Genomic DNA, 112,225 nt, shown 5'->3' on the forward strand with positions numbered 1-112,225 from the left:
CCTTACGGCGACTCCCTTTTGCAGACGCCCAAAAGGAAGCAAAACGCTTTGCCCCTGCGTTCGGCCCCTCGCTTAGGCTCGGGGTCCCTTCGCTACGGTATCCATCAGGGGGCATCGCCTACGGTTTGCTTCGCTGCACCTCCTCTCGATGCATGCGGCTTCGCCGCACGGCGCTACGCGCCTTCCCCCTGATGGACACCTTCGCTCAGCCTGCCGAAGGGGCGGGTGGATCAAGATCAAAAGCCAGAGCACGGCGACCTGACAGTCGGCCTGAGTGGTAAAAGCGGGCGAGGCGGCCTACCGGCCGGCCTGTTTTTTTTGGTGTTCTTCTCTCCCCTGTGGGAGCGAGCCTGCTCGCGATGAACTTGACGGTACCGCGTGTTCATCGGATTCACGCGTGATTGTTCACGTCCATCGCAAGCTCGCAAGGATTGGCGTTCTGAACCGGCTGGCAGTAGGCCGATGGGCTGCCTTGCTGATGCCCTGTACAGGTGCTAAACCTTGTACACGATTGCCAAAGACAAGGAAGCTCTAGCATGTCAGTCAATACGCAAGTCTCAGCGGATGGGCAAAAGCTGACGATCTCGATCAAGGGTCGCTTCGACTTTGCCAAGCACCAGGCATTTCGCGATTCCTTCGAGCAGATCGACAATCAGCGGCCCAACTCGGTGGTGGTCGATCTCAAGGAGGCCACCTACCTCGACAGTTCGGCGTTGGGCATGCTGCTGTTGCTGCGCGATCATGCCGGCGGCGACGAGTCCGATGTGCGGCTGGTCAACAGCAGTTCCGACGTGCGAAAAATCCTCGCCATCTCCAATTTCGACAAGCTGTTCGACATCAGTTGAGCGACCTGATCCCGTCGTTCGAGCCCCTGACGGTGCTGATCGCCGAAGACAGTGCGGCTGATCGCCTGCTGCTGTCGGGGATCGTCCGGCGCCAGGGCCACGCGGTGCTGCTGGCGGCGAACGGCGCCGAAGCGGTGGAGCTGTACCGTCAGGCATGCCCGCACCTGGTGTTGATGGACGCTCTGATGCCGGTGATGGACGGCTTTGACGCGGCGCGACAGATCAAGCAGTTGGCCGGGGAAACCCTGGTACCGATCATCTTCCTCACGTCCCTGAGCGAGGACGAAGGCCTGGCCCGCTGCCTGGAGGCGGGCGGTGATGATTTTCTGGCCAAGCCGTATAACCAGGTGGTGCTGGCGGCCAAGATCAAGGCCATGGATCGCCTGCGGCGTTTGCAGGCAACGGTGCTGGAGCAGCGCGACCAGATCGTCCGCCACCATCAGTACTTGCTTAACGAGCAACGTGTGGCCAAGGCGGTGTTCGACAAGGTCGCCCACTCGGGCTGCCTGAGCGCGCCGAACATCCGCTACCGGCAATCGCCCTATGCGCTGTTCAACGGCGATCTGCTGCTGGCGGCGTTCACTCCGGCTGGCGACATGCATGTGCTGCTCGGTGACTTCACCGGTCACGGCTTGCCGGCGGCCGTGGGCGCCATGCCCCTGGCCGAGGTGTTCTACGGGATGACGGCCAAGGGGTTTGGCCTGGCGCAGATCCTGCGAGAGATGAATGCCAAGCTCAAGCGCATCCTGCCGGTGGACATGTTTTGCTGCGCGACCCTGCTGTCCCTGAGTTTCCAGCGCCGTTCGGCCGAGGTCTGGAACGGCGGGATGCCCGACGGCTACCTGCATGACATCGCCAGTGGCGAGCGCCGGCCGCTGAAGTCACGACATTTACCGTTGGGCGTGTTGAGTGCCCAGGCGTTCGACGACCGCACGGAAGTGTTTCCGATGGCCCTGGGCGATCGGGTAATGCTGTTGACGGATGGGGTGATCGATACCTGCGACAGCGCCGAGCAGTTGTTTGGCGTCGAGCGTTTGTTGCAGGTGTTTGCCGATAACCTTGAGCCCGAGCAGTTGTTCGAGGAGATCGAACAAGCGCTGCGCGATTTTGGCGGTCAGGCCCGGGATGACGTGAGCCTGCTGGAAATCAGTCTGGTGGAGCCGGCCCAGCTCACCCCTCCAGCCCTGGTCTATTCCGACAGTGGCCAGTCGAGCCCGCTGGACTGGTCGTTGAGCTTCGAATTTCGCGCCGAGTCGCTCAAGCGCTTCGACCCGCTGCCCTATCTGCTGCAGTTGTTGCTGGAGGTGCATGGCCTGCGGGCGCAAAGCGCGGCGCTGCACAGTGTGCTGGCCGAGTTGTACTCCAATGCCCTGGAGCATGGCGTGCTGGGCCTGGATTCGAGCCTCAAGCGCGATGTCCGCGGATTTGCGCGCTACTATCAGTTGCGCAACGCCCGCCTGGAGCAATTGGAGGAGGGCTACCTGCGGGTGCACGTGCAGGTCGCGCCGCAAGGCACGGGCGGTTGCCTGGTGATTGAAGTGGAAGACAGTGGGCATGGCTTTGATGTGCAGCGTGTGATGGATCGGCCGCTGGACATCGGGCGTTTATCGGGTCGCGGTGTCAGCCTGATCCGTCAATTGAGCCGTAATGCCAGTTGGTCCGACGATGGCCGACGGGCGCGCGTGGAGTTTTCCTGGGAGGCTCTGGCATAATCCCGTGCATTCTTGATCAAGGAGCGAACAAGTGACCGATACACATCTGGATCGCGACGTACTCAGTGCGTTGCAGGAAGTCATGGAAGGGGATTACCCGGTGTTGCTGGACACCTTCCTGGCGGATTCCGAAGAGCGTCTGCAAATCCTGCGCGAGGCGCACGATGCGGCGCAGTTGATCAGCGCGGCCCATAGTTTCAAGGGCAGCAGCAGCAACATGGGTGCGTTTCGCCTGGCCAGGCTGTGCCACGAGCTGGAACAGCGCGCCAAGGAAAAAGCCCCCAAGGGCCTGGCCAAGCTGGTGGGTGAAATCGATGGCGAATTTGCCTTGGTGCGCCCCTTGTACGAAGCCGAACGGCAGCGCTCGCTGGCGTCTGAATCTTCCAATCGCAGCTGTTAGCCTTCTCTCGGGCAATCTGGCTCGACCCTTGCAGTCTCTTGCTCAACTGTATCGACGATTCCAGTGCAGCGGAGACCGCTATGCCCCTTTCCCCCAACATCCTGCTTCAGGCTGGCGCGCAGGCCAAGACTCAGTCCGCGTCGGCCAATGCCCCGGCGGCGCCTGTGGACAAGGCGTCCGGCTTCGCCCGGGTGTTTGCTGGCCAGGGTGCAGGCAAGTCCTTGGCAGCGGCCGATATGGCGGCCAAGCCGTTGCGTGACAAAACCCCGGACCACCCGGTCCGTGCGGACAAACCTGCCGCCCAGGCTCCAGCGGTTGCCGCTAGCGGCAAAACCTTGCCCGCCGAAAAAGTGGCGCCTGAAGAGGTAACCGACACCGAGCCTGGCGCAGTGGCTGAAGACGCCACGGTAGATCCAGCGCAGGCTCAGGCAGCGACCCAGCCGGCGCCGGTTACCGTGGTCGAGACGCCAGCCAGCGTGGATCCGGCCATTGAGGCGGCGCTGCTGGCCACCACGCAGGCGATCAGCGATCCGGCGTTCGATCCTGAGGCCGATCCACTGGATGGCTTGCCGGCGGTGCGCCTGGCGATGGAGCAAAGTGGCCATCTGTCCGCCTCCAGTCAGGCTCAAGCCAAGACCCCGCCAGCGGCCGCCCAGGTCGACGGCGAACCGAACGCGACGCAGACCTTCGCCGCGGGCATGGCCAGCATGCTCGGTCTGCAAGCGGAGCAGGACGGTGCCGGTGAGGGCGGCGAGAAGGCCTTCAGTGGCTTGATCGACGAAGGCCTCAAGGACCTCAAGGCTGCCAGCAGCGACACCCGCGTTGAAGGTTTTGCCGACCGCCTGGCCGCGCTGACCCAGGCTGCCACGGCAAAAACCGCCAATGCGCTGCCGGTCAATCAGCCGATCGCCATGCACCAGAGTGGCTGGACCGAAGAGGTGGTCAACCGGGTCATGTACCTGTCGAGCGCCAACCTCAAGGCGGCGGACATTCAGTTGCAGCCGGCTGAGCTGGGACGCCTGGATATCCGCGTCAACATGATTCCCGACCAGCAGACCCAGGTCACCTTCATGAGCGCCCACGTTGGTGTGCGCGAAGCGCTGGACGGGCAGATGCACCGCCTGCGCGAGATGTTCGCGCAGCAGGGTATGGGTCAGGTCGACGTCAACGTCTCCGACCAGTCCCGTGGCTCCCAGGAGCAGGCGCAGCAGGGGCAGGGCGCCCGCACCTCGGCCACTGGCAGCCGCCTGGAGCCGATGGCGGATGAGTCGCCGGCCGGGATCGCCGAAGTTGCCGCCAGCGCTACCCGCGTGATTGGTTCCAGCGTGGTCGACTATTACGCCTGATTGAACGCGATGGTGATCTGCGCCACCTCAAGATCACGAGCTGCAGGCGAGCTAACGCTTTGCCTGTTTTTTCCTGGTGTATGAATTTCCCCTGTGGGAGCGCTGTCATCGCGAGCAAGCCGCAAGCGGGCGCTCGCTCCCACGGGATCTATGCAAACCGGGGTGCCCCGACACTTCTGGCATAACACTTGCTCTTGCCTTGCCGTGCGACTGTGAAAACCCGAATAGTGACGGATTATTGGCATGGCGAAGAGCGACGCAGCAGTAAAAGATCCCGCCGGCAAAGGCAAACTCAAGCTGATCCTGGTGATTGCCGCGGCCTTGTTGCTGGCGATCGGCTTGTCCGTGGGTGCGACCTGGTACTTCATGCACAGTGCCCAGAGCAAGCCTGAGCCTGCGGCCGATGCGGCTGGCAATGCCAAGCCTGCGGCCATCTACGAAGCCATGGCCCCGGCCTTTATCGCCAATTACAACCAGAACGGCCGCCAGCGCTACATGCAGGTGAGCATTACCCTGCAGGCCCGCAACCAGGCCGATCTGGACGCTTTGAAAGTGCACATGCCGGTGATCCGCAACAACTTGGTGATGCTGTTCTCCGGGCAGACTTTCGACAACCTGGTCACCCCGGTCGGCCAGGAAATGCTGCGCCAGAAAGCCACTGCCAGCGTGCAGGAAGTAGCGCAGAAAGAAGTCGGCAAAGTTGTAGTCGAGCAGTTGCTCTTTACTAATTTCGTACTGCAGTAGGAACACGACATGGCCGTGCAGGACCTGCTGTCCCAGGATGAGATCGATGCGCTGCTGCATGGCGTCGACGATGGTCTGGTACAGACCGACACCGCTGCCGAACCGGGCAGCGTCAAAAGCTATGACCTGACCAGTCAGGACCGGATTGTCCGGGGGCGCATGCCGACCCTGGAAATGATCAACGAGCGTTTCGCCCGCTACACCCGCATCAGCATGTTCAACATGCTTAGGCGTTCGGCCGATGTGGCCGTGGGCGGGGTGCAGGTGATGAAGTTCGGCGAGTACGTGCATTCGCTGTACGTGCCTACCAGCCTCAATCTGGTCAAGATCAAACCCCTGCGCGGCACTGCCCTGTTCATTCTCGACGCCAAGCTGGTGTTCAAGCTGGTGGATAACTTCTTCGGCGGCGACGGACGTCACGCCAAGATCGAAGGGCGTGAATTCACCCCCACCGAATTGCGCGTGGTGCGCATGGTGCTGGAGCAGGCCTTCACTGACTTGAAGGAAGCCTGGCAGGCGATCATGGAAGTCAATTTCGAGTACATCAACTCGGAAGTGAACCCGGCCATGGCCAACATCGTTGGCCCCAGTGAGGCGGTGGTGGTGTCCACTTTCCACATCGAGCTCGACGGTGGCGGTGGCGATCTGCACGTGACCATGCCGTACTCGATGATCGAGCCGGTGCGGGAAATGCTCGATGCCGGTTTCCAGTCCGACCTCGACGACCAGGACGAGCGTTGGGTCAACGCCCTGCGCCAGGACGTGATGGACGTCGATGTGCCCTTGAGTGCCACCGTCGCCCGCCGCCAACTTCGCCTGCGCGACATCCTGCACATGCAGCCGGGCGACGTGATCCCGGTGGACATGCCTGAAGACATGATCATGCGCGCCAACGGCGTGCCGGCTTTCAAGGTCAAGATGGGGTCCCACAAGGGCAACCTGGCGTTGCAAGTGATCGAACCCATCGAGCGCCGCTGAGCGGTGTTGCTCTCCACCCGTTTTTAAATGCTTGCTGCCCGCCGAGGACAAATGATGGTTAACGATATGAATGCCCAGGACGACCAGGCCCTGGCTGATGAATGGGCTGCCGCGCTGGAAGAATCCGGTGATGTCGGACAGGACGATATCGATGCCCTGCTGGCGGCCGATGCGGCCAGCTCGCCGTCCAACCGTCTGCCGATGGAAGAGTTCGGCAGCGTGCCGAAAAACAACGGCCCGGTGACACTGGACGGTCCGAACCTGGACGTGATCCTCGACATCCCGGTATCGATCTCGATGGAAGTCGGCAGTACCGATATCAACATCCGTAACCTGTTGCAGCTCAACCAGGGGTCGGTGATCGAGCTCGATCGCCTGGCGGGTGAACCCCTCGACGTGCTGGTCAACGGCACGCTGATCGCCCATGGCGAAGTGGTGGTGGTCAACGAGAAGTTTGGCATCCGCCTGACGGACGTGATCAGCCCAAGCGAACGCATCAAGAAGCTGCGCTAAGTGAACAGGTTCCTCGGTGGGTTGCTGGCCTTGCCTGGTAGCGTGATGGCAGCCGAGCCGGTGGCAGCAGTCGCTGCGCCGGCGGTCGGTAGCGGGGTGGCCGGGCAGTTGACGCAACTGGTGCTGGGCTTGCTGCTGGTGCTGGGCCTGATCTTTTTCCTCGCCTGGCTGTTGCGCCGGGTGCAGCAGGCAGGGCCTGCGGGCAAAGGCCAGGTGATCGAGTTGATCGGCTCGCGAGCCCTCGGCCCGCGGGACCGGCTGGTCCTGGTGCAGGTCGGCAACGAGCAGATTCTGCTGGGCCTGACGCCGGGCACCATCAGCGCGCTGCATGTCCTCAAAGAGCCGGTGCAGGTGCCCGGCACCGAGCAGGCTACCCCCGAGTTTGCCCAGCGCCTGATGGAGTTGCTGGGTAAAGACAAGGATAAGAAGTAATGCCGTTGCGTTTCCTCCTGACGCTGCTCCTGCTGCTGGCGGCGCCCCTGGCGCTGGCCGCCGACCCGCTGTCGATCCCGGCGATCACCCTGGGCACCAATGCCGATGGCGCTCAGGAATATTCGGTCAGCCTGCAGATCCTGCTGATCATGACCGCGCTGAGTTTCATCCCGGCGTTCGTCATGCTGATGACCAGCTTCACCCGGATCATCATTGTCTTCTCGATTCTGCGCCAAGCCCTGGGCCTGCAGCAGACGCCGTCGAACCAGATCCTCACCGGCATGGCGCTGTTCCTGACCCTGTTCATCATGGCGCCGGTGTTCGACCGGGTGAACCAGGACGCCTTGCAGCCGTATCTCGCGGAAAAAATGACTGCCCAGGATGCGGTGGCCAAGGCCCAGGTGCCGATCAAGGACTTCATGCTGGCCCAGACTCGCAGCAGTGATCTGGAGCTGTTCATGCGCCTGTCCAAGCGCACTGACATCGCGTCGCCGGATCAGGCCCCTTTGACCATCCTGGTGCCGGCCTTCGTCACCTCGGAGCTCAAGACCGCGTTCCAGATTGGTTTCATGATCTTCATCCCGTTCCTGATCATCGACCTGGTGGTGGCGAGTGTGCTGATGGCGATGGGCATGATGATGCTCTCGCCGCTGATCATTTCGCTGCCGTTCAAGATCATGCTGTTTGTGCTGGTGGACGGCTGGGCGCTGATCATCGGCACCCTGGCCGGCAGTTTCGGCGGTGTTTAGCCTGGTGCGAGCGAGTGGCCCGATATGACGCCTGAAGTAGCGGTAGACCTGTTCCGTGAAGCGCTCTGGCTGACCACCGTGATGGTCGCGGTGCTGGTGGTGCCGAGCCTGTTGGTCGGCCTGTTGGTGGCGATGTTCCAGGCGGCGACCCAGATCAACGAACAGACCCTCAGCTTCCTGCCGCGCCTGCTGGTGATGCTGGTCACGCTGATCGTTGCCGGCCCGTGGCTGGTGCAGACCTTCATGGAATACATCCTGCGCCTGTACGGCAGTATTCCGCAGTTGATCGGCTAGGCCATGTCGCTGCTGGCGCTGACCGACGCGCAGATCAGTACCTGGGTGGCCAGCTTCATGCTGCCGCTGTTCCGGGTGACGGCACTGCTGATGACCATGCCGATCATCGGCACCACCCTGGTGTCCAAGCGCATTCGCCTGTACTTCGCCCTGGCGATCACCGTGGTGATCACCCCCAGCCTGCCGCCGATGCCCACGGTCAACGCGCTGGACTTGAGCGGCCTGCTGCTGATTGCCGAGCAGATCCTGATTGGCGGGTTGTTGGGTTTCTCTCTGCAGCTGTTTTTCCAGGCCTTCGTGATTGCCGGGCAGATTGTCTCGATCCAGATGGGCATGGGTTTCGCCTCCATGGTCGACCCCACCAATGGTGTGTCGGCGGCAGTGATCGGGCAGTTCCTGACCATGCTGGTGACCCTGTTGTTTCTCGGGATGAACGGCCACCTGGTGGTGTTCGAAGTGCTCACCGAGAGCTTCACCACCTTGCCGGTGGGCAGCGCCATGTTGGTCAATCACTTCTGGGATATCGCCAACAAGCTCGGCTGGGTGCTGGGTGCGGCCATGCTGCTGGTGCTGCCGGCGATCACCGCACTGCTGGTGGTCAACATTGCCTTCGGCATCATGACCCGCGCGGCGCCGCAACTGAACATTTTCTCCATCGGCTTTCCGCTGACCCTGGTGCTGGGCCTGGTGATCTTCTGGATCAGCCTGGGTGACATTCTCAATCAGTATCAACCGCTGGCCACCGAGGCTTTGCAGTTGCTGCGCGATATGGCTCAGGCGCGCTAAGCCATGGCCGAAAGCGAGAGTGGCCAGGACAAGACCGAAGAGCCCACGGACAAAAAGAAAAAGGACGCCCGCGAGAAGGGTGAAATCGCCCGCTCCAAGGAGCTCAACACCCTGGCGGTGATGCTCGCCGGGGCCGGCGGCTTGCTGGTCTATGGCGGTGGCCTGGCCCTGGATCTGCTGGACATCATGCGGCTGAATTTCAGCTTGCCCCGCGAGGTACTGCTCAGCCCCGGTGCCATGGGCCAGTACCTGTTGCACTCGGGCAAGATTGCGATCATCGCCGTGCAACCGGTGTTGATCACCTTGCTCCTGGCCGCGCTGATCGGCCCGATTTCCCTGGGTGGTTGGTTGTTTGCTGGCAGCAGCCTGGCACCCAAATTCAGCCGAATGAACCCGGCCAATGGCCTCAAGCGCATGTTCTCCTCGACCGCGGTGATCGAGCTGCTCAAGGCGCTGGCCAAGTTCCTGTTGATCCTGTTCGTCGCGTTGACGGTGTTGAAGTCAGACATCGACGACCTGCTGCGCATCGCCCATGAACCGCTGGAGCAGGCGATTATCCACAGCGTGCAACTGGTGGGCTGGAGCACACTGTGGATGGCTTGCGGGCTAATCCTGATTGCCGCCGTCGACGTGCCGGTGCAGCTGTACCAGAGCCACAAGAAGTTGCTGATGACCAAGCAGGAGATCCGCGACGAGCACAAGGACCAGGAAGGCCGCCCCGAGGTCAAGCAGCGCATCCGCCAGTTGCAGCACGACATGTCCCAGCGGCGGATGATGGCGGCCATTCCCGACGCCGACGTGGTCATCACCAACCCGACCCACTATGCGGTGGCGCTCAAGTACGATCCGGACAAAGGCGGCGCGCCAATGCTCGTCGCCAAGGGCAGCGACTTCCTGGCCCTGAAAATCCGCGAAATCGCCGTGAGCAACAATGTGTTGCTGCTGGAGTCACCGGCGTTGGCGCGGTCGATCTACTACTCCACCGAGATGGATCAGGAAATTCCGGGCGGGCTGTACCTGGCAGTGGCCCAGGTGCTGGCGTACGTCTATCAGATCCGCCAGTACCGCGCGGGCAAGGGCAAGCGGCCGGAGCCGTTCAAGGATGAAGTGCCGATTCCGCCGGATTTACGGCGGGATGAGTAAAAGAGTGCAGCAGTGCTATTCAAAGTATTTGTCTCGAATTTTTGCCGACTTGTTATTAAGAAAACTATTTGCTTGGTAGACGGTTAACTTTAGTCTTGCCTTGTATAAAACTACTAAATTTTGGTCGAAAACGTCAAATGCTGGGCTGCCAAGGTTGTTGCGTATGGACCCAGAGCGCATGCTATCTAGTTCCTTAAATAGCGGCGCGTAGCTTGATTGCTCATATCTGACGAGGTTTTCTATTGTGGCGGAATTGTGCTCTGGGAATCTACGTGATATGTTTGTCGGTTCGTCAAATATAGTGGGGAGTGAAGGGCGCAACTTATCGAAAGTGACTCGGTCCCCCAGGCGAGGTGTGGAAGGGTTGGAAGCCTGAGCCGCTAATACAATGGCTTTGTCTTTTTCAAATGTTTTCATTTGTGAAAGAATTTCAGTGTTATTTATTTCGGTGTCTATGCTTTGGAGTTTGAATATCTGGTGAGCTTTTTGTTCCGCTGTAACGCCTTCCTTTGCTTGCAATACACTATAATCCTTTGGCCTGAAAAGCGCGCCACGAGGTGTTTGTCCCGTTAAACGCGCGCCACGAAATGCGTGTCCCGTTGGGTCAATATGATTGATGGGGTCTCCTGCGCCATACGCGTACGGATTCAGCCCTCCATTCCCAAACGGACTCCAACTGTCCGGACTGTTAAACCGCATCAATACCGGATTGAACGCCCGATACCCATTTCCCAATAAATAATGCCCGGTCACCGGGTCTGGTCGCTCTCCGTTGAAACCCAACAAACTGCTCAAGCCACTTTCGGCGGGACGATGGCCGTAGGGGGAATGGGCGATGGACTGTCGTTGATGGTTGTGCTTGAGGGTGTGCAGCACCGAGCGTTGCAGGTCGGTGGCCAGTAGTGTGGTGTCGAGTGCAGCGTCCTGACGCTGCTGCTGCGCCAGCAGCAGGTTGTCGTGCTGGAAGATCGAGTGCCCGATTGCGCCCTGTATCTCGGTAGCCAGGCGGCTTTTGCAATAGAAGCGCTGACGCATTTGCATATGTAGTTGGCTATGGCTGATCAGGCGATCCAGTGGATCGTAGCGATAGCTGCAGAGCAGGGTGTGCTGTGGGCTACGCATTGGGGCGACTCCATGCTTTTAGCGTCCGTGATGGCTTGAGTATCTGCGCGATTGGTGGGGGCGGGAACTAGCAGAACTGCTAGGGGATGGAAAAAGGGGGAGGTGCATTATTTTTAGTTTTTTTGAGCGAAAGATCGGGGCAATGGCAGACCCCGTAGGTGTGCACCGTTCCATATAGGTTTTGCCATGACTCCGATCTTTTTCCTGTGACAACCCTCTACTTCGTCCGCCGTTTAATTCTGGGCAGCATTGAGGTCAGGATGTTGTCCTTGTCGATAAAATGATGTTTTAGCGCTGCCAACAAATGCCCGCCAACCAATGCGCCGCAGAACCACGACGTCCAGGTATGAATGTACTTGGCCAGGTCATAAAGATCGGGATCGGCATCGACCAATGGCGGCAGAAGGAACAGGCCTGCCACCAGAATGGGTTTGTCCGCAACCGAACTCCAATACCAGCCTGAAAGGGGTAAGGCAATCAGGGCAATGATGTAGAGCAAAACATGTCCGGTTATTGCTGCGCGCTTCATTCGCGCAGACATGCTTTCGGGGAGGGATGGTGGACGGTTTTTTAACCGCCAGGCAACGCGCGCTAAGATGACAAACAGCAGCGTACTTGCCAGTGCCTTGTGCAAGAAGGTCAGTTCATGCTGAGGGTTTAGCTCATCTCGCCAATGCGTGGCCAGTATGCCCAGGCCCCAACTGGTTAGCCACGCCAGCGCCATGCCCCAGTGCAGCCACTTGGCGGTACTGGTGTATTCAATTGTTTCTGTTTTCTGCATTGTCGCTTTCTTCATGTTTTTCAAAGCTCGATGTGCTGAGACGCGTAGTGAATCCGTTTGGCGATTCGTTATCGAGTTGCAAACTGAAGGCGCTTTATTAAGTCAGCATTAGGTGCTCGCCGGGTTGTCCTTGCTGAGGGCAGTGATGCGCTTAAGGCTTGCCCGCAATCGGGATGGCTGTATTCAAGATCTCTTGCATTGGCGAAAGGGACTTGACGGTTGTGATTTTGCTGTATAGCACGCTGATGGAAAAATAGATCTGTCCCCTTTACTTTGTTTTTAATATCCGTGACGAATGTTTTCTCGGGTTTGTGTCGGATCGATATAGCCGAACGCCCTTAGAATAGGGGCGTTTTGAGGTGTGCGGGGTAGAGCGTTTAATGAGGCAATTGCGTTTCGTACACTTATATATGGAATATTTCCTCTAAGAGCCATATTGTATGTATCTATTTTCATGGCGATTTGCGTTTGTGGGTTGCTAATGTTTAGTTTTTTGATGTTTTCATTTATCATTATGTCTATGTCGAATTTTCCGGTGTATTTGTTGAGGAGTTGCGGTGGTAGTCCTTTTTTAAGATCTTCTGGAGTTTTTATGAATGCCCAGTCGGTTAGGGTCATGTTCGGAAGTTTGTGGGGTGTGTTCATTGGGGCTGAGTGTGCATAGGCTAGTATGTTTTTATGATCGAGGCTGTTTGTGTATTCGTAGGTTGTCAAGTAGGTAGAGGTTTTCGTGGTGGCTGAGCTGAATGTTTTTGCATTGATGGTTTTGATTGTTGTTGGTGTTTTTTTCGAGGCAAGTAGTGTAAGTGCTGTTGCTAAGGCCCCAGTGGGCATGTGACCGGTGGAATCACTACGATTTACCGGATCTCCCTTGCAATACATATACGAGTTAATCCCTCCCTCCCCAAACGGACTCCAGCTGTCCGGACTATTAAACCGCATCAGCACCGGATTAAACGCCCGATAGCCATTCCCCAATAAATAACACCCCGTCACCGGATCCGGCCGTTCGCCGTTGAAACCCAGCAAGCTGGTCAAGCCGCTTTCAGCGTGATGGTGGCCGTAGGATGAATAGGCGATGGGTTGTCGCTGGTTGCCAGCCTTGAGTGTGTACAGCACGGAGCGCTGCTGATCGGTGGACAGCAGTGTGCTTGTGACTTCCTTGTTTTGATTCTGCAATTGCGCAAGCAGCAGACCGTCTTTCTGAAAAATGATGTTGGCGATCGTCCCCTGTATTTCAGTGGCCAGGCGACTTTTGCAATAAAAGCGTTGGCGGTTGGATGCGTCTGGTTGACGTTGGCTGATCAGACGATCCAGTGGGTCGTACCCATAGCTGCAAAGTATTACAAGTTGTTGAGTCCCCATGGCAGACGCTCCAGCTAACTCGGATTGAGCGCTTGAGTATCTGCGCAAGCATCGCAGACAGGTACTAGCAGAACTGCTAGGTCCGGCAGCCTGTACGGCTCGGTCAGGTACGAGTCTAAGCACCGCAAACCCTGTGGGAGCGGGCTTGCCCGCGAAAGCGGTGGGTTGGCCAACATCAATGGTTGCTGTGCCGACGTCATCGCGGGCAAGCCCGCTCCCACAGGGATCTCTATGCGCCACACAGCCAACCGCCGCACCCTCTGTTCCCAGCCTCGGCAAAAGTTGGAAGGCTTCTTGCGGTAGCCGCCCTGCGCCCGCTTCTGGCGTCAAAAGTTTGCTTCAAAGGAACGGGGAATACCGGTGGATCGCTCTCAATTTATCAACAATGCCCGCAGCAACATGGTAGACCTCAGTCGAGGCAATCTGGGCGTGCCGCTGTTGCTGCTGGTCATGTTGGCAATGATGATGTTGCCGATCCCGCCGTTCCTGCTCGACGTGTTCTTTACCTTCAATATTGCCTTGTCGAATAAATCTGCCCCCTTTTCTCCCGTGGTGTTCAAAATGGAGCTTCAAGCGCTCTGGGGCGGACTTTTTGGGAGGGTGGGGTAGTGCCAAGTCTTCTGATAACGATGGACCTCGCTATATGATTCATTGCTATGAATTCCATTGTCATGTGGTCCGTGTTTGGCCAGGTGAACGAGTAATAGTTAAAGTCGTAGTCTTTGCCTGGTATCTTGCCTGTCAGATTCTGGATGTGGACCTCAACAATATTGTCCTTTCCGGAGTTGGTGTTTCTCATAATCTCCTCTTTTGTGCTCTTGTATTGCCGGGAGTCGGCGTAGTCGTAAGCGATGTCTTTATCCGGAGTAAAGTAAAATCCGCGGCGTCGCTCTGTTTTTGAGTAGTGTGGTTGTACGCCTTCTTTAAGTAATTTTATTACGTCGGCTCTAGATGATCCGTGAACTCCCATGAAATCAGGTTCTGATAGTGGGGGTGTTGTTGGGCCGGGATCTGATAGGCGCCTGGCTTTGTCAGGGTAAGTCCGAAGGCCAATTCTTTCGCCAGGTGGTGGTAGAGGGCTGGTGGGGTCTTTTTTAAATAAGGAGTTCGATATTGACTTTTTTGAAGGGTTTCGTCCCGATGGGTCGTTGGCGTTGTTCGGATCCCCTAAACAGTATGCATACGTATTTAAACCGCCCTTCCCAAATGGACTCCAACTGTCCGGACTGTTAAATCGCATCAAAACCGGATTAAACGCTCGATAGCCATTCCCCAATAAATAATGCCCAGTCACTGGGTCCGGCCGTTCGCCGTTGAAACCCAGCAGGCTGAGCAAGCCACTCAATGCCGGTCGATGCCCGTAAGGCGAGTACGCGATTGGGTGTCGTGGATGATCTTTCTTGAGGGTATGCAGTACTGAGCGTTGCAGGTCCGTGGACAGCAGAGTGGTGTCCAGTGCATCGCCATCCCGTTGTTGCTGGGCCAGTAGTAAGTCGTCGTGCTGAACAATCGAATACTTTGTCGCACCCTGAGTTTCAGTCGCCAAGCGGCTTTTGCAGTAAAAGCGTTCATGCACGGGCGTATCGGGCAGTGATTGGTAGATCAGACGATCCAGTGGGTCGTAACCATAGCTGCAAAGAATTACAGGTTGTTGAGTCCCCATGGCAGGCGCTCCAGCTAACTCGGATTGAGCGCTTGAGTATCTGCGCAAGCATCGCAGACAGGTACTAGCAGAACTGCTAGGTCCGGCAGCCTTTGCGGCTCGGTCAGGTACGAGTCTAAGCACCGCAAACCCTGTGGGAGCGGGCTTGCCCGCGAAAGCGGTGGGTTGGCCAACATCAATGGATGCTGTGCCGACGTCATCGCGGGCAAGCCGGCTCCCGCAGGGATCTCCTCGCGCCACACAGCCAACCGCTGCACCCTCTGTTCCCAGCCTCGGCAAAAGTTGGAAGGCTTCTTGCAGTAGCCGCCCTGCGCCCGCTTCTGGCGTCAAAAGTTTGCTTCAAAGGAACGGGGAATACCGGTGGATCGCTCTCAATTTATCAACAATGCCCGCAGTAACATGGCAGACCTCAGTCGAGGCAATCTGGGCGTGCCGCTGTTGCTGCTGGTCATGTTGGCAATGATGATGTTGCCGATCCCGCCGTTCCTGCTCGACGTGTTCTTTACCTTCAACATTGCCCTGTCGATCGTGGTGCTGCTGGTCTGTGTGTACGCGTTGCGGCCGCTGGATTTTGCGGTGTTCCCGACCATCCTGCTGGTGGCGACGCTGCTGCGCCTGTAAATAAATCTGTCCCCGTTTTTGTTACCCCATGCTGATGAAAACGCGTCGATCAGCAAGGGCCGAGGTCAGGAAAAATGGGCATCCGTAGACGGTTAAGTAAGTGCCATTCAAATCTGTCCACTTTGCTGTCCGTCCCTTTTCTGTCCTTCTTTTTTCCTAGAGGTATTTATTACCTCGTAGCTCTTCCATTACTTTTTCATGTTTGTTCATTGTGGAAGTGCGAAGCTCCCTTATTTGATGCTCAATCCTTTTGTAATATGCTTTGATGCTGGCGCCGGAAGTTAGGCGGCTTCCGCTCTGCAGGAATTCATAGTTGCCACTAATCATATAATCCAAGGTGTTGTAGCTGCCTTTAGGGGCGCTATTCAGGACGTCGAGCAAATAACCCGCGTCATGTGGTACAGGAGGGGTGTTGGCGAGACTTTGCAAGTTACGCGGCAGTTGATCTGTACGTAGCTCGTTGCGAGCAACAACGTTTGCAGCAATGTGTTTTAGGGTTGGATTTTTATAGTGTTCATAGTCGGATTTTATAAGGTTGTTTTGAATTTGACCAATGCGTTTAAATGCATTGGTTACTTCTAGGTACTCTTTTGATAGCTCTAGAACTCTTTGATTAGTCAATTGGACTCTTGGGGGGAAGGGTAGTTTTCCAGAATTTGGCTGTATGATTTCTTTAACTTCTGCGCGTCTTGTTAATATCGAGCTTTGATTGACCGGTTTTAGGGCGAAGGGTGCATGCCCATTGGAGTCGTTTTTATTGATTGGGTCTCCCAAGCAGTATGAGTAAGGATTCAATCCCCCTTCCCCAAATGGACTCCAACTATCTGGACTATTAAACCTCATCAACACCGGATTAAACATCCGATACCCATTCCCCAGTGGATAACAACCGCTCACCGGGTCTGCCCGTTCACCGTTGAACCCCAGCAAGCTGTTCAATCCGCTTTCAGCCCGGCGATGGCCGTAGGGCGAGTAGGTAATGGGGTGTTGCTCATCGGCTTTGAGAGCCTGCAACACCGAACGCTGCAGATCGGTAGCCAGTAGCGTGCTTTCGACTGCGTTGTACTGTCGCTTCTGTTGCGCCAATAGCAAGTCGTCTTGCTGAAAAATGGAGTACCCGATAGCCCCCTGAATCTCCGTACTCAAGCGATTTTTGCAATAAAAGCGCTGGTGCGCTGCTGCCTCCGGTAGGAGTTGGCTGATCAGGCGATCCAGCGGGTCATAGCCATAGCGGCAAAGCAGGACGGGTTGTGAGGAAGCCATGGAGTCTGCTCCAGATTCTCAGGGGGAGAGCTTGAGTATCGGCGTTTTTTTGCCGACTCGGTACTATCAGAACTGATAGGCTCGGCACTCTGTGTGGCTGGATCAGTTACAAGCCTGGACACCGCAATCCCTGTGGGAGCGGGCTTGCCCGCGATGGCGGTGGGTCAGTCAACATACGTACTCGCTCTGCTGACGTCATCGCGAGCAAGCTCGCTCCCACAGGAATCTCCACAGGCCGCACAGGCCACCGCTGCATCCTCAAATCCAAAAGTTGGAAGGCTTCTTGCAGTAGCCGCCCTGCGCCCGCTTCTGGCGTCAAAAGTTTGCTTCAAAGGAACGGGGAATACCGGTGGATCGCTCTCAATTTATCAACAATGCCCGCAGTAACATGGCAGACCTCAGTCGAGGCAATCTGGGCGTGCCGCTGTTGCTGCTGGTCATGTTGGCAATGATGATGTTGCCGATCCCGCCGTTCCTGCTCGACGTGTTCTTTACCTTCAACATTGCCCTGTCGATCGTGGTGCTGCTGGTCTGTGTGTACGCGTTGCGGCCGCTGGATTTTGCGGTGTTCCCGACCATTCTGCTGGTGGCGACGCTGCTGCGCCTGGCGCTCAACGTGGCGTCGACGCGGGTGGTGATGCTCCACGGCCAGGACGGGCACGCCGCCGCTGGCAAGGTGATCCAGGCCTTTGGCGAGGTGGTGATCGGCGGTAACTACGTGGTCGGTATCGTGGTGTTTGCGATCCTGATGATCATCAACTTCGTGGTGGTGACCAAGGGAAAAATAGATCTGTCCCCTTTACTTTGTTTTTAATATCCGTGACGAATGTTTTCTCGGGTTTGTGTCGGATCGATATAGCCGAACGCCCTTAGAATAGGGGCGTTTTGAGGTGTGCGGGGTAGAGCGTTTAATGAGGCAATTGCGTTTCGTACACTTATATATGGAATATTTCCTCTAAGAGCCATATTGTATGTATCTATTTTCATGGCGATTTGCGTTTGTGGGTTGCTATTGATTAGTTTTTTGATGTTTTCATGTATCATTATGTCTATGTCGAATCCGGAGTATTTGTTGAGGAGTTGCGATGGTAGTTCTTTTTTAAGCGCTTCTGGAGTGTTTGTGGAATTTATGTCGGTTAGGGTTATCTTCGGAAGTTTGTGGGGTGTGTTCATTGGGGCTGAGTGTGCATAGGCTAGTATGTTTTTATGACCGAGGCTGTTTGTGTGTTTGTAGGTTGTCAAGTAGGTAGAGGTTTCCGTGGTGGCTGAGCTGAATGTTTTTGCATTGATGGTTTTGATTATTGTTGGTGTTTTTTTCGAGGCAAGTATTGTAAGTGCTGTTGCTAAGGCCCCAGTGGGCATGTGACCGGTGGCATCACTGCGATTTACCGGATCTCCCTTGCAATACATATACGAGTTAATTCCTCCCTCCCCAAACGGACTCAAGTTATCCGGACTATTAAACCGCATCAACACTGGGTTAAATGCCCGATAGCCATTCCCCAATAAATAACACCCCGTCACCGGATCCGGCCGTTCGCCGTTGAAACCCAGCAAGCTGGTCAAGCCGCTATCAGCGTGATGGTGGCCGTAGGATGAATAGGCGATGGGTTGTCGCTGGTTGCCAGCCTTGAGTGTGTACAGCACGGAGCGCTGCTGATCGATGGACAGCAGAGTGCTTGTGATTTCCTTGTTTTGATTCTGCAATTGCGCAAGCAGCAGACCGTCTTTCTGAAAAATGATGTTGGCGATCGTCCCCTGTATTTCAGTGGCCAGGCGACTTTTGCAATAAAAGCGTTGGCGGTTGGATGCGTCTGGTTGACGTTGGCTGATCAGACGATCCAGTGGGTCGTAACCATAGCTGCAAAGAATTACAGGTTGTTGAGTCCCCATGGCAGGCGCTCCAGCTAACTCGGATTGAGCGCTTGAGTATCTGCGCAAACATCGCAGACAGGTACTAGCAGAACTGCTAGGTCCGGCAGCCTGTACGGCTCGGTCAGGTACGAGTCTAAGCACCGCAAACCCTGTGGGAGCGGGCTTGCCCGCGAAAGCGGTGGGTTGGCCAACATCAATGGATGCTGTGCCGACGTCATCGCGGGCAAGCCGGCTCCCGCAGGGATCTCCTCGCGCCACACAGCCAACCGCTGCACCCTCTGTTCCCAGCCTCGGCAAAAGTTGGAAGGCTTCTTGCAGTAGCCGCCCTGCGCCCGCTTCTGGCGTCAAAAGTTTGCTTCAAAGGAACGGGGAATACCGGTGGATCGCTCTCAATTTATCAACAATGCCCGCAGCAACATGGCAGACCTCAGTCGAGGAAATCTGGGCGTGCCGCTGTTGCTACTGGTCATGTTGGCAATGATGATGTTGCCGATCCCGCCGTTCCTGCTCGACGTGTTCTTTACCTTCAATATTGCCCTGTCGATCGTGGTGCTGCTGGTCTGTGTGTACGCGTTGCGGCCGTTGGGAACAACCGCTGACGATGCTTGGGTATCGTTGATTCAACACGCTGCAGAAGCTCTGGATCACTGAGCAGCTTGAAGAAAGCGTGAGCATTACTGTGGATGGCGTGCTGACGGATGCGTTGCGGTTGATGCCGGACGATTTGACGTCTACGACTCACTCGGGCTGTGTCCTTGCTCTATTGGTGTGTGTTCGCAACTATCACCGTAGACCAAGGCCAGCCTTTTTTTTCATTTTTTTGCAGCCACATCAGCTAGTTAACTGCTAAGTAAGTGCCATTCAGATCTGTCCCCTTTTCTGCTTTTCTGAAAATGTCTCCTTTCCTGGTATCAGAGGCGCTCTCTTATTTTCTTCACGTGATTCGGATGAACTCCCATGACGTTGCCTTTTTCAATTTCGTCGTCAAATAGCTTATAAAGTTCATCGAGTTTTCTATCTTGCGCAGCTACTGATAGTTTATGGAGTCTGTGCTGGTGGATGATTTTTCCGAAGGCAGTTAATTTGTTTAATGTATTGTTCAAAGGGTCAATTGCCTCGCTAATGAGCTTTGGTAGATTTATTATTGTAGTGCCATGGATGTTTGAGTAACTTAGATCTTGCAGGGTTTGGTTGTTTTTGTAATATCTTGATGGCTGCCCGAGCACATGAACTGCTGTGCTACCATTTCGTGAATGCACACTTTTTAACAATCTGTCATTTTCATAGGTGCGCTCCTGCCAGGTGCCGTTGGCGTCGCGTGTATTTTTAGTTGTTTGGGTGTGAAATGTTCCGTAGGTTGTGATTTCTTTAGTGGTCTCTGGGCCGCTCTTGAATATGATTTCTGGCGTGCTTTTGGTTGGTATTATTGCTAAGTTTTTAATTACCTTTGGAGGTATAGGTGCGTGACCGTTTTGATCTGATAGGTTTATCGGGTCTCCGAAGCAATACGAATAACAGTTCAATCCTCCTTCTCCAAACGGACTCCAGCTGTCCGGACTATTAAACCGCATCAGCACCGGATTAAACGCCCGATAGCCATTCCCCAGTAAATAATGCCCGGTCACCGGATCCGGCCGTTCGCCGTTGAAACCCAGCAAGCTGGTCAAGCCGCTATCAGCGTGATGGTGGCCGTAGGATGAATAGGCGATGGGTTGTCGCTGGTTGCCAGCCTTGAGTGTGTACAGCACGGAGCGCTGCTGATCGGTGGACAGCAGAGTGCTTGTGATTTCCTTGTTTTGATTCTGCAATTGCGCAAGCAGCAGACCGTCTTTCTGAAAAATGGTGTTGGCGATCGTCCCTTGTATTTCAGTGGCCAGGCGACTTTTGCAATAAAAGCGTTGGCGGTTGGATGCGTCTGGTTGACGTTGGCTGATCAGACGATCCAGTGGGTCGTACCCATAGCTGCAAAGTATTACAAGTTGTTGAGTCCCCATGGCAGGCGCTCCAGCTAACTGGGATTGAGCGCTTGAGTATCTGCGCAAGCATCGCAGACAGGTACTAGCAGAACTGCTAGGTCCGGCAGCCTGTACGGCTCGGTCAGGTACGAGTCTAAGCACCGCAAACCCTGTGGGAGCGGGCTTGCCCGCGAAAGCGGTGGGTTGGCCAACATCAATGGATGCTGTGCCGACGTCATCGCGGGCAAGCCGGCTCCCGCAGGGATCTCCTCGCGCCACACAGCCAACCGCTGCACCCTCTGTTCCCAGCCTCGGCAAAAGTTGGAAGGCTTCTTGCAGTAGCCGCCCTGCGCCCGCTTCTGGCGTCAAAAGTTTGCTTCAAAGGAACGGGGAATACCGGTGGATCGCTCTCAATTTATCAACAATGCCCGCAGCAACATGGCAGACCTCAGTCGAGGAAATCTGGGCGTGCCGCTGTTGCTGCTGGTCATGTTGGCAATGATGATGTTGCCGATCCCGCCGTTCCTGCTCGACGTGTTCTTTACCTTCAACATTGCCCTGTCGATCGTGGTGCTGCTGGTCTGTGTGTACGCGTTGCGGCCGCTGGATTTTGCGGTGTTCCCGACCATTCTGCTGGTGGCGACGCTGCTGCGTCTGGCGCTCAACGTGGCGTCGACGAGGGTAGTGATGCTCCACGGCCAGGACGGGCACGCCGCCGCCGGCAAGGTGATCCAGGCCTTTGGCGAGGTGGTGATCGGCGGTAACTACGTGGTCGGTATCGTGGTGTTTGCGATCCTGATGATCATCAACTTCGTGGTGGTGACCAAGGGCGCCGGGCGGATTTCCGAGGTCAGCGCACGTTTCACCCTCGATGCGATGCCCGGTAAGCAGATGGCGATCGACGCCGACCTTAACGCCGGCCTGATCGACCAGGGCCAGGCCAAGACCCGGCGTACCGAAGTCGCCCAGGAAGCCGAGTTCTACGGCTCGATGGACGGTGCCAGCAAGTTTGTGCGCGGCGACGCCATCGCTGGCCTGTTGATCTTGTTTATCAACCTGATCGGCGGCATGGCGGTGGGGATCTTCCAGCACGGCATGACCTTCGGCGATGCCGGCCGGGTATACGCCTTGTTGACCATCGGTGACGGTTTGGTGGCGCAATTGCCATCACTGCTGTTGTCCACCGCTGCGGCGATCATGGTGACCCGTGCCTCGGGCTCCGAAGACATGGGCAAGCAGATCAATCGGCAGATGTTCGCCTCGCCCAAGGCCCTGGCCGTTTCGGCCGGCCTGATGGCGGTGATGGGTATTGTCCCGGGCATGCCACACTTCGCCTTCCTCAGCATGGCGGCCCTCGCCGCGGGCGGCGCCTACCTGTTCTGGAAGAAGCAGAACACCCTCAAGGTCAAGGCCCTGGAAGAGGTCCAGCGCCAGCAGGAGCTGCTGCCTTCGCCGGCGCGGGCCATGGAAACCAAGGAGCTGGGCTGGGACGACGTGACGCCGATCGACATGATTGGCCTGGAAGTCGGCTACCGCCTGATTCCCCTGGTGGATCGCAACCAGGGTGGGCAGTTGCTGGCGCGGATCAAGGGCGTGCGCAAGAAGTTGTCCCAGGACCTGGGCTTCCTGATGCCCACCGTGCACATTCGCGACAACCTCGACCTGGCGCCCAGCGCCTATCGCCTGACGCTGATGGGGGTGATCCTGGCCGAGGCGGAGATTTATCCGGACCGCGAGCTGGCGATCAACCCGGGGCAGGTGTTCGGTACCCTCAACGGGATTACCGCCAAAGATCCGGCCTTTGGCCTGGAGGCGGTGTGGATCGAAGTCAGCCAGCGTTCCCAGGCGCAATCGCTGGGTTACACCGTGGTCGATGCCAGTACGGTGGTGGCAACGCACCTGAACCAGATTCTGTACAAGCACTCCAGTGAGCTGATCGGTCACGAGGAAGTCCAGCAACTCATGCAATTGCTGGCCAAAAGCTCGCCAAAACTGGCTGAGGAGCTGGTGCCAGGCGTGCTGTCGCTGTCGCAATTGCTCAAGGTGCTGCAGGCGCTGCTGGCCGAACAGGTGCCGGTACGCGACATCCGCAGCATCGCCGAGGCGATCGCTAACAATGCCGCCAAGAGTCAAGATACTGCCGCTTTGGTCGCGGCCGTGCGCGTCGGCTTGTCCCGAGCTATCGTGCAAAGCATTGTAGGCACTGAGTCCGAGCTGCCTGTGATCACCTTGGAACCAAGGTTGGAACAAATATTGCTCAATAGTATTCAAAAGGCCGGGCAGGGCGCCGATGAGGGTGTCTTGCTCGAGCCAAGCATGGCCGAGAAGCTGCAGCGTTCGTTGATCGACGCGGCCCAGCGTCAGGAAATGCAAGGTCACCCGGTGATTCTGCTGGTCGCAAGTCCGGTCCGCGCGATGCTCTCGCGGTTCGGCCGCCTGGCAGTCCCGGGGTTGCATGTGTTGGCCTATCAGGAAATTCCTGACAACAAGCAAGTGACCATCGTTGCGACAGTAGGGCCCAACGGCTGAGGTAGTGGTTTATGCAAGTTAAGCGTTTTTTCGCCGCCGATATGCGTCAGGCCATGAAGCTGGTTCGTGATGAGCTGGGCGCCGATGCCGCAATCATCGGCAACCGCCGCATCGCCGGCGGTGTCGAGCTGATGGCGGCCCTGGATTACAAGCTGTCGGCCCTGGCGCCGCGGGTGCCGAACATTGAGCTCGAGGACGAGCTGCGCAAGACCCAGTCGCGCATTGTCACCGCCCAGGCCGAACTGAGCTTGCGTGGCGAAGGCGAGGCGGGCGAACACGCCAGTCGCCAGCTGTTTGCCGGCCTGCCACTGACTGCCGCCGAACCCTTGATCGAACCGACCCTGTCCGAGCCGCCGCGTCCTGCCCCGGCGCCAGTACCGACGGCGGCCATCGACCCGCGTGCCTACGATTCGATGCGCTCGGAGCTCAATGGCTTGCGCGAGTTGCTCGAAGTGCAACTCGGCTCCCTGGCCTGGAACCAGCTGCAGGGCCGCCATCCGCAGCAGGCCAACCTCTGGCGCCGGCTGCAACGCATCGGCCTGTCCGGTCCGTTGTCCCGCGACCTGCTGGAGCTGACCACCAGTATTGAAGAACCTCGCCAGGCCTGGCGCATGCTGTTGGCCCACTTGGCGCGGATGATCGTCACCCCCGAGATCGAACCCCTGGAAGAGGGCGGAGTGATTGCCATGGTCGGCCCGGCCGGCATGGGCAAGACCACCACCCTGGCCAAGCTGGCGGCACGTTATGTGCTCAAGTACGGCGCGCAGAACATCGCCCTGGTGAGCATGGACAGCTACCGCATCGGCGCCCAGGAGCAACTCAAGACCCTGGGGCGGATCCTCAACGTGTCGGTGACACACCTGGATCCGGGTCAGTCCCTGGCCCAGGCCCTGGACCCACTGCTGCGCAAGCGCGTGGTGTTGATCGACACCGCGGGTCTGCAGGCCAGCGACCCGGCCTTGCGCATGCAGCTGGAAAGCCTGGCCGGTCGCGGGATCAAATCGAAGAATTATCTGGTCCTGGCCACCACCAGCCAGAAGCAGGTGCTGACGGCCGCCTATCACAGTTATAAACGTTGCGGGCTGGCCGGCTGCATCCTGACTAAACTGGACGAAACGGCAAGTCTGGGCGAGGTCTTGAGCCTGGCGATCAGTCACGAATTACCGGTGGCCTATCTGACCGATGGGCCGCGTATCCCGGATGACCTGCATCTGCCGCGCCGCCATCAGTTGGTCAGTCGCGCCGTGAGTGTACAAATGCAGGAAGAACCCAGCGAAGAAGCCATGGCTGATATGTTCGCTGATCTCTACCACAGCCCGACCAAACGGGTCGGCTGAGGTATTAATGACTAGATTTGTATCTACATCGATGGCCTGCCGTGCATTGTTCCCCAGGGAACGCGCAGCCAGTCATGTAGCCCGCGTCTAAGCAAGACAAGGTATAGAAAGCACATGGGCAGCATGCATCCCGTACAGGTGATCGCGGTGACCGGCGGCAAGGGTGGCGTCGGTAAGACTAACGTTTCAGTGAACTTGTCCCTGGCTCTGGCAGAGCTCGGCCGGCGCGTTATGTTGCTGGACGCCGACCTGGGGCTGGCGAACGTCGATGTGTTGCTGGGGCTGACGCCCAAGCGCACCCTGGCCGACGTGATCGAGGGCCGCTGCGAATTGCGCGACGTGCTGCTGCAGGGGCCCGGCGGGATTCGTATCGTGCCGGCCGCCTCCGGTACCCAGAGCATGGTGCACCTGAGCCCGGCCCAGCACGCGGGCCTGATCCAGGCGTTCAGCGATATCGGCGACAACCTCGATGTGCTGGTGATCGACACCGCGGCCGGGATCGGCGAGTCGGTGGTCAGTTTTGTCCGCGCCGCGCAGGAAGTGCTGCTGGTGGTCTGCGACGAGCCGACTTCGATCACCGACGCCTACGCCCTGATCAAGCTGCTCAACCGTGACTACGGCATGAACCGCTTCCGCGTGCTGGCCAACATGGCGCAAAGCCCGCAGGAAGGGCGCAACCTGTTCGCCAAGTTGACCAAGGTCACGGACCGCTTCCTGGATGTCGCCCTACAATACGTCGGCGCGGTGCCCTACGACGAAAGCGTGCGCAAGGCAGTGCAGAAGCAGCGCGCGGTGTACGAAGCCTTTCCTCGTTCCAAGTGCGCCCTGGCCTTCCGCGCCATTGCGCAGAAAGTCGATACCTGGCCATTGCCCGCCAATCCGCGTGGGCATCTGGAGTTTTTTGTGGAGCGCCTGGTGCAACAGACTGCGGGTCCGGTGCTATGACAGCCAGCGGTTACAACCTGTACAAGCAATCGGCGCGTGACGCGCAGTACGAGCTGATCGAGCGTTACGCGCCACTGGTAAAACGCATTGCCTATCACTTGCTGGCGCGTCTGCCGGCCAGTGTCCAGGTCGAAGACCTGATCCAGGCCGGGATGATCGGCCTGCTGGAAGTCTCGACCAAGTACGACGCCAGCAAAGGCGCGAGTTTCGAAACCTACGCCGGGATCCGCATCCGCGGGGCAATGCTCGACGAGGTCCGTAAAGGTGACTGGGCGCCACGCTCGGTGCACCGCAATACCCGCATGGTCAGCGACGCGATTCGCTCAATTGAAGCTAAAACCGGACGTGACGCTAAAGATCACGAGGTTGCGGCCGAACTCCAATTGAGTCTCGACGATTATTACGGGATTTTGAATGACACCTTGGGCAGTCGCCTGTTCAGTTTCGACGACCTGTTGCAGGACGGCGAGCATGAAGGGCTGCATGAGGATGGCGCGAGTGCTCATCTCGAGCCGTCGCGTGACCTGGAGGATGAACGCTTCCAGGCTGCGCTGGCGGACGCGATTGCCAATTTGCCGGAGCGTGAGCGACTGGTCTTGGCGCTGTACTACGACGAGGAGCTGAACCTCAAGGAAATCGGTGAGGTCCTGGGGGTCAGCGAATCGCGGGTCAGCCAGTTACACAGCCAGTGCGCAGCCCGTTTGCGGGGGCGTTTGGGAGAGTGGCGAGCGCGCTGACAGCAGTGTGGGGACACTGCGAACGACACCGCTACAGCCTCGCGCTGGCGCGGTCATCATCCGTTGTGCTCCAAACCGTCGTTGAGTGCTCTGCCTGTTGATTGAATGGCGTGCCCAGGTGCTGGGCGCGTTTAAGACTGCTTGGAGGTCGAATTGGACAAGAACATGAAAATCCTCATCGTTGATGACTTCTCAACGATGCGGCGGATCATCAAAAACCTGTTGCGTGACCTCGGGTTCACCAACACGGTCGAGGCAGACGACGGCACTACAGCCATCCCAATGCTCAACAGTGGCAGCATCGATTTTCTGGTCACGGACTGGAACATGCCGGGCATGACCGGTATCGATCTGCTGCGCCACGTGCGCGCCAACGAAAAGCTCAAGCACTTGCCAGTGTTGATGGTGACCGCTGAAGCCAAGCGCGAGCAGATCATCGAAGCGGCCCAGGCCGGCGTCAACGGCTATGTGGTCAAGCCGTTCACCGCCCAGGCGTTGAAAGAAAAGATCGAGAAGATCTTCGAACGCATCGGTTGATGTCTGGCGCCACGGGGGAGCTATGGAACAACGAGAGATTTCACAGGGCGATTTTGAATCGACCCTGAAAAAACACGCGGTCGAATTGGTCGACAGCCTGGAAAAGGGCAAGTTCGGCGAGGCCGTGCAACTGATCCATGAGCTCAACCAGACCCGTGACCGTGGCCTGTACCAGGAAGTGGGCAAGCTCACCCGTGAGCTGCATAGCGCGATCGTCAATTTCCAGATTGACCCGAACATGCCGCAAGCCGAGGAAGTCTCGCAGATCACCGACGCCACCGAGCGCCTGGGGTATGTGGTCAAGCTGACCGAGGCGGCGGCCAATCGCACCATGGACCTGGTGGAGAACAGCACGCCGCTGGTCAATGCCCTGGGGACCGATGCCCAGGCGTTGAGCGCAGACTGGGGGCGTTTCATGCGCCGTGAAGTCGGGGCTGAAGAGTTCCGTGAGCTGGCCCGGCGCGTCGATGGTTTCCTGAGCCGCAGCGCCAGCCACAGCCAGGTCGTGGCGGGCAACCTCAACGACATTCTGCTGGCCCAGGATTACCAGGATCTGACCGGCCAGGTGATCAAGCGCGTGACGCAACTGGTCACGGAAGTGGAAAGCAATCTGCTGAAACTGGTGCTGATGGCTAGCCAGGTCGACCGCTTTGCCGGCATCGAACATGACCGTGCAGCGATCCTCGCGGAAAAAAATCCGCAAAAACATCTGGCGCAGGGTGAAGGTCCGCAGATTCATGCCGATAAACGTGATGACGTGATGTCCGGTCAGGACGATGTCGACGATTTGCTTTCCAGCCTTGGATTCTAGGAGCACCCCTACACATGAGCTTCGGCGCCGATGAAGAGATCCTTCAGGATTTTCTGGTTGAGGCCGGCGAGATTCTGGAGCAACTGTCCGAACAACTGGTCGAGCTGGAAAGCCGACCGGATGATGCGGACCTGCTCAATGCAATTTTTCGCGGTTTTCACACTGTAAAAGGGGGCGCCGGCTTCCTCCAGCTCAACGAACTGGTGGAGTGCTGCCACATCGCCGAGAACGTCTTCGACATCCTGCGCAAGGGTGAGCGGCGCGTCGACTCGGAGCTGATGGACGTGGTGCTCGAAGCGTTGGATGCGGTCAACGGCATGTTCAGCGAAGTGCGCGAGCGCGCACCGGTCACTGCTGCCACGGCCGAGCTACTGGCGGCCCTGGCGCGCCTGGCGGAACCGCAATCGGCCGACGAGGTGGCAGCGCTTGCGCCAGCACCCGCGGCGCCGGTTGTTGCCAGCGACAGCGGCGATATCACCGATAACGAATTTGAACTGCTGCTCGACTCGCTGAATGCGGTCAAGGCGCAAGCCGAGGCACCTGTGATCCAGGCGCCAGCGGCGGCGAACGGCAGTGATGAAATCAGCGATGCCGAGTTCGAGTCGTTGCTCGATCAGTTGCACGGCAAAGGCCAGTTCGCCGTGGACAACCTGGCGACCCCGGTCGAGCCGGTCGCCCCGGTGGTCGCGGCTGAAAGCAGCGACATAACCGACGACGAATTCGAAGCCTTGCTCGACCAGTTGCACGGCAAGGGCAACTTTGCCGTTGAAGCGCTCGAGTCGGCGATTGCCTCGGTGCCGGCCGCCATCGTTGCCGAAGCGGCGGCGGTTGGCAGCGACCTGATCTCCGATCACGAGTTCGAATCGCTGCTCGACGAGCTGCACGGCAAGGGCAAGTTCAGCCACGTCGCCGGCAATGCCGAGACCGTTGCGGCCAGCGCCGCGCCAGTCGCGGCCAAAGCTGTGGCCCCGGTCGCCAAGCCGGCTGTCGCCAAACCGGTCCCGGCCCCGGCCCGTGCCCAGTCGGCGCCACCAGCGGAAAAACCGGCCAGCGAAGCCGAGACCACCGTACGGGTAGACACCGCGCGCCTGGACGAAATCATGAACATGGTGGGCGAGCTGGTACTGGTGCGTAACCGCCTGGTACGCCTGGGGCTCAACAGCGGCGACGAGGCCATGTCCAAGGCCGTGTCGAACCTCGACGTGGTCACCGCGGACCTGCAGACCGCGGTCATGAAGACCCGCATGCAGCCGATCAAGAAGGTCTTCGGGCGCTTCCCGCGCCTGGTTCGCGACCTGGCCCGCCAGCTCAAGAAAGAGATCAACCTGGAGCTGGTCGGCGAAGAAACCGATCTGGACAAGAACCTCGTCGAGGCCCTGGCCGACCCGCTGGTGCACTTGGTGCGCAACGCGGTCGACCACGGCATCGAATCGCCGCAGGAGCGTGAAGACGCGGGCAAGTCCCGGGGCGGCAAAGTGGTGCTGGCGGCCGAACAGGAGGGTGATCACATCCTGCTGTCGATCTCCGATGACGGCAAAGGCATGGACCCCAACGTCCTGCGCGCCATCGCGGTGAAACGCGGGGTGATGGACAAGGATGCAGCCGAGCGCCTGAGCGACACCGAATGCTACAACCTGATCTTCGCTCCGGGTTTCTCGACCAAGACCGAGATCTCCGATGTGTCCGGGCGTGGCGTGGGCATGGACGTGGTGAAAACCAAGATTTCCCAGCTCAATGGCTCGATCAACATCTACTCGACCAAGGGCCAGGGTTCGAAGATCGTGATCAAGGTGCCGTTGACCCTGGCGATCATGCCGACCCTGATGGTGATGCTGGGCAACCAGGCCTTTGCGTTCCCACTGGTCAACGTCAACGAGATCTTCCACCTCGACCTGTCGCGCACCAATGTGGTCGACGGCCAGGAAGTGGTGATCGTGCGGGACAAGGCCTTGCCGCTGTTTTATCTCAAGCGCTGGCTGGTCGCCTCCGCCGCTCATGAAGAGCAGCGCGAGGGCCATGTGGTGATCCTTTCGGTGGGCACCCAGCGGATCGGCTTTGTCGTCGATCAACTGGTTGGCCAGGAAGAAGTGGTCATCAAGCCATTGGGCAAAATGCTCCAGGGAACGCCGGGCATGTCGGGCGCCACCATTACCGGTGACGGTCGCATCGCGTTGATTCTCGATGTCCCGAGCATGCTCAAGCGTTACGCCACGCGGCGTATTTGATTCTGGTGGAGCGGGGCGCCTGGCGCCCTGTTGCGCCTATATGGAGTGTTTATGGCAGTCAAAGTCCTGGTGGTGGATGATTCCGGTTTTTTCCGCCGCCGCGTCTCGGAAATCCTTTCGGCGGACCCGAATATCCAGGTGGTCGGGACCGCGACCAATGGCAAGGAGGCGATTGATCAGGCGCTGGCCCTCAAGCCCGACGTGATCACCATGGACTACGAGATGCCGATGATGGATGGCATCACGGCGGTGCGGCATATCATGCAGCGCTGCCCAACCCCGGTGTTGATGTTCTCCTCGCTGACTCATGAAGGCGCGCGGGTCACCCTCGACGCGCTGGACGCCGGTGCGGTGGACTTCCTGCCGAAGAATTTCGAAGACATCTCGCGCAACCCGGAGAAGGTCAAGCAACTGCTGTGCGAGAAGGTCCACAGCATTTCGCGCAGTAACCGGCGCTTCAGTGCCTATCGGGCACCGGCGCCGGCACCAGCAGCGGCGCCGATCCCGACCCCAGCCCCTGCACCGGTCAGCAATTTTGCTGGCAGCAGCCCGGCACCACGTCCGGCGGTGGCACCTGTGCCAACCCGTGCTGCGCCGTCCTCGCCGGCACCCAAGCGCAAGGCCTACAAGCTGGTCGCCATCGGTACCTCCACGGGTGGCCCGGTCGCCCTGCAGCGCGTGCTGACTCAATTGCCGGCCAACTTCCCGGCGCCCATCGTGCTGGTCCAGCACATGCCGGCGGCCTTTACCAAGGCATTCGCCGAGCGCCTGGACAAGCTGTGCCGGATCAGAGTCAAGGAAGCCGAGGACGGCGACATCCTGCGTCCGGGCCTGGCCTTGCTGGCGCCGGGTGGCAAACAGATGATGATCGACGGCCGTGGCGCAGTGAAAATCCTCCCGGGCGACGAACGTTTGAACTACAAGCCGTGCGTGGATATCACTTTCGGTTCGGCGGCCAAGTCCTACGGCGACAAAGTTCTGGCGGTGGTACTCACCGGCATGGGCGCCGATGGTCGGGAAGGTGCGCGCCTGCTCAAGCAGAGCGGCAGTGCCATCTGGGCCCAGGATGAAGCCAGCTGCGTGATCTACGGCATGCCGATGGCCATCGTCAAAGCCAACCTGGCCGATGCCATCTACGACCTCGACGAGATCGGCAAACACCTGGCCGAGGCGTGCCTCTGATGGATGTGCTGAGTCTTATCGGGATCATCATGGCGTTTGTCGCCATTATCGGCGGCAACTACCTGGAAGGCGGCCACCTGGGCGCCCTGGCCAACGGCCCGGCCGCCCTGATCGTGCTCGGCGGAACCATCGGTGCGGCGCTGCTGCAGTCGCCGATGAGCGCCTTCAAGCGTGCCATGCAGATCCTGGTGTGGATTCTGTTTCCACCACGGGTCGACCTGGCTGGCGGGATTGATCGGGTGGTCAACTGGAGCCTGACCGCGCGCAAGGAAGGCCTGCTGGGCCTCGAAGGCGTGGCGGATGCGGAGCCCGACAACTATTCGCGCAAGGGCCTGCAGTTGCTGGTCGATGGCGCCGAGCCGGAAGCGATCCGCAGCATCCTCGAAGTGGATTTCTACACTCAGGAAAGCCGCGACATCGAAGCCGCCAAAGTCTTTGAAAGCATGGGCGGCTACGCCCCGACCATCGGCATCATCGGCGCGGTGATGGGCCTGATTCACGTCATGGGCAACCTGGCCGATCCGTCGCAACTGGGCAGCGGCATTGCCGTGGCCTTCGTCGCGACGATCTACGGGGTGGCCAGTGCCAACCTGGTGCTGCTGCCCATCGCCAGCAAACTCAAGGCGATTGCCTTGCGTCAGTCGCGGTACCGGGAAATGTTGCTCGAAGGCATCCTGTCGATCGCCGAAGGTGAAAACCCTCGTTCCATCGAACTCAAGCTTCAGGGCTTCATGGACTGATGGGGGGCATGGAGCATGGCACGTCGGCGCTACACTGAAGAACCCGTCAACCATGAACGCTGGCTGGTGTCCTACGCCGACTTCATTACCTTGCTGTTCGCCTTTTTTGTGGTGATGTATTCGATTTCCTCGATCAACGAAGGCAAGTACAAGGTGATCTCCGAGGCGCTGATCGGCGTGTTCACCGACTCCGATCGGGCGCTCAAGCCGATTCCCATCGGCGATGAACGGCCACAGACCGTGACCCCGGCCCAGCCGCTGGTCAAGGACAGCGAGCAGCTCGACGCGGGCATTGCCCAGGCCGCTGACGACCCGCTCAAGCGTATCGCCGATGACATCAGCGCGGCATTCGGCGACCTGCTCAGTGCCAACCAGATGACGATCCGCGGCAACGAGTTGTGGGTCGAGATCGAACTCAACTCCAGCCTGTTGTTTGGCAGCGGCGATGCCATGCCCAGCGATATCGCGTTCAACATCATCGATAAGGTCGCGGCCATCCTCAAGCCGTTCGATAACCCGATTCACGTCGAAGGTTTTACCGACGACCTGCCGATCCGCACCGCGCAGTACCCGACCAACTGGGAGCTGTCCTCGGCCCGCTCGGCGAGTATCGTGCGCATGCTCGCGATGCAGGGCGTCAATCCGCAGCGCCTGGCGTCGGTGGGGTATGGCGAGTTCCAGCCGGTGGCCAATAACGCCACCGCCGAGGGGCGGGCGCGCAACCGGCGGGTGGTGCTGGTGATCTCGCGTAACCTCGATGTGCGACGCAGCCTGACCGGTACGGGTACCGCCCATGCTCAACCGGATGCGGCATTGAAGCGGGCTGGCACACAAACTGCACCGACCCAGGTCAAGTCGCCGGGACCGCAGAGTGCCGTCAATTCTCCGTCACCCGGCTTGCCACGTTGAGCTATTTCTCGGTTGCCCCATACGACCGGGAGGAACGAACTGAATGAGAGTCTGGGCAGTTGCCAATCAAAAGGGTGGTGTTGGTAAAACCACTTCCTCCATCGCTTTAGCCGGATTGCTGGCTGAGGCGGGCAAGCGCGTGGTCGTGGTCGATCTCGACCCCCACGGCTCCATGACCAGTTACTTCGGTTACGACCCGGACAGCCTGGAACACAGCTGTTACGACCTGTTTTTGCATGGCGGCAGCGTGCCGCAAGGCCTGCCCGGGCAGTTGTTATTGCCCACCAGCGACGAACGTATTTCCCTGTTGCCGTCGAGCACCGCGCTGGCCACCCTGGAGCGCCAGTCGCCGGGCAAGAGCGGCCTGGGCCTGGTGATTGCCAAGAGCCTGGCGCAGTTGTGGCAGGATTTCGATTACGCCCTGATCGACAGCCCGCCGTTGCTCGGCGTGCTGATGGTCAATGCCTTGGCGGCAAGCCAGCAACTGGTGATCCCGGTGCAGACCGAGCACCTGGCGGTCAAAGGCCTGGAGCGCATGGTCAACACCCTGGCGATGATCAATCGCTCGCGCAAGCAGGCGTTGCCGTTCAGCATCGTGCCGACCCTGTTCGACCGTCGCACCCAGGCCTCCCTGAGCACCTTACGGGTGCTGCGCGATATGTACCCGGATGACATCTGGCAGGGCTATATCCCGGTCGACACAAGGCTGCGCGATGCCAGCCGCGCCGGCCTCACGCCTTCGCAGTTCGACGGCAAGAGCCGTGGCGTGCTGGCCTATCGTTCGTTGCTCAAGCACCTGCTGGCGCAACAACTTGTCGCGCAGGTGGCTTGAGATGAATCGGCCGCTGAAAATCACCTCACGCCCGCAACTGGCGCTGCAATCCTACCTCGACGCCTTGCTGCAGGACGCCACTGAAGAGCAGCCGGTGGAGGTGACCGAGGTCATCGAAGTGCTCGAGGTGATCGAAACCCAGGGGGCGCTGGACGAGTTCCAGGCGGCGGTGCTGCAAGAGCAGGTGCGCGATGCCCAGCCTCCTGTGGTCGAGTTGCCGCAAGTGAGCTTGGTCGAGGCGGTGGTCCCGGCACCGGCTGCCCCGGTGTTGCCGTTGCTGCACACGCTGGTCGAGCCGGTGGCCGACGTACACCTGCCGCCGAGCGCCACACCACCGCCCGTGGACAGCGACGGCCGGCCGAGCTGGGCCGCCGAGCCGTTCGAATGCCTGTTGTTCGATGTCGCAGGTTTGACCCTGGCGGTGCCGCTGGTGTGCCTGGGTTCGATCTATCCCCTGGCCGGGCATGAGCTGACGCCTTTGTTCGGCCAGCCGGAGTGGTTCCTGGGGATCCTGCCGAGCCAGGCCGGCAACCTCAAGGTGCTGGATACCGCACGCTGGGTGATGCCCGATCGCTACCGCGACGACTTTCGCCAGGGCCTGCAATACGTGATCTCGGTGCAGGGCTACGAGTGGGGGCTGGCGGTGCATCAGGTCAGCCGCTCGTTGCGCCTGAACCCCAACGAAATCAAATGGCGCAGTCATCGCGGGCAACGGCCATGGTTGGCCGGCACCGTGATCGAACACATGTGCGCCTTGCTCGATGTCGCGCAACTGGCCGAGTTGATCGCCAGCGGCGGGGCCAAACACATGGGCACGCGCAAGCCGCTGCACTCACTGACATAACAAGCCACTGGCCGCCCGTCGTGGCGGCCAGGCAGAACACACACCGCCATCGGCGGTTTTTTTAAGGGGTCAGGGTATGAATGATAAGGCGTCGTCAGCAAAGGGTTCCGAAGATCCGATCCTGCAATGGGTAACCTTCAAGCTGGACAATGAAACCTACGGGATCAACGTGATGCGCGTCCAGGAAGTCCTGCGCTACACCGAGATCGCGCCGGTGCCGGGTGCACCCAGCTACGTGCTGGGCATCATCAACCTGCGCGGCAACGTAGTCACCGTGATCGACACCCGCCAGCGCTTCGGCCTGATGAATGCCGAGATCAGCGACAACACCCGGATCGTGATCATCGAGGCCGACAAGCAAGTGGTCGGGATCATGGTCGACAGCGTGGCGGAAGTGGTTTACCTGCGTCAGTCGGAAATCGAGACCGCGCCCAACGTCGGCAACGACGAGTCGGCCAAGTTCATCCAGGGCGTGTGCAACAAGAACAACGAACTGCTGATCCTGGTCGAGCTGGACAAGATGATGAGCGAGGAAGAGTGGTCGGACCTGGAGAGTATCTGATTGATTCTCGAAGCGGCTGTTACTGTCCTGGGGCTGCTGTGGATCGGCAGCCTGGCGATTTTTCTCGCCTATACCCGCAAGCAGCGAACACTGGCCGTGGTCGCGGCACAAGCCGATGCGCAGCGTGACCAACGGATCAAGGAACTGGCCCGGCGCGTCGATCATTACCAGGACGGTACGGTGCGCATGGGTGAAGAACTGCAAGAGTTGCGCGTGCTGGTCGAGCCGTTGCCGGACAAACTGACCCGGATCGAACAGCGCGACCCGACCAGCCTGTCATTCGCCCAGGCCGCGCGCCTGGTGGGCATGGGCGCCAGCGTCGACGAACTGACCCACTCCTGCGGCTTGACCCAGGCCGAGGCGGAGTTGATGAGCAAGATGCACAAGGGCTGATTGCCAGGCGCTATGCATGTTGCCGGCCCCGGCCCCATCGCGGGCAAGCCCGCTCCCACAGTAATTTCCGGTGCGTGCAGATCTCGCATACACCGACTGAACCTGTGGGAGCGGGCTTGCCCGCGAAAGGCCTGAGGGCGCTGTTGGGTGTCAGGCTGTATGCGTCATCGTTGACGACCATCGCGGGCAAGCCCGCTCCCACAGTAATTTGCGGTGCGTGCAGATCTCGCATACACCGACTGAACCTGTGGGAGCGGGCTTGCCCGCGATAGCGGCATACCAGGCGCCACCATTGTCGGCTTTGCCAGCCCCCATCCAATCTGTGGGCGCTGACACTTCAATAATCATCCCCGCGATGGGTGATGTCTTTCTCCAGCTGCGTCGTGTCCAGGTCCTGTGTCTGGGCAAACTTGCCCTTCAGGTTCCAGGCAAACGCAATGATCTCGGCAATGGTCCGATACAGCTCTTCGGGGATGCTATCGCCCAATTCCATCCGCGCCAACAACCGCACCAGCTCGGCGTTTTCGTAGATCGGTACCTCATGCTCACGGGCGATTTTCAGGATGGCTTCGGCCAGGGCGTCGTCGCCTTTGCCGGTGAGCGTGGGGGCGTGCTGGCCGTCGTATTTGAGGGCGATGGCCTGGCGGGGCAGGTTGTGGTGGTTCATGCGGTGTCGTCCACCCAGCGTTGTTCGAGACGGGTTTGTGGGCCTTGGGGGGGAATGCCGAGGTGACAGTCGAGGTCGCCGACGTTCAGGCCGCAGGCATGCAGTTGCGCGCGCAAATGGTCCAGGTGCTGTTCAATCAGGCTGGCGGTGTAGGGGCGTTCGGCCCAAAGTTGGCTGGACAGGCTGCCGCGTACCAGTTGTGCCTGTACCTGCAGTGGCCCCAGGGGCTCAAGGTCGAATGCCAGGTCGACCCGCCACAAGTGTTGGCGGGCTTCGCGTTCGGTGGGTTTTTCCTTGGGATCCCTGGGCGGAGGGTCTTCGCGCTGCACCTTGACCTGCAGTGGCACGATGTCTTGCAGGTTGCGCATGGGGATTTCCAGCTGCCAGGTGGTTTGCAGGCGGCCGTCCTCGGTCATGCCGGTCTGCTCCAGGCTCGACAATTGGTGGCTTTGCAGGCGCGAGATCGCGGCGGCGGCCAGGCGCAGCAGGTGTTCCAGGTCGCCTTCCTCGGTCAGCTTCTGCAGCAGCCGCGAGGGCAGGGGAAAGCCTCCCGGGGCCGGTTTGGCGCTGACCTGGCCAAGGGTGCCGAGGGCATTGCGCACAAAGCTCGGCAGGGCCTGGGCCAGGGTGTTGGCGGCCAACGCGGCATTGAAGCTGGGATTGGCCGGCAGGCCGGGGGCCAGTTGGGCGATCAGACGCAACAGGTTGCCCTTGAGGTCGTCTGCCGACGCGGGATTTTGCCCGGCCTGGAGTCGACTTTCGAGAAACAGCCCGCTGTTGGCCAGCGCTTGCGCCAGCCCCTTGGCGCTGCTCAGGTGCTGGATCTCGGGCAGGCTGGCAAGCAGTTTGTCGACGCTGGCGCGAACCTCAGGGGATTGCCGATCGGCCGGCAGGTTCTGCAAGGCCTTGAACACCGCGTCCAGGGAACCCTGGCGACTCTGCTGGGTGTGCAATTGTTGGCTGATCGCCAATTGTTCCTGGCGAGTGCTCAGGGGCACGAAGCTGAGGGTGTGTGCATCCTGGACCTGGGCACTGAGCAGGGTGCCGATGCGCAGTGGCTGCGGGCTGTCGATGTTCAGAGTGGTGCCGCTGAGTGCGCTGTTGAGCAGGCTGACCATCGAGCGGTACACCGCCGGTTGCCCCGGTGCCTGCGGCTGTAACTGGGTGGTCAGCACCTTGCCCTGCAACAGCGTGCCGACCGGCAGTTGTGTGGTGTCAATGCGCGACAGGGCCGCGGCGTTGCCGGTCAGGCTGGATTGTGGGCTGATCACCAGGCTGCCGGCCGAGGGCTGGGTAATGGCCAGGCTGGCACCCAGGGCCAATGGCAGGCTGCTGGTGGCCGATACGGTGGTCTGGCGCCCGCCCGCCAGGGTGATCTTGAGCAGCAGTTGGAACATCTGATGGTCCTGCTTGAGTGACAGGACTTCGGCCTTGGCGCTCTGCCCGGCACCGATCAGGCCGTCCACCGGGGTCAGCAGCTTGAGCAACTCGCCACTGGCCTGCACGCGCGGCGTGGCAGGTGCCGCGGGGGGCAGGGGAGGAAGGTTGATCTCAGCGGTCATCGGTCACACCCTGTCGAAATTGCCCTCTTGAGAGTAGGACATGACATGTATAATGCCGCCCGTCTCCAAGGACGCGTGGCGAAACACCATAAATGTTGACCCAGCTCTCTGGAACAGGCCGTCAATGCATCTATGCTGCACCACTTTAACGGCCGATCCACTGCCGACTTGAACCGTAAAGGCCCGCGATCTCTTGACCATCCCTCTACTAGAAGCCGTAGCGCTCGCCTGTGAGCGAGACTGGCGGATGCTCTTCGAAAACCTCGCATTGCGTCTGGATCGCGGCGACATGCTGCAGATCAGCGGCCCCAACGGCAGCGGCAAGACCAGCCTGCTGCGCCTGCTGGCCGGCCTGATGCAGCCGACCAGCGGCCAGGTGTTGCTCAATGGCGAGCCGCTGCACAGCCAGCGGATAGAGTTGGCCCACAATTTGTTGTGGATCGGTCATGCCGCCGGCATCAAGGACCTGCTGAGCGCCGAAGAGAACCTCAGTTGGCTCTGCGCCCTGCACCAGCCGGCCAACCGCGAGGCTATCTGGCAGGCGCTGGCGGCCGTCGGGCTGCGCGGTTTTGAAGATGTGCCGTGCCATACCCTGTCCGCCGGCCAGCAACGCCGGGTCGCTCTGGCGCGGTTGTACCTCGAGAGTCCGGCGCTGTGGATCCTCGACGAGCCGTTCACCGCCCTGGACAAGCAAGGTGTCGCCCAGTTGGAAGAGCACCTGGCCGCCCATTGTGAACAGGGCGGCATGGTGATCCTGACCACCCACCACACCATGACCCGGATGCCGGCCGGTTACCGTGATATCGACCTGGGGCAGTGGGCCGTATGAGTGTTTTTGCGCTGTTGGTGGCCCGCGAGGCCCGGTTGTTGTGTCGCCGTCCGGCGGAGCTGGCCAACCCCTTGGTATTTTTCGCAATTGTTGTCGCATTGTTTCCATTGGCAGTGGGACCTGAGACTCAATTGTTGCAAACCTTGTCTCCGGGCCTGGTCTGGGTAGCTGCCCTTTTATCGGTTTTGCTCTCGCTGGACGGGCTTTTCCGCAGTGATTTCGAGGACGGATCCCTTGAGCAGTGGGTCCTTTCGTCGCACCCCCTGGCTCTTCTGGTTTTGGCCAAGGTACTGGCACACTGGGCGTTTTCCGGCCTGGCATTGGTATTGCTTGCGCCGTTGCTGGCCTTGATGCTCGGTTTGCCTGCCGCCTGTCTGCCGGTTTTGCTCTTGTCGCTGTTGCTGGGTACACCGGTGCTGAGCCTGCTCGGTGCGGTCGGCGCGGCGCTGACGGTGGGTTTGAAGCGTGGCGGCTTGCTGCTGGCGCTGTTGATTCTGCCGTTGTATATCCCGGTGTTGATCCTGGGCAGTGGCGCCTTGCAGGCGGCACTTCAGGGCATGCCGGCGACCGGGTATCTGCTGTGGCTTGGGAGCCTGACCGCCCTGGCAGTTACCCTGACACCCTTTGCAATAGCTGCTGGCCTGAAGATCAGCGTCGGCGAATAATGAGGTCTGGTCAAAAAACGACCAGTAAAGACCCTGGCTTTTCGTGTTGACGAAAAGCAACCGTGATGGAAACAGCAATGAACTGGACCTGGTTTCACAAGCTCGGCTCGCCCAAGTGGTTTTACGGCATCAGCGGCAAAATGCTGCCCTGGCTGAGTATCGCCGCCGTGTTGCTGATCGGCATTGGAGTGGTCTGGGGCCTGGCGTTCGCACCGCCGGACTACCAGCAAGGCAACAGCTTCAGGATCATCTACATCCACGTGCCGGCGGCCATGCTGGCGCAGTCGGTGTATGTGATGCTGGCGGTCTGCGGCATCGTCGGGCTGGTGTGGAAGATGAAGCTGGCCGACGTCGCCCTGCAATGCGCGGCCCCGATTGGTGCCTGGATGACCGCCGTGGCGCTGGTCACCGGGGCGATCTGGGGCAAGCCGACCTGGGGTTCGTGGTGGGTCTGGGATGCGCGACTAACGTCGATGCTGATCCTGCTGTTCCTGTACTTCGGTCTCATTGCGCTGGGCAACGCCATCAGCAATCGTGACAGCGCCGCCAAGGCGTGCGCGGTGCTGGCGATTGTCGGGGTGATCAACATCCCGATCATCAAGTATTCGGTGGAGTGGTGGAACACCCTGCACCAGGGCGCGACCTTCACCCTCACCGAAAAACCGGCGATGCCGGTGGAGATGTGGCTGCCATTGCTGCTGACGGTGTTGGGTTTCTACTGTTTCTTCGGCGCGGTGCTGTTGCTGCGCATGCGCCTTGAAGTGCTCAAGCGCGAAGCCCGGGCCAGTTGGGTCAAAGCCGAAGTGCAAAACAGCCTGGAGGCCGCCTCATGAGTTTTGCTTCATTGGGCGACTTCCTCGCCATGGGCCATCACGGTCTATATGTCTGGTCGGCCTATGGCATCTGCCTGGCGGTACTGGCCCTCAACGTGGTCGCGCCGATCCTGGCCCGCAAGCGTTATCTGCAACAAGAGGCGCGTCGTCTGCGCCGGGAGAACAGCAAGTGAATCCGCTGCGTAAAAAACGTCTGCTCATCATTCTCGCGATCCTGGTGGGGGTTGGCGCTGCTGTCGGCCTGGCCTTGAGTGCCTTGCAGCAAAACATCAACCTGTTCTACACCCCGACCCAGATCGCCAATGGCGAAGCCCCGCAAGATACGCGCATCCGCGCCGGTGGCATGGTCGAGGCCGGTTCCCTGAAACGTTCCGGCGATTCGCTGGACGTGAGGTTCGTCGTCACCGACTTCAACAAATCCGTGACCATCACCTACCGTGGCATCCTCCCGGACCTGTTCCGCGAAGGGCAGGGCATCGTTGCCCTGGGCAAGTTGAATGCCGAGGGCGTAGTGGTGGCTGACGAAGTGCTGGCCAAGCACGACGAGAAGTACATGCCGCCGGAAGTGACCAAGGCGCTCAAAGACAGTGGTCAATCCGCCCCGACACCCGTGAAGGAGGGTTGATCCATGACGTCCGGCATCTTTATTCCCGAGTTGGGCCACCTGGCGATGATCCTCGCCCTGTGTTTTGCCATCGTCCAGGCGATCGTGCCGTTGTTCGGTGCCTGGCGCGGTGACCGCATGTGGATGAGCTTGGCCCAGCCTGCCGCCTGGGGGCAGTTCGCCTTCTTGGCATTCTCCTTCGGCTGCCTGACCTACGCCTTCATGGTCGACGACTTCTCCGTCGCCTATGTGGCCAACAACTCCAACAGCGCCTTGCCGTGGTACTACAAGTTCAGCGCCGTGTGGGGCGCCCACGAAGGTTCGCTGCTGTTGTGGGCGATGATTCTGGGTGGCTGGACCTTCGCCGTGTCGGTGTTCTCGCGGCAATTGCCGCAGGTCATGCTGGCGCGGGTGCTGTCGGTGATGGGGATGATCAGCATCGGCTTCCTGCTGTTCCTGATCCTCACCTCGAACCCGTTCGAGCGCATCCTGCCGCAGATGCCTACCGATGGCGCCGACCTCAACCCGTTGCTGCAGGACATCGGCCTGATCGTTCACCCGCCGATGCTGTACATGGGCTACGTCGGCTTCTCGGTGGCCTTCGCCTTCGCCATCGCCGCCTTGATGGGCGGTCGCCTGGATGCCGCATGGGCCCGTTGGTCTCGTCCGTGGACCATCGTCGCCTGGGCGTTCCTGGGCATCGGCATCACCCTCGGTTCGTGGTGGGCCTACTACGAACTCGGCTGGGGCGGCTGGTGGTTCTGGGACCCGGTAGAAAATGCCTCGTTCATGCCTTGGCTGGTCGGCACGGCGCTGATTCACTCGCTGGCAGTCACCGAAAAGCGCGGCGTGTTCAAAAGCTGGACCGTACTGCTGGCGATCGCTGCCTTCTCCCTGAGCCTGCTGGGGACCTTCCTCGTGCGTTCCGGGGTCCTGACTTCGGTCCACGCCTTTGCCTCGGACCCTGAGCGTGGCGTGTTCATCCTGATCTTCCTGCTGTTTGTGGTGGGTGGCTCGCTGACTTTGTTCGCCCTGCGTGCGCCGGTGGTCAAGAGCCATGTGGGCTTCAACCTGTGGTCGCGGGAAACCCTGCTGCTGGGCAACAACCTGGTGCTGGTGGTGGCGGCCTCGATGATCCTGCTCGGTACCCTGTACCCGCTGATCCTCGACGCCATGACCGGGGCCAAGCTGTCGGTCGGCCCGCCGTACTTCAACGCCCTGTTCATTCCGTTGATGGCGTTGTTGATGGTGGTGATGGCCGTCGGCGTGCTGGTGCGCTGGAAGGACACCCCGGTGAAGTGGCTGGTGGGCATGCTCACGCCGGTCTTGCTGGGCAGTGCTGCGCTGGCAGTGGTGGCCGGGATCGCCTATGGCGACTTCAACTGGGCAGTGCTGGCGACCTTCATGCTCGCCGCCTGGGTGCTGTTGGCCGGGGTCCGCGACATCCTCGACAAGACCCGCCACAAAGGCCTGATCAAGGGCCTGCCGACCCTGACCCGCAGTTACTGGGGCATGCAGGTCGCGCACCTGGGGATCGCCGTGTGCGCCCTGGGCGTGGTCCTTTCCAGCCAGAACAGTGCTGAGCGCGACCTGCGTCTGGAGCCGGGCGAGTCGATGGAACTGGCCGGCTATCACTTTGTGTTCGAGGGGGCCAAGCATTACGAAGGGCCGAACTTCACCTCCGACAAGGGCACCGTGCGGGTGATCAAGGGCGGCAAGGAAGTCAGCGTGCTGCACCCGGAAAAACGCCTGTACACCGTGCAGAACTCGGTGATGACCGAGGCCGGGATCGACGCTGGTTTCACCCGTGATATCTACGTCGCCCTTGGCGAGCCATTGGGCGAAGGTGCCTGGGCCGTGCGGGTGCACGTCAAGCCGTTCGTGCGCTGGATCTGGTTCGGCGGCCTGCTGACCGGCTTTGGCGGGTTGCTGGCGGCGATGGATCGGCGCTATCGGGTCAAGGTGAAAAGCCGGGTGCGTGAAGCACTGGGCATGTCGGGAGCGGCTGCATGAGACGTTGGTTGATGGTGTTGCCACTGGCGCTGTTTCTGCTGGTGGCGGTGTTTCTGTACCGCGGGTTGTACCTCAATCCGTCCGAGTTGCCTTCGGCAATGATCGGCAAGCCGTTCCCGGAGTTCAGTCTGGTCAACGTGCAGGGTGACAAGACCCTGACCCGCGCTGATCTGCTGGGCAAGCCGGCGCTGGTCAACGTCTGGGGCACCTGGTGCATTTCCTGCCGGGTCGAGCACCCGGTGTTGAACAAGCTGGCCGAGCAGGGCGTGGTGATCTACGGGGTGAACTACAAGGACGTGAATGCCGATGCCTTGAAGTGGCTGGCCGAGTTCCACAATCCGTACCTGCTGGACATCCGTGACGAGGAGGGCTCCCTGGGCCTGAATCTGGGCGTCTACGGGGCGCCGGAAACCTTCTTCATCGACGCCAAGGGGATCATCCGCGACAAGTACGTGGGGGTGATCGACGAGGTGGTCTGGCGTGAACAACTGGCGGCCAAGTATCAGGCGCTGGTGGATGAGGCCAAACCATGAAGCGCTGGTTTGCCGCTGTGGTCCTGGGCTTGAGCCTGGCCGGCGTGGCGCATGCCGCCATCGACACCTACGAGTTCGCCAAGGACGGGGATCGCGAGCGTTTTCGCGAACTGACCAAGGAACTGCGTTGCCCCAAGTGCCAGAATCAGGACATTGCCGATTCCAATGCACCGATTGCCGCCGATCTGCGCAAAGAGATTTTCCGCATGCTCGGCGAGGGCAAGGACAACCAGCAGATCATCGACTTCATGGTCGACCGTTATGGCGACTTCGTCCGCTACAAGCCCGCCCTGACCGGCAAGACCGCCCTGTTGTGGTTTGGCCCGGCCGGGCTGTTGCTAGGTGGCGTGGTGGTGATTGCCCTGATCGTCCGTCGTCGGCGCGTTGAACGCGCGGCTGGCAAGGACACGCTTTCTGCCGAGGAGCGCGAGCGCCTCGACCAACTGCTGGACAAAAACACTGATGATTGATTTCTGGCTTGCCGCAGGTCTGCTGCTCCTGGTTGCCCTGAGTTTTCTGTTGATCCCGGTTCTGCGTGGCCGTCGTGCCCAACGTGAAGAGGATCGTACCGCGCTGAACGTGGCGCTTTATCAAGAGCGCGTGGCCGAGTTGCAGACGCAGCAGGCTGAAGGCGTGCTCGATGCTACACAAATGACCGCAGGGCGCGACGAAGCCGCTCGTGAGCTGCTGGCCGACACCGAAGGCGCCGACGCCGGCCGGGTATCCCGCCTGGGCAAGCCGTTGCCGCTGCTGGCGGCAATCCTGGTGCCGGTGCTGGGCCTGGGCCTGTACCTGCACTTTGGTGCCAGCGACAAGGTTGAGCTGACCCGCGAGTTCGCCCAGGCGCCGCAGTCGATGGAAGAAATGACCTTGCGCCTGGAGCGTGCCGTAGCGGCACAACCGGATTCCGCCGAGGGCCTGTACTTCCTTGGCCGTACCTACATGGCCCAGGACCGTCCAGCCGACGCGGCGAAGATCTTCGAGCGGACCGTGGCCCTGGCGGGTCGCCAGCCCGAACTGCTGGGTCAATGGGCCCAGGCCCAGTACTTTGCCGACAACAAGAAATGGTCGGACAAGGTCCAGGCGCTAACCGACGAAGCACTCAAGGCCGATCCAAAGGAAGTCACCAGCCTGGGCCTGCTGGGTATCGCCGCCTTCGAAAGCGAGCGCTACCAGGACGCTATCGACTACTGGAACCGCCTGTTGGCCCAACTGCCGACCGAGGACGCTTCCCGTGCCGCGCTGCAAGGCGGCATTCAGCGGGCCACGGAAAAACTCCAGGAAAGCGGCGTGACTGTTGCCAAGGCCCCAGCCGTCGCGGTCAAGCCGGTGGCCTTGCTCAAGGTTTCGGTCGACCTGTCGGCCGAGGTCAAGGCCAAGGTCCTGCCAGGTGACAGCGTGTTCATCTTCGCTCGCGCCGTTTCCGGCCCGCCGGCCCCGCTGGCAGCCAAGCGCTTGACGGTTGCCGACCTGCCGGTGACCGTGGAACTGGGCGACGCGGATGCAATGATGCCGCAGTTGAAACTGTCGAACTTCCCTGAAGTCCAACTGGTTGCACGGGTATCCCGCGCCGGCCAACCGACTGCCGGCGAGTGGGTCGGACGCAGCCAGCCAATGGCCAGCAGCACCACCGCGCCGCAATCGTTGACCATCGACAGCCCGGACCAATAATCAGGAAATGCCGCTATGACCGTACTCGCTCGAATTACCCTGCTCAGCCTGGTTCTAGGGTTAAGCGCCTGTACGGTCCAGCAGCCCACTCCAGACACCAGCCCGTTGCCACCGATCCCGCCGTCGGGCCCGACCACCAAGCCCAAGCCCACGACGGCTCCCGGCAAGCCGGTGACGCCGAACAAGCCGGCCAAACCCTTGCCACGCACCTCCGCCAGTTTCGCTCCGCCACCAGGTGGCAACAGTCATTGGGATGCGAAACTGGGGGTCTACGTCCTCGACGACCAGAGCAATGTCTTCTACCGCCAGCGCACCTATTACCGCTGGGATAACGGCTGGAGCCGCAGCATCAGCCCCCAAGGGCCGTGGGAAGACACCGATATCCACGGCGTGCCTTCGGGGTTGGGCAGGCAGTTCGGGCAGTAGATAAGACCCTTTCGGCTTGATTGGTGAGTTTCCGGATGTTGCGGTCACTGGAACCCTGCTGCCGGTTGATTTAGATTTCCCGGTCATTCCAGGGAGTCAGGAGTCTTCATGCACAAGTCGGTGTTAAATCCCTCCAGTGTTTTCAACTCGCTGCAGTACGGATTCAGCCAGGCGGTTGAGGTCAGTGGCGGACGTCGGTTGTTGTTGTCCGGTCAGGTCGGTGTCGACGAGCATGAGCGTACGGTAGCGCCTGGCTTGCGCGAGCAGACTGACAAGGCGTTCGATAACATCGAGGCGATATTGCGCGAGGCGGGCGGGGACCTGTCCCATGTGGTGGTGATGCGGATTTACATCGCCGAGACCGCGCGCGATGAACAAGAGCAGATCACCCAGGTGTTGCTGGAGCGCTTCCCGAGCAATCCGCCAGCGTCTTCCTGGGTGATTGTCAGTGGGCTGTCCTTGCCGCAGTGGCTGATCGAAGTGGAAGTGGAAGCGATGTTGCCCTAGGACGGGCAGCGACAAAAAGAAGGCGACCCGCAGGTCGCCTTTTTTCGTTTCAGTGCAGCTTATTGGCCGCTGTAGATCTTGTCGAAAATCCCACCGTCGTTGAAGTGGGTCTTCTGCACGGTACGCCAGTCACCAAAGGTTTTTTCTACCGACAGGAAGTCGACTTTCGGGAAACGGTCGGTGTACTTGGCCAGCACCGCCGGGTCACGTGGGCGCAGGTAGTTGGCCGCCGCAATTTCCTGACCTTCTGGGGACCACAGGTACTTCAGGTATTCCTCGGCAGCGGCACGGCTGCCTTTCCTGTCGACGACTTTGTCGACCACGCTGACCGGTGGCTCGGCTTCGGCGGAGACGCTTGGGTAGATCACTTCGAACTGGTCGCGACCGAATTCGCGGGCAATCATTTCCGCTTCGTTCTCGAAGGTCACCAGCACGTCACCGATCTGGTTGGTCATGAAAGTGGTGGTGGCCGCACGGCCGCCGGTGTCGAGGACTGGGGCTTGTTTGAACAGTTTGCCGACGAAGTCCTTGGCCTTGTTCTCATCGCCGCCGTTTTTCAGCACGTAGCCCCAGGCAGACAGGTAGGTGTAGCGGCCGTTACCCGAGGTTTTCGGGTTGGGCACAATCACCTGCACGCCGTCCTTGAGCAGGTCGGGCCAGTCTTTCAGGGCCTTGGGGTTGCCCTTGCGGACGATGAATACGGTGGCCGAGGTGAACGGTGCGCTGTTGTTCGGCAGGCGGGTAACCCAGTTTTCCGGGACCAGTTTGCCGTTGTCGGCCAGGGCATTGATATCGGTGGCCATGTTCATGGTAATGACGTCAGCCGGCAGGCCGTCGATCACCGAACGTGCCTGTTTGCTGGAGCCGCCGAAAGACATCTGCAGGGTGATGGTTTCGTTGTGCTCGGCTTGCCAGTGTTTCTGGAAGGCAGTGTTGTAGTCCTTGTAGAAATCGCGCATCACGTCGTAGGAAACGTTAAGCAGGGTTGGTGCGGCTTGAGCCACGCTAGCGAGGGTCAGGCCAGCGGCCAGGAGTGAGGCGCCAAAGATCTTTTTCACTGCACATTCCTTTTGTTCGAGAGAGTGAAGGCATTTTGCCGTCGACTATAGCCGGGGCTCTATAGCTCTTTAAAGATTAAAAAGTACTTTGCTTATTCGATTTTCTTAAATAGCGCATTACCGCAACGTGAGCAGAACGCTGCGCCGTGCTCATGGCTGTTTTTCTTGCACACCGGGCAGTCGTGTTGCAGTTGCTCGCCGCGCATGGCGTTGGCCAGTTCTGCGGTAAAGATGCCCGTCGGCACGGCAATGATCGAGTAACCGGTGATCATCACCAGCGAGGAGATCACCTGGCCCAGGGGCGTCTTGGGCACGATATCGCCGAAGCCCACGGTGGTCAGGGTGACGATCGCCCAGTAGATGCCCTTGGGGATGCTGGTGAAGCCGTTCTGCGGGCCTTCGATCACGTACATGAGGGTGCCGAACACCGTCACCAGGGTGCACACGCTGACCAGGAACACCACGATCTTCTGCTTGCTGCCGCGCAGCGCCGCCATCAGGTAGTTGGCTTGCTTGAGGTAGGGGCTGAGCTTGAGTACGCGGAAGATCCGCAGCATACGGATGATGCGGATAATCAGCAGGTACTGGGCGTCGCTGTAGTACAGGGCGAGTATCCCCGGCACGATCGCCAGCAGGTCGACCAGTCCATAGAAGCTGAACGCATAGCGCAACGGCTTGGGCGAGCAGTACAGGCGCAAGCCGTACTCGATGGCGAAGATCAAGGTGAAGCCCCACTCGATGTAGGCCAGCACGTTGGCATAGTCGCGGTGGATGCTGTCGATGCTGTCGAGCATCACGATCACCAGGCTGGCGAGGATGATCAACAGCAGGATGCCGTCGAAGCGCCGTCCGGCCTGGGTGTCGCTCTGGAACACGATGACGTGAAGTTCTTCGCGCCAGTTTTTGCTGCTGTCCATGGAAAACGCCTGAATCAATGATCAGCGCAGCCTAGGTTGATTCTCCTCCAGAGTGCAAGGCGTATGGGCGACAGCGGTCTTCGCGAACATTTGCACGGCGCTGCGCAGCAGCCAGCAGGCAACAATGAACGGCGCGGTCAACGTGGGCAGGCCGATGGCGGCAAACAGCGGTGTCAGCAACAAGGCCAAGGTTATGCCGAGCAGCGGCAACCACGGTTGCTGGCGTTGCGAACTGAGGGCGAGGGCGGCGAGCACGGCGTTGTAGCCACCGAGGCCGAGCAATGCGCTGTAGAAGTCGTGATGCAGCATGCTCCAGCCCATGCCCGCGACAGAGGCCAGCAATGCCCAGCAGAAGGCGCGGCGGTCGGCGATCAGCAATCCGCCGGCAATCAGCGCACCGGCCAGCGGATGCCCGAGGAACATCACCTGGCCGATTCCTTTGAAGGGGGCTGCGAGCATGTTCAGCGAGCTGACTTCGATCAAGTGCGCGGTTGTCGGGGGCGTGGCGAAACACAGCAGCAGCCAGCTCAGCACGACGAAGGGTGTGGTGTAGGCCGGCAGGTATTGGCTGACCCGCACCCGTTTGAGCCACTGTTGCGTGATCATTGCGCTCAGGCCGCCGGCGGCCAGGATCAGCGGGGGCAGCAGCGCCGACCAGGGGAAGTACAGGCTCAGCAGTAAGCCGAGCAAGACCCCGTTGTAGCTGAAAAGCCCAGCCTGGCGATCGGCCTTGGCATAGTTGCGGCGTTGCGCGGTGAGCAGTCCCGCGACCCCGCCCAGTAGCGCGCCGCCCAGCAAGGCCGGTGCGGTAAACAGGATGGCGCAGAGGCACAGCAGGCCGCACAGCGGATTGCGCTGGAGGAAGATCTGGCTGAAGCCGTTGAGCAGCGCAGTCGCCCAGTCGGGGCAGTGGCTGTTGAAGTGGTTGGCAGGCATGGCAGTTCTGCAAGATCAAAGGGAGCGAATTGGTCGAGCGTGACCCCGGCTGATCGCCAGCAGGCTGGCTCCCACACTGAATCTTGGTTCAGTCTTGATTCTGAGATCGACCCAAAACCAATGTGGGAGCCAGCCTGCTGGCGATGGGGCCGGTATGGGCGCTCTAGATCAATGTCTCGATACGCAACGAGTTAGTCGATCCCGGCTGGCCGAAAGGCACACCGGCGGTGATCAACAAGGTGTCGCCGCGCTGAGCCATGCCTTGGGCCTGGGCGATTTCCAGGGCGGTGGAGCAGACCTCGTCGACTTGGCGCAAGCGGTCGTTGACCACCGAGTGCACGCCCCAGGCCACGCTCAGGCGCCGTGCAGTCGACAGGTTCGGGGTCAGGTTGAGGATCGGCACCGCCGGCCGCTCCCGCGCCGCGCGCAAGCTCGAGCTGCCCGACTCGCTGTAGTTCACCAGGACCGCCACCGGCAGGATGTTGCTGATGCGGCGGATGGCGCAGCTGATCGCGTCCGAGGTGGTGGCTTCGGCTTTCGGTCGGCTGACGTCGAGTTGCGCCTGATAGTCCGGGCCGGCTTCGACCTGACGGATGATCTTGCTCATCATCTGCACGGCTTCGAGCGGGTATTCACCGGAGGCGGTTTCCGCCGACAGCATCACCGCGTCGGTGCCTTCGGCCACGGCGGTGGCGACATCGGTGACCTCGGCGCGGGTCGGTGCCGGGGAGAAGCGCATGGACTCGAGCATCTGGGTCGCCACCACCACCGGCTTGCCCAACTGGCGGCAGGTACTGATGATGTCTTTCTGGATCTGCGGCACGCTTTCGGCCGGCACTTCCACTCCCAGGTCGCCGCGGGCGACCATGATCGCGTCACTCAGCTCGGCGATTTCGCGCAGTTGCTCGACTGCCGAAGGCTTCTCGATTTTCGCCATCAGGAACGCCTTGTCGCCGATCAGGGCACGGGCCTCGCGGATGTCCTCGGGACGCTGGACAAAGGACAGGGCCACCCAGTCCACCCCCAGTTCCAGGCCGAAGCTCAGGTCACGACGGTCCTTGGCGGTCAGCGGGCTGAGGTCGAGCACCGCTTGCGGCACGTTGACGCCTTTGCGATCCGACAGCTCGCCGCCGTTGAGCACCGTGGTGTCGATGGCGTCGGCGTATTTACTGACCACCCGCAGGCGCAGTTTGCCGTCGTCCAGCAGCAGGTCCATGCCCGGCTCCAGCGCCGCGATGATTTCCGGGTGGGGCAGGTTGACCCGGCGGGCATCGCCCGGCGTCGGATCGAGATCCAGGCGCAGGGCCTGGCCTCGCACCAGTTGCACCTTGCCTTCGGCGAACTTGCCGACCCGCAGTTTCGGACCTTGCAGGTCCATCAGGATCCCCAGTGGGTAATTGAGCTGGCGCTCGACTTCGCGGATCCACTGGTAGCGCTGGGCGTGGTCGGCATGATCGCCATGGCTGAAGTTCAGGCGAAAGATGTTGACCCCAGCCAGTACCAGTTCGCGGATGTCTTCGATGCCGTCGGTGGCAGGCCCCAGGGTGGCGAGGATTTTGACCTTTTTGTCAGGCGTCATGTTTTGGGTTCTCGAGGATCAGGATGGCGCGGAAGTCATTGACGTTGGTGCGCGTCGGCTCGGTGACGATCAGGGCGTCGAGCGCGGCGAAGTAACCGTAGCCATTGTTGTTGTCCAGCTCGGCGCTGGCGCTCAGGCCCAGGGCGGCGGCGCGGGCGTAGCTGTCCGGGGTCATCAGGGCGCCGGCGTTGTCTTCGGAGCCGTCGATGCCGTCGGTATCACCGGCCAGTGCGTAGACGCCTGGCAGGCCCTTGAGGCTGTCAGTCAAGCTCAGTAGGAACTCGGCGTTACGCCCGCCGCGGCCATTGCCGCGCACGGTCACGGTGGTCTCGCCACCGGACAGGATCACGCACGGCGCGGCAAGCGGCTGGCCGTGCAGCACCACTTGGCGGGCAATGCCGGCGTGGACCTTTGCCACCTCGCGGGACTCGCCTTCCAGGTCCCCGAGGATCAGTGGGCTGAAACCGGCCTGGCGGGCTTTCACTGCCGCGGCTTCAAGGGATTGCTGGGGGCGGGCGATCAGTTGGAAATGGCTGCGGGCCAGGCTCGGATCACCGGGTTTTACCGTTTCCGATTCGGGGCTTTGCAACCAGCTGCGCACCGAAGCCGGAACCTCGATGGCGTAACGCTTGAGAATGTCCAGGGCCTGGCCGGAGGTGCTCGGGTCGGCCACGGTCGGGCCGGAGGCGATCACGGTGGCGAGGTCGCCCGGGACATCGGATATGGCATAGGTGTACACCGTGGCCGGCCAGCAGGCTTTGCCCAGGCGGCCACCTTTGATGGCGGAGAGGTGCTTGCGCACGCAGTTCATCTCGCCAATGGTCGCGCCGCACTTGAGCAGGGCCTTGTTGATGGCCTGCTTGTCGGCGAGGGTGATGCCGGCTGCGGGCAATGCCAGCAAGGCCGAGCCGCCGCCGGAGAGCAGGAAGATCACCCGGTCGTCTTCATTCAGGTTGCTGACCAGTTCGAGTACACGCTTGGCCACGGCCAGGCCGGCGGCATCGGGCACCGGGTGGGCGGCTTCGACCACTTCGATTTTTTCGCAGGGCGCGCCGTGACCGTAGCGGGTGACGACCAGCCCGGACACTTCACCCTGCCAGCAGCGCTCGACCACCTGGGCCATGGCGGCCGCGGCTTTGCCGGCACCGATGACGATGACTCGACCGCTGCGGTCTTTGGGTAGATGAGCTTCGAGGACCTGTTGCGGATGGGCCGCGTCGATGGCGGTGGCGAACAGGTCGCGCAGGAATTGTTGCGGATCGACCGACATGGCGGGCTCCCGGAATTCTTGTTATTGGGATAGAGCGAACACGTGTGGGCAACTCGGGCCCTGGTGGGAGCTGGCTTGCCTGCGATTCAGGCGACGCGGTTTATCAGGTAAATCGCGGCGATTCCATCGCGGGCAAGCCCGCTCCCACAGGGAGAGCGGGTGGCACCAAAGGCTTATTTATCGCGAATCGAGAAATTCGCCATGTGCTCCAGGCCCTTGATCAGCGCCGAGTGGTCCCAGTTGCTGCCACCGATGGCCGCGCAGGTGCTGAACACTTGCTGGGTATTGGCGGTGTTGGGCAGGTTGATGTTCAGTTCCTTGGCGCCTTGCAGGGCCAGGTTCAGGTCCTTCTGGTGCAGGCTGATGCGGAAGCCTGGATCGAAGGTGCCCTTGATCATGCGATCGCCGTGGACCTCAAGGATCTTCGAGGAGGCAAAGCCACCCATCAGTGCTTCGCGAACCTTGGCTGGGTCGGCGCCATTCTTCGAGGCGAACAGCAGGGCCTCGGCCACTGCCTGGATGTTCAGCGCCACGATGATCTGGTTTGCCACCTTGGCGGTTTGACCGTCGCCATTGCCGCCGACCAGGGTGATGTTCTTGCCCATGGCCTGGAACAGCGCGAGGGCGCGTTCGAAGGCATCGGCATCGCCACCGACCATGATGCTCAGGGTCGCAGCCTTGGCACCCACTTCACCACCGGACACCGGGGCGTCGAGGTACTGCGCGCCTTTTTCATTGATCCGTGCAGCGAAGGCTTTGGTCGCGGTTGGCGAGATCGAGCTCATGTCGATCACTACTTTGCCTTTGCCAACACCGGCTGCAACGCCATCGGCGCGGAACAGCACGTCCTCGACCTGAGGGGTATCGGGGACCATGACGATGATGAATTCAGCTTCCTGGGCGACTTCTTTCGGGTTCGCCAGGGCGACGGCGCCAGCAGCGATCAGATCGGCAGGGGCGGCGTCGTGGTGTTGCGAAAGGAACAGGCTGTGCCCGGCTTTCTGCAGGTTTGCCGCCATTGGGTGGCCCATGATGCCGGTGCCGATAAATCCGATTTTAGCCATGAGAAAATCCTCTTGTTTTGTCTTGCTCAAGCAAATAGGGGCGTAGCTTTTTGTAGGAGCGAGTGCCCGCTTGCGGCTTGCTCGCGATAGCGGTATGTCAGGCAACATCAATGTCGAATGTGCTGGCCTCATCGCGAGCAGGCTCACTCCTACAGGGTTCAGTGTCAGATCGCGTTGTGGGTTTTCAGCCAACCCAGGCCTGCTTCAGTGGTGGTCAGCGGCTTGTATTCACAGCCAACCCAACCCTGGTAGCCGATGCGGTCCAGGTGTTCGAGCAGGAAGCGGTAGTTGATCTCACCGGTGCCCGGCTCGTTGCGGCCCGGGTTGTCGGCCAGCTGGATGTGGTTGATCTCGCCCAGGTGCGCCGCCATGGTGCGGGCCAGGTCGCCCTCCATGATTTGCATGTGATAGATGTCGTATTGCAGGAACAGGTTGGCACTGCCCACTTGCTCGCGAATCGACAACGCCTGCGCGGTGTTGTTCAGGTAGAAACCCGGGATGTCACGGGTGTTGATGGCTTCCATCACCAGCTTGAGGCCGGCTGCTTGCAGCTTTTCGGCGGCGAACTTGAGGTTGGCGACGAAGGTTGCTTGCACCGTGGCATCGTCGACGCCCTGTGGGCGAATGCCGGCCAGGCAGTTGACCTGGGTGTTGCCCAGCACTTTGGCGTAGGCGATGGCCAGGTCGACACCGGCGCGGAACTCTTCCACGCGATCGGGGTGGCAGGCGATCCCGCGTTCACCCTTGGCCCAGTCACCGGCGGGCAGGTTGAACAGCACTTGGGTCAGGCCGTGGGCCTCCAGCTGGGCCTTGATTTCGGCGGAGCTGAAGTCGTACGGGAACAGGTATTCGACGCCACTGAAACCGGCCTTGGCGGCCGCTTCGAAGCGGGCAAGAAAATCCTGTTCAGTGAACAGCATGGACAGGTTGGCTGCAAAACGCGGCATGGTGGACTCCTGTAAATCTCTGGTGAGCGTTCCCGGATCCCTGTGGGAGCGAGCTTGCTCGCGATAGCGGTGTGTCAGTCGACATGGATACTGAATGGCAGTACGCAATCGCGAGCGAGCTCGCTCCCACAGGATGCGAGAACGATCCTACAAATTAATCGAGCATCGAAATCGCGGTCGGCGCGTCGTTGCCGACCAGCGCCAGGTCTTCGAATTCGTTGACGGCGTTGATCTCGGTGCCCATGGAAATATTGGTCACGCGTTCCAGGATAATCTCGACGATCACCGGCACCTTGAACTCCTCGATCAGCGCTTGCGCCTTGCGCAGGGCAGGGGCGATTTCGGCGGGTTCGAAGACCCGCAGGGCCTTGCAACCCAGGCCTTCGGCAACCGCGACGTGGTCTACGCCGTAGCCGTTGAGCTCCGGTGCGTTGAGGTTATCGAAGGACAGCTGCACGCAGTAGTCCATGTCGAAACCGCGCTGCGCCTGACGGATCAGGCCCAGGTACGAGTTGTTCACCACGACGTGGATGTACGGCAGTTTGAACTGCGCGCCCACCGCCAGTTCTTCGATCATGAACTGGAAGTCGTAGTCGCCCGAGAGTGCCACAACTTTGCGGCTCGGGTCAGCCTTGACCACCCCCAGCGCTGCCGGAATGGTCCAGCCCAGTGGGCCGGCCTGGCCGCAGTTGATCCAGTGGCGCGGCTTGTAGACGTGCAGGAACTGCGCGCCGGCAATCTGCGACAGGCCAATGGTGCTGACGTAGCAGGTGTCTTTGCCGAACACCTGGTTCATCTCTTCGTAGACGCGCTGTGGCTTGACCGGCACGTTGTCGAAGTGAGTCTTGCGGTGCAGGCTGGCCTTGCGCTGCTGGCAGTCCTGCAGCCAGGCGCTGCGGTTTTTCAGTTTGCCGGCTGCGTGCCACTCACGAGCAACCTCGATGAACACGGTCAGCGCGGCGGCGGCGTCGGAGACGATGCCCAGGTCCGGGGTGAACACACGGCCGATCTGGGTCGGTTCGATGTCGACGTGAATGAACTTGCGACCTTCGGTGTACACGTCGACCGAACCGGTGTGGCGGTTGGCCCAACGGTTACCGACGCCCAGCACCACGTCGGACTTGAGCAGGGTGGCGTTGCCGTAGCGGTGCGACGTCTGCAGGCCAACCATGCCGACCATCAATGGGTGATCATCGGGGATCGTGCCCCAGCCCATCAGGGTCGGAATGACTGGAATACCGGTCAGTTCGGCGAACTCTACCAGCAGCTCGCTGGCGTCGGCATTGATGATGCCACCACCGGCCACCAACAACGGACGTTCAGCCTGATCGAGCATGGCCAGGGCTTTTTCCACCTGTACGCGGGTCGCGCTCGGCTTGGCCAATGGCAGCGGTTGGTAGGCGTCGATGTCGAATTCGATCTCGGCCATCTGCACGTCGAACGGCAGGTCGATCAGCACTGGGCCTGGACGGCCGGAGCGCATTTCATAAAAGGCCTTCTGGAACGCGTAAGGCACCTGGCCCGGCTCCATGACGGTGGTCGACCACTTGGTTACCGGCTTGACGATGGTGGTGATGTCGACAGCCTGGAAGTCTTCCTTGTGCATACGGGCGCGGGGTGCTTGCCCGGTGATGCACAGGATCGGGATCGAGTCGGCCGAGGCGCTGTAGAGCCCGGTGACCATGTCGGTACCGGCAGGGCCAGAGGTGCCGATGCACACGCCGATGTTGCCGGCCTTGGTGCGGGTGTAGCCCTCGGCCATGTGCGAGGCGCCTTCAACGTGGCGAGCGAGGACGTGATCGATGCCGCCGACCTTTTGCAAGGCGGAGTACAGCGGGTTGATTGCGGCTCCCGGGATGCCAAAAGCGGTATCAACCCCTTCACGGCGCATCACCAGAACGGCGGCTTCGATTGCTCTCATTTTGCTCATGGTTTTGTGCCTCTTTACGTTTTGTAATTGTATACAAGTGGCTTTGCGCAGAGTGTATTCACGGCGGATGGCGCAGGTCAATCCATTTTCTCAAGCGCTTGTTTCATTCGGCTAAAGCCCATAAACACTGTGGCGTTTCGTCGCATGAGGCGCTTTTCGAAAATTATTGTATACAAAAAAATACTTCATTGTGTTCTATTTGTTGCATCGGACTGCGGCACCCACCCGCGTCCCACGGCTTTGTGAAAAACAATATGAGGACGGCACCATGAGCGCTCTAACCTTGAAAGTCGCAGTTAACCTGGCCAGTCAGGCCATTGCCGCGGGACGTGCCATTACGGCAGCGCCCCTGACCATCGCGGTACTGGATGCCGGTGGGCATTTGATCACCCTGCAGCGTGAGGACGGCGCCAGCCTGCTGCGCCCGCAGATCGCCATCGGCAAGGCCTGGGGCGCGATCGCACTCGGCAAGGGCTCGCGCCTGTTGGCACTGGACGCCCAGCAACGCCCCGCCTTCATCGCCGCGCTTAATAGCCTGGGGCAGGGCAGTGTGGTGCCGGCGCCGGGCGGGGTGCTGATTCGTGATCAGCAGGGCAATGTGCTGGGAGCCGTGGGCATCAGCGGGGATCTGTCGGATATCGACGAGCAGTGCGCGATCAATGCGATCGAGGCGCTGGGGTTGCGGGCGGATGCGGGGGTAGCGGCGTGATCTGCGGCGGCTGATCGATCGCTATCGCGGGCAAGCCCGCTTCCACAATGATCGAAGGTGCCCACATATTTTATGTACACCATCAGACCCTGTGGGAGCAGCTTGCCCGCGATGGCTATCGACGGGACACATCCAGCTAAAGGTCCGCATGATCATCCAGCGCTTCCGGGGCTAGCCTTCTCATGACTTCATCATGAGAGTGGCAAAGGAATGCCGGATTCACCTGCTTCACATCGTCTACGCATGGGTCGCTATGCCGAACCCAATCGAATCTATTTACTGACCACCAATACGCTTGGCCGAGAACCGGTTTTCGCCGATTACGCTTTGGGCAGATTGGTAGTGCATCAATTTCGGAAGGCGCAAAGCCTGGGATTGGCAAACTCATTGGCTTGGGTTGTCATGCCTGACCATTTCCACTGGTTGGTGGAATTGGAGAAATGCTCACTGAGTAGTCTGATGCGGCACACCAAATCACTGACTACGCGGGAGGTGAACCTTTCCACAGCCAGGCACGGGCCACTCTGGCAGCAGGGCTATCACGATCGAGCACTGAGGCGAGATGAGGATCTGGTGAAGATGGCGCGGTATGTTGTTGCCAACCCATTGCGCGCTGGGCTTGTAAAGCGTCTTGGCGACTATCCTTTGTGGGATGCGATTTGGGTCTGATCCACTCCCAGTTGCCGCCATCGCGGGCAAGCCCGCTCCCACAGGGATATGTGTGGCTCACAGAATTTGAATTCTACAGGGAAACCTGTGGGAGCTGGCTTGCCAGCGAAGGCCGCGCAGCGGTCTATCAGTCCGGCTCGCAGCCCTTGAGCACAAGGCGGATGATGGTCTGCGCGGCGGCTTCGTAGTCTTCTTCGTCGAGCTTGGCCTTGCCGGTTACGGCGGAGATCTGCCAGTCGAAGTCGGCGTAGGTCTGGGTTGCGGCCCAGATGCTGAACATCAGGTGATTGGGGTCGATCGGGGCGATCTGGCCGCGGTCGATCCAGGTCTGGATGCACTCGATATTGTGCTTGGCCTGGCCGTTGAGCTGTTCGACCAGGTCGGCGCTCAGGTGCGGTGCGCCGTGCATGATCTCGCTGGCAAACACCTTGGAGGCAAATGGCAGGTCACGGGAGATGCGGATCTTGGAGCGGATGTAGCCGCTGAGCACCTCGCTGGGTACGCCATCGGCGTTGAACGGCGTCGAGGCCTGCAGGATCGGCTCGATGATGCTTTCCAGAACCTCGCGGTAGAGGTTTTCCTTGGACTTGAAGTAGTAATAGACGTTGGGCTTGGGCAAACCCGCCTTGGCCGCGATGTCACTGGTTTTGGTCGCAGCGAAGCCTTTGTCGGCAAACTCTTCACTGGCGGCACGCAGGATCAGTTCTTTGTTGCGCTCGCGGATAGTACTCATAAACCAAGGTGTTCCTTGCCGATACTGGCGGTCGCGCATGGTAGCACCGGCCTTGCGCAGCGCTCAAGAATGCCCATTGCCCCGATGGCAGGCTATGCTGCGCAACATCCATTCCCGAAGGAAACCATGAGCCATGGCAGGAAGTAGTTTGTTGTTGCTGATCGACGATATCGCCGCCGTGCTCGATGACGTCGCGCTGATGACCAAGATGGCCGCGAAAAAGACTGCGGGCGTGCTTGGCGACGACCTGGCGCTCAATGCCCAGCAGGTCAGCGGCGTGCGGGCCGAGCGGGAAATCCCGGTGGTCTGGGCGGTGGCCAAGGGCTCGTTCATCAACAAGTTGATCCTGGTGCCCTCGGCGCTGGCCATCAGTGCGTTCGTGCCCTGGCTGGTGACGCCGCTGTTGATGCTCGGCGGCGCCTACCTGTGTTTCGAGGGCTTTGAAAAGCTGGCGCACAAGTTTCTCCACAGCCCGGCGCAGGATCAGGCCGAGCATGCGCAGTTGGTCGAGGCGGTCGCGGACCCGGCGGTCGACCTGGTGGCGTTCGAGAAGGACAAAATCAAGGGCGCAGTGCGTACCGACTTCATTCTCTCGGCGGAGATCATCGCCATCACCCTGGGCACCGTGGCGGATGCGCCGCTGACCCAGCAGGTGATCGTGCTGTCGGGCATTGCCCTGGTCATGACCATCGGCGTCTACGGCCTGGTGGCGGGTATCGTCAAGCTCGACGACCTGGGCCTGTGGCTGACCCAGAAGCCTTCGCAGATTGCCAAGGGCATCGGCGGCGCGATCCTGCGGGCTGCGCCGTACATGATGAAAAGCCTGTCGGTGATCGGCACTGCGGCGATGTTCCTGGTCGGTGGCGGGATCCTGACCCACGGCGTACCGGTCGTGCATCACTGGATCGAAGGCGTGAGCCAGAGCGTTGGCGGCTGGTCGTGGATCGTGCCGAGCCTGCTCAATGCGGTGGCCGGGATTGTCGCGGGGGCGGTGGTGTTGGCGGGGGTGATGGTGGTGAGCAAGATCTGGAAATCTGTCAAAAGCTGATGCTGTGGCTGGAAAATCAAAAAGGCCATTCGATCTGCATCGAATGGCCTTTTTTTATCACCGCAAACGTTACTCGGCGATCTGCAGCTTGCGTGCTTCGGTGTACACGTAGCGGACCTTCTCGTACTCGAACGGCGAGTTCATCTGACCGTAGCGGAAGTTGGTCTGGTAGCGTTTGTCGACGCCGCGCAGGATCCAGACTTCCGGATGGTTGGAGCTGACTTCAGCCACGTTGAGGAAGTTGATCGCCGACTCTGCGCTGTAGTCCACCACCAGCCCGCCGGTGTCGCGCAGGTTGGAAGGGCCGAGGATCGGCAGCATGAAGTAGGCGCCACCCGGAACGCCGTAGAAGCCCAGGGTCTGGCCGAAGTCTTCGCTCTGGCGCGGCAGGCCCATGGCGGTCGCCGGGTCCCACAGCCCGGCGATGCCGATGGTGGTGTTGAGCAGCAGGCGGCCGGTGGTTTCCAGCGAGCGCTGGCCCTTGAGTTGCAGCAGGCTGTTCACCAGGTTGGGCACGTCGCCCAGGTTGTTGAAGAAGTTGCTGACGCCGGTGCGCAGGAAGCTTGGGGTGATGTAGCGGTAGCCGTCGACCACGGGCAGGAATACCCACTGATCGAAGCGGTAGTTGAAGTGGTAGACCCGACGGTTCCACGACTCCAGCGGGTCATAGACGTTCAGCGCACTGAGGGTCGAGCGCTCGAATTCGCGCTGGTCCAACCCTGGGTTGAACTTGAGTTTGGTCAATGGCTCGGTAAAGCCATCCGGGTCGACCACTGTGGGTTCGTTGGCCTTGCTGTTGTCGGCATTGGCATAGCCTGCGCACAGTAACGCGGCGAGAAGCAGGAGAGGTTTAGCCACGGAAAAACTCCAGCATGGCGTCGGCGTTGACGCGGTAGTTGAGGTTGCCGCAATGGCCGCCGTGAGGGTAGACCGTCAGGCGGTCACCAAAAGTCTTGCGCAGGAAGCCGAGGTCGCCAGGGCCGAGGATCACGTCGTCGGCGTTGTGCATGACGGCGATTTTCGGGCTGGCTTGCAGGTAATCCTTGAGCGCGTAGAGGCTGACCTGGTCGATCAGTTGCAGCAGGCTGCCACCGTCGGTGCGGGCGCGCCACATCGGGATCACCTGCTCGGTGAGGTAGCAGTCGAAGTCGCATTGCAGTGCACGCTTGAGGAACGGCGTGAGGCTGGTGCCTTCGGTGATCGGGTACTTGGGCGGAGTGATCAGGCCGCGACGGTTGACCAGGTCCGAGGTGTAGGCAATGTCGGCCGCGGAGAAGCGGAACGAGGTGCCGATCAGCATGGCCATCTGTTCGTTGGTCAGGTGCTGCTTGGATTGCTGGAAGTCGTAGAGCAGGGCGTCGTTGAGGTCGATGTAGCCTTTTTGCTGGAAGTAGCGGGTCAACTTGTTGAGCACCAGTTCATAGAAGGTGGTGCTGGTGTTGATGCCCTTGACCTCGGTTTGCACCAACTTGTCCAGGTTGGTGACGGAGGTGTAGAGGTTGACCGGCGGATTGAGCAGCAGGACTTTCTTGAAGTTGAAGCTGCGTCGGGTTTCGTCCAGGTGAGCAACAAATGCCGCGTCCAGGGCGCCGAGGCTGTAGCCGGTGAGGTAATAGTCGGTCACCGGTAGTTTCGGGTTCTGCGCGCGTACCGCTTGCATCACGCGGTACAGGTCCTCGGCATCTTCCTTGGTTACGCCCGGGGTGGCGAAGCGCGACGCTGCGCTGATGAAGTCGAAGCTGGTGGGCGAGGACAGTTGGACGACGTGGTAGCCGGCCTTGTAGTACAGGCGCTTGAGGTATTCGTTGAGGCTGCTGTCGTAGCGGGCGCCGGTGCCGGCGATCAGGAAGATCAGCGGTGCCGCGTGATCCTGGGTGGCCATGCGATAGGTGAGTTTCTTCACGGCCCAGAAGTTGTCCGGCAGTTCGAACTGGCGTTCCGGGCGCAGGGTCAGGCTGTGATCCGATTGGTTGATGTCTTCGTCCAGGGGCAGCTCTGGCCTAAGGTCCGGAGGTGTCGTGGCAATAGTCGCTTCAAACGGGTTGGTAAGCGGGTAGCCATAACTGGCGGCATCGATATCTGCCGCCAGTGCGGACGCACTCAGGATAAGGCCGCCGAAAACGGCAGCGAAGCGCAAGGAACGGAGCATGACTAAATCCCTTAGAGGAAGGTGCCTAATGAAGTTCGCAGGCTATGACCACAGGTTATGCGCCAAAGTGCCATGGATCGGCACCAAACAGGCCTTATGGTGGGTAATAGTAGCTGGACGATACACTTTGCCGGTATTTGATGACCAGATATCTGTTGATCTTCCTTGCGTCGTTTCGCGGGGGGATTAAGCTGGGCGCCGTTTTTGCCTATCGGAGTGCTTCATGTCCAGCCGTTTTCCCGTGATTTTGCTGCTCATCGTCCTGCCGCTGTGGCTGGCCGCCAGTTATGGCGCGCGTTATGGCTTTATGGAAGATGCCCAGTGGGTGGGGATTTGTGTCGACGAGGCGAATCGCTGGCAATGCCAGTTACGCGCAAACCTGGGGCTGCTGATTCACTTCAAGGTCATGGGCTGGGGCGCATTGGCGGCGGCGGTGCTGGGGTTTGTGCTGCCGGGTCGTGCTGGCTGGTGGCTGGCGGTGTTGGCGCTGGTACTGGGCTTTCCCGCACTGGCCTTGTACAACACCGGCCTGGCGGTGTTTGCGGTGGTGATTGCGGGGTTGCGGTTGGTCAGGGCGCCGCGTGGCGCCTGACTAATCGAATCGCGGGCACAGGACTGCTGAAAATCAACCGCGGCGTACCCGCAGGCTGCGCCACAGTGCAGCCACCAGCAAGCCGCTGACCAGCGCCCAGCCCCAGGCCTGCTGGTTGAGCAGGCCTTCACGGTACAGCTGTGGGGCGATGCCGGCACCGATGATGAACGCCAGCAAGGCGATTTCGCGGCGCGGTGCGCTCACCGGGCGAATCAGGTAGACCAGTGCCGGCAACAGCAAGGCGGCGCTGGGGAAGCTGCGATAGCGGGGTTCGAACACCAGCCCCAGCATCATTACCGCGCCCGCAAAGCCGGTAGCAGCCAGTAACCAGCCTGCACGTCGTTGCAGTGCCTCAAACGCGCGCTCGCGCCAACCGGTGCGGGTGCTCAGGCTCAGCGCCGCGTGGGCCAGGACCAGCAGGTTCAGCGCGACCAGCAGGCCGGCCCACAGCCATTCATCGAGCGAGCGGCTGGTGACTCGCGCCAGTTCCCCCCAGGTACCGATAGAGCAGGCCGCCACGGCGCCCAGCAGCGGCAGCACCAAGGCTGCACGGGTGCTGCGTACGCGACCACCGAGCAACAGCGTGGCGAGGAAGATCAGCCCGCCCACCGCCAGCCATTGTGGCCAGAGTGGCAGGTTGCTGACTGGGCCTGCGAGGACATTCTTGTCCTGGCGATCGGCATCGAACAGACCCCAATAGCCGCCCACCGCGCCTTCGCTGCCACGTTTCCACGGCTGGTCGAAGGCTTCGATCAGGTTGTAGTGCCAGCCTTGCTGCTCGGCCATGGCGACAAAACCGCGGATGAAGCGCGCTTCGTTGACGCGGCTGGGCAGGGCAGTCTCACGCTGGCGACCTTCGCTGGGCCAGCCGGTTTCGCCGATCATCACGTCCTTGGGCGCGAAGCGGTTGCCGAACACCTGGCGCACTTGGGCAACATGCTGCAAGGCGGCATCGATATTGGAAGGGTCATCTTCCCAGTACGGTAGCAAGTGGATAGTCAGGAAATCCACTTCGGGGGCGATCTGCGGGTGCTGGAGCCAGAATTCCCAGACGTCGGCGTAGGTCACCGGTTGCTTGACGTTCTGCTTGACGTGCTTGATCAGCTTGGCCAGTTGCGGGCCGGTGATTTCCTTGCGCAGCAGCGCTTCGTTACCGACGATCACCGCCGAAACCACGTCCGGGTTGGCATTGGCCTCGGCAATCAGCAGCTCGATTTCCTTGGCGGTGTCCACCGGGTTGCTGTTGACCCAGGCGCCGATCATCAGCTTCAGGCCATGTTTGCGCGCCAGTGCCGGCAGCGCTTCAAGGCCGGTCACCGAGTAGGTACGAATGCATTCAAAGCGGGTTGCCAGCAGGGCCAGGTCGGCGTCCATGCGCTCGGGGCGCAGGTTGAACGGCTGATCGAACGGCGACTGGTCCTTGTCGAAGGGGGTATAGGAGGCGCACTGCAGTTTGTGCGTGGCGCTGGCAACGTCCGGCAGCAGCACCGGTTGGCCAAGGCCGTACCAGTAGCCGCCGAGGGCAAACAGGCCGAGCAGGCAGGCAAATGCATAAGCTAAAAAAGGAAAACGCGCGGTGGCGGGCATGGTCAGACCGTCTGGGAGCAAAGCCGCGCATCTTACCTGCATTTACCGGCGGTCTGGGCGTTAGGTGGTTTTGCCATGCAAGGTTCGGGCGGGATCGGCCGGGGTTTTACCGATGGCTGGCGTTACTGGCTTTCTGATGTCGTTTCTCGCTGCCTTGAGGTCGCTGACAGAGCAGGTCCTCTTGGGCGCGAGGTTGATGATCGAAGCATCAGTACTCCGCTGATGTTCGAACGAGTTTGCGGTGAAGCGTGATGGGGGCGCTGTGCACCATAACAATACGTTGACGCCGCTCGGCATCCGTCGGGCGCAGCACTTTCGGGGAAGTAACGATGAAGATGCGACGACTCTTAGGCGCCAGTGCCGTTCTGGCATTGGCGATGGGCTCTACTCTGGCGACAGCCGACAGCAAAACCCTGAGCATCGGCTATGTCGACGGTTGGTCCGACAGCGTGGCGACCACCCATGTGGCGGCGGAAGTGATCAAGCAGAAGCTGGGCTACGACGTGAAACTGCAGGCCGTGGCGACCGGGATCATGTGGCAGGGTGTGGCCACCGGCAAGCTCGATGCCATGCTCTCGGCCTGGTTGCCAGTGACCCATGGTGAGTACTGGGCCAAGAACAAGGACAAGGTGGTCGACTACGGCCCCAACTTCAAGGACGCGAAAATCGGCCTGATCGTGCCGGAGTACGTCAAGGCTGTCTCGATTGCCGACCTCAAGACCGACACTACCTTCAAGAACAAGATCGTGGGCATCGATGCCGGTTCAGGGGTAATGCTCAAGACCGACCAGGCCATCAAGGACTACGGCCTCGATTACAAACTGCAAGCCAGTTCCGGCGCCGCAATGATTGCCGAGCTGACTCGCGCCGAAGACAAGAAAGACTCGATTGCCGTGACCGGCTGGGTGCCGCACTGGATGTTCGCCAAGTGGAAACTGCGTTTCCTTGAAGATCCAAAAGGCGTGTATGGCGCGGCGGAAACCGTCAACAGCATCGGCAGCAAGGGCCTGGAAGCCAAGGCGCCGGAAGTGGCCAAGTTCCTGCACAACTTCCAATGGGCTTCGAAGGACGAAATTGGTGAAGTAATGTTGGCGATTCAGGATGGTGCCAAGCCTGACGCAGCGGCCAAGGATTGGGTCGCGAAACACCCTGAGCGCGTCGCCGAGTGGATCAAGTGATTTGATTCGACGCGTCTAGTCAGCATCTTCCAGGCCCGTTTGGCATTTTTGCCAAGCGGGCCTTTGTGTTTCTGGCGCTAAAGCAGTGGTTTTTATCTGCGGGGCAAATTGGCGAAAGCGACATCTGGTTCTAAGACTAAGGTCGTCTGGAACCTCTCCTTGAGCCGCATAGAGTGGATAACGTTCCAACTAAAATCTGTGCTGCGAGGATAAAAACAATGAACGACAGCATTTACCTCTCGATTCAAAACAGCCCGCGCTTCAAGGAGCTGGTTCGCAAACGAGAAAAGTTCGCCTGGATTCTCTCGGCGATCATGCTTGGGCTGTACTCCGGATTCATTCTTCTGATCGCTTACGGGCCGCACGTACTGGGGGCAAAAATCAGCCCTGAGTCGTCGATCACCTGGGGCATTCCGATTGGTGTGGGGCTGATTGTGTCGGCCTTCATCCTGACCGGTATCTATGTGCGACGCGCCAACGGCGAGTTCGACGATCTGAACAATGCAATTCTGAAGGAGGCCAAGCAATGATCCGGCGTCTATTGGCTCTATTGAGCGTTGCAGCGTTCGCGCCGGGTGCCTGGGCGGCTGACGCCCTGACCGGTGAGGTGGCCAAACAGCCGCTGAACATTCCCGCAATCCTGATGTTCGTGGCCTTTGTCGGCGCTACGTTGTGCATCACCTACTGGGCCTCGAAGAAAAACAACTCGGCGGCCGACTACTATGCGGCGGGCGGCAAGATCACCGGTTTTCAGAACGGCCTGGCGATTGCCGGCGACTACATGTCGGCAGCGTCCTTCCTGGGGATTTCCGCGCTGGTGTTCACCTCCGGCTACGACGGCCTGATCTATTCGATCGGCTTCCTGGTGGGCTGGCCGATCATTCTGTTCCTGATCGCCGAGCGTCTGCGTAACCTGGGTAAGTACACGTTTGCCGACGTGGCGTCCTACCGCCTTGGGCAAACCCAGATCCGCACCCTGTCTGCCTGCGGTTCGCTGGTGGTGGTGGCGTTCTACCTGATCGCACAGATGGTCGGTGCCGGTAAGCTGATCCAGTTGCTGTTCGGCCTGGACTACCACGTTGCGGTGATCCTGGTCGGTGTGCTGATGTGTATGTACGTGCTGTTCGGCGGCATGCTGGCGACTACCTGGGTGCAGATCATCAAGGCGGTGCTACTGCTGTCCGGTGCCTCATTTATGGCGCTGATGGTGATGAAACACGTCAACTTCGACTTCAATATGCTGTTCTCCGAGGCGATCAAGGTTCACCCTAAAGGTGAGGCGATCATGAGCCCGGGCGGCCTGGTAAAAGATCCGATCTCGGCGTTCTCGCTGGGTCTGGCTCTGATGTTCGGGACTGCGGGCCTGCCGCACATCCTGATGCGTTTCTTCACAGTGAGCGACGCAAAAGAAGCGCGTAAGAGCGTGCTGTACGCGACTGGCTTCATTGGTTACTTCTACATCCTGACCTTCATCATCGGCTTCGGCGCGATCTTGCTGGTGAGCACCAACCCGGCCTTCAAAGATGCTGCTGGCGCGCTGTTGGGCGGCAACAACATGGCGGCGGTGCATTTGGCCAACGCGGTTGGCGGTAGCATCTTCCTGGGCTTCATCTCGGCAGTGGCGTTCGCGACCATTCTGGCGGTTGTGGCGGGTCTGACCCTGGCCGGTGCTTCGGCGGTGTCCCATGACCTGTATGCCAGTGTGATCAAGAAGGGCAAGGCCAACGAGAAGGATGAGATTCGTGTTTCGAAGATCACCACTATCGCTTTGGCGGTGCTGGCGATTGGCCTGGGTATTCTGTTCGAAAGCCAGAACATTGCGTTCATGGTGGGCCTGGCCTTCTCCATTGCGGCCAGCTGTAACTTCCCGGTGCTGCTGCTTTCCATGTACTGGAAGAAGCTGACCACTCGTGGGGCGATGATTGGTGGCTGGTTGGGTCTGATCAGTGCCGTTGGCTTGATGGTGCTTGGGCCGACCATCTGGGTGCAGATCCTGCATCACGAGAAGGCGATCTTCCCTTACGAGTACCCGGCGTTGTTCTCGATGATTATTGCGTTTGTCGGGATCTGGTTCTTCTCGATCACTGACAAGTCGGCGGCTGCGGACAATGAGCGGGCGCTGTTCTTCCCGCAATTTGTGCGGTCGCAGACTGGGCTGGGGGCGAGCGGGGCGGTTTCGCATTGATGGTTTGATGGTTTTGTAATGTTGTGCTGAATGCCCCGGTTGAGAGATCGGGGCGTTTTTTTGTGGGCGGTTATCGGGCTTTGGTGTGTTTTTTATTGGGTGTATATCCGTTGCTGCGGTTAGGGCTGCTTAGGGTTTCGCCCTTACGGCGACTCACTTTTTTTCAAACGCCAAAAAAAGTATGCAAAAAACGCTTGCGGTATGACTCACCCACATGGGTTACAAATCAGTTCACGCACATAGGCAACAGTTTTTAACTAGCAGGCGAGCTGACACTCGGCCTATTGAGTGGTGAGGGGCTCTTGATCTGGCTTGTGATCTTGCTTTGGCTTCGGCTTTTGATCTTTTGCCCCATCGGCAGGCCGAGCGAAGGTGTTCATCAGGGGGTAGGCGCGCAGCGCCGTGCGGCGTAGCCGCATTCATCGAGAGGAGGTGCAGCGAAGCAAACCGTAGGCGATGCCCCCGGATGGACACCGTAGCGAGGGAACACTGAGCCTCAGCGAAGTGCCGTACGCCAGGGGCAAAGCCTTTTGCTTACTTTTCGGCGTTTGGAAAAGTGAGTCGCTGTAAGAGCGAAACCGCCAGCGGCAGCACCCTAAGAAACGGATATGCCCCCAACCCCAAAAAATACCAACCCCAGCACAAACAAAAACGGCCTCTATATAAATAGAGGCCGTTCCCGGTGCAACTTAAGACACTATCGCAAGACAGGTCTTATTTGCGGTCTTCCAGCTTGGTAATGTCACGCGACTCGTAGCCGGTGTACAACTGGCGCGGGCGGCCAATCTTGTACGGGCTGGAAAGCATTTCTTTCCAGTGCGAGATCCAGCCGACAGTACGTGCCAGGGCGAAGATCACGGTGAACATGCTGGTTGGAATGCCGATCGCCTTGAGGATGATCCCCGAGTAGAAGTCGACGTTCGGGTACAGCGAGCGTTCGATGAAGTACGGGTCGGTCAGGGCGATCTCTTCCAGGCGCATGGCCAGTTCGAGTTGCGGATCGTTGTTGATCCCCAGTTCCTTCAGTACTTCGTCGCAGGTCTGCTTCATTACAGTCGCGCGAGGATCGCGGTTCTTGTAAACGCGGTGACCGAAGCCCATCAGTTTGAACGGATCGTTCTTGTCCTTGGCCTTGGCGATGAACTTGTCGATGTTCGAGACATCGCCAATTTCGTCAAGCATGGTCAGTACCGCTTCGTTGGCGCCGCCGTGAGCCGGGCCCCAGAGTGCGGCGATGCCGGCAGCGATACAGGCAAACGGGTTGGCACCCGAGGAGCCTGCCAGGCGGACGGTGGAAGTCGATGCGTTCTGCTCGTGGTCGGCGTGGAGGATGAAGATCCGGTCCATGGCCTTGGCGAGTACCGGGCTGATCGGTTTGATCTCGCACGGGGTGTTGAACATCATGTGCAGGAAGTTTTCCGCGTACGACAGGTCGTTGCGCGGGTACATCATGGGTTGGCCCATGGAGTACTTGTAAACCATCGCTGCCAGGGTTGGCATCTTGGCAACCAGGCGGATCGCGGAGATTTCGCGATGCTGCGGGTTATTGATGTCCAGGGAGTCGTGGTAGAAGGCCGAAAGAGCGCCGACTACGCCGCACATGACCGCCATCGGGTGGGCGTCGCGACGGAAGCCGTTGAAGAAGGTCTTCAGCTGCTCGTGAACCATGGTGTGGTTCTTCACGGTGCCGACGAACTGGGCCTTCTGCTCTGCGGTCGGCAGTTCGCCGTTGAGCAGCAGGTAGCAGGTTTCCAGGTAGTCCGACTTTTCAGCCAGTTGTTCGATCGGGTAGCCGCGGTGCAGCAGGATGCCGTTATCGCCGTCAATATAGGTAATCTTCGACTCGCAAGAAGCGGTCGACATGAAACCCGGGTCAAAGGTGAAGCGGCCCGTGGCGGTCAAGCCCCGGACGTCGATAACATCGGGACCAACGGTGCCGGTTAAAATGGGCAGCTCGACGGGGGCTGCGCCCTCGATGATCAACTGCGCTTTTTTGTCAGCCATGTGGCCTCCTATTTATGCTTGAAATCATCAGACAGACCCCCCACGCAGGGCCCGCACCACTATAGTGAGATAAATTCGAATGTCAATTTGCCTAAAGTCTTGCCCCAGAAGGCTTTAACCACACTTTTTCCTCGAAATTGCCTGCCATTTACGCCTTTTATCCTGCTTGCGCAATCAGCTATTAGGGGAAGGTGTTTGCGTTGTCATTAGTAACCTAACTGTCTATACTCGGCAGCCGACCGCCAAGGGCTTTTGGGCCTGTTTTGATGGGGGTCGCATCCCTGGGTGGTGGTTACCTGACCAGTGCACTCCCCAACAACTTTGCCCTGATTGTTAGGGGCTCTTCAGTGTGAAAAAAAAGCCGTGAATAGCCAACGACCTGTAAACCTAGACCTAAGGACCATCAAACTCCCCATCACCGGCGTTACGTCGTTTCTTCACCGTGTTTCCGGCATCATCCTCTTCCTGGGCCTTGGCTTCATGCTGTATGCATTGGGCAAATCCCTGGGTTCCGAGGAAGGTTTCGCCGAGGTGAAGGCATGCTTGACCAGCCCGCTGGCCAAGTTCGTAGCATGGGGCCTCCTGTCCGCTCTGCTGTATCACCTGGTAGCCGGTGTGCGCCACTTGATCATGGATATGGGCATCGGTGAGACGCTGGAAGGCGGCCGCCTGGGCTCGAAAATTATCATCGCCGTTTCCGTGGTGTTGATCGTTCTGGCAGGAGTTTGGATATGGTAACCAGCGTTACGAACCTTTCGCGTTCGGGCCTCTATGACTGGATGGCACAACGTGTGTCTGCGGTCGTTCTCGCGGCTTATTTCATTTTCCTGATCGGGTACCTCGTCGCGAACCCTGGCATTGGCTACGCCCAATGGCACGAGCTGTTCGCAAGCAACTGGATGCGTATCTTCAGTCTGTTGGCCCTGGTGGCCCTGGGCGCTCACGCCTGGGTCGGCATGTGGACCATCGCGACCGACTACCTGACGCCAATGGCGCTGGGCAAGTCCGCGACTGCAGTACGTTTCCTTTTCCAGGCAGTATGCGGCGTTGCGATGTTCGCTTACTTCGTCTGGGGTGTGCAGATTCTCTGGGGTATCTGATTCATGGCTAACATTCCAACGATTTCTTTCGACGCCATCATCATTGGTGGCGGCGGTGCTGGCATGCGCGCAGCGCTGCAACTGGCACAAGGCGGTCACAAGACTGCTGTGATCACCAAGGTTTTCCCGACGCGTTCGCACACTGTATCGGCCCAGGGTGGCATCACCTGCGCCATCGCTTCTGCGGATCCGAACGATGACTGGCGCTGGCACATGTACGATACCGTCAAGGGTTCCGACTACATCGGTGACCAGGACGCTATCGAATACATGTGTCAGGAAGGCCCGGCCGCTGTCTACGAGCTGGACCACATGGGTATGCCGTTCTCCCGTACTGAACAGGGTCGTATCTACCAGCGTCCATTCGGCGGTCAGTCCAAGGATTACGGCAAAGGCGGGCAGGCTGCCCGTACGTGCGCCGCTTCCGACCGTACCGGTCACGCGCTGCTGCACACCCTTTATCAGGGCAACCTGAAAGCCGGTACCGTGTTCCTGAACGAGTACTACGCTGTTGACCTGGTAAAGAATGGTCAAGGCGAGTTCGTCGGCGTAATCGCTATCTGCATCGAAACCGGCGAAACCACCTACATCCGTGCCAAGGCCACCGTTCTGGCTACCGGCGGTGCAGGTCGTATCTACGCGTCCACCACCAACGCCCTGATCAACACCGGTGACGGCGTTGGCATGGCTCTGCGTGCTGGTGTTCCGGTACAAGACATCGAAATGTGGCAGTTCCACCCGACCGGCATCGCCGGCGCCGGTGTACTGGTGACCGAAGGTTGCCGTGGTGAAGGTGGTTACCTGATCAACAAGCACGGCGAGCGTTTCATGGAGCGTTATGCTCCGAACGCCAAGGACCTTGCCGGTCGTGACGTGGTTGCTCGCTCGATGGTCAAGGAAATCATCGCTGGCAACGGTTGCGGTCCGAATGGCGACCACGTAATGCTCAAACTCGACCACCTGGGCGAGGAAGTGCTGCACAGCCGTCTGCCAGGCATCTGCGAGCTGTCGAAGACGTTTGCCCACGTTGACCCGGTTGTTGCTCCGGTTCCGGTTGTTCCGACTTGCCACTATATGATGGGCGGCGTTCCGACCAACATTCACGGCCAGGCGATCACCCAGAACGACGAAGGCGTGGATCAGATCATTCCAGGTCTGTTCGCTGTCGGTGAAGTAGCTTGCGTATCGGTTCACGGTGCCAACCGCCTGGGCGGCAACTCGCTGCTCGACCTGGTGGTCTTCGGCCGCGCTGCTGGCCTGCACCTGGAAAAAGCACTGACCGACGGCATCGAATACGATGAGGCCACCGACGCCAACATCGAAACTGCCCTGGCGCGCCTGTCCGCTCTGAACGAGCGTACTGATGGCGAAGACGTGGCAACCCTGCGTCGCGAGCTGCAAAGCTGCATGCAGAACTACTTCGGTGTGTTCCGTACCGGCGAATACATGCAGAAGGGTATTGCCCAGCTGGCTGACCTGCGCGTGCGCATCGCCAACGTCAAGATCAACGACAAGTCGCAGGCGTTCAACACTGCGCGGATCGAAGCTCTGGAACTGCAGAACCTGCTGGAAGTGGCTGAAGCCACCGCCATCGCTGCCGAAGTACGTAAAGAGTCCCGCGGTGCTCACGCCCGTGAAGACTTCGAAGACCGTGACGACGAAAACTGGCTGTGCCACACCCTCTACTTCCCGGGTGACAAGCGCGTGACCAAGCGTGCTGTGAACTTCTCGCCGAAGACTGTTCCGACTTTTGAACCTAAGATTCGGACTTATTAAGGGTGGCCGCCATGTTGAAAGTCAGCGTTTATCGTTACAACCCTGATCAGGACGCCGCGCCGTTCATGCAGGAATTTTCGGTCGATACCGGTGGTAAAGACCTGATGGTGCTGGACGTGCTGGCCCTGATCAAAGAGCAGGACGAGGGTTTCTCCTATCGTCGCTCTTGCCGTGAAGGTGTTTGCGGTTCCGACGGCATGAACATCAACGGCAAAAACGGCCTGGCGTGCGTTACGCCGCTGTCCGCTGTCGTAAAAGGTAACAAGTTGATCGTTCGTCCTCTGCCAGGTTTGCCGGTTATCCGTGACCTGGTCGTCGATATGAGCATCTTCTACAAGCAATACGAGAAGGTTAAGCCTTACCTGCAGAACGATACGCCGGCTCCGGCCATCGAGCGTCTGCAGTCCCCTGAAGAGCGTGAAAAGCTCGACGGTCTGTACGAGTGCATCCTGTGCGCTTGCTGCTCGACTTCGTGCCCGTCCTTCTGGTGGAACCCGGACAAGTTCCTGGGTCCAGCTGCCCTGCTGCAAGCGTACCGCTTCCTGGCAGACAGCCGCGACACCAAGACGTCCGAGCGTCTGGCTTCACTGGATGATCCGTTCAGCGTATTCCGCTGCCGCGGCATCATGAACTGCGTCAACGTTTGTCCGAAAGGCCTGAACCCGACTAAGGCCATCGGTCACATTCGTAACATGCTTCTGCAAAGCGGCGTGTGATTCAGCAGTAGTAAATGCAGGACCGCTGTACCCGTAGAGGCCAAGGCGCGGGCTTCAACCCGCGCCCTGGCTATAACCAGAGCAGTAGCCCATAAAGCTGCAGCTCTTATTTTGAAGAAATGAGACAAGCAGGGGCATCCGGGCTGGTACCCGGACTATCAGCGTGATCCTAAGTGGCTTGTTTTGGTCGCTGCACTCGGACTTCTGCAAGCTCGCTCGGTGTCTTCGCCGATGGTGTTCCCCTAACCGAGGGTGACCAAGCATGCAAGAAAGCGTGATGCAGCGCATGTGGAACAGCGCCTACCTATCCGGTAGTAACGCTGCCTATGTGGAAGAGCTCTACGAGCTCTACCTGCACGACCCTAACGCTGTGCCAGAAGAGTGGCGCACCTACTTTCAGAAGTTGCCGACAGACGGCAACTCTGCCATCGATGTTTCGCACTCCACAATTCGCGACCATTTTGTGCTGCTGGCAAAGAACCAGCGCCGCGCCCAACCGGTTTCCGCCGGCAGCGTGAGCAGTGAGCACGAGAAGAAGCAAGTTGAAGTGCTGCGATTGATCCAGGCCTACCGTATGCGTGGCCACCAGGCAGCCCAGCTTGACCCGCTGGGGCTGTGGCAGCGTCCTGCACCTGCAGACCTGTCGATCAATCATTACGGCTTGACCAATGCCGATCTTGATACGACCTTCCGTGCCGGCGACCTGTTCATCGGCAAAGAGGAAGCGAGCCTACGCGAAATTCACGAAGCGTTGCAGCAGACATATTGCCGCACCATCGGCGCTGAATTTACGCACATCACCGATTCCGAGCAGCGCCAGTGGTTCCAGCAGCGTCTGGAAAGCGTGCGTGGCCGTCCGACTTATTCCGCGGACATCAAGGGCCACCTGCTCGAGCGCGTGACCGCCGGTGAAGGCCTGGAAAAATACCTGGGCACCAAATACCCGGGTACCAAGCGTTTCGGTCTGGAAGGCGGCGAAAGCCTGATCCCGATGCTCGACGAGCTGATCCAGCGTTCCGGTTCCTACGGCACCAAGGAAATCGTCATTGGCATGGCCCACCGTGGCCGTCTGAACGTGCTGGTCAACACCTTCGGCAAGAACCCGCGCGAGCTGTTCGACGAGTTCGAAGGCAAGAAGAAGGTCGAGCTGGGTTCCGGTGACGTTAAATACCACCAGGGCTTCTCGTCCAACGTGATGACCACCGGCGGTGAAGTTCACCTGGCCATGGCGTTCAACCCGTCCCACCTGGAAATCGTTTCCCCGGTGGTCGAGGGTTCGGTTCGCGCCCGTCAGGATCGTCGCAACGACCCAACCGGTGAGAAGGTTCTGCCGATCTCGATCCACGGTGATGCGGCATTCGCCGGTCAAGGCGTGGTGATGGAAACCTTCCAGATGTCGCAGACCCGCGGTTTCAAGACCGGCGGCACCGTGCACATCGTGATCAACAACCAGGTCGGTTTCACCATCAGCAACCCGCTGGACTCGCGTTCCACCGAGTACGCTACCGACGTTGCGAAAATGATCCAGGCGCCGATCCTCCATGTGAATGGTGATGATCCGGAAGCCGTATTGTTCGTGACCCAGCTGGCCATCGACTACCGCATGCAGTTCAAGCGTGACGTGGTGATCGACCTGGTCTGCTACCGTCGTCGTGGCCACAACGAGGCCGACGAGCCAAGCGGCACCCAGCCGATCATGTATCAGCAGATCACCAAGCAGCGCACCACCCGTGAGCTGTATGCCGATCGCCTGACTCAAAGCGGCGTGCTGGACGCAGAGCGTGTGCAGTCGAAAATCGACGAATACCGCAACGCACTGGACAACGGCCTGCATGTTGTAAAAAGCCTGGTCAAAGAGCCGAACAAAGAGCTGTTCGTGGACTGGCGTCCGTATCTGGGCCATGCCTGGACTGCGCGTCACGACACTCGCTTCGACCTCAAGACCCTGCAGGAACTGTCCGCCAAGCTGCTGGAAATTCCAGAAGGCTTCGTGGTTCAGCGCCAGGTTGCGAAAATCTACGAAGACCGTCAGAAGATGCAAGCCGGCGGCCTGCCGATCAACTGGGGTTACGCCGAAACCATGGCGTACGCGACCCTGGCGTTCGAAGGTCACCCGATCCGCATGACGGGTCAGGACATCGGTCGCGGTACGTTCTCGCACCGTCACGCTGTCTTGCACAACCAGAAAGACGCGGGGACCTACATCCCGCTGCAGAACCTGTACGAAGGCCAGCCACGTTTCGACCTGTACGATTCGTTCCTGTCCGAGGAAGCCGTACTGGCGTTCGAATACGGTTACTCGACCACCACGCCTGACGCGCTGGTGATCTGGGAAGCCCAGTTCGGCGACTTTGCCAACGGTGCCCAGGTGGTTATCGACCAGTTCATCACCAGTGGCGAGCACAAGTGGGGTCGTCTGTGCGGTCTGACCATGCTGCTGCCACACGGTTATGAAGGTCAGGGTCCTGAGCACTCCTCGGCACGTCTGGAGCGTTACCTGCAACTGTGCGCCGAGCACAACATTCAGGTAGCCGTACCGACTACGCCGGCTCAGATCTACCACTTGCTGCGCCGTCAGGTGATTCGCCCGCTGCGCAAGCCATTGATCGTACTGACACCGAAGTCGCTGTTGCGTCACAAGCTGGCCATCTCGACCCTGGAAGACCTGGCCGAAGGTTCGTTCCAGACCGTTATCCCGGAAATCGATGCCCAAGACCCGAAAAAGGTCGAGCGCATTGTTCTGTGTAGCGGCAAGGTCTACTACGACCTGCTGGAAAAACGCCGTGCCGAAGGCCGTGACGATATCGCCGTCGTGCGTCTCGAGCAGCTGTATCCATTCCCTGAGGACGACTTGAACGAAGTCCTGGCGCCTTACACCAACCTCAAGCATATCGTTTGGTGTCAGGAAGAGCCGATGAACCAGGGTGCCTGGTACTGCAGCCAGCACCACATGCGTCGCATCGTTGGCAATCACAACAAGGCACTCGTCCTCGAGTACGCCGGTCGTGAGGCCTCCGCTGCACCGGCTTGTGGTTATGCATCGATGCACGCTGAGCAGCAGGAAAAACTGCTGCAAGACGCCTTTACTGTTTAACGCCTTCGCGCACCTGAAACCGAATTTAAGGAACCACAGACAATGGCTATCGAGATCAAAGCCCCCACTTTCCCGGAATCGGTTGCCGATGGCACCGTTGCCACCTGGCACAAGCAACCGGGCGACGCGGTCAAGCGCGACGACCTGATCGTCGACATCGAAACCGATAAAGTCGTACTGGAAGTGTTGGCTACCGCTGATGGCGTACTGGGCGCTATCGTCAAGAACGAAGGCGACACCGTTCTGTCCGACGAAATCCTGGGCTCCATCGAAGCGGGCGGCGTTGCTGCCGCTCCTGCCGCGGCTCCTGCTGCTGCCGCTCAAGCCGCTGCCCCGGCTGCTGCTGGCGAAGACGATCCTGTTGCTGCTCCAGCTGCGCGCAAGCTGGCTGAAGAGAACGGCATCAACATCGCTTCCGTTGCCGGTACTGGCAAAGGCGGTCGTGTGACCAAGGAAGACGTGGTTGCAGCCGTTGCTGCCAAGAAAGCCGCTCCGGCTGCCGCGCCTGCCAAGGCTGCTGCTCCGGCCGCCGCTGCTCCTGTATTCGCTGCTGGCGATCGCATCGAGAAGCGCGTTCCAATGACCCGCGTGCGTGCCACCGTGGCCAAGCGTCTGGTTGAAGCTCAGTCGAACATGGCGATGCTGACTACTTTCAACGAAGTCGACATGACCGAAGTCATGGCACTGCGTTCGAAGTACAAGGATCTGTTCGAGAAGTCCCACAACGGCGTACGCCTGGGCTTCATGTCGTTCTTCGTGAAAGCGGCTACCGAAGCGCTGAAACGCTTCCCGGCTGTCAACGCTTCGATCGACGGTGCAGACATCGTTTACCACGGCTACGCCGACGTCGGTGTTGCTGTTTCCAGCGACCGCGGCCTGGTGGTTCCGGTTCTGCGTAACGCCGAACTGATGAGCCTGGCTGAAATCGAAGGCGGCATCGCCACCTTCGGCAAGAAAGCCCGTGACGGCAAACTGTCGATGGACGAAATGACCGGTGGTACGTTCACCATCACCAACGGTGGTACTTTCGGTTCGATGATGTCGACTCCGATCGTCAACCCGCCGCAAGCAGCGATCCTGGGCATGCACAACATCCTGCAGCGTCCTATGGCGATCAACGGTCAAGTGGTAATCCGTCCGATGATGTACCTGGCTCTGTCCTACGATCACCGTCTGATCGATGGCAAAGAAGCTGTGACTTTCCTGGTGACCATCAAGAACCTGCTGGAAGACCCGGCTCGTCTGTTGCTGGATATCTGATAGAAGCAGCCGCGAGCTGCAGGCTTCAGGCTGCTGGTTAACGGCAGTCTGGCTTGTGGCCCGCGGCTTCAGGCTTTTCGCTAAAGAGGATTTTTTTCAATGTCGCAGAAATTTGACGTAGTAGTGATCGGTGCCGGCCCTGGCGGCTATGTAGCAGCTATCAAGGCCGCTCAACTGGGTCTTTCGACGGCCTGCATCGAGAAGTACACCGACAAGGAAGGCAAACTGGCTCTGGGCGGTACTTGCCTGAACGTCGGCTGCATTCCATCCAAGGCGCTGCTGGACAGCTCCTGGAAGTTCCACGAAGCACAAGACGGCTTCGCGATCCACGGTATCAACCACGCTGGCGTGACCATGGACGTTCCAGCAATGGTCGGCCGTAAAGCCAACATCGTCAAAGGCCTGACCTCGGGTGTTGCCACCCTGTTCAAGGCCAACGGCGTGACCTCGATCCAGGGCCACGGCAAACTGCTGGCTGGCAAGAAAGTCGAAGTCACCAAGCCTGACGGTTCGGTAGAAATCATCGAAGCCGAGAACGTGATCCTGGCTCCAGGTTCGCGTCCAATCGACATTCCACCGGCTCCGGTTGACCAGAACGTGATCGTCGATTCGACTGGCGCCCTGGAATTCCAAGCTGTGCCAAAACGTCTGGGCGTGATCGGCGCTGGCGTGATCGGCCTGGAACTGGGTTCGGTATGGTCGCGCCTGGGCGCTGAAGTGACTGTCCTGGAAGCCCTGGACACCTTCCTGATGGCTGCTGACGCCGCCGTTTCCAAGGAAGCACTGAAAACCCTGACCAAACAAGGTCTGGACATCAAGCTGGGCGCTCGCGTAACCGGTTCCAAGGTCAACGGCGAAGAAGTAGTCGTGACCTACACCGACGCCAAAGGCGAACAGACCATCACCTTCGACAAGCTGATCGTAGCCGTTGGTCGCCGTCCGGTGACCACTGATCTGCTTTCCGCTGATTGCGGCGTGACCCTCGACGAGCGCGGTTTTGTGCACGTCGACGATCACTGCGCGACCACCGTACCGGGCGTATACGCGATCGGCGACGTGGTTCGCGGCATGATGCTGGCTCACAAGGCCTCGGAAGAGGGCATCATGGTTGTCGAGCGCATCAAGGGCCACAAAGCCCAGATGAACTATGATTTGATCCCTTCGGTTATTTATACTCACCCGGAAATTGCATGGGTCGGTAAAACCGAGCAGGCCTTGAAAGCTGAAGGCGTTGAAGTTAACGTCGGCACTTTCCCGTTCGCAGCCAGTGGCCGTGCCATGGCAGCCAACGATACCGGCGGTTTCGTCAAAGTGATCGCCGATGCCAAGACTGACCGCGTATTGGGCGTCCACGTGATTGGCCCGAGCGCTGCAGAACTGGTCCAGCAGGGCGCAATCGGCATGGAATTCGGCACCAGCGCTGAAGACCTGGGCATGATGGTCTTCTCCCATCCGACCCTGTCCGAAGCCTTGCACGAAGCAGCTCTGGCAGTGAATGGCGGCGCCATTCACATCGCCAACCGCAAGAAGCGTTAAGACAATAAGAAACCACGGCGGTATGGCCCGTCGTGAGCCTTGCATGCAAGACTCACCGCGGAATATCCGCTGGACGCAGTCTTGCGTAGCCTAGGCTACGCAAGCAGCAGTCACAGGTGGTGCGGCACTCAACAGTGCAGCACCGAATGCGCAGTACCTAACGAAGACGGTAATAAGCATGAATCTTCACGAGTATCAGGGTAAGCAGCTGTTCGCTGAGTACGGCCTGCCAGTATCCACCGGTTACGCGGTAGACACCCCGGAAGCAGCAGCAGAAGCTTGCGACAAAATCGGCGGCAGCGAGTGGGTTGTCAAAGCCCAGGTCCACGCCGGTGGTCGCGGTAAAGCGGGCGGCGTAAAGCTGGTTCGCAGCAAAGAAGACGCTAAGGCATTCGCACAGCAGTGGCTGGGCAAGCGTCTGGTGACTTACCAGACTGACGCCAATGGTCAGCCAGTCACCAAGATCCTGGTTGAATCGTGCACTGATATCGCTAAAGAGCTGTACCTGGGCGCTGTCGTTGACCGTTCGAGCCGTCGCATCGTGTTCATGGCTTCCACCGAAGGTGGCGTGGACATCGAGAAAATCGCTCACGACACTCCAGAAAAAATTCTGAAAGCCACTATCGATCCACTGGTTGGCGCTCAGCCATTCCAGGGTCGCGAGCTGGCATTCCAGCTGGGCCTGGAAGGCAAGCAAGTTGCTCAGTTCGCCAAGATCTTCGTAGGTCTGGCCAAACTGTTCAAGGATCACGACCTGGCTCTGCTGGAAGTGAACCCGCTGGTGATCAAGGCTGACGGCGATCTGCACTGCCTGGACGCGAAGATCAACATCGACGCCAACGCCATGTACCGTCAGCCTAAGCTGAAGACTTTCCACGATCCGTCGCAAGACGATCCGCGCGAAGCGCACGCTGCCAAGTTCGAACTGAACTACGTAGCGCTGGAAGGCAACATCGGTTGCATGGTCAACGGTGCTGGCCTGGCCATGGGTACCATGGACATCGTCAACCTGCATGGCGGCAAACCAGCCAACTTCCTCGACGTGGGCGGCGGTGCTACCAAAGAACGCGTTACCGAAGCGTTCAAGATCATCCTGTCCGACACTAACGTCGCTGCAGTACTGGTCAACATCTTCGGCGGCATCGTTCGTTGCGACATGATTGCCGAAGGCATCATCGGCGCTGTGAAAGAAGTCGGCGTGAAAATCCCGGTTGTTGTTCGCCTTGAAGGCAACAACGCTGAGCTGGGCGCTAAAGTACTGGCAGAAAGCGGTTTGAACATCATCGCTGCTACCAGCCTGACCGACGCTGCTCAACAAGTTGTCAAAGCTGCGGAGGGCAAGTAATGAGCGTCCTGATCAATAAAGACACCAAAGTTATCTGCCAGGGTATTACCGGTTCGCAAGGTAGTTTCCACACCCAGCAAGCCATCGAGTACGGCACCAAGATGGTTGGTGGTGTAACTCCAGGCAAAGGCGGCACCGAGCACCTGGGTCTGCCAGTGTTCAACACCGTGAAAGACGCCGTAGCTGCCACTGGCGCTACCGCCAGCGTGATCTACGTTCCGGCTCCTTTCTGCAAGGACTCGATCCTGGAAGCTGCTTTCGGCGGCATCAAGCTGATCGTGTGCATCACCGAAGGCATTCCTACCCTGGACATGCTGGACGCTAAAGTTAAGTGCGACGAGCTGGGCGTAGTCCTGATCGGCCCTAACTGCCCAGGCGTGATCACCCCAGGCGAATGCAAGATCGGCATCATGCCAGGTCACATTCACTTGCCAGGCAAGGTCGGTATCGTTTCCCGTTCCGGCACCCTGACCTACGAAGCTGTGAAGCAGACTACTGACGCCGGTTTCGGTCAGTCGACTTGCGTCGGCATCGGTGGTGACCCGATCCCGGGTTCGAACTTCATCGACATCCTGAAGCTGTTCCAGGAAGACCCGAAGACCGAAGCGATCGTGATGATCGGCGAGATCGGCGGTTCGGCTGAAGAAGAAGCGGCTGCCTACATCAAGGCACACGTGACCAAGCCGGTTGTTTCCTACATCGCTGGTGTGACTGCTCCTCCGGGCAAGCGCATGGGCCATGCTGGCGCAATCATCTCTGGCGGCAAAGGCACTGCAGACGAGAAGTTTGCTGCCCTGGAAGACGCAGGCGTGAAAACCGTGCGTTCGCTGGCAGACATCGGCAAGGCTTTGTCCGAGCTGACCGGTTGGGCTGTCAAGTAAGCCTCGCGCTTAGCTGACGCTTTACCAGACAAAGGCCACCTTCGGGTGGCCTTTGTCATTTCCGGGATTTGTGTTGACCGTGCGGACGCCATCGCGAGCAAGCTCGCTCCCACAGGGATTTGTAGTGCACATTCGATTTGATTCACACCGCAAAAACTGTGGGAGCGAGCTTGCTCGCGATGACGGACTTACAGGCACCAACCATTTATATGCAAAAACGCGACACGAAAATGTCGTAGATCGGAATGTTCGCCCTCTAACAGTGCGTTTCTGGTCAAAATTCGTTAGGCTACGTGCCATTTTTGCGTCCGCTGCCCACAAGGCGGCAACGCGCTAAAAGGGTTGGTCTTATACGGACCGACAGCATTTCCCTCACCCATCAGGGAAATCCCTCTCTAAATTCCGATTCAGTAGTGTGGTATTTCCTTAATGAAAGTGTTGAAAGGCCAGGACATTCTGGCACTTGGTTTTATGACGTTTGCCCTGTTCGTCGGGGCCGGCAACATCATCTTCCCGCCTATCGTCGGTTTGCAGGCCGGACCACATGTCTGGATGGCGGCGCTGGGTTTTCTGATTACCGCGGTAGGTTTGCCGGTGATCACCGTTGTCGCGCTGGCCAAGGTCGGGGGGGCGATGGACGCCCTGAGCAGTCCGATCGGTAAAGTCGCTGGTGGCATACTGGCGGCTGCCTGCTACCTCGCCGTGGGCCCGCTGTTTGCCACCCCGCGTACCGCCACCGTGTCCTTTGAAGTAGGCCTGGCGCCACTGACCGGCGAAAGCCCGCTGGCGCTGTTCCTCTACAGCTCGGTGTACTTCCTGCTGGTGTTCTTCATTTCCCTGTACCCGGGTCGCCTGCTGGACACCGTGGGTCGTTTCCTCGCCCCCCTGAAGATCATTGCCCTGGCAGTGCTCGGGATCGCCGCGTTCGCCTTGCCGGCCGGGGATATCGGGCACGGCACGCCAGAATACGTGGCGGCACCGTTCTCCCAGGGCTTCATCAATGGTTACCTGACCATGGATACCCTGGGCGCCTTGGTGTTTGGCATCGTTATCGTCAATGCCATTCGTTCCCGTGGCGTCGAGTCGCCTGCGCTGATTACCCGCTACGCGATCATTGCCGGGCTGATTGCCGGCGTGGGCCTGGCCCTGGTGTATGTCAGCCTGTTCCGTCTCGGTTCCGGCAGTCATGAAGTGGCTGTCGGCGCGACCAATGGCGCGGCGGTATTGCACGCCTACGTGCAGCACACCTTCGGTTCGCTGGGCAGTGGTTTCCTGGCGGTGCTGATTTCGCTGGCGTGCCTGGTGACCGCGGTCGGCCTGACCTGTGCCTGTGCCGAGTACTTCAGCCGTGTCCTGCCACTGTCCTACAAGACCCTGGTGATCATCCTTGCGGCATTCTCCCTGCTGGTGTCCAACCTGGGCCTGACCAAGTTGATTGCGTTCTCGATCCCGGTACTGACGGCGATCTACCCGCCGTGCATCGTGCTGGTGGCCCTGAGCTTCTGCAAAGACTTCTGGCATGAGCACAGCCGCATCCTCGGTCCGGTAATGCTGGTGTCGTTCCTGTTCGGCCTGATCGACGCGCTCAAGGGCGCTGGCCTGGCTGACTGGATGCCGACTCAACTGACCCACTTGCCGCTGGCCGAGCAAGGCCTGGCATGGCTGGTGCCGTGCGTCTTCACCCTGGTGGTAGCGGTGGCTTGCGACCGCCTGCTGGGCAAGCGCGACGAAGCCCTGGCGTAACTGACGCCGCCCGTCACAAGCGGGCTGGCGCGAAACACCGAAATGCCCCGTATCGATCGATGCGGGGCATTTTTTATGGGCGCATAGCCGTGCCTTTTTCCCTGAGTTAACGTCGAACATCTAACTTGCAGGAACATGGCATGCCCGCGATGACGATCTCCAGGACGGCATCGCGGGCAAACCATGCTCCTGCGGGTTTAATCAACGTCTCCAGGGAATTACATGTCGTTCATCCATGCCAATCTGATCCATCTGCTGGCCGCGCTCTGGTTTGTCATCTGCTGGGGTGGCTACACCCGTTATGCCAGTTGGAAGGGGCGCGACACGGCGTGCCTGGCCAGCGTGTTGCACCTGTACCGTGAAGACTGGATGCGCCGCATGCTGCTGCGCGACAACCGCATTGCCGACGCCAGCGTGATTGGCAATCTGGAGCGCAACGCGTCGTTCTTTGCCTCCAGCACCCTGATTATTCTCGCCGGTATTCTTACGGTACTGGGCGCATCCGAGCGCGCGGTGTCGTTGCTGGCTGATATTCCGATGGTGCAGCAGGCCTCCCAGGGCATGTCGGAGATCAAGTTGCTGTGCCTGGCGCTGGTATTTGTCTATGCCTTCTTCACGTTCAGTTGGTGCATGCGCCAGTACAACTTCGCCGCGATCCTGGTGGGCTCGGCGCCCATGGTTGGTGAGCGCCATGTCTCGGAGCAGGAGCGCAAGGCATTTGCCGCGCGGGCGGCGCGGGTGATTTCGATGGCCGCCAACCAGTTCAACTTCGGCCTGCGTTCTTACTACTTCGGCATGACCATGCTGGCCTGGTTTGTCAGCCCCTGGTTGTTCATGTCGATGAGTGCCGGGGTGGTGTTTGTGTTGTATCGCCGGGAGTTTCATTCCGACGTTCTAGAGGTCATGGTCTATACCCCTACTGAGGCGCCATTGCCCGAGGCCAATAAAGAGGTGAGCTGATGAGTATTGCGTTCTGGTGCGTATTGATCAGTGCCTTGCTGATTTTTGTCGCGCGTGTGCCGGTGACCAAGGCCATGAAAGAGCAGGGCGGCTACAACAATCACCTGCCGCGCCAGCAACAGGCGCAGTTGAGCGGCTTGGGTGCCCGGTCGCTGGCGGCCCACCAGAACAGTTTTGAGGCGTTCATCCTGTTTGCGGTGGGGGTGTTGATGGCGCACACCACGCAGACGGCGGGATGGCTGATCGACGGGCTGGCAATGGTCTTCGTGATTGCCCGGGTGATCTATTTGCTGTGTTACTGGGCGGACCTGGCCTGGCAGCGCAGCCTGGTGTGGTGTATCGGCCTGGTCTGTTCATTGCTGCTGATGCTCAGCCCGACATTCAAGAGCGTGCTGCTCTAATACGTTTGCAACGCGCACAATAAAGCCCGCACTTGGCGGGCTTTATTGTGCAGCGCTAAAACCATTAATTGGTTTTTGGAGCGGCTTCTTCGGCAGCGGCTTTGTTCGATTCAGCCTGAGCTTTGGCAGCTTCGGCGTTTTCTTTCGCAGCGTCGTTCACTTTATCCTGAGCTTTGCTCATGTCCTGCTGAGCTTGCTCGGCATGTTTGGTAGCATCTTGAGCTTTGTCCTCGGATTTTTTATCGCAGGCAGCGAGACCGAGGGAAGCGGTCAACATCAAGGCAATAGCTAAAGTCTTACGCATGGGGTGTTTCTCCTTATGGAAAATATCTACTTGGCCTTTCGAGCACAGCCTGAGGGGTTAAGTTCCATGTTTCCCACAGATATATAAGTTTATTCTTGTGGGAACTTTTCCTTACGTCCATAACAGCTAAGCAACAACACTAATCAGAGCCTATAGCGAATGTCGGATAACCCCATTTTTGAGCGTGCGATGCGCTTTTTATCGGCCCTGCGTCATTGTCAGGTCCTCGGTTTGCATGTGCACAGCGCCAGCCAGGACGGTATGACCATCACCTTGCCCTACAGCCCGCAGATCGTCGGTAATCCGCAGACCGGGGTGATTCACGGTGGCGCCATTACCTCCCTGATGGACACCGCCTGCGGCATGGCCACCCTGTGTGTGCTGCCGGAGTTCGAAGTGTGCCCGACCCTCGACCTGCGCATCGACTACATGCACCCGGCCGAACCCCACAAGGATGTGTACGGCTTTGCCCAGTGCTACCGGGTGACCACCGATGTGATCTTTACCCGCGGCTTTGCCTATCAGGACGATCCGCAGCAGCCCATTGCCCATGTGGTCGGGACGTTCATGCGCATGGGCAAAGGGATCAAGGGCACCAAGGGCTTCGGCGGTTCGATGAGTGGTGGGCAACAATGAACGATGACTTCAAGACTCAATTGCAGCAGGCCCACGAGCGTGGTGACTATGCCTCGCTGCTGCACCTGATACCGTACGCCAAGCTGATTGGCGTTGAATGCTCGCGCCTGGGCGATGAGTTGCTGTTTCGCCTGCCGGCGAACAAGGACAACATTGGCAACCCGCTATTGCCGGCAATTCACGGCGGGGTGATTGCGGGTTTCATGGAGCTGGCTGCAGCCCTGCACCTGGTGGTGTTCACCGGCTCGCCGGGAGTGCCGAAGATCATCGACTTTTCCCTCGACTACCTGCGTGCCGGGCAGTTTCGCGATACCTATGCCAAATGCCAGGTCTGCCGGCAAGGTCGGCGCGTCGCCAACGTGGCGATAACCGCGTGGCAGAGCACTGAAGCCGAACCGATTGCCACGGCGCGGGCGCATTTCAAGATCGAGGAAACACCCAGCCCTTGAAATCCTCGGTGGCGCCCCCAACTTGAATGACATCCCGCCGCCACCCTTCAGGGCGCGGCCACTGCCATCCAATCGGAGTTTGATGACCATGAGCGTGGAAACTCAAAAGGAAACCCTGGGCTTCCAGACCGAGGTAAAGCAACTGCTGCACCTGATGATCCATTCGCTGTACTCCAACAAGGAAATTTTCCTTCGCGAACTCATCTCCAACGCCTCTGACGCTGTCGACAAATTACGTTTCGAAGCCCTGTCCAAGCCTGAGTTGCTGGAAGGCGGCGCGGAACTGAAAATCCGTGTGAGCTTCGACAAAGACGCCAAGACCGTCACCCTCGAAGACAACGGCATCGGTATGAGCCGCGAAGATGCGATCACGCATCTGGGCACCATCGCCAAGTCCGGCACTGCTGATTTCATGAAACACCTGACGGGCGACCAGAAGAAAGATTCGCACCTGATCGGTCAATTCGGCGTGGGTTTCTACTCCGCGTTCATCGTTGCCGACCAGGTTGAAGTGTTCAGCCGTCGTGCCGGCCTCGCCGCAAGCGAAGGCGTGCACTGGTCGTCCAAGGGCGAAGGCGATTTTGAAGTCGCGACCATTGAAAAAGCCGATCGCGGTACCCGTATCGTCCTGCACCTGAAATCCGCTGAAGACGAGTTCGCCGATGGCTGGCGCCTGCGCAACATCATCAAGAAGTACTCCGACCACATCGCGTTGCCGATCGAACTGCCGAAAGAAGTCACGGCGGCCGAAGGTGAAGAGCCGCCTGCGGTTGAATGGGAAACCGTCAACCGTGCCAGCGCGCTGTGGACGCGTCCGCGTACCGAGATTAAGGACGAGGAATACCAGGAGTTCTACAAACACATCGCCCACGATTTCGAGAGTCCGCTGAGCTGGAGCCACAACAAGGTCGAAGGCAAGCTGGAATACAGCTCGTTGCTCTACGTGCCGGCCCGTGCTCCGTTCGACCTGTACCAGCGTGAAGCGCCTAAAGGCCTGAAGCTGTACGTGCAGCGGGTGTTCGTCATGGACCAGGCTGAGTCGTTCCTGCCGCTGTACCTGCGTTTCGTTAAGGGTGTGGTCGATTCCAACGACCTGTCGCTGAACGTGTCGCGGGAAATCCTGCAGAAAGACCCGATCATCGATTCGATGAAGTCGGCGCTGACCAAGCGCGTGCTGGATATGCTGGAAAAACTGGCGAAGAACGATCCTGAGCAATACAAAGGCTTCTGGAAAAACTTCGGCCAGGTGATGAAAGAAGGCCCGGCCGAAGATTTCGCCAACAAAGAGAAGATCGCTGGCCTGCTGCGCTTTGCCTCTACCCAGGGTGAAGAGGGCGAGCAAGTGGTTTCCCTGGCCGAGTACCTGGCACGCGCCAAGGAAGGCCAGGACAAGATCTACTACCTGACCGGCGAAACCTACGCACAGGTCAAGAACAGCCCGCACCTGGAAGTCTTCCGCAAGAAAGGCATCGAAGTGCTGCTGCTGACCGATCGCATCGACGAGTGGTTGATGAGCTACCTCAGCGATTTCGACGGCAAGAGCTTTGTCGACGTGGCGCGTGGCGACCTGGACCTGGGTAACCTGGATTCGGCCGAGGACAAGCAAGCGGCGGAAGAAGTCGCCAAGTCCAAGGAAGGCCTGGTTGAGCGTCTGAAAACTGCGCTGGGTGACGCTGTTGCCGAGGTGCGGGTTTCCCATCGCCTGACCGATTCGCCGGCGATCCTGGCCATCGGTGAGCAGGACCTGGGCCTGCAGATGCGTCAGATCCTTGAAGCCAGCGGGCAGAAGGTTCCGGACTCCAAGCCGATCTTCGAATTCAACCCGGCTCACCCGCTGATCGAGAAGCTCGACGCGGAGCAGAGTGACGAGCGGTTCGGTGATCTGTCGCACATCCTGTTCGATCAGGCGGCCCTGGCGGCCGGCGACAGTCTCAAGGATCCGGCCGCTTATGTGCGCCGGCTGAACAAGCTGCTGGTTGAGCTGTCGGTGTAAACAGGTTGTAGAAAAACCCGCTTCGGCGGGTTTTTTCATTGTGGCGTTTATTGACGGGAGTGAGTCATGAGTCAAATCACTGTGCGTTCCGTGGCCTATCAGATTGATGGCCAGCCATACGAAAGTCGCCTGGCGTTCGATGCCGCTCACTCAGGTCCGCGTCCGGGCCTGTTGATGGCGCCGAACTGGATGGGCGTTGGTGCGGGTGCCGAGGAGATTGCCAAGGCGGTCGCGGCCAAGGGCTATGTGGTGCTGATTGCCGACCTCTATGGTCAGGCGGTTCGACCGCAGGACAACGATCAGGCAGGGGCGGCGATGATGCCGCTGAAGAATGACCGGCCGTTGCTGCGCAAGCGTATGCAGGTGGCGTTCGAGCAGTTGCAGGGCCAGGGTGAGGCGGCGGTCGATGTGTCTCGGCTGGCGACGTTCGGTTTCTGCTTTGGCGGCTGCTGTGCGTTGGAGTTTGCCCGCACGGGGGCGCCGGTGAAGGCGACTGTGTCGTTCCACGGTACGCTGGATACGCCGGATGCCAGTGATGCGAAGAGCATCAAGGGCTCGGTGTTGGTGCTGCACGGGGCGTCTGACCCGTTGGTGCCCAAGGAGCAGTTGCCGGCCTTCGAGGCCGAGATGAATGCGGCGGGTGTGGATTGGCAGTTGTTGAGTTATGGCGGGGCCTTTCACTCGTTTACCGATCGGCATGCCAATGTGCCGGGGATGATGATGTATGACGCCAAGGTGGCGGGGCGGGCGTTTAGGTCGATGCATGATTTGTTGGATGAGGTGTTTGCGGGGTAGGGGATTGGGGGCATCGCCCTCCGGGTGGATCAAGATCAAAAGCCAGGGCACGGCGACCTACCCGTCGGCCTGCTTTCCTGCGCTGGAATATCTCTGTGGGAGCGGGCTTGCCCGCGATGGCGGCTTGCTCCACACCAAAGCTCTCGGTGTAACCCCCCAATCCTCTCGCAGCTGTCGAGCCCGCGAGGCTGCGTTCGAGGACGCAGTCCTCGCAGCGCATCCCACAAAAAACCTGCCCGCCTCAGCCTCTGCCTTTGGGTAACTCAATTCTCTCGCTTTCCCCCGGAACACTTGGCCAGTCACCTGCTGCCCAGCGCCGGCGCGCTTCTTCGATGGCGCTCGGGTCGCTGGCAACGAAGTTCCAGTTGATCCGGCGTGGGCCGTCCATGGGGGCGCCGCCGAAGAGGATGGCGTGACAGTCGCTCTCGGCGAACAGGGTCATTGTTTCGCCGCTTGGCAGGATCACCAGCGAGTGGGGGTCGATGGGCTGGTCGTTGAGCTGGGCGTCGCCGCTGAGGACGTAGAGCGCGCGTTCTGTGTGTTCGGTGGGGATCAGCAGGGTGGTGGCGGTTTGCAGTTGCAGTTCCGCGTACAGGGTCGGGGAGAGTACGGGGACCGGGGACTCAAGGCAGAAGCCGGTGCCGGCGATCATGCGGATTTTTACTCCCAGGTTATCGCTGACCGGCAGGCTGGCGGCCGGGTGGTGGCTGTAGTGGCCTGGGCCTTGTTCGTGTTCCTTGGGCGAGGCCAGCCAGATTTGCAGGCCGTGCATGGTGAAGTCCTGGTCCCACAGCTCGGCGGGCGTGCGTTCGACGTGGGCGATGGCGCTGCCGGCGGTCATCCAGCTGACGTCACCGGCCTGGACGAGTTGCTCGGAGCCCAGGCTGTCCTTGTGCAGGAGTTGGCCTTCGAACAGGTAGGTCAGGGTCGACAGGCCGATGTGCGGGTGTTGGCGGATGTTCATGCCGTGGCCGGCCGGGTAGCGGGTGTGGAGCATGTGGTCGAAAAACACGAAAGGCCCGATGCTGCGGCATTTGGCCGAGGGCAGCGGGCGCAGGATCGGCTGGCCTTCGACCTCTTCGGGGCGCGGGCGGATCACGAGTGGAGCGGTCATGGGGCATTCCAGGCTGTACGAAAGATGCCGTTGAGCATAACCCGCACAGCCGGCACTTGCCGCTATTGGCTGAAGGCGCCTTCGGAAAGGTGGGTTTCGATGCTCACTTCGCTGGTGGTCATCAGCTTGTGGATCGGGCAGCGATCGGCCACTCGGTGCAACTCGTCACGCTGGGCATCGGTGAGCACGCCCTTGAGGGTCAGCTTGACGTGCAGGGCGTACTTGCCTTTCTGCTCTTCGCTGTTGTCGTGCTTGACCTCGACCGTGACGCCGGTCAGCGGGATGCCTTTTTTCTGTGCGTACAGCTTCAGGGTCAGCGCCTTGCACGCCCCGAGTGCAGCGTCGAAGTAATCGTGGGGCTCAGGCGCGGAGCCTTCGCCGCCTGCGGATACCGGGACATCGGCAAACAGTTCATGCTCATCGATCTGCACGCTGTGGCGAAAACCTTCACTGGATTCAGTATTGACGGTAATGGTCATGGGTTACCTCTCTGGCAGTGGGAGACGACGGAAAAACACCTTGCAGTTATAGAGCATTCGCGCAATCAGGCGTTCCACTTTCTTTATGGCTGAACCCTTGGGCGTGGCGCGGGGTCTATCCTGTTCATCTGTTGGGGAGTGCGCGCGTGTCTTTGAAACCCTGGAATACTGCCTGGTTGCTGGTGCTGCTCAGCGGGCTGGCGGACGCCCGTGAGTACGCCTATAGCGATGCACACCTGCACTATGTGGATTTTTTCCAGGAAACCGCCGGCATGCCGAAACTGCTCAAGGCGATGGCGGACAATCGCATCGAGCATGTGATGATTTCCGGGGTCCCGGTGGCGAAGAAGTGGCATGAAGACGAGCCCAAGCGCCCGCGCTATTACGCCGGGGATGATGCCGATGCCTACTGGTACAGCGCCACTGATGTGATTGTCGCCGCCGCGGTGAACAAGCTGACCCCCGAACAGCGCCAACAGTTTCATCCGTTCCTCTCAGGCTTCAATCCCAATGACAAGAACTCTGAGGCGCATATCCAACGCATGCTCGACCTCAATCCCGGCTTGTGGCAGGGCATAGGCGAGGTGTTTACCCGGCATGACGACTTGACCGCCCTGACCTCCGGCGACACGCCGCGAGCGAACAACGAGGCCATGACGCGGATTTACCACTTGGCGGCGGAGAACGACTTGCCGGTGCTGGTGCATTCCAACATCACTTCCAAGCGCGAGAAAAACCCGCTGTACCTGGCCGAGATCGAAGAGCCGCTGCGCAATCATCCCCATACCCGGTTTATCTGGGCGCACGCTGGCACCAGCCTGGAAATCCATCGGCATCAAACCCAGCTGGATTTCCTGCTGCCGACCCTGACGCGGCTGCTCGAAGCGTACCCCAATCTGTTCATCGACCTGTCCTGGAGCGTGCTCACGCCTTATCTGCTGGATGAGGCGGGGCAACCTCGCCCGGAATGGGTAAGCCTGGTGACGCGCTTCCCTGAGCGTTTCATGCTGGGTTCCGACGTGGTCGGGCGCTTCAAGACCCTGGGCAAACAAATGCACGGCTTTACCCCCTTTCTTGATGCCTTGCCGCCCGAGGTCGCGCGTCGGGTGGCGCGAGACAACTTCCTGGCGGTCCTGCCGCGTACGGTGACGCAAGGGGCGCGCTGAGTGGCGGTTTGTCATCAGCCTGTCACCCGGGTGTCATACCCTCGCGCCCATCTCAATCAAGGAGCGCGATATGTCCCTCACTCGTTTATCTGCATTGGCGGCGCTGATGCTGCTCAGCGGCCTGGCCAGCGCCGAGGTCAGCGTGCAAGGTCCAGTGGAATATGGTGTGTTCGAAGGGGCCAAGGCTGATCTGCAGTCGGGGGAGCGGGTGTTGCGGCGCAGCAACGAGTCGATCCGTCAGACGGAAACGGTGCCAGCCAAGCTGGGCACCAAGTTCGGTATCCGCTATCAGTTGGCCGGCAAGGCGGTCGAGGGGCAGCCGCTGACGTTGCTGTACTTTACCCCGGGCATTCGCACCCCCGACGGCGTGCGTCACGACAAGCTGGAGGTGGTCCAGAAGCTGCTGCCGGGTGCCCCGCAGGATGTGATGGCCTATGAATTCACCGAGAGCCACGAAGTGGTGCCGGGCGAATGGCGCTTCATGGTGTTCCAGGGTGATCGTTTGCTGACGCAGCAAAGCTTCACCGTGCGCTAAGCCGCAATCGCAGACAAAAAAACGCCCCGAACCAGTCGGGGCGTTTTTTATGCGGCGGTGCAGCGGGGTATTACTTACCCTGCCAGCGCTGCAGGACCAGGGTGGCGTTGGTGCCGCCGAAGCCGAAGCTGTTGCTCATCACGGTGTTGAAGGCTACGTCTTCACGGGTCTTGGTCAGGATTGGCATGTCGGCCACTTCCGGATCCAGCTCGTCGATGTTGGCCGAACCGGCCATGAAGTTGCCTTCCATCATCAGCATGCAGTAGATCGCTTCGTGAACGCCGGCGGCGCCCAGGGAGTGACCCGACAGGCTCTTGGTGGAGCTGATGGCCGGTGCCTTGGCGCCGAACACTTCACGCACACCTTTCATTTCCATGACGTCGCCGACCGGAGTCGAGGTGCCGTGGGTGTTCAGGTAGTCGATCGGTGCATCAACGGTGGACATCGCCATCTGCATGCAGCGGATGGCGCCTTCGCCGCTTGGTGCGACCATGTCGTAGCCGTCGGAGGTCGCGCCGTAGCCGACGATTTCCGCGTAGATCTTCGCGCCACGGGCCAGAGCGTGCTCCAGCTCCTCAACCACGACCATGCCGCCACCGCCGGCGATGACAAAACCGTCACGCTTGGCGTCGTAGGCACGGGAGGCTTTTTCCGGGGTTTCGTTGTACTGGCTGGATAGTGCGCCCATGGCGTCGAACAGGAACGATTGGCTCCAATGCTCTTCTTCACCGCCGCCGGCGAACACGATGTCCTGCTTGCCCATCTGGATCTGTTCCATGGCGGTACCGATGCAGTGGGCACTGGTGGCGCAGGCAGAAGCGATGGAGTAGTTCAGGCCCTTGATCTTGAACGGAGTGGCCAGGCACGCGGAAACGGTGCTGCTCATGGTCCGCGTCACGCGGTATGGGCCGACGCGCTTGACGCCTTTCTCGCGCAGGATATCCAGCGCTTCCATCTGGTTCAGGGTCGATGCGCCACCGGAGCCGGCGATCAGGCCGGTACGCGGGTTGGACACTTGCTCTTCGGTCAGGCCGGAGTCAGTGATGGCGTCTTTCATGGCCAGGTAGGCGTAAGCCGCCGCGTGGCCGACGAAGCGATAGATCTTGCGATCGATCAGTTCTTCGAGGGGCAGGTCAATGGAGCCGGAAACCTGGCTACGCAGACCCATTTCGGCATATTCCGGGTTGAACCGGATGCCAGGGCGGCTTGCACGCAGGTTAGCGGAGACGGTCTCTTTGTCATTGCCCAGGCACGAAACGATGCCTAGACCAGTGATAACGACGCGGCGCATGCGGATAACCCTTAGAAGTTGTCAGTGGAGGTGAAAACGCCGACCCGAAGGCCTTCGGCGGTGTAGATCTCGCGGCCGTCAACGCTGACCGAACCATCGGCGATGGCCAGGTTCAGTTTGCCTTTGAGTACACGCTTGATCTGAATGTTGTAGGTAACTTTCTTGGCGGTCGGCAGGACCTGGCCAAAGAACTTCACTTCGCCCGAACCCAGGGCACGGCCGCGGCCTGGCAGGCCTTGCCAGCCGAGGAAGAAGCCGACCAGTTGCCACATGGCGTCGAGGCCCAGGCAGCCCGGCATCACCGGATCACCTTCGAAGTGGCAGGCGAAGAACCACAGGTCCGGAGTGATATCCAGCTCTGCGACCAATTCACCTTTGCCGTACTTGCCACCCTCTTCGCTGATATGGGTGATGCGATCCACCATCAACATGTTCGGGGCGGGCAGTTGCGCGTTACCTGGGCCGAACAGCTCACCGCGACTGCAGCGCAGCAGGTCTTCCCGAGTAAAGGCGTTTTGTTTGGTCATGCGAGCTCCTCAATAGTCCCATGCGGCAGGTGGGGCAAATCTTCCCGGCCGATCAAAGCATTCATGCCTTGAACCGGCAGCCTACTCATAGACTATTGCGTTGTGGTGAAAGTCACAGGACAAGGGACATGAATGTACACTTGTGCACTGAAATTATTATTCAAGCCCAAAATCGAGCCTGTCGAGGTGACTAAGACTGCCGCACTTTCGGTTTTCGCGCCAGTCGCAGATGCTCGATTAGGCGGTACTACTGCAGCCAACGCTGGAGAATTTGCTGCAGATCAGTACGTTTGAAAGGCTTGGCCAGGTAATCGTTCATTCCCGCCGCCAGGCAGGCCTCGCGGTCACCCTGCAAGGCGTTGGCCGTCAGGGCGATGATCGGTACTTCGCTGCAGCCGGGCAGTTGCCGGATCTGCCGCGTGGCTTCGTAGCCGTCGATGATCGGCAGCCGGCAATCCATCAGGATTGCCTCGAAAATCAGGCTTTCGGCGCTGCGTACCGCCTGCGCACCGTCGGTGGCGACGCTGACGGTGAAGCCCAGGCTGCGTAGCATGGCCTCGATCACGGTCTGGTTGACCGGGTTGTCCTCCACCAGCAACACATTGCGCCCTTCGCCATTGCCGCTCGGCACCCGCGCGGCAGGCGCCGGTGTGGGCAAGGTCTGGCGCGACAAGGCCAGGGGCATTTCCAGGGTAAAGACCGAGCCCTGGCCCTCCACGCTTTGCGCGCGCAGGGTGCCGCCCATGCGTTCGGCCAGGGTGCGGGCGATCGGCAGTCCCAGGCCGGTACCGCCATAACGCCTTGAAATCGAACTGTCGGCCTGCTGGAAGGCGTTGAACATCTGCTCCAGGTTGTCCGGGGAGATGCCGATGCCGCTGTCGCGCACCGTGCAGGTAAACCACAGCAGTTCGTGGTCCAGCGACTGCCACTGCGCCTGGATTGACACCTGGCCGTGCTCGGTGAATTTCAGGGCATTGCCGATCAGGTTGACCAGGATCTGCCGGATACGTGTCGGATCGCCCTGCACGTTCAGGGCCGGCATGCCGTCGGCCAATTGCAGCTGCAGGTTCAGGCCGCGTTGCTGCGCACTGTGGGCGAACGCCTGGGCGCAACTGTTGATCAGGTCGGCGAGGTTGAACGGGATGTGCTCCAGTTCCAGGGGGGCTCGTTCGATGCGCGAGAAATCCAGAATGTCGTTGATCACCTTGAGCAAATGCTCGGTGGACTCCGACGCCAATGCGGCGTACTCGACTTGCTCGTCGGTCATCTGGGTGGTTTCCAGAAGCTGCAACATGCCCAGCACGCCATTCATGGGGGTGCGCAGTTCGTGGCTCATCATCGCCAGGAAGTCGGATTTGGCGCTGTTGGCCTTTTCCGCCTCTTCACGGGTCTGGATCAGTTGCGCCATGGCCTGCTGCTGTTCACGGCTGGCGTGCTCCAGGCCATCGGCCAGGTTGTTGATATGCCGCGACAGGCTGCCCAACTCCGCATCGTCGACGATCGGCAGCGGGGTGCTGTAGTCGCCTTGTTGGATGGCCTTCACCGCGTTGCCCATGGCACTGATGGGTTCCGACAGGCTGGCGGCCAGGCGCCGGGCCAGGAGGAAGGTAAAGAGCAGGGCGAACAGCGCCAGGATGCCCGCCTTGAGGACGATCTCCTGTTGGCGCTGACTGAAGGCATCGTTGGACATGCCAACGATCACCCGCCCCAGATAGTCTTCAGTGATGCCGCTGGGCGGGGGCGCGGCCTGCAGGAAGTCGTCATTGAGCTGGATGCGTTGCAGGCGCACCGGTGCCTGGAATACCTCGATCTGCTGTGGCTGTCCGCGGGAAAGCGACGGTTGCTCGACGTACACCAGGACGTTGTTGGCACTGTCCTGGACCTGCAGGAAACGCACGTGAGGGGTGGCCAGCGTGGCCTTCATCAGGCTCTCGAGCACCTCCTTGTTGCCGGAAATCACCCCATATTCGGTGGCCGGGGCCAGTTGATTGGCCACCAGTTGGCCGGTGTGATTGAGTTCCTGGCGCAAGTCCTGGATGCGCACGAAGGTAAAGAAGCTGATCAGCAGCAGGGTCAGCAGCAGGGCCGGGCCGAGGCTGATGACCTGGGTGCGGGTATTGATGCCCCAGTGGCGGCGGAAGGTCATGGCCAGGTGTCTCCTTCGGCCAACTGGATAGCCACCGCCACGGGGTCGATCTGTTCAAGGCCCAGGGAGCGCGCGACTTGCGGGTTGGTGGCGACCTTGAAGCGCGTGGGGTAGAGGCTGCGTGGCCAACTGGCCGGCGGACGGTCGAGCAACTCGTCGAGGATCGCCAGCCAGTCACTCTGGTCGCTGTAGCTGCTGGCCAGGCTGCCGGCCTTGACGAACCCGGCATTCGGTCCGATCAGCGCCCGTTGCTGGCCATAGCTGCTGAGCAACAGGTTTTTTGCGGTTTTCGGGTTGTACAGTTCGGGGTCGTCGAGACCCAGCAGCACGTCGCTGTTTTTCAGTAGCGTTTGCAGGGGCCGGCTGTCACTGGTGTTGTCCCAGCGCTCGGCGACGACTTCCATGCCCAGGCGATGGGCGGCGCCGTGCAGCTCCTTGAGCAGGAACTCGCTGTCCTTGCCGAACAACACGCCAATGCGCCTGGCTTGCGGCAGCAGGCTACGGGTCAGGCGCAACTGGCGGCTGAGCGGTGGATCACTCCACAGCAGGCTCAGGTGCAGAGGACGGGTGTCGCCCACGCGTTGATTGGCTTGCAGGCGGCTGATCCGCAGCACCAGGGTGGGAGGGCCTTGATGGTCTTGCAGGCGCCAGTCGAGGCTGGCCAGGTCGAGCAGAATCAGGCGGGTGGTACAGGGGATGCGGGCGGGCGGCGGCAACTCGCGCAATGGCATGAAGCGCACAGTGTCTTTGGGCCGCTGCTGGGCCAGGGCCTGGGTAAAGGCCTGCACGCCGGGACTGTCTTCGGCCCCCGTCAGGAGGATATCGGCTGCCCGCACGGGGAGGGCGGCCAGGCAGCCGAGCAGCAGCAGCCCCAGGCAACGAAGCAGGTGGTTCAGCAGGCTGGTCGACATACGCGCAAGAACCATCTCAGAACACCAGCTCGGCGCTGAAGTACAGCACGTGGCGTGAGTCGTAGTAATTGTCGGCGAAGGTGTTGGGCTGATTGTCCAGGCGTTGTTGCAGGGTGCCGGCCAGCTCCAGGCTGGCCTTGCCCAGGGCGATGCGTTTGGCCAGGCGCGAGTCGAGCCGTTCGAAACGGTAGCCATTGAGGGCGTCGTCGCCGTAGTAGAACAGCGCGCTGTTCCAGCCGTTGCCCCAATCGCGCAGCCAGCCGGCGGAGCCACTGTTGCGCGCGGTCAGTTGCTGGTCCTGGGGGCTGCTGGCCTCGGCGTCGACATAGGCGTAGGTCAGGCGTAACCGGTCGACAGCACTCAGGCGCCAGTCGAGCTGGGTTTCCGTACCTTGAAAGCGAGCGGTGTTGGAATTGCTGGCAATGAACTGATTGTTGCGCAGCGACTCGCTGATCATCCCGGTGATCTCGTCGTGGAACAGCTTGACGTCGAGGTTCAGGCCCAACTGGGCGAAATAGCCGTTGTAGCCGAGTTCGCGCGAGCGCATGTGTTCCTGCTCGAGATCGCCGGGGCCGCGGGTCTTGACGAAATAACGGGCGTTGGGCCTGCCGTAGGCCGTGGGGTTGAGCCCGGTCACCCGATAGCTCCAATTGACGTTGTTCTCGAACATGTCGGGCGAGCGCACGGCTTCGGAGTACACCGCGCGCAGGCCATGGCGCGGGTTGATCAGGTAGTTGATCGCGAAGCGCGGGGTCAGCGAGTCACCGATCAAACGGGTTTTTTCGTACATTGCACCGCCCTGCAGTAGCCAGTGCTCGGTGGCACGCCACTCCAACTGGCCGAACAGGCGCGAGGTGGTGTCATCGAGGGTGCCATTGAAGTAGGTCTCGGAGTCGGCCCGGTCGTAACGATAGTTCAAGCCGCTGACCAGGCGCAGACTATCGGACAGGCTCAGGGTGTCCTGCAGTTCCAGGTCGTAGCGCGATTCCCGGGTGCTTTGGTCGATGTTGCCGCAGACGGTCCGGTTGGCGCCGCCTCGCCACTGCGCCAGGGCCTGGTTGGCCAGTGCCTCCTGCTCTGGCGTCGAGCTTGGGGCACCGCTGGCGGTGAAGCTGTCCATGTTGCGCGCCAGGCGCTCGGTGTAGTTCGGGTCCAGTTGCCAGAGCTCCGCCAGTTGCGGGCTGAACGATATTTCGGCATCACAGGCGCGCCAGGTTTGCTGGCGATCCCAGTGCTGCGCCGTGCCCTGGACATAGAGGCTGTGCTCGGGGTTCAGGTCGAGGTTCCAGCGCAGGGAGGTGGAATAATTCTTGGCGCTCACGTCGGAATTGTTTCCGGCGGCGGTAATCCCGGGGAATACCGGACGGTAGGTATAGGGCCGCTGATTGCTGCCGTCCTTGGCGTTGAGCTGCCAGTCGAGGCTGTGCTGTTCGTCGAGTGTCTGGCTGATGGCCAGGTTGACCCGGTCCAGGCGCCGGCTGTCGTGGTAGTCCGCACCCCGCTGGTCGGAGTCGAAGCCGTCGTCTTCCTGGCCCGACAACGACAGGCGCAGGTCGCCACTGCCCCAGCCGGTGCCGTGGCTGGCGTACCAGTCATTGATCCCGCGCTGGCCGCGGGTGACTTTGACCCGTGTGCCATGGCTGTTGGCCGGGGCGCGGGTAATGATGTTGACCACGGCCATCAGGGCATTGGCGCCGTAGCTGACGGTGTTGGGCCCGCGAAACACCTCGATGCGCTCAACGTCTTCCAGCGCTACCGCGATATCGCTCCAGTCCACCGTTGCCAGGCCGGCGCGGTACACCGAGCGCCCATCGATCAGTACTTGCATGCGCCGCGCCTGACTGGCATTGCTGCCGTGGTAGTTGACCACCGCCTGGTTGCCGTTGACGTTGCCCACCATCATCCCCGGTACCAGCCGCAACAGCTCGCTGATGTCCCGCGCGCCGCTGGCCTTGATCAGTTCGCTGTCGAGCACGCTCATGCTGCCCGGCACGGCGGCGGGCGACTGTTTGAGTCGGGTGGCGGTCAGCACTTGTGGCAGCGGCAGGTTTTCCAGGAACAGGTCATCGGCCAGCAAGGTGTCGCTGAACAGCAACGCCAGGGCCAGCGAAGAATGGAGGGGGGAGGGACCAGCAACCACGGAACAGCCTTGATACCGTTTGGATGGGGCGCATGTTAACCGAGCTGGTCGAGTTTTCCAGTCACGATGTCAGCGTTTTCCTTCGTTTTGTTGTCTAGCGTCCTACTGATGTCGGTAATTGTTCGGGGGGCTGGTCGATGCACGGCCGCCCCGTATAATGCTGTCATCGCCATTGCAATGGATTAATGGACTACATATGAATGAACAGCGCCCGATTGCGGTCCTGGGGGGCGGGAGTTTTGGTACCGCTGTGGCAAATCTGCTGGCTGAGAACGGTCATGCGGTTCGCCAATGGATGCGCGACCCCGAGCAGGCCGAGGCCATTCGAGTCAACCGCGAGAACCCACGCTACCTCAAAGGTATCAAGGTGCATCCGGCCGTGGAGCCGGTCACCGATCTGCAGGCCACCCTCGACGATTGTGATCTGAGTTTTGTCGCACTGCCGTCCAGCGCCCTGCGCTCGGTGCTGGCACCCCATGCCGAGCGCCTGAGTGGCAAGTTCCTGGTGAGCCTGACCAAAGGTATTGAGGCGCAAAGCTTCATGCTGATGAGTGAGATCCTCGAGGAAATCGCTCCGCAAGCGCGTATCGGGGTGCTCTCCGGGCCGAACCTGGCCCGTGAAGTCGCCGAGCACGCCCTGACGGCCACGGTGGTGGCCAGTGAGGACGAAGAGCTGTGCCAGCGCGTACAAGCCGCGCTGCACGGCCGGACCTTCCGCGTCTACGCCAGTGCCGACCGTTTTGGGGTCGAGTTGGGTGGCGCGCTGAAAAACGTCTACGCGATCATCGCCGGCATGGCCGTGGCGCTGGGCATGGGGGAAAACACCAAGAGCATGTTGATCACCCGGGCGCTGGCGGAAATGACCCGTTTTGCGGTGAATCGTGGTGCCAACCCGATGACGTTCCTCGGTCTGGCCGGGGTCGGCGACTTGATTGTCACCTGCTCTTCACCCAAGAGCCGCAACTATCAGGTGGGTTTTGCCCTGGGCCAGGGCTTGAGCCTGGAGGATGCGGTGAACCGCCTGGGCGAGGTCGCCGAGGGCGTCAACACCCTCAAGGTGCTCAAGGCCAAGTCCCAGGAAGTCGGAGTCTATATGCCGTTGGTCGCCGGCCTGCACGCCATTCTGTTTGAAGGGCGCACGCTGGAGCAGGTGATTGAACTGCTGATGCGTGGCGAGCCGAAAACCGATGTCGATTTTATCTCCACCAGCGGTTTCAACTGAGCCCTCGATTGACGGGGGCAGGGAGCAAGACATGAACGAACCCAAAGTAGAAGCCAGGTACGAGTCCATCCTCCTGCGGGTGCTGTGGATGCTGGTGTTTGTGCTGGTGTGGCAGGTGGCGCAATTCATTCTCGGCGCCGTGGTGCTGGTGCAACTGGTCTACCGCCTGATTTATGGTGCCCCGAGTGCCGGGCTGATGAACTTCGGTGACAGCCTCAGCCAGTTCCTCGCGCAGATCGGCCGTTTCGGCAGCTTCCACAGCGACCAGAAACCCTGGCCGTTTGCCGACTGGCCAACCCCGCGCACCCCGGAAGGCGAGGCCCCGCACACAGTGGCGCCAGCACCACATCCGGTCCGTGATGAGGAGCCAAAACTATGAAAGTCTGGGTGTTGCGCCATGGTGAAGCACAGCCCTATGGTTCGCGTCCGGACTCGGAGCGGGCATTGACGCCCCACGGCTGCGAGGAAGCCTTGCGCAGTGCCGCCCGGTTGATCGGCGAACCGCTGACCGCGATCTACGCCAGCCCCTATCTGCGCGCCCAGCAAACGGCACAACTGGTGCGCGAGGCCCTGGGTTTCGTGCCAGACATTCGCACCGTCGAATGGCTGACCCCCGACAGCCGTCCGCAAGCCGTGGCCGAGCAACTGGCCTCGGTGGACAACGTGCTACTGGTCAGCCACAACCCATTGGTGGGCAATCTGCTGGGGTTTTTGCAGCACGGTCATGTGCAGGAGCCTGTGGCCGTGCGCACGGCAGGCCTGGCGGAACTCGAAGGCGAGTGGCCGCTGGCCGGGCTGATGAAGCTCAACAGCCTCAAACACCCGTAATACCCCGGCGCTCAGGGGCGGGTTTTTTTGTTTGAAATAGACAACCAAGCAATCGCTTGGTTGGTCTACGCTTGCGGCGACACCGAACAAAAACAGGAGCGCATTCCATGCCCGCCGCTTTTCGTTTGCCGCTGCAAGTGTTCTACGAGCGTGAAGCCCGTCACCCGCGCCAGCGGTTCATGGTCCAGCCGACCGGGGGTGGCCAGGTCGAGACGCTGACCTGGGCCGATGTCGGTCACCAGGCTCGTTGCGCCGCGCACTGGCTGCGCGCCCGGGAATTGCCCCAGGGCAGCCACATTGCTCTGATCTCGAAAAACTGTGCGCACTGGATCATCGCTGACCTGGCGATCTGGATGGCCGGGCATGTGTCGGTGCCGCTGTACCCCAACCTGACGGCCGAGTCGGTGGCCCAGGTGCTGGAGCACTCGCAGGCGGCCCTGGCATTCATCGGCAAGCTGGATGACTGGCCAGGCATGTCCAAGGGCGTCAGCGCCGACCTGCCCACCATCAGCCTGCCACTGTGCCCCGCGGCGACGTTTGACTACAGTTGGGCCGACCTGCAGCGCAGTTCACCGATCCAGGACAACCCGACGCCGGATGCCGACGAGTTGGCGACCATCATCTATACCTCCGGCACCACGGGCCTGCCCAAAGGGGTGATGCACAGCTTTGCCAACCTCGGCTTTGCCGCCACCCATGGCACCCAGTTGTTCAACCTCACTGAGTCGGATCGACTGTTGTCGTACCTGCCGCTGTGCCATGTCGCCGAACGCATGTTTGTCGAAATGGCATCGATTTATACCGGGCAAACAGTGTTTTTTGCCGAGAGCCTCGACACCTTCCTGGTTGATTTGCAGCGCGCCCGGCCCACGGCGTTGTTTGGCGTGCCGCGGATCTGGACCAAGTTCCAGATGGGGGTCTACAGCAAGATCCCGGCCCGACGCCTGGATTTTTTGCTGGGCCTGCCGATCATCGGCAAGCGGGTCGGGCACAAGGTGCTGGCCGGCCTGGGCCTGGATGCCTTGCGCATTGCCCTGTCCGGCGCTGCACCGGTGCCCTTGGCCCTGCTGCATTGGTACAAGCGCCTGGGACTGGATGTGCTGGAGGTCTACGGGATGACCGAAAGTTGCGGTTATTCGCATATCTCCCTGCCGGGCCTGCAACGCCCCGGCTGGATCGGCAAACCGTGCCCTGAGGTGCAAGTGCGCATCGACACAACGGGCGAGGTGCAGGTGCGCAGCGGCGCCACCATGCAGGGCTATTTCAAGGAGCCGCAGAAAACCGCCGAGACCATTACCGAAGATGGATTTCTGCGCACAGGCGATAAGGGCGAGCAGGACGCCGAGGGTTATTTGCGCCTGACCGGACGGCTCAAGGAAATCTTCAAGACTAGCAAGGGCAAGTACGTGGCCCCGGCACCGATCGAGAACCGCCTGGCGGTGCACTCGCGCATCGAGCAAGTGTGTGTGGTTGGCGACGGCCTGAGTGCGCCGTTGGGCCTGTGCGTGCTGTCGGCGGTGGGACTGCAGGATGCCGCCAGCGCGGCGCGAAATGCCCTGCATGCGAGCCTGGAAAGCCTGCTCGAAGAGGTCAATGGCGCCCTCGACAAACATGAGCGCCTACGCCAGTTGGTGGTGGTCAAGGACAGCTGGGCGGTGGAGAACGGCTTTCTGACCCCGACCCTGAAGATCAAGCGCAACGTGATCGAGGCCACCTACGGTGCGCGCTTCGAAGAATGGAGCGCGCGCAGCGAAGCGGTGCTGTGGCAGGATTGAGGCAAACAACAGCAATAAGGGACCAAGAGATGAGTCTGTGGCGTACTGCTCCAAACATTGAACAACTGAATGCGATTCAGAAAAACACCATTGGCGAAGTGCTGGATATTCGTTTTGAGTCGTTTGACGAGCAATCGCTGACCGCCAGCATGGTGATCGATCACCGCACCCATCAGCCCTACGGCTTGTTGCATGGCGGCGCCTCCGTGGTGCTGGCCGAGTCGGTTGGCTCGATGGCCAGTTACCTGTGCATCGATGCGAGCAAGTTCTATTGCGTTGGCCTGGAAATCAATGCCAACCACCTGCGAGGGCTGCGCAGCGGGCGGGTCACGGCGGTGGCCAGGCCGATCCACATCGGGCGTACCACCCACGTCTGGGACATTCGCCTGAGCAGCGATGAAGGCAAGGCCAGTTGCGTGTCGCGCCTGACCATGGCGGTGGTGCCGCTGGGTGAGGCACCTCCAGCACGCTGATCCGCTGCTGCTGGGGCGTGGGCGATCTACATAACCATGGCCTGACTGTCACCCTTCCTGGCAGTTACGGTCATTGCCCCGGACCTGGGTCTTGCGGACAATCAACCCTTGATTTTGTTTATGGATATGTCGTTATGCCGCAGCAGATTTTTTTCGCCCATGCCAATGGCTTTCCTTCAGGCACCTACGGCAAGTTGTTTGCCGCACTTGCGCCGGAGTATCAAGTCGCGCATCTGCAGCAGCACGCCCATGACCCACGGTTTCCGGCGGACGACAACTGGTTCAACCTGGTGGACGAGTTGATCCATCACCTGGAGCAGCAACCAGGCCCGGTGTGGGGGGTGGGGCATTCCTTCGGCGGCGTCCTGCACCTGCACGCCGCATTGCGTTGCCCGCAGTTGTACCGCGGGGTGGTGATGCTTGATTCGCCCGTGCTGACCCGTACCGATCAGTGGGTGATCCGCGCGGCCAAGCGTTTTGGTTTTATCGACCGCCTGACCCCCGCCGGGCGCACCCTGGGGCGCCGGGAAGAGTTTGCCGACCTCGAGGCAGCCCGGCATTACTTTGCCGGCAAGAGCCTGTTCCGCGGTTTCGACCCGGAGTGTTTCGACGCCTACCTGCAACATGGTTTGCACAAGGTCGGCGATCGTTTGCGGTTGCGTTTTGACCCGGCCACCGAGATCAGTATCTACCGGGGGGTGCCGCACACCAGTCCTGGTCGTACGCGTCAGTTGCAGGTGCCGCTGGCGGTGGTGCGTGGGCGGCAGAGCCGGGTGGTCATGCGTCATCACGCCAGCGCGGTGGCCCGCATGCCCCAGGGCGAGTCCCTGACTGTGCCCGGCGGCCACATGTTCCCCCTCGAACGGCCACAAGACACCGCCGGATTGCTCAAGGAGCTGTTCCAGCGCTGGGCCGGTCGCAGCGACCGGGAATGCGCGTGAGCAGCGTCACCGAGGTGCGCCTGAACCTGCCGCACATCGAATTGGCGGCCCACCTGTTCGGGCCTGAAGATGGCCTGCCAGTGATCGCTCTGCATGGCTGGCTCGACAACGCCAACAGCTTCGCCAGGCTGGCACCCCGGCTCAAGGGCTTGCGCGTGTTGGCCCTGGATATGGCCGGGCATGGTCATTCCGGGCATCGCCCCCTGGGGGCCGGTTATGCCCTGTGGGATTACGCCCACGACGTGCTGCACGTTGCCGAACAGATGGGCTGGCACCGATTTGCCCTGCTTGGCCATTCCATGGGGGCGATTGTCTCGGTGGTGCTGGCGGGTGCCATGCCCGAGCGCGTGACGCACCTGGCGTTGATCGACGGGGTGATTCCCCCCACGGCGGAACATGACAATGCTGCCGAGCGCATGGGCATGGCGTTGCAGGCGCAACTGGACCTGCAAGGCAAGCGCAAACCGGTTTACAGCAGCATTGACCAGGCTGTGCAAGTGAGGATGAAAGGCCTGGTGGCGGTCAGTCGTGAAGCGGCTGAGTTGCTCGCCGAGCGCGGGCTGATGCCGGTGCCGGGCGGCTACACCTGGCGCACTGACAGTCGCCTGACACTGCCTTCACCCCTGCGCCTGTCCAGTGAGCAGGCGCTGTCCTTTGCCCGGCGCATCAGCTGTCCGGCGCACCTGGTAGTCGCGGCCGACGGCATGCTCGGCAAGCATCCCGAGTTGCTGGAGCGTCTACCCTTTAGCCACGAACAGCTGCCAGGCGGGCATCACTTGCACTTGAACGACGAGGAGGGGGCAACCCTTGTTGCAGACTGTTTCAATCGCTTTTTCGCCATTCCTTGACTTGCAGCGGGCAACTGTCGAGGCTGGGCGGGTTGAAATGGGAGACAACCATGATAGATCTCTACACCGCTGCGACCCCTAATGGCCACAAGGTCTCTATCGTGCTCGAGGAACTCGGCATGCCCTACACGGTGCATGCCCTGAGTTTCGACAAGAAGGAACAAAAGGCACCCGCGTTTCTCAAGATCAATCCCAATGGCCGGATTCCGGCGATTGTCGACCGCGCCAACGGCGATTTTGCCGTGTTCGAATCCGGCGCGATCCTGCTCTACCTCGCTGAACTGAGCGGGCAACTGCTGCCCACCGACCCACAAGGGCGTTCGCGGGTAATCCAGTGGCTGATGTTCCAGATGGGCGGCATCGGCCCGATGCAGGGCCAGGCGAATGTGTTTTTCCGCTACTTTGCGGAAAAACTGCAGGGCGCCATCGACCGTTACCAGCACGAAACCCGCCGCCTGTACGAGGTGCTCGACAGCCGTCTGGAAACCGTCGAATACCTCGCCGACACCTACAGCATTGCCGACATTGCGACCTATCCGTGGGTGCGTGGCCATGAGTGGTCCGGGGTCTCGGTTGATGGCTTGCCGGCCTTGCAGCGCTGGATGGCAGCCATGGCCGAGCGCCCGGCAGTGCAGCGCGGGTTGTTGGTGCCACAACGCATCGACGACGCCAGTGTCATCAAGGGCGCCCAGGCCATGCTGATCCGATGAGAGTCTCTTCAAGGTTGAAGCGCATGCGTTTTTTCAGTTTGTTCGTACTTGCCTGTTGCAGTTCGTTGGCGTCGGCTGCCGACGTGCCGGGCAGCCAGGATTTGCCGCTGGTGCCACGCATGGCCGATGCGCAAATCGTCGATTATCGTCCGCCCGCCGAGCTGGAGCGGATCTACCCCATGGGTGCGATCCGCAAGATCAGCGGCCAGTTGCGGTTTGACGGGCAAGTCACTGCGCGGGGCCAGATGACCTCGGTGACCTATGAGTTGCCACCGGAACATTCCGCCACCGCTGCCTTCACCGCAGCCCGCGAGGCCTTGCAGAAGCAGGGCGCCGAGCTGTTGTTCTGGTGCCAGGCGCGTGATTGCGGCGAAAGCAGCCTGTGGGCCAACGAAGTCTTCGGCAACGCCAAGCTCTATGGTGCCGATAACGGCCAGGCCTACCTGCTGCTACGCCTGGCTGCACCCCAGGACAACTCATTGGTGGCGCTGTACAGCATCACGCGAGGCAATCGCCGGGCGTACCTGCATGTCGAGCAATTCGACGCCGGTGCCCCCTTGGGTGAGCTGTTGCCTACCTCTGCCACGTTGTTACGGCAACTCAAGGACACAGGCACGCTGGACCTGCCACGCTTGACCGGGGAACCCCAGGCCTCGTGGGTGACGTTGCTGTCCCGTGGCCTGAACCTCGATACCACGTTGCGGGTCAGTGTTTCCGGGGCCCAAGCCGATGCCTGGCGCCAGGCGCTGGTGGCACAGGGCGTGCGCAGTGCGCGGTTGGACCTGGGTGAGGTGAAAGACCCTGGCCTGCATTTCGAACTCTTGCGTTAAGCTCTGTGCAAGCGAACGTGCCTTGGGCCGTTCGCTTGCACTTTTGTCGATTAACCCTGTTCGAGATTTTTCATGCTCAATAACGATCGCCTGTTGGTGCAGATCCTGCTCCTGGTGTTATTCGGTGCCAGTTTCTGGGTGATGGCGCCGTTCTGGTCGGCGCTGTTCTGGGGCGCGGTGCTGGCGTTCGCCAGTTGGCCGTTGATGCGCCTGCTGACCCGTTGGCTCAACGGTCGCGAATCCCTGGCCGCCGCCGTGCTGACCCTGGGCTGGATGGTGCTGGTGGCGGCGCCACTGGTATGGCTGGGTTTCAACCTGGCGGACCATGTGCGCGATGCCACGGTCTTCATCAAGGATGTCCAGGTCGATGGCCTGCCCGAAGCGCCCGTCTGGCTCGGCTCCATTCCCCTGGTCGGGGGACGGTTGGTGGGTATCTGGAACAGCGTCGACCAGCAGGGCGCGGCACTGATGGTGACGGTCAAACCCTATCTGGGGCAGGTCGGCAACTGGTTGCTGGCACGCAGTGCGCAGATCGGTGGCGGTATCCTGGAGCTGACACTGAGCATCGTCTTCGTGTTCTTTTTCTACCGCGATGGCCCGCGGCTGGCGGGTTTTGTCCACCGTCTGCTGGAACGCCTGATCGGCGAGCGGGCCGGTTACTACATCGAGTTGGTGGCCGGCACCGTGCAGCGGGTGGTCAACGGGGTCATTGGCACGGCGGCGGCGCAGGCCGTGCTGGCCCTGATCGGTTTCCTGATCGCCGGTGTGCCGGGGGCGCTGGTGCTGGGCATCGTCACCTTCCTGCTCAGCCTGATTCCCATGGGCCCACCCCTGGTGTGGATTCCGGCCACGGCCTGGCTGGTGTGGAAGGGCGACTACGGGTTTGCAGTGTTCCTCGGTGTCTGGGGGATGTTCATCATCAGTGGCGTCGACAACGTGCTCAAACCCTACCTGATCAGCCGTGGCGGTAATCTGCCGTTGGTGATCGTCTTGCTCGGGGTCTTTGGCGGTTTGATTGCCTTCGGCTTTATCGGCCTGTTCATCGGCCCGACCTTGCTGGCGGTGGCTTATAGTCTGCTGATCGACTGGAGCAACAGCCAGGCACGGGTTGAAGACAAGCGCTGAAAGGGAGGGCGGGCTGACGCGGGTGGCAACGAGCGCGTCAGCTCTTTGAGGCTTTTTTTCAGTCATGGGCACCGTTGATGATGATTTACCGATCATCGGGTCCCGGACGGGCTCGCGTTCCGCTACAATGCGCGCCGATTTCGACTTGCCTGAGAGCCCACTCATGTCCGCCTGCCAGACTCCTATCATCGTCGCCCTGGATTTCCCTACCCGTGACGCCGCACTGAAGCTGGCTGACCAGTTGGACCCCAAGCTGTGCCGGGTCAAGGTCGGTAAAGAGCTGTTCACCAGTTGTGCTGCGGAAATCGTCGGAACCCTGCGCGACAAGGGTTTTGAAGTATTTCTCGACCTCAAGTTCCACGACATTCCCAACACCACCGCGATGGCCGTCAAGGCGGCAGCGGAGATGGGTGTGTGGATGGTCAACGTGCATTGCTCCGGTGGCTTGCGCATGATGGCGGCCTGCCGTGAAGTGCTCGACCAGCGCAGTGGTCCCAAGCCGCTGCTGATTGGCGTGACGGTGCTGACCAGCATGGAGCGTGAAGACCTGGCCGGGATCGGCCTGGACATCGAGCCGCAGGAGCAGGTCTTGCGTCTGGCGGCACTGGCGCAGAAAGCCGGGATGGATGGCCTGGTGTGTTCGGCGCTGGAAGCCCAGGCCTTGAAGGCGGCGCATCCGTCGCTGCAACTGGTGACCCCGGGGATTCGTCCGGCGGGCAGTGCGCAGGACGATCAGCGCCGGATCCTTACTCCGCGCCAGGCTCTGGATGCGGGTTCTGACTATCTGGTGATTGGTCGTCCGATCAGTCAGGCGGCTGATCCGGCCAAAGCGTTGGCTGCGGTTGTGGCTGAGTTGGCTTTGTAGGGGGGGCGCGCATTTCTCTTCTGTGGGAGCGAGCTTGCTCGCGATAGCGGCCTGCACCACACCGTAGATCTCGGCAATACCCCAATCCCCTGTAGCAGCTGCCGAGCCCACGAGGCTGCGTTCGAGGACGCAGCCCACGCCCCGGCTATCTCAAGATCAAGAGCTGCAAGCGAGCCAACGCTCGGCCTGTTGAGTGGTGGTGGCTTCTGTAGGGGCTGGCTTGCCGGTGAGGGTGCGACAAGCCAGCAGTGCTGGCTCGGGTTAAACCTTCAACACCAGTTTCCCGAAGTTTTCGCCGCTGAACAATTTCATCAGGGTTTCCGGGAACGTCTCCAGTCCGTCAACGATATCCTCCTTGCTCTTGAGCTGACCCTTGGCCATCCAGCCGGCCATTTCCTGCCCGGCGGCAGCGAATTGTGCGGCGTAGTCCATCACCACGAAACCTTCCATGCGTGCCCGGTTGACCAGCAGCGAGAGGTAGTTGGCCGGCCCCTTGATCGCTTCCTTGTTGTTGTACTGGCTGATGGCGCCGCAGATGACCACGCGGGCCTTGACGTTCAGGCGGCTCAGTACAGCGTCGAGGATGTCGCCGCCGACGTTGTCGAAGTACACGTCCACGCCTTTCGGGCATTCGCGCTTGAGACCGGCCACCACGTCCTCACTCTTGTAGTCGATGGCCCCGTCGAAACCCAGTTCGTCGATCAGGAACCGGCACTTGTCGGCCCCTCCGGCAATACCCACCACGCGGCAGCCTTTGAGTTTGGCAATCTGCCCGGCGATGCTGCCGACCGCTCCGGCGGCGCCAGACAGCACCACGGTTTCACCGGCCTTGGGTGCGCCGACGTCCAGCAGCGCGAAATAAGCGGTCATGCCGGTCATGCCCAGCGCCGACAGGTAACGTGGCAGTGGCGCCAGTTTCGGATCGACCTTGTAGAAACCGCGCGGCTCACCGAGGAAGTAGTCCTGCACCCCTAGTGCGCCGTTGACGTAATCGCCCACGGTAAACCCGGGGTTGTTGGAGGCAATGACCTGGCCCACGCCCAAGGCACGCATGACTTCGCCAATGCCCACTGGCGCGATGTAGGACTTGCCTTCGTTCATCCAGCCCCGCATGGCCGGGTCCAGCGACAGGTACTCGTTCTTGACCAGGATCTGGCCCGCCGCCGGCTCGCCCACCGGTACTTGCTGATAGGTAAAGGTTTCGCGGTTTGCCGCCCCCACCGGGCGTTTGGCGAGCAGGAATTGACGGTTGGTCTGGGCAGTCATGGCGGGTACTCAAGGGGGAAGGAAGTCTGATTGATAGACCCTCATGGCCGATGTCGCAAGGTTTGCTGATCCAGCGAATACGGCTCGATCCAACGCAGTGATAGTTCGGTGGGCCTATTCATCACTGCTACTCATGAGCGATCAACCGGCCTTCTGATAGTGCTGACGTGCGACAGGGCCGGGTGGCTAGACTGGCAAAACGCGTTCACTCCCATTATTCGAGGACACAACAATGAGCATGACGTTTTCTGGCCGGGTAGCGTTGGTGACCGGTGCGGCCGCCGGTATCGGCCGTGCGACTGCCCAGGCATTTGCCGCCGCAGGCTTGCAAGTGGTGGTGGCGGATCTCGATGTGGCGGGGGGAGAGGGCACGGTCGAACTGATTCGTGCGGCCGGTGGCGAGGCGGTGTTTGTGCGTTGCAACGTGACCCAGGAAAGCGACGTGCAAAACCTGATGGCGCAAGCCGTGAGTACCTATGGCCGAATTGATTACGCCTTCAACAACGCCGGGATCGAGATCGAAAAGGGCAAGCTGGCCGAGGGCACGCTCGATGAGTTCGACGCGATCATGGGGGTCAATGTCAAAGGTGTCTGGCTGTGCATGAAACATCAACTGCCTTTGATGTTGGCCCAGGGCGGTGGCGCCATCGTCAATACCGCCTCGGTGGCCGGCCTGGGGGCGGCACCTAAGATGAGCATCTACGCTGCGTCCAAGCACGCGGTGATCGGCCTGACCAAGTCGGCCGCCATCGAATATGCGAAGAAAAAGATCCGGGTCAATGCGGTGTGTCCTGCGGTGATTGATACCGACATGTTCCGTCGGGCCTACGAGGCCGATCCGAAAAAGGCCGACTTCGCTGCCGCCATGCACCCGGTGGGACGTATAGGCAAGGTGGAAGAAATTGCCAGTGCGGTGCTGTACCTGTGCAGCGATGGCGCGGCGTTTACCACAGGCCATTCGTTGGCCGTGGATGGTGGGGTGACGGCTTTTTGATGGACTGAGGAAAGCCGAGTTTTCTGCAGTGCAACCACTGGAACTTATGTAAGAGCAAGCCCGCATTCCTGTGGGCTTTTTTGTGTCTTTGGCGAATGTGTTTCAAGGGGTTAGGGCGAGGGGGTTTTGACCGGGTGCCGCATCAAGCGGACAGGCAGGCTGTGTTTAACTGATCGAGGAAATAATCTAAAACATTTGGAGCTGATTTCTCATGGAATTGAGAATCGATCGTCAGGCGCTGGTCCCCGTCGTGCAGCAGGTGGTTGATGCGCTTGCCGGCAGAATTCGCCAGGGTGCCATCGAGCCTGGCACGCGTTTACCCTCTGTTCGCCAACTGGCCCGGGACAACCTGCTCAGCCAATCCTGCGTGATAGAAGCCTACGAGCGCATGGTGGCGCAGGGCGTGCTTGCATCGCGTCATGGTTCAAGCTATTTCGTTGTCACGCCGCTGCTCCCGTGCAGCTCTGAAGAAGTGCTCGCTGCCGGGGCAAGCCCGTTGCCCCTGGGATGTGCCGGCATGCCGCAAAGCTGGCGCGAAAGCGATGACCTCGGGTATGCGATCCGGCAGATGTCACGCACCGATATGCAGGGGTTGTTCAGCTACAGCTCGGTGTATGGCTTGCCGGCCCTGCGCCTGCAGATTCTCAAGCGCCTGAAACAGATTTCGATCGTCGCCGAGCAGTCCCAGGTGCTCACCACTGCCGGCGCCACCCATGGGCTGGACCTGATCATCCGCACCCTGCTCAAACCCGGTGATTGTGTGGTGGTGGAAACGCCCGGTCATTCCAACCTGTTCGAGCAATTGCGGTTGTCGGGTGTGCGGATGCTCGAGGTGCCGCGTACCCCGCGTGGGCCGGACATCCAGGTGCTTGAGTCGCTCTTGGCAGTCCATCAGCCGCGCGCACTGTTCATCAACAGCCAGTTTCACAATCCTACCGGCAGTTGCCTGGTCCTCGCTGTGGCGCAACGCCTGCTGGAGCTGGCCGCTCAATATGGGCTGTGCATTGTCGAAGATGACGTCTATGGCGATTTTCACGGGCGCAGTGCGACTCGTCTGGCCGCGCTGGATAACGCTGGCTGTGTGATCTACCTCGGCAGTTTTTCCAAGACCCTCAGCAGCTCGCTGCGGGTCGGCTATGTCGTGGCCAATCAGGCGCTGGTGGCGCGCCTGGCGCAGGTCAAGCGGATCACCAGTCTGGGCGTCTCCTGTTTCAGTGAAGCGGTGCTCCATACCCTGCTGGCCAACGGGGCATATCGCAAGCTGGTGCAGCGCCAGCGGCTGCGTTTGAAGCGCGAGCTGAACGCGTCACTGCAGGTGCTGGAGGACGCGGACTGGGAAGTCTTTGGCAGACCTTCGGGGGGGCTGTATATCTGGGCCAGGCCCAGGGCTTGTGCAGCGAAACACGTACGCGCCCTCGCGCAGCGACACGGTATTGCCCTGGCTGGCAGCGCTGAATTCAGCCCCAGCGGCGAGGCCGGCGATTGGTTGCGCATCAATGTGGCCTATGCCGGCGACTCACAAGCATTGGCGTTCTTTCAGGCCTGCGCATTGGAGGATCGACCTCAAGCGTTCTGAAAGCGACGCATACATAGCTTTTTGCCATGATTGCGGTAGCCGAGACTTGTGCTTGAGGGGCCCCGGTTGCGACCCTGCCGGGAGAGAAAATGGCCCCCATTGCCATTGGCCACTGGAAGAAGGTGACGAGCAATGATTTCAGGCGCGCAAGGATATTTCGCCAACCTCGGCATGGCGAAAAAACTGGGACTGGGTTTTATCCTGGTGTTGCTGTTGACTGCCCTGGTAGCGGCTATCGGGGTCTGGTCGCTGCACACCATCAGCCAGCGTTTCGACGGGCTCAAGCAAATGTCGGCGCTCAACAGTGGCCTGCTCAAGGTGCGTCTGCTGGAGCAGGAGTATGCCTTGCACGCCGATGACAAAACCGCCGAGGCCTTGCGCCAGGGCCTTGACGGCTTGCTCAACCTGACCGCCGAGCTCAAGGCGCGGTCGGCGGTCAATGTCCCGGTGATGAATGAGGTCGAGCATTCCCTGGGCGCCTATCGCAAGGCCTTCGATGAATTTGTCGAGCTGACTTCGGCCAAGGACCTGGCGCTGGAAATGGCCAGTTGGTCGGTCGCAAGCGTGGCCAACAACCTGGATGTATTGCAGGCGGGGCTGGCTGACGATGGCGCCTACACACTCAAGGAGTCGGCCGGCAAGGAGGGTGGTGAATTTATCGAGCAAGCCAGCCAGGTCAGTCAGGTCTCGAAGTTGATGCTGCAGGCAATGAACGAGGCGCGGGTCCGCCTGGACCAGAGCCGCAAGGCCACCACGCAGGATAGCGAGCAGGGCAAGATCGAGCAGGCTGACCAGGCGTTGAGCCAGGCGCAAGCGCTGATGCAGGTGGTCAAGGATGGCGGTTACCAGACTGTACTCGGCGAGGTGGCCGGGCACATCGCCAGTTTCACCGAAAAACTGGCGGAGTACACCGAACTCCTGGCTCGCGAACAACAGGTGTATCAACAGTTACATGCACGTGCTGGCGAAGTGGTGCAGCGGGTCGATCAGGCTTACGCCGCACAAGACCAGGCGATGCAGGCAGAGTTGCAGCAAAACTCGCTGCTGATCATTGTGTCGTCGGCCTTGGCCTTGGTGGTCGGACTGATCGCCGCCTGGCTGATCACCCGACTGATCGTTAGCCCTTTGCGCAGCGTAATCCGACTGGCCGAGCAAATTGCCGCTGGCGACTTGAGTGCCAGTGTAGTGGTGACCCGGCGTGATGAAATCGGCCAGCTGATGCAGGCCATGCAGCAGATGGGCGCGGGATTGAGCCGGATCGTCAGTGGCCTGCAGGCGGGCATCGAGCAACTGGCCAGCTCCGCGCAGTCGCTGTCGGCAGGGACCGAGCAGACCAATCTTGAAGTCAGCAGCCAGAAAGAAGAAACCGACCAAGTTGCCACCGCCATGAATCAGATGACGGCCACGGTGCACGACGTGGCGCGCAATGCCGAGGAAGC

Annotated in this window: 106 protein-coding genes and 5 pseudogenes; 80 read left to right on the plus strand and 31 right to left on the minus strand. The window is 60.2% G+C overall.

Annotated features, from left to right (window positions below):
* Positions 1–536 precede the first annotated feature (536 nt).
* The 12 genes from ACM6IP_RS21130 to flhB all read left to right on the plus strand — a co-directional run bounded on the left by ACM6IP_RS21130 (position 537) and on the right by flhB (position 9,942).
* Complete coding sequence (locus tag ACM6IP_RS21130; protein WP_095169981.1) at positions 537–845, plus strand: STAS domain-containing protein; 309 nt, start codon at positions 537–539, stop codon at positions 843–845.
* 8 nt (positions 846–853) lie between these two features.
* The gene (locus tag ACM6IP_RS21135) at positions 854–2,557 is read left to right on the plus strand and encodes an ATP-binding SpoIIE family protein phosphatase (RefSeq protein ID WP_414862315.1); all 1,704 of its coding nucleotides are present in this window, start codon (positions 854–856) and stop codon (positions 2,555–2,557) included.
* A gap of 31 nt (positions 2,558–2,588) precedes the next feature.
* Complete coding sequence (locus tag ACM6IP_RS21140) at positions 2,589–2,957, plus strand: Hpt domain-containing protein (RefSeq protein WP_159994392.1); 369 nt, start codon at positions 2,589–2,591, stop codon at positions 2,955–2,957.
* 80 nt (positions 2,958–3,037) lie between these two features.
* Complete coding sequence (locus ACM6IP_RS21145; protein WP_414862227.1) at positions 3,038–4,303, plus strand: flagellar hook-length control protein FliK; 1,266 nt, start codon at positions 3,038–3,040, stop codon at positions 4,301–4,303.
* Positions 4,304–4,546: 243 nt separating this feature from the next.
* Positions 4,547–5,047 carry a flagellar basal body-associated protein FliL gene (gene fliL / locus ACM6IP_RS21150; protein ID WP_414862228.1) on the plus strand — a complete coding sequence of 167 codons (501 nt, stop codon included), beginning with the start codon at positions 4,547–4,549 and terminating at the stop codon, positions 5,045–5,047.
* A gap of 9 nt (positions 5,048–5,056) precedes the next feature.
* Entirely contained in the window at positions 5,057–6,025 is a 969-nt protein-coding gene (gene fliM / locus ACM6IP_RS21155; protein WP_095169977.1) for a flagellar motor switch protein FliM, read from the plus strand.
* A 54-nt stretch (positions 6,026–6,079) separates the two neighbouring features.
* Positions 6,080–6,538, plus strand: coding sequence for a flagellar motor switch protein FliN (gene fliN / locus ACM6IP_RS21160; RefSeq protein WP_095169976.1), 459 nt, complete (start codon positions 6,080–6,082; stop codon positions 6,536–6,538).
* A gap of 45 nt (positions 6,539–6,583) precedes the next feature.
* On the plus strand, positions 6,584–6,970 hold the full coding sequence (gene fliO, locus ACM6IP_RS21165) for a flagellar biosynthetic protein FliO (protein WP_095170025.1): 387 nt from the start codon (positions 6,584–6,586) through the stop codon (positions 6,968–6,970).
* Positions 6,970–7,719 carry a flagellar type III secretion system pore protein FliP gene (fliP, locus tag ACM6IP_RS21170; protein WP_159994396.1) on the plus strand — a complete coding sequence of 250 codons (750 nt, stop codon included), beginning with the start codon at positions 6,970–6,972 and terminating at the stop codon, positions 7,717–7,719. Before fliO ends, fliP begins: the two co-directional genes overlap by 1 nt.
* Positions 7,720–7,743: 24 nt before the next feature.
* Positions 7,744–8,013, plus strand: coding sequence for a flagellar biosynthesis protein FliQ (fliQ, locus tag ACM6IP_RS21175; protein WP_027621022.1), 270 nt, complete (start codon positions 7,744–7,746; stop codon positions 8,011–8,013).
* A 3-nt stretch (positions 8,014–8,016) separates the two neighbouring features.
* Positions 8,017–8,799: a flagellar biosynthetic protein FliR gene (gene fliR, locus ACM6IP_RS21180; protein ID WP_095169974.1), complete on the plus strand. Its 783-nt coding sequence runs from the start codon at positions 8,017–8,019 to the stop codon at positions 8,797–8,799.
* Between the two features lie 3 nt (positions 8,800–8,802).
* Positions 8,803–9,942 carry a flagellar biosynthesis protein FlhB gene (flhB, locus tag ACM6IP_RS21185; RefSeq protein ID WP_414862229.1) on the plus strand — a complete coding sequence of 380 codons (1,140 nt, stop codon included), beginning with the start codon at positions 8,803–8,805 and terminating at the stop codon, positions 9,940–9,942.
* Positions 9,943–9,957: 15 nt separating this feature from the next.
* Here flhB and ACM6IP_RS21190 read toward each other — a convergent pair whose 3' ends face one another.
* The 3 genes from ACM6IP_RS21190 to ACM6IP_RS21200 form a co-directional block, all read right to left on the minus strand.
* Complete coding sequence (locus tag ACM6IP_RS21190; protein WP_414862230.1) at positions 9,958–11,064, minus strand: RHS repeat-associated core domain-containing protein; 1,107 nt, start codon at positions 11,062–11,064, stop codon at positions 9,958–9,960.
* A gap of 217 nt (positions 11,065–11,281) precedes the next feature.
* Positions 11,282–11,860 carry a cytochrome b gene (locus tag ACM6IP_RS21195; RefSeq protein WP_414862231.1) on the minus strand — a complete coding sequence of 193 codons (579 nt, stop codon included), beginning with the start codon at positions 11,858–11,860 and terminating at the stop codon, positions 11,282–11,284.
* A gap of 264 nt (positions 11,861–12,124) precedes the next feature.
* A complete protein-coding gene (locus ACM6IP_RS21200; protein WP_414862232.1) occupies positions 12,125–13,210 on the minus strand; it encodes an RHS repeat-associated core domain-containing protein in 1,086 nt (361 codons plus the stop codon).
* A gap of 360 nt (positions 13,211–13,570) precedes the next feature.
* Here ACM6IP_RS21200 and ACM6IP_RS21205 point away from each other — a divergent pair.
* A pseudogene (locus ACM6IP_RS21205) lies at positions 13,571–13,735 on the plus strand (hypothetical protein); the annotation flags it as partial.
* A 31-nt stretch (positions 13,736–13,766) separates the two neighbouring features.
* Here the strand turns inward: ACM6IP_RS21205 and ACM6IP_RS21210 are convergent.
* Positions 13,767–14,873, minus strand: a complete 1,107-nt coding sequence (locus ACM6IP_RS21210) for an RHS repeat-associated core domain-containing protein (RefSeq protein WP_414862233.1) — start codon at positions 14,871–14,873, stop codon at positions 13,767–13,769.
* A gap of 360 nt (positions 14,874–15,233) precedes the next feature.
* On the opposite strand from ACM6IP_RS21210, the pseudogene ACM6IP_RS21215 reads away from it, so the two are divergent.
* Positions 15,234–15,491, plus strand: a pseudogene (locus ACM6IP_RS21215) (FHIPEP family type III secretion protein); the annotation flags it as partial.
* A 159-nt stretch (positions 15,492–15,650) separates the two neighbouring features.
* On the opposite strand, the gene ACM6IP_RS21220 reads toward ACM6IP_RS21215, so the two are convergent.
* Positions 15,651–16,757 carry an RHS repeat-associated core domain-containing protein gene (locus ACM6IP_RS21220; protein WP_414862234.1) on the minus strand — a complete coding sequence of 369 codons (1,107 nt, stop codon included), beginning with the start codon at positions 16,755–16,757 and terminating at the stop codon, positions 15,651–15,653.
* 349 nt (positions 16,758–17,106) lie between these two features.
* Between ACM6IP_RS21220 and ACM6IP_RS21225 the strand changes: the two are divergent.
* Positions 17,107–17,538, plus strand: a pseudogene (locus ACM6IP_RS21225) (FHIPEP family type III secretion protein); the annotation flags it as partial.
* 29 nt (positions 17,539–17,567) lie between these two features.
* Here ACM6IP_RS21225 and ACM6IP_RS21230 read toward each other — a convergent pair.
* Positions 17,568–18,650, minus strand: a complete 1,083-nt coding sequence (locus tag ACM6IP_RS21230) for an RHS repeat-associated core domain-containing protein (RefSeq protein ID WP_414862235.1) — start codon at positions 18,648–18,650, stop codon at positions 17,568–17,570.
* A gap of 360 nt (positions 18,651–19,010) precedes the next feature.
* On the opposite strand from ACM6IP_RS21230, the pseudogene ACM6IP_RS21235 reads away from it, so the two are divergent.
* Positions 19,011–19,217, plus strand: a pseudogene (locus ACM6IP_RS21235) (FHIPEP family type III secretion protein); the annotation flags it as partial.
* A gap of 326 nt (positions 19,218–19,543) precedes the next feature.
* On the opposite strand, the gene ACM6IP_RS21240 reads toward ACM6IP_RS21235, so the two are convergent.
* The gene (locus ACM6IP_RS21240; protein WP_414862236.1) at positions 19,544–20,626 is read right to left on the minus strand and encodes an RHS repeat-associated core domain-containing protein; all 1,083 of its coding nucleotides are present in this window, start codon (positions 20,624–20,626) and stop codon (positions 19,544–19,546) included.
* Positions 20,627–20,986: 360 nt separating this feature from the next.
* On the opposite strand from ACM6IP_RS21240, the gene flhA reads away from it, so the two are divergent.
* The 14 genes from flhA to ACM6IP_RS21310 all read left to right on the plus strand — a co-directional run bounded on the left by flhA (position 20,987) and on the right by ACM6IP_RS21310 (position 35,170).
* Positions 20,987–23,116: a flagellar biosynthesis protein FlhA gene (gene flhA, locus ACM6IP_RS21245; RefSeq protein WP_095169970.1), complete on the plus strand. Its 2,130-nt coding sequence runs from the start codon at positions 20,987–20,989 to the stop codon at positions 23,114–23,116.
* A gap of 11 nt (positions 23,117–23,127) precedes the next feature.
* A complete protein-coding gene (gene flhF, locus ACM6IP_RS21250) occupies positions 23,128–24,453 on the plus strand; it encodes a flagellar biosynthesis protein FlhF (protein WP_414862237.1) in 1,326 nt (441 codons plus the stop codon).
* A gap of 114 nt (positions 24,454–24,567) precedes the next feature.
* Positions 24,568–25,398: a flagellar synthesis regulator FleN gene (gene fleN, locus ACM6IP_RS21255; protein ID WP_027621027.1), complete on the plus strand. Its 831-nt coding sequence runs from the start codon at positions 24,568–24,570 to the stop codon at positions 25,396–25,398.
* Positions 25,395–26,135, plus strand: a complete 741-nt coding sequence (gene fliA, locus ACM6IP_RS21260; protein WP_018925059.1) for an RNA polymerase sigma factor FliA — start codon at positions 25,395–25,397, stop codon at positions 26,133–26,135. Before fleN ends, fliA begins: the two co-directional genes overlap by 4 nt.
* 165 nt (positions 26,136–26,300) lie before the next feature.
* Positions 26,301–26,672, plus strand: a complete 372-nt coding sequence (locus tag ACM6IP_RS21265; protein WP_162530195.1) for a chemotaxis response regulator CheY — start codon at positions 26,301–26,303, stop codon at positions 26,670–26,672.
* A 22-nt stretch (positions 26,673–26,694) separates the two neighbouring features.
* Positions 26,695–27,483 (plus strand): protein phosphatase CheZ, encoded by a 789-nt coding sequence (locus ACM6IP_RS21270; protein ID WP_095169968.1) that lies wholly within the window; start codon positions 26,695–26,697, stop codon positions 27,481–27,483.
* A gap of 14 nt (positions 27,484–27,497) precedes the next feature.
* Positions 27,498–29,708, plus strand: coding sequence for a chemotaxis protein CheA (locus tag ACM6IP_RS21275; protein ID WP_414862238.1), 2,211 nt, complete (start codon positions 27,498–27,500; stop codon positions 29,706–29,708).
* A gap of 51 nt (positions 29,709–29,759) precedes the next feature.
* Positions 29,760–30,890: a protein-glutamate methylesterase/protein-glutamine glutaminase gene (locus tag ACM6IP_RS21280; RefSeq protein ID WP_414862239.1), complete on the plus strand. Its 1,131-nt coding sequence runs from the start codon at positions 29,760–29,762 to the stop codon at positions 30,888–30,890.
* Complete coding sequence (locus ACM6IP_RS21285) at positions 30,890–31,630, plus strand: flagellar motor protein (RefSeq protein ID WP_095169965.1); 741 nt, start codon at positions 30,890–30,892, stop codon at positions 31,628–31,630. Before ACM6IP_RS21280 ends, ACM6IP_RS21285 begins: the two co-directional genes overlap by 1 nt.
* Before the next feature lie 15 nt (positions 31,631–31,645).
* Positions 31,646–32,539, plus strand: a complete 894-nt coding sequence (motD, locus tag ACM6IP_RS21290) for a flagellar motor protein MotD (protein WP_414862240.1) — start codon at positions 31,646–31,648, stop codon at positions 32,537–32,539.
* Positions 32,540–32,582: 43 nt separating this feature from the next.
* Positions 32,583–33,371, plus strand: a complete 789-nt coding sequence (locus ACM6IP_RS21295) for a ParA family protein (RefSeq protein WP_095169963.1) — start codon at positions 32,583–32,585, stop codon at positions 33,369–33,371.
* A gap of 1 nt (position 33,372) precedes the next feature.
* A complete protein-coding gene (locus ACM6IP_RS21300; protein ID WP_414862241.1) occupies positions 33,373–34,215 on the plus strand; it encodes a CheW domain-containing protein in 843 nt (280 codons plus the stop codon).
* 76 nt (positions 34,216–34,291) lie between these two features.
* Positions 34,292–34,777, plus strand: coding sequence for a chemotaxis protein CheW (locus ACM6IP_RS21305; protein ID WP_095169961.1), 486 nt, complete (start codon positions 34,292–34,294; stop codon positions 34,775–34,777).
* Positions 34,778–35,170, plus strand: a complete 393-nt coding sequence (locus ACM6IP_RS21310) for a DUF2802 domain-containing protein (RefSeq protein ID WP_414862242.1) — start codon at positions 34,778–34,780, stop codon at positions 35,168–35,170. It abuts the gene before it with no gap.
* Positions 35,171–35,507: 337 nt separating this feature from the next.
* Here ACM6IP_RS21310 and ACM6IP_RS21315 read toward each other — a convergent pair whose 3' ends face one another.
* On the minus strand, positions 35,508–35,837 hold the full coding sequence (locus tag ACM6IP_RS21315) for an EscU/YscU/HrcU family type III secretion system export apparatus switch protein (protein ID WP_095169958.1): 330 nt from the start codon (positions 35,835–35,837) through the stop codon (positions 35,508–35,510).
* Complete coding sequence (locus tag ACM6IP_RS21320; RefSeq protein WP_414862243.1) at positions 35,834–37,399, minus strand: flagellar hook-length control protein FliK; 1,566 nt, start codon at positions 37,397–37,399, stop codon at positions 35,834–35,836. The genes ACM6IP_RS21315 and ACM6IP_RS21320 overlap by 4 nt, the downstream gene beginning before the upstream one ends.
* A gap of 247 nt (positions 37,400–37,646) precedes the next feature.
* On the opposite strand from ACM6IP_RS21320, the gene ccmA reads away from it, so the two are divergent.
* The 11 genes from ccmA to ACM6IP_RS21375 all read left to right on the plus strand — a co-directional run bounded on the left by ccmA (position 37,647) and on the right by ACM6IP_RS21375 (position 45,480).
* Positions 37,647–38,228, plus strand: coding sequence for a cytochrome c biogenesis heme-transporting ATPase CcmA (gene ccmA, locus ACM6IP_RS21325; protein WP_237234965.1), 582 nt, complete (start codon positions 37,647–37,649; stop codon positions 38,226–38,228).
* Entirely contained in the window at positions 38,225–38,893 is a 669-nt protein-coding gene (gene ccmB / locus ACM6IP_RS21330) for a heme exporter protein CcmB (protein WP_095169955.1), read from the plus strand. The genes ccmA and ccmB overlap by 4 nt, the downstream gene beginning before the upstream one ends.
* Positions 38,894–38,970: 77 nt before the next feature.
* Positions 38,971–39,726 (plus strand): heme ABC transporter permease, encoded by a 756-nt coding sequence (locus tag ACM6IP_RS21335; protein WP_095169954.1) that lies wholly within the window; start codon positions 38,971–38,973, stop codon positions 39,724–39,726.
* Positions 39,723–39,899, plus strand: a complete 177-nt coding sequence (gene ccmD, locus ACM6IP_RS21340) for a heme exporter protein CcmD (protein WP_095169953.1) — start codon at positions 39,723–39,725, stop codon at positions 39,897–39,899. The genes ACM6IP_RS21335 and ccmD overlap by 4 nt, the downstream gene beginning before the upstream one ends.
* On the plus strand, positions 39,896–40,351 hold the full coding sequence (gene ccmE / locus ACM6IP_RS21345; protein ID WP_159994420.1) for a cytochrome c maturation protein CcmE: 456 nt from the start codon (positions 39,896–39,898) through the stop codon (positions 40,349–40,351). The genes ccmD and ccmE overlap by 4 nt, the downstream gene beginning before the upstream one ends.
* 3 nt (positions 40,352–40,354) lie before the next feature.
* Complete coding sequence (locus tag ACM6IP_RS21350; protein ID WP_095169951.1) at positions 40,355–42,343, plus strand: heme lyase CcmF/NrfE family subunit; 1,989 nt, start codon at positions 40,355–40,357, stop codon at positions 42,341–42,343.
* Positions 42,340–42,876, plus strand: coding sequence for a DsbE family thiol:disulfide interchange protein (locus ACM6IP_RS21355; protein WP_095169950.1), 537 nt, complete (start codon positions 42,340–42,342; stop codon positions 42,874–42,876). Before ACM6IP_RS21350 ends, ACM6IP_RS21355 begins: the two co-directional genes overlap by 4 nt.
* Positions 42,873–43,346 (plus strand): cytochrome c-type biogenesis protein, encoded by a 474-nt coding sequence (locus tag ACM6IP_RS21360; RefSeq protein ID WP_095169949.1) that lies wholly within the window; start codon positions 42,873–42,875, stop codon positions 43,344–43,346. The genes ACM6IP_RS21355 and ACM6IP_RS21360 overlap by 4 nt, the downstream gene beginning before the upstream one ends.
* Entirely contained in the window at positions 43,339–44,547 is a 1,209-nt protein-coding gene (gene ccmI, locus ACM6IP_RS21365) for a c-type cytochrome biogenesis protein CcmI (protein WP_095169948.1), read from the plus strand. Before ACM6IP_RS21360 ends, ccmI begins: the two co-directional genes overlap by 8 nt.
* A gap of 15 nt (positions 44,548–44,562) precedes the next feature.
* Positions 44,563–44,973 (plus strand): hypothetical protein, encoded by a 411-nt coding sequence (locus ACM6IP_RS21370; protein ID WP_095169947.1) that lies wholly within the window; start codon positions 44,563–44,565, stop codon positions 44,971–44,973.
* A gap of 108 nt (positions 44,974–45,081) precedes the next feature.
* The gene (locus ACM6IP_RS21375; protein WP_401129153.1) at positions 45,082–45,480 is read left to right on the plus strand and encodes a RidA family protein; all 399 of its coding nucleotides are present in this window, start codon (positions 45,082–45,084) and stop codon (positions 45,478–45,480) included.
* 59 nt (positions 45,481–45,539) lie between these two features.
* Here ACM6IP_RS21375 and ACM6IP_RS21380 read toward each other — a convergent pair whose 3' ends face one another.
* The 8 genes from ACM6IP_RS21380 to gcl all read right to left on the minus strand — a co-directional run bounded on the left by ACM6IP_RS21380 (position 45,540) and on the right by gcl (position 55,181).
* Positions 45,540–46,538, minus strand: a complete 999-nt coding sequence (locus ACM6IP_RS21380; protein ID WP_095169945.1) for a sulfate ABC transporter substrate-binding protein — start codon at positions 46,536–46,538, stop codon at positions 45,540–45,542.
* A gap of 92 nt (positions 46,539–46,630) precedes the next feature.
* Positions 46,631–47,455, minus strand: coding sequence for an ion transporter (locus ACM6IP_RS21385; protein ID WP_095169944.1), 825 nt, complete (start codon positions 47,453–47,455; stop codon positions 46,631–46,633).
* Between the two features lie 21 nt (positions 47,456–47,476).
* Positions 47,477–48,391 (minus strand): urea transporter, encoded by a 915-nt coding sequence (locus ACM6IP_RS21390; protein ID WP_414862244.1) that lies wholly within the window; start codon positions 48,389–48,391, stop codon positions 47,477–47,479.
* Positions 48,392–48,554: 163 nt separating this feature from the next.
* Positions 48,555–49,970: a pyruvate kinase gene (pyk, locus tag ACM6IP_RS21395; RefSeq protein WP_095169942.1), complete on the minus strand. Its 1,416-nt coding sequence runs from the start codon at positions 49,968–49,970 to the stop codon at positions 48,555–48,557.
* The gene (locus ACM6IP_RS21400; RefSeq protein ID WP_095169941.1) at positions 49,960–51,240 is read right to left on the minus strand and encodes a glycerate kinase; all 1,281 of its coding nucleotides are present in this window, start codon (positions 51,238–51,240) and stop codon (positions 49,960–49,962) included. The genes pyk and ACM6IP_RS21400 overlap by 11 nt, the downstream gene beginning before the upstream one ends.
* Before the next feature lie 173 nt (positions 51,241–51,413).
* Positions 51,414–52,304 (minus strand): 2-hydroxy-3-oxopropionate reductase, encoded by an 891-nt coding sequence (locus ACM6IP_RS21405; protein ID WP_414862245.1) that lies wholly within the window; start codon positions 52,302–52,304, stop codon positions 51,414–51,416.
* Between the two features lie 164 nt (positions 52,305–52,468).
* A complete protein-coding gene (gene hyi, locus ACM6IP_RS21410; protein WP_414862246.1) occupies positions 52,469–53,251 on the minus strand; it encodes a hydroxypyruvate isomerase in 783 nt (260 codons plus the stop codon).
* Positions 53,252–53,405: 154 nt separating this feature from the next.
* On the minus strand, positions 53,406–55,181 hold the full coding sequence (gcl, locus tag ACM6IP_RS21415; RefSeq protein WP_095169938.1) for a glyoxylate carboligase: 1,776 nt from the start codon (positions 55,179–55,181) through the stop codon (positions 53,406–53,408).
* 268 nt (positions 55,182–55,449) lie between these two features.
* Between gcl and ACM6IP_RS21420 the strand changes: the two genes are divergently transcribed.
* Both ACM6IP_RS21420 and ACM6IP_RS21425 read left to right on the plus strand, forming a co-directional pair.
* Positions 55,450–55,890: a GlcG/HbpS family heme-binding protein gene (locus ACM6IP_RS21420; RefSeq protein WP_095169937.1), complete on the plus strand. Its 441-nt coding sequence runs from the start codon at positions 55,450–55,452 to the stop codon at positions 55,888–55,890.
* Positions 55,891–56,100: 210 nt separating this feature from the next.
* Positions 56,101–56,559 carry an REP-associated tyrosine transposase gene (locus ACM6IP_RS21425; protein WP_401129158.1) on the plus strand — a complete coding sequence of 153 codons (459 nt, stop codon included), beginning with the start codon at positions 56,101–56,103 and terminating at the stop codon, positions 56,557–56,559.
* Positions 56,560–56,686: 127 nt separating this feature from the next.
* On the opposite strand, the gene ACM6IP_RS21430 is transcribed toward ACM6IP_RS21425, so the two are convergent.
* The gene (locus ACM6IP_RS21430) at positions 56,687–57,292 is read right to left on the minus strand and encodes a TetR/AcrR family transcriptional regulator (protein ID WP_095172017.1); all 606 of its coding nucleotides are present in this window, start codon (positions 57,290–57,292) and stop codon (positions 56,687–56,689) included.
* 133 nt (positions 57,293–57,425) lie between these two features.
* On the opposite strand from ACM6IP_RS21430, the gene ACM6IP_RS21435 reads away from it, so the two are divergent.
* Entirely contained in the window at positions 57,426–58,340 is a 915-nt protein-coding gene (locus ACM6IP_RS21435; protein WP_095172018.1) for a DUF808 domain-containing protein, read from the plus strand.
* 69 nt (positions 58,341–58,409) lie between these two features.
* On the opposite strand, the gene ACM6IP_RS21440 is transcribed toward ACM6IP_RS21435, so the two are convergent.
* Positions 58,410–59,198 (minus strand): VacJ family lipoprotein, encoded by a 789-nt coding sequence (locus ACM6IP_RS21440; protein WP_095172020.1) that lies wholly within the window; start codon positions 59,196–59,198, stop codon positions 58,410–58,412.
* On the minus strand, positions 59,191–60,489 hold the full coding sequence (locus ACM6IP_RS21445) for a serine/threonine protein kinase (protein ID WP_095172021.1): 1,299 nt from the start codon (positions 60,487–60,489) through the stop codon (positions 59,191–59,193). The genes ACM6IP_RS21440 and ACM6IP_RS21445 overlap by 8 nt, the downstream gene beginning before the upstream one ends.
* Positions 60,490–60,712: 223 nt before the next feature.
* On the opposite strand from ACM6IP_RS21445, the gene ACM6IP_RS21450 reads away from it, so the two are divergent.
* Positions 60,713–61,081, plus strand: a complete 369-nt coding sequence (locus ACM6IP_RS21450; protein ID WP_159994444.1) for a hypothetical protein — start codon at positions 60,713–60,715, stop codon at positions 61,079–61,081.
* A 33-nt stretch (positions 61,082–61,114) separates the two neighbouring features.
* Here the strand turns inward: ACM6IP_RS21450 and ACM6IP_RS21455 are convergent, their stop codons facing one another.
* Positions 61,115–62,710, minus strand: coding sequence for a glycosyl hydrolase family 17 protein (locus tag ACM6IP_RS21455; RefSeq protein ID WP_095172025.1), 1,596 nt, complete (start codon positions 62,708–62,710; stop codon positions 61,115–61,117).
* A gap of 287 nt (positions 62,711–62,997) precedes the next feature.
* Between ACM6IP_RS21455 and ACM6IP_RS21460 the strand changes: the two genes are divergently transcribed.
* From ACM6IP_RS21460 to ACM6IP_RS21470, 3 genes are all read left to right on the plus strand, one after another.
* Positions 62,998–63,846 carry a glycine betaine ABC transporter substrate-binding protein gene (locus tag ACM6IP_RS21460; protein ID WP_159994446.1) on the plus strand — a complete coding sequence of 283 codons (849 nt, stop codon included), beginning with the start codon at positions 62,998–63,000 and terminating at the stop codon, positions 63,844–63,846.
* A gap of 218 nt (positions 63,847–64,064) precedes the next feature.
* Positions 64,065–64,376 (plus strand): DUF485 domain-containing protein, encoded by a 312-nt coding sequence (locus ACM6IP_RS21465; RefSeq protein WP_095143815.1) that lies wholly within the window; start codon positions 64,065–64,067, stop codon positions 64,374–64,376.
* Positions 64,373–66,031 (plus strand): cation acetate symporter, encoded by a 1,659-nt coding sequence (locus ACM6IP_RS21470; RefSeq protein WP_095172029.1) that lies wholly within the window; start codon positions 64,373–64,375, stop codon positions 66,029–66,031. Before ACM6IP_RS21465 ends, ACM6IP_RS21470 begins: the two co-directional genes overlap by 4 nt.
* Positions 66,032–66,745: 714 nt before the next feature.
* Here the strand turns inward: ACM6IP_RS21470 and gltA are convergent.
* A complete protein-coding gene (gene gltA / locus ACM6IP_RS21475; protein WP_095167530.1) occupies positions 66,746–68,035 on the minus strand; it encodes a citrate synthase in 1,290 nt (429 codons plus the stop codon).
* 363 nt (positions 68,036–68,398) lie between these two features.
* On the opposite strand from gltA, the gene sdhC reads away from it, so the two are divergent.
* From sdhC to ACM6IP_RS21535, 12 genes are all read left to right on the plus strand, one after another.
* Positions 68,399–68,773: a succinate dehydrogenase, cytochrome b556 subunit gene (gene sdhC, locus ACM6IP_RS21480; protein ID WP_095167532.1), complete on the plus strand. Its 375-nt coding sequence runs from the start codon at positions 68,399–68,401 to the stop codon at positions 68,771–68,773.
* Positions 68,767–69,135, plus strand: a complete 369-nt coding sequence (gene sdhD / locus ACM6IP_RS21485) for a succinate dehydrogenase, hydrophobic membrane anchor protein (RefSeq protein WP_003446906.1) — start codon at positions 68,767–68,769, stop codon at positions 69,133–69,135. The genes sdhC and sdhD overlap by 7 nt, the downstream gene beginning before the upstream one ends.
* 3 nt (positions 69,136–69,138) lie before the next feature.
* Positions 69,139–70,911, plus strand: coding sequence for a succinate dehydrogenase flavoprotein subunit (gene sdhA, locus ACM6IP_RS21490; RefSeq protein WP_095167533.1), 1,773 nt, complete (start codon positions 69,139–69,141; stop codon positions 70,909–70,911).
* A gap of 11 nt (positions 70,912–70,922) precedes the next feature.
* On the plus strand, positions 70,923–71,627 hold the full coding sequence (locus tag ACM6IP_RS21495; protein ID WP_046032887.1) for a succinate dehydrogenase iron-sulfur subunit: 705 nt from the start codon (positions 70,923–70,925) through the stop codon (positions 71,625–71,627).
* A gap of 262 nt (positions 71,628–71,889) precedes the next feature.
* A complete protein-coding gene (locus ACM6IP_RS21500; RefSeq protein WP_095167535.1) occupies positions 71,890–74,721 on the plus strand; it encodes a 2-oxoglutarate dehydrogenase E1 component in 2,832 nt (943 codons plus the stop codon).
* Between the two features lie 42 nt (positions 74,722–74,763).
* Positions 74,764–75,981, plus strand: a complete 1,218-nt coding sequence (gene odhB / locus ACM6IP_RS21505; protein ID WP_095167536.1) for a 2-oxoglutarate dehydrogenase complex dihydrolipoyllysine-residue succinyltransferase — start codon at positions 74,764–74,766, stop codon at positions 75,979–75,981.
* Positions 75,982–76,080: 99 nt separating this feature from the next.
* Positions 76,081–77,517: a dihydrolipoyl dehydrogenase gene (lpdA, locus tag ACM6IP_RS21510; protein ID WP_095167538.1), complete on the plus strand. Its 1,437-nt coding sequence runs from the start codon at positions 76,081–76,083 to the stop codon at positions 77,515–77,517.
* A 178-nt stretch (positions 77,518–77,695) separates the two neighbouring features.
* On the plus strand, positions 77,696–78,862 hold the full coding sequence (sucC, locus tag ACM6IP_RS21515; RefSeq protein ID WP_007919879.1) for an ADP-forming succinate--CoA ligase subunit beta: 1,167 nt from the start codon (positions 77,696–77,698) through the stop codon (positions 78,860–78,862).
* A complete protein-coding gene (gene sucD / locus ACM6IP_RS21520) occupies positions 78,862–79,743 on the plus strand; it encodes a succinate--CoA ligase subunit alpha (protein WP_053156820.1) in 882 nt (293 codons plus the stop codon). Before sucC ends, sucD begins: the two co-directional genes overlap by 1 nt.
* A gap of 429 nt (positions 79,744–80,172) precedes the next feature.
* Complete coding sequence (gene brnQ, locus ACM6IP_RS21525) at positions 80,173–81,486, plus strand: branched-chain amino acid transport system II carrier protein (RefSeq protein ID WP_095167539.1); 1,314 nt, start codon at positions 80,173–80,175, stop codon at positions 81,484–81,486.
* 222 nt (positions 81,487–81,708) lie between these two features.
* Entirely contained in the window at positions 81,709–82,446 is a 738-nt protein-coding gene (locus tag ACM6IP_RS21530; RefSeq protein WP_095167541.1) for a DUF599 domain-containing protein, read from the plus strand.
* On the plus strand, positions 82,446–82,847 hold the full coding sequence (locus ACM6IP_RS21535) for an MAPEG family protein (RefSeq protein ID WP_414862247.1): 402 nt from the start codon (positions 82,446–82,448) through the stop codon (positions 82,845–82,847). Before ACM6IP_RS21530 ends, ACM6IP_RS21535 begins: the two co-directional genes overlap by 1 nt.
* A 64-nt stretch (positions 82,848–82,911) precedes the next feature.
* Here the strand turns inward: ACM6IP_RS21535 and ACM6IP_RS21540 are convergent, their stop codons facing one another.
* Positions 82,912–83,151 carry a hypothetical protein gene (locus ACM6IP_RS21540; RefSeq protein WP_095167544.1) on the minus strand — a complete coding sequence of 80 codons (240 nt, stop codon included), beginning with the start codon at positions 83,149–83,151 and terminating at the stop codon, positions 82,912–82,914.
* Between the two features lie 159 nt (positions 83,152–83,310).
* Between ACM6IP_RS21540 and ACM6IP_RS21545 the strand changes: the two genes are divergently transcribed.
* From ACM6IP_RS21545 to ACM6IP_RS21560, 4 genes are all read left to right on the plus strand, one after another.
* On the plus strand, positions 83,311–83,787 hold the full coding sequence (locus ACM6IP_RS21545; RefSeq protein ID WP_159994450.1) for a PaaI family thioesterase: 477 nt from the start codon (positions 83,311–83,313) through the stop codon (positions 83,785–83,787).
* Positions 83,784–84,236 (plus strand): PaaI family thioesterase, encoded by a 453-nt coding sequence (locus ACM6IP_RS21550; protein ID WP_095167548.1) that lies wholly within the window; start codon positions 83,784–83,786, stop codon positions 84,234–84,236. The genes ACM6IP_RS21545 and ACM6IP_RS21550 overlap by 4 nt, the downstream gene beginning before the upstream one ends.
* 88 nt (positions 84,237–84,324) lie before the next feature.
* The gene (htpG, locus tag ACM6IP_RS21555; RefSeq protein WP_414862248.1) at positions 84,325–86,229 is read left to right on the plus strand and encodes a molecular chaperone HtpG; all 1,905 of its coding nucleotides are present in this window, start codon (positions 84,325–84,327) and stop codon (positions 86,227–86,229) included.
* A 66-nt stretch (positions 86,230–86,295) separates the two neighbouring features.
* Positions 86,296–87,024: a dienelactone hydrolase family protein gene (locus ACM6IP_RS21560; RefSeq protein ID WP_414862249.1), complete on the plus strand. Its 729-nt coding sequence runs from the start codon at positions 86,296–86,298 to the stop codon at positions 87,022–87,024.
* 241 nt (positions 87,025–87,265) lie between these two features.
* Here the strand turns inward: ACM6IP_RS21560 and ACM6IP_RS21565 are convergent, their stop codons facing one another.
* Both ACM6IP_RS21565 and ACM6IP_RS21570 read right to left on the minus strand, forming a co-directional pair.
* Positions 87,266–88,138 carry a pirin family protein gene (locus ACM6IP_RS21565; RefSeq protein WP_414862250.1) on the minus strand — a complete coding sequence of 291 codons (873 nt, stop codon included), beginning with the start codon at positions 88,136–88,138 and terminating at the stop codon, positions 87,266–87,268.
* Between the two features lie 62 nt (positions 88,139–88,200).
* The gene (locus ACM6IP_RS21570) at positions 88,201–88,617 is read right to left on the minus strand and encodes an OsmC family protein (protein ID WP_095167553.1); all 417 of its coding nucleotides are present in this window, start codon (positions 88,615–88,617) and stop codon (positions 88,201–88,203) included.
* A 146-nt stretch (positions 88,618–88,763) separates the two neighbouring features.
* Between ACM6IP_RS21570 and ACM6IP_RS21575 the strand changes: the two genes are divergently transcribed.
* The gene (locus tag ACM6IP_RS21575) at positions 88,764–89,783 is read left to right on the plus strand and encodes an amidohydrolase family protein (RefSeq protein WP_237234966.1); all 1,020 of its coding nucleotides are present in this window, start codon (positions 88,764–88,766) and stop codon (positions 89,781–89,783) included.
* Positions 89,784–89,853: 70 nt separating this feature from the next.
* Complete coding sequence (locus ACM6IP_RS21580; RefSeq protein ID WP_095167555.1) at positions 89,854–90,318, plus strand: DUF3859 domain-containing protein; 465 nt, start codon at positions 89,854–89,856, stop codon at positions 90,316–90,318.
* 70 nt (positions 90,319–90,388) lie between these two features.
* On the opposite strand, the gene fabB is transcribed toward ACM6IP_RS21580, so the two are convergent.
* The 5 genes from fabB to ACM6IP_RS21605 form a co-directional block, all read right to left on the minus strand.
* Positions 90,389–91,609 carry a beta-ketoacyl-ACP synthase I gene (gene fabB / locus ACM6IP_RS21585; protein ID WP_095167556.1) on the minus strand — a complete coding sequence of 407 codons (1,221 nt, stop codon included), beginning with the start codon at positions 91,607–91,609 and terminating at the stop codon, positions 90,389–90,391.
* Positions 91,610–91,620: 11 nt separating this feature from the next.
* A complete protein-coding gene (gene fabA / locus ACM6IP_RS21590) occupies positions 91,621–92,136 on the minus strand; it encodes a 3-hydroxyacyl-[acyl-carrier-protein] dehydratase FabA (RefSeq protein ID WP_010211704.1) in 516 nt (171 codons plus the stop codon).
* A 247-nt stretch (positions 92,137–92,383) separates the two neighbouring features.
* Positions 92,384–94,282 (minus strand): ATP-binding protein, encoded by a 1,899-nt coding sequence (locus tag ACM6IP_RS21595; RefSeq protein ID WP_095167558.1) that lies wholly within the window; start codon positions 94,280–94,282, stop codon positions 92,384–92,386.
* A complete protein-coding gene (locus ACM6IP_RS21600) occupies positions 94,279–95,208 on the minus strand; it encodes an ABC transporter substrate-binding protein (protein ID WP_401126761.1) in 930 nt (309 codons plus the stop codon). Before ACM6IP_RS21600 ends, ACM6IP_RS21595 begins: the two co-directional genes overlap by 4 nt.
* A gap of 1 nt (position 95,209) precedes the next feature.
* The gene (locus ACM6IP_RS21605; protein WP_414862251.1) at positions 95,210–97,333 is read right to left on the minus strand and encodes a TonB-dependent receptor plug domain-containing protein; all 2,124 of its coding nucleotides are present in this window, start codon (positions 97,331–97,333) and stop codon (positions 95,210–95,212) included.
* Between the two features lie 196 nt (positions 97,334–97,529).
* On the opposite strand from ACM6IP_RS21605, the gene ACM6IP_RS21610 reads away from it, so the two are divergent.
* The 11 genes from ACM6IP_RS21610 (at position 97,530) to pyrF (ending at position 106,950) form a co-directional block, all read left to right on the plus strand.
* Positions 97,530–98,555, plus strand: coding sequence for an NAD(P)H-dependent glycerol-3-phosphate dehydrogenase (locus ACM6IP_RS21610; RefSeq protein ID WP_159994460.1), 1,026 nt, complete (start codon positions 97,530–97,532; stop codon positions 98,553–98,555).
* Positions 98,556–98,586: 31 nt separating this feature from the next.
* Entirely contained in the window at positions 98,587–98,934 is a 348-nt protein-coding gene (locus ACM6IP_RS21615) for a DUF4389 domain-containing protein (protein WP_095167563.1), read from the plus strand.
* Positions 98,931–99,383: a phosphohistidine phosphatase SixA gene (sixA, locus tag ACM6IP_RS21620; protein ID WP_095167564.1), complete on the plus strand. Its 453-nt coding sequence runs from the start codon at positions 98,931–98,933 to the stop codon at positions 99,381–99,383. The genes ACM6IP_RS21615 and sixA overlap by 4 nt, the downstream gene beginning before the upstream one ends.
* Before the next feature lie 107 nt (positions 99,384–99,490).
* Positions 99,491–101,158 (plus strand): AMP-binding protein, encoded by a 1,668-nt coding sequence (locus ACM6IP_RS21625; RefSeq protein ID WP_414862252.1) that lies wholly within the window; start codon positions 99,491–99,493, stop codon positions 101,156–101,158.
* A 29-nt stretch (positions 101,159–101,187) separates the two neighbouring features.
* Entirely contained in the window at positions 101,188–101,631 is a 444-nt protein-coding gene (locus ACM6IP_RS21630; RefSeq protein ID WP_095167567.1) for a hotdog fold thioesterase, read from the plus strand.
* A 134-nt stretch (positions 101,632–101,765) separates the two neighbouring features.
* Complete coding sequence (locus ACM6IP_RS21635; RefSeq protein ID WP_320333932.1) at positions 101,766–102,572, plus strand: alpha/beta hydrolase; 807 nt, start codon at positions 101,766–101,768, stop codon at positions 102,570–102,572.
* On the plus strand, positions 102,563–103,420 hold the full coding sequence (locus ACM6IP_RS21640) for an alpha/beta fold hydrolase (protein WP_414862253.1): 858 nt from the start codon (positions 102,563–102,565) through the stop codon (positions 103,418–103,420). Before ACM6IP_RS21635 ends, ACM6IP_RS21640 begins: the two co-directional genes overlap by 10 nt.
* Before the next feature lie 50 nt (positions 103,421–103,470).
* On the plus strand, positions 103,471–104,130 hold the full coding sequence (locus ACM6IP_RS21645) for a glutathione S-transferase family protein (protein WP_095167572.1): 660 nt from the start codon (positions 103,471–103,473) through the stop codon (positions 104,128–104,130).
* Positions 104,131–104,153: 23 nt separating this feature from the next.
* Positions 104,154–104,960: a DUF4892 domain-containing protein gene (locus ACM6IP_RS21650; protein WP_095167574.1), complete on the plus strand. Its 807-nt coding sequence runs from the start codon at positions 104,154–104,156 to the stop codon at positions 104,958–104,960.
* Between the two features lie 72 nt (positions 104,961–105,032).
* Complete coding sequence (locus tag ACM6IP_RS21655; protein WP_095167576.1) at positions 105,033–106,085, plus strand: AI-2E family transporter; 1,053 nt, start codon at positions 105,033–105,035, stop codon at positions 106,083–106,085.
* A 163-nt stretch (positions 106,086–106,248) separates the two neighbouring features.
* Complete coding sequence (gene pyrF, locus ACM6IP_RS21660) at positions 106,249–106,950, plus strand: orotidine-5'-phosphate decarboxylase (protein WP_162530196.1); 702 nt, start codon at positions 106,249–106,251, stop codon at positions 106,948–106,950.
* Between the two features lie 261 nt (positions 106,951–107,211).
* Here the strand turns inward: pyrF and ACM6IP_RS21665 are convergent, their stop codons facing one another.
* Positions 107,212–108,216, minus strand: coding sequence for an NADP-dependent oxidoreductase (locus ACM6IP_RS21665; RefSeq protein WP_414862254.1), 1,005 nt, complete (start codon positions 108,214–108,216; stop codon positions 107,212–107,214).
* Between the two features lie 232 nt (positions 108,217–108,448).
* On the opposite strand from ACM6IP_RS21665, the gene ACM6IP_RS21670 reads away from it, so the two are divergent.
* The 3 genes and pseudogenes from ACM6IP_RS21670 to ACM6IP_RS21680 form a co-directional block, all read left to right on the plus strand.
* Positions 108,449–109,210 carry an SDR family oxidoreductase gene (locus ACM6IP_RS21670; protein WP_159994472.1) on the plus strand — a complete coding sequence of 254 codons (762 nt, stop codon included), beginning with the start codon at positions 108,449–108,451 and terminating at the stop codon, positions 109,208–109,210.
* A gap of 211 nt (positions 109,211–109,421) precedes the next feature.
* Complete coding sequence (locus tag ACM6IP_RS21675; RefSeq protein WP_095167582.1) at positions 109,422–110,786, plus strand: PLP-dependent aminotransferase family protein; 1,365 nt, start codon at positions 109,422–109,424, stop codon at positions 110,784–110,786.
* A gap of 171 nt (positions 110,787–110,957) precedes the next feature.
* Positions 110,958–112,187 (plus strand): annotated as a pseudogene (locus ACM6IP_RS21680) (HAMP domain-containing protein); the annotation flags it as partial.
* Positions 112,188–112,225 lie beyond the last annotated feature (38 nt).

It is taken from the genome of Pseudomonas sp. IT-P176, from assembly GCF_949767245.1.
Taxonomy (GTDB): Bacteria; Pseudomonadota; Gammaproteobacteria; order Pseudomonadales; family Pseudomonadaceae; genus Aquipseudomonas.

Coding starts and splice junctions, on each gene's coding strand:
- ACM6IP_RS21130 (WP_095169981.1), top strand. CDS start 537: ATGTCAGTCAATACGCAAGTCTCAGCGGATGGGCAAAAGCTGACGATC.
- ACM6IP_RS21145 (WP_414862227.1), top strand. CDS start 3,038: ATGCCCCTTTCCCCCAACATCCTGCTTCAGGCTGGCGCGCAGGCCAAG.
- fliL (WP_414862228.1), top strand. CDS start 4,547: ATGGCGAAGAGCGACGCAGCAGTAAAAGATCCCGCCGGCAAAGGCAAA.
- fliM (WP_095169977.1), top strand. CDS start 5,057: ATGGCCGTGCAGGACCTGCTGTCCCAGGATGAGATCGATGCGCTGCTG.
- fliN (WP_095169976.1), top strand. CDS start 6,080: ATGGTTAACGATATGAATGCCCAGGACGACCAGGCCCTGGCTGATGAA.
- fliO (WP_095170025.1), top strand. CDS start 6,584: ATGGCAGCCGAGCCGGTGGCAGCAGTCGCTGCGCCGGCGGTCGGTAGC.
- fliP (WP_159994396.1), top strand. CDS start 6,970: ATGCCGTTGCGTTTCCTCCTGACGCTGCTCCTGCTGCTGGCGGCGCCC.
- fliQ (WP_027621022.1), top strand. CDS start 7,744: ATGACGCCTGAAGTAGCGGTAGACCTGTTCCGTGAAGCGCTCTGGCTG.
- fliR (WP_095169974.1), top strand. CDS start 8,017: ATGTCGCTGCTGGCGCTGACCGACGCGCAGATCAGTACCTGGGTGGCC.
- flhB (WP_414862229.1), top strand. CDS start 8,803: ATGGCCGAAAGCGAGAGTGGCCAGGACAAGACCGAAGAGCCCACGGAC.
- ACM6IP_RS21190 (WP_414862230.1), bottom strand. CDS start 11,064: ATGCGTAGCCCACAGCACACCCTGCTCTGCAGCTATCGCTACGATCCA.
- ACM6IP_RS21195 (WP_414862231.1), bottom strand. CDS start 11,860: ATGAAGAAAGCGACAATGCAGAAAACAGAAACAATTGAATACACCAGT.
- ACM6IP_RS21200 (WP_414862232.1), bottom strand. CDS start 13,210: ATGGGGACTCAACAACTTGTAATACTTTGCAGCTATGGGTACGACCCA.
- ACM6IP_RS21210 (WP_414862233.1), bottom strand. CDS start 14,873: ATGGGGACTCAACAACCTGTAATTCTTTGCAGCTATGGTTACGACCCA.
- ACM6IP_RS21220 (WP_414862234.1), bottom strand. CDS start 16,757: ATGGCTTCCTCACAACCCGTCCTGCTTTGCCGCTATGGCTATGACCCG.
- ACM6IP_RS21230 (WP_414862235.1), bottom strand. CDS start 18,650: ATGGGGACTCAACAACCTGTAATTCTTTGCAGCTATGGTTACGACCCA.
- ACM6IP_RS21240 (WP_414862236.1), bottom strand. CDS start 20,626: ATGGGGACTCAACAACTTGTAATACTTTGCAGCTATGGGTACGACCCA.
- flhF (WP_414862237.1), top strand. CDS start 23,128: ATGCAAGTTAAGCGTTTTTTCGCCGCCGATATGCGTCAGGCCATGAAG.
- fleN (WP_027621027.1), top strand. CDS start 24,568: ATGGGCAGCATGCATCCCGTACAGGTGATCGCGGTGACCGGCGGCAAG.
- fliA (WP_018925059.1), top strand. CDS start 25,395: ATGACAGCCAGCGGTTACAACCTGTACAAGCAATCGGCGCGTGACGCG.
- ACM6IP_RS21265 (WP_162530195.1), top strand. CDS start 26,301: ATGAAAATCCTCATCGTTGATGACTTCTCAACGATGCGGCGGATCATC.
- ACM6IP_RS21270 (WP_095169968.1), top strand. CDS start 26,695: ATGGAACAACGAGAGATTTCACAGGGCGATTTTGAATCGACCCTGAAA.
- ACM6IP_RS21275 (WP_414862238.1), top strand. CDS start 27,498: ATGAGCTTCGGCGCCGATGAAGAGATCCTTCAGGATTTTCTGGTTGAG.
- ACM6IP_RS21280 (WP_414862239.1), top strand. CDS start 29,760: ATGGCAGTCAAAGTCCTGGTGGTGGATGATTCCGGTTTTTTCCGCCGC.
- ACM6IP_RS21285 (WP_095169965.1), top strand. CDS start 30,890: ATGGATGTGCTGAGTCTTATCGGGATCATCATGGCGTTTGTCGCCATT.
- motD (WP_414862240.1), top strand. CDS start 31,646: ATGGCACGTCGGCGCTACACTGAAGAACCCGTCAACCATGAACGCTGG.
- ACM6IP_RS21295 (WP_095169963.1), top strand. CDS start 32,583: ATGAGAGTCTGGGCAGTTGCCAATCAAAAGGGTGGTGTTGGTAAAACC.
- ACM6IP_RS21300 (WP_414862241.1), top strand. CDS start 33,373: ATGAATCGGCCGCTGAAAATCACCTCACGCCCGCAACTGGCGCTGCAA.
- ACM6IP_RS21305 (WP_095169961.1), top strand. CDS start 34,292: ATGAATGATAAGGCGTCGTCAGCAAAGGGTTCCGAAGATCCGATCCTG.
- ACM6IP_RS21315 (WP_095169958.1), bottom strand. CDS start 35,837: ATGAACCACCACAACCTGCCCCGCCAGGCCATCGCCCTCAAATACGAC.
- ACM6IP_RS21320 (WP_414862243.1), bottom strand. CDS start 37,399: ATGACCGCTGAGATCAACCTTCCTCCCCTGCCCCCCGCGGCACCTGCC.
- ccmA (WP_237234965.1), top strand. CDS start 37,647: ATGCTCTTCGAAAACCTCGCATTGCGTCTGGATCGCGGCGACATGCTG.
- ccmB (WP_095169955.1), top strand. CDS start 38,225: ATGAGTGTTTTTGCGCTGTTGGTGGCCCGCGAGGCCCGGTTGTTGTGT.
- ACM6IP_RS21335 (WP_095169954.1), top strand. CDS start 38,971: ATGAACTGGACCTGGTTTCACAAGCTCGGCTCGCCCAAGTGGTTTTAC.
- ccmD (WP_095169953.1), top strand. CDS start 39,723: ATGAGTTTTGCTTCATTGGGCGACTTCCTCGCCATGGGCCATCACGGT.
- ACM6IP_RS21350 (WP_095169951.1), top strand. CDS start 40,355: ATGACGTCCGGCATCTTTATTCCCGAGTTGGGCCACCTGGCGATGATC.
- ACM6IP_RS21355 (WP_095169950.1), top strand. CDS start 42,340: ATGAGACGTTGGTTGATGGTGTTGCCACTGGCGCTGTTTCTGCTGGTG.
- ACM6IP_RS21360 (WP_095169949.1), top strand. CDS start 42,873: ATGAAGCGCTGGTTTGCCGCTGTGGTCCTGGGCTTGAGCCTGGCCGGC.
- ccmI (WP_095169948.1), top strand. CDS start 43,339: ATGATTGATTTCTGGCTTGCCGCAGGTCTGCTGCTCCTGGTTGCCCTG.
- ACM6IP_RS21370 (WP_095169947.1), top strand. CDS start 44,563: ATGACCGTACTCGCTCGAATTACCCTGCTCAGCCTGGTTCTAGGGTTA.
- ACM6IP_RS21375 (WP_401129153.1), top strand. CDS start 45,082: ATGCACAAGTCGGTGTTAAATCCCTCCAGTGTTTTCAACTCGCTGCAG.
- ACM6IP_RS21385 (WP_095169944.1), bottom strand. CDS start 47,455: ATGGACAGCAGCAAAAACTGGCGCGAAGAACTTCACGTCATCGTGTTC.
- ACM6IP_RS21390 (WP_414862244.1), bottom strand. CDS start 48,391: ATGCCTGCCAACCACTTCAACAGCCACTGCCCCGACTGGGCGACTGCG.
- pyk (WP_095169942.1), bottom strand. CDS start 49,970: ATGACGCCTGACAAAAAGGTCAAAATCCTCGCCACCCTGGGGCCTGCC.
- ACM6IP_RS21400 (WP_095169941.1), bottom strand. CDS start 51,240: ATGTCGGTCGATCCGCAACAATTCCTGCGCGACCTGTTCGCCACCGCC.
- ACM6IP_RS21405 (WP_414862245.1), bottom strand. CDS start 52,304: ATGGCTAAAATCGGATTTATCGGCACCGGCATCATGGGCCACCCAATG.
- hyi (WP_414862246.1), bottom strand. CDS start 53,251: ATGCCGCGTTTTGCAGCCAACCTGTCCATGCTGTTCACTGAACAGGAT.
- gcl (WP_095169938.1), bottom strand. CDS start 55,181: ATGAGCAAAATGAGAGCAATCGAAGCCGCCGTTCTGGTGATGCGCCGT.
- ACM6IP_RS21420 (WP_095169937.1), top strand. CDS start 55,450: ATGAGCGCTCTAACCTTGAAAGTCGCAGTTAACCTGGCCAGTCAGGCC.
- ACM6IP_RS21425 (WP_401129158.1), top strand. CDS start 56,101: ATGCCGGATTCACCTGCTTCACATCGTCTACGCATGGGTCGCTATGCC.
- ACM6IP_RS21430 (WP_095172017.1), bottom strand. CDS start 57,292: ATGAGTACTATCCGCGAGCGCAACAAAGAACTGATCCTGCGTGCCGCC.
- ACM6IP_RS21435 (WP_095172018.1), top strand. CDS start 57,426: ATGGCAGGAAGTAGTTTGTTGTTGCTGATCGACGATATCGCCGCCGTG.
- ACM6IP_RS21445 (WP_095172021.1), bottom strand. CDS start 60,489: ATGCTCCGTTCCTTGCGCTTCGCTGCCGTTTTCGGCGGCCTTATCCTG.
- ACM6IP_RS21450 (WP_159994444.1), top strand. CDS start 60,713: ATGTCCAGCCGTTTTCCCGTGATTTTGCTGCTCATCGTCCTGCCGCTG.
- ACM6IP_RS21455 (WP_095172025.1), bottom strand. CDS start 62,710: ATGCAGGTAAGATGCGCGGCTTTGCTCCCAGACGGTCTGACCATGCCC.
- ACM6IP_RS21460 (WP_159994446.1), top strand. CDS start 62,998: ATGAAGATGCGACGACTCTTAGGCGCCAGTGCCGTTCTGGCATTGGCG.
- ACM6IP_RS21465 (WP_095143815.1), top strand. CDS start 64,065: ATGAACGACAGCATTTACCTCTCGATTCAAAACAGCCCGCGCTTCAAG.
- ACM6IP_RS21470 (WP_095172029.1), top strand. CDS start 64,373: ATGATCCGGCGTCTATTGGCTCTATTGAGCGTTGCAGCGTTCGCGCCG.
- gltA (WP_095167530.1), bottom strand. CDS start 68,035: ATGGCTGACAAAAAAGCGCAGTTGATCATCGAGGGCGCAGCCCCCGTC.
- sdhD (WP_003446906.1), top strand. CDS start 68,767: ATGGTAACCAGCGTTACGAACCTTTCGCGTTCGGGCCTCTATGACTGG.
- sdhA (WP_095167533.1), top strand. CDS start 69,139: ATGGCTAACATTCCAACGATTTCTTTCGACGCCATCATCATTGGTGGC.
- ACM6IP_RS21495 (WP_046032887.1), top strand. CDS start 70,923: ATGTTGAAAGTCAGCGTTTATCGTTACAACCCTGATCAGGACGCCGCG.
- ACM6IP_RS21500 (WP_095167535.1), top strand. CDS start 71,890: ATGCAAGAAAGCGTGATGCAGCGCATGTGGAACAGCGCCTACCTATCC.
- odhB (WP_095167536.1), top strand. CDS start 74,764: ATGGCTATCGAGATCAAAGCCCCCACTTTCCCGGAATCGGTTGCCGAT.
- lpdA (WP_095167538.1), top strand. CDS start 76,081: ATGTCGCAGAAATTTGACGTAGTAGTGATCGGTGCCGGCCCTGGCGGC.
- sucC (WP_007919879.1), top strand. CDS start 77,696: ATGAATCTTCACGAGTATCAGGGTAAGCAGCTGTTCGCTGAGTACGGC.
- sucD (WP_053156820.1), top strand. CDS start 78,862: ATGAGCGTCCTGATCAATAAAGACACCAAAGTTATCTGCCAGGGTATT.
- brnQ (WP_095167539.1), top strand. CDS start 80,173: ATGAAAGTGTTGAAAGGCCAGGACATTCTGGCACTTGGTTTTATGACG.
- ACM6IP_RS21530 (WP_095167541.1), top strand. CDS start 81,709: ATGTCGTTCATCCATGCCAATCTGATCCATCTGCTGGCCGCGCTCTGG.
- ACM6IP_RS21535 (WP_414862247.1), top strand. CDS start 82,446: ATGAGTATTGCGTTCTGGTGCGTATTGATCAGTGCCTTGCTGATTTTT.
- ACM6IP_RS21540 (WP_095167544.1), bottom strand. CDS start 83,151: ATGCGTAAGACTTTAGCTATTGCCTTGATGTTGACCGCTTCCCTCGGT.
- ACM6IP_RS21545 (WP_159994450.1), top strand. CDS start 83,311: ATGTCGGATAACCCCATTTTTGAGCGTGCGATGCGCTTTTTATCGGCC.
- ACM6IP_RS21550 (WP_095167548.1), top strand. CDS start 83,784: ATGAACGATGACTTCAAGACTCAATTGCAGCAGGCCCACGAGCGTGGT.
- htpG (WP_414862248.1), top strand. CDS start 84,325: ATGAGCGTGGAAACTCAAAAGGAAACCCTGGGCTTCCAGACCGAGGTA.
- ACM6IP_RS21560 (WP_414862249.1), top strand. CDS start 86,296: ATGAGTCAAATCACTGTGCGTTCCGTGGCCTATCAGATTGATGGCCAG.
- ACM6IP_RS21565 (WP_414862250.1), bottom strand. CDS start 88,138: ATGACCGCTCCACTCGTGATCCGCCCGCGCCCCGAAGAGGTCGAAGGC.
- ACM6IP_RS21570 (WP_095167553.1), bottom strand. CDS start 88,617: ATGACCATTACCGTCAATACTGAATCCAGTGAAGGTTTTCGCCACAGC.
- ACM6IP_RS21580 (WP_095167555.1), top strand. CDS start 89,854: ATGTCCCTCACTCGTTTATCTGCATTGGCGGCGCTGATGCTGCTCAGC.
- fabB (WP_095167556.1), bottom strand. CDS start 91,609: ATGCGCCGCGTCGTTATCACTGGTCTAGGCATCGTTTCGTGCCTGGGC.
- fabA (WP_010211704.1), bottom strand. CDS start 92,136: ATGACCAAACAAAACGCCTTTACTCGGGAAGACCTGCTGCGCTGCAGT.
- ACM6IP_RS21595 (WP_095167558.1), bottom strand. CDS start 94,282: ATGACCTTCCGCCGCCACTGGGGCATCAATACCCGCACCCAGGTCATC.
- ACM6IP_RS21600 (WP_401126761.1), bottom strand. CDS start 95,208: ATGGTTCTTGCGCGTATGTCGACCAGCCTGCTGAACCACCTGCTTCGT.
- ACM6IP_RS21610 (WP_159994460.1), top strand. CDS start 97,530: ATGAATGAACAGCGCCCGATTGCGGTCCTGGGGGGCGGGAGTTTTGGT.
- ACM6IP_RS21615 (WP_095167563.1), top strand. CDS start 98,587: ATGAACGAACCCAAAGTAGAAGCCAGGTACGAGTCCATCCTCCTGCGG.
- sixA (WP_095167564.1), top strand. CDS start 98,931: ATGAAAGTCTGGGTGTTGCGCCATGGTGAAGCACAGCCCTATGGTTCG.
- ACM6IP_RS21625 (WP_414862252.1), top strand. CDS start 99,491: ATGCCCGCCGCTTTTCGTTTGCCGCTGCAAGTGTTCTACGAGCGTGAA.
- ACM6IP_RS21630 (WP_095167567.1), top strand. CDS start 101,188: ATGAGTCTGTGGCGTACTGCTCCAAACATTGAACAACTGAATGCGATT.
- ACM6IP_RS21635 (WP_320333932.1), top strand. CDS start 101,766: ATGCCGCAGCAGATTTTTTTCGCCCATGCCAATGGCTTTCCTTCAGGC.
- ACM6IP_RS21640 (WP_414862253.1), top strand. CDS start 102,563: ATGCGCGTGAGCAGCGTCACCGAGGTGCGCCTGAACCTGCCGCACATC.
- ACM6IP_RS21645 (WP_095167572.1), top strand. CDS start 103,471: ATGATAGATCTCTACACCGCTGCGACCCCTAATGGCCACAAGGTCTCT.
- ACM6IP_RS21650 (WP_095167574.1), top strand. CDS start 104,154: ATGCGTTTTTTCAGTTTGTTCGTACTTGCCTGTTGCAGTTCGTTGGCG.
- ACM6IP_RS21655 (WP_095167576.1), top strand. CDS start 105,033: ATGCTCAATAACGATCGCCTGTTGGTGCAGATCCTGCTCCTGGTGTTA.
- pyrF (WP_162530196.1), top strand. CDS start 106,249: ATGTCCGCCTGCCAGACTCCTATCATCGTCGCCCTGGATTTCCCTACC.
- ACM6IP_RS21665 (WP_414862254.1), bottom strand. CDS start 108,216: ATGACTGCCCAGACCAACCGTCAATTCCTGCTCGCCAAACGCCCGGTG.
- ACM6IP_RS21670 (WP_159994472.1), top strand. CDS start 108,449: ATGAGCATGACGTTTTCTGGCCGGGTAGCGTTGGTGACCGGTGCGGCC.
- ACM6IP_RS21675 (WP_095167582.1), top strand. CDS start 109,422: ATGGAATTGAGAATCGATCGTCAGGCGCTGGTCCCCGTCGTGCAGCAG.